Source organism: Pseudanabaena sp. SR411, from assembly GCF_002251945.1.
GTDB lineage: Bacteria > Cyanobacteriota > Cyanobacteriia > Pseudanabaenales > Pseudanabaenaceae > Pseudanabaena.
Window position 1 is genome coordinate 1 of the sequence record NZ_NDHW01000245.1, and the last position, 102,282, is coordinate 102,282.

The following is a 102,282-nucleotide window of genomic DNA, read 5'->3' on the forward strand; positions in this document are numbered from 1 at the left end:
CGGCAGGTCTTTGGTGTTCTCAAGTCTCAGCGTTCTTTCGATCCTAATTTTGTTCAAATTCCCTCTTGACTTTTTGGTGCTTAAGACAGTATCTACAATTCCTACAATTCTATAAATCCTATGCGCTCTGTGCTTTCAGCGATCGCTTGTCTCTGCGTTGTGAGGTTTTGGACAAAGAAAAAGAAACCTATACAAGCCCAGATCCCCAACTTTTTCTCAGCAAGCAAAGACAATTTGCAAATTCACAAAAAAAGTCGGGGATCTAAATCTATGCTTTCACAGATAAGTTGTCCCTAGTTTTTATCCGTATATAATAAATTCAAGAAAACAGGACAAGATTTGTATAAAGCATAAATTTATGTCGATCGCTCAGCTTGCCTCCAAAATCGAAAAAGTTAAAGTTTACTGCGAAGGCTCCACTGTGAGACGTTTGGCAAGTCTGTCAGCGATCGCATGGCAAAATGAAAACGATGAAAATGTTGAAGTGGAAATCGTTGGATTACCACTGGCTCTAGATGATGGAAGTGTCAGGGTAAGGGTAGACAACGGCACAGAGACAGACATCAACATCATGGTTACAGATGTGCGGGTTGGGTTACATGTCCCGCCACCTGTAGAAGTTCCCATATCAGATTTAGAAGCATCCATCCAGTCCGCCAAAGCTGAGGTCGATCGCCTGAATGATTTGATGAATGTAATAGCTCTAGAAATGTCGGCTTTAAACGTGTTGAATGTCCCCGATCGCCCGATTGGGGAAGAAGGCAAAGCGCCACCAACCTCACCGACAGGCGCAAGAATCGCCTTAGCCAACTTCAAGGATGAGCAGAAACAGTTACGCCTTAAAGAAAAGCGAGAACTTGAGAGTCAACTGCGAAAGGCGACCGAACATTTAGCCGATCTCCAGCAACAACAAAACCTTGCCTCTAATGCCAATGTCGCCAAAGAAAATGAATTGCGTAAAACAATCGTGGCGCGTTTGCAAATTCGCGATCGCCAAGCAGCATCTTTACCAACCGATAATCTGCAACTGATTGTGGAATATTTTGTGCAGGGAGCAAAATGGACACCCACCTATGTTTGTCGGCTCAATAGTGCCAACAATACGGCAGCGATCGCCTTGCGTGCCTTGATTTGTCAGCGTACTGGTGAGGACTGGTCGGGTGTACAGATCGAGCTTTCGACGGCTACGCCGATGGGTTGGTGTGAATTGCCAGAGTTGCCTTCCTTACGACTTGGGCGATCGCAAGCATTCGCGTCCAAAAAGGCTTGGCGCAACCCACCCAAAGGAGCAGAGGTTCTGTTTGAAGATTATGATCTTCAGAGACAGATAGCCTATAGCGCCATTAGTACTACTTCAGCTTCGCAAAATTTTCAAATTCCAGCACTAGAACCTTTATCATCAGTAACCCAATCGATTCTGAACCAGAAGATTGAAAATTTAAAAATAGACTCCTTTGCCGATCTTAGCCAAAATCTGCTGGGTCGTGGAGTCAACTCGGTTGAGTTAGCAAGTGAAACCACCTCATTTGACGAACAGAACCAATATTTTGGGGCGATGTCACTAGAAGTTGATGCCGAAGTGGCTGAACTTAGATCCATGTTGCAACCTAATATGAGTAGGAGTATGCCATCTGCCGCTCCCGAAAGAATGGAATCGCAAGTTATGCGGAAGGCTATGGCTCCTCCCCAAAGGTCTATGTCTCTTGATCGCCCATCGGCAGTAATGCAAGAATCCATCTTTGATCCTGTTCAAGAGATTACAAACTATGGACTGATGCGATTGGCTGATCCTAGTAATACCTCACAACGAGGCAAACTCAGTTTGCCCGATGTGCAGACAATTTATTTGGAATCCCTGAAGCGATCGCGGATGACAGTTAATTTTGATCTGGTTACGGTTTTGCAAAATGCGTTAAACCTTGCCGCTTGCTATAGCACTACATTTCCCGCGGGTACTGTAAATGTCCGTCAAATGGCAGGTGCTTTTGACTTTGCCTATCTTGGTAATGGACGAGTCGATATTCCGTCTGATGGACAGTTTCATTCCGTTGCATTACTCGAAGAGAATGCCGAAATTGATATGCGTTATGTAGTTGTTCCCCGTGAAGACACCAATGTTTTTCGGATCGCTCAACTTCGTAATCCACTGCGATCACCATTACTATCAGGCTCTACCGATGTCTATGTGGATGGGGAATATATTCTCTCAACGCGCATTAATACTGTGCCACCCAAGGGACAAATGGAACTAGGTTTAGGCGTAGAGCAATCGATTAAAGTGGCGCGAAATACCTCCTTTAAAGAAGTGCGATCGGGTATGAGTTTGGTAGCCTTTAACGAGCTGCGTCACAATATTCATATTGCGATCGCCAATCGACTAGGACGAGATGCTCGTATCGAAGTGCGCGAACGTGTTCCTGTACCACAGGCTGATGTAAAAGTAGATGTAACCGTTACACAGGTTTCGCCAGCATGGGAAAAGTATGAACAGCAAGAACGTAATGCCATCATCAAAGGCGGCTATCGTTGGCATGTCAACGTTCCCGCAGGTGGAGAAACGGAATTAACCGCCGACTATACGATCAAAACCTTTGTGGACAATGAACTAGTTAACGGCAATCGGAGAGAGGAATAGCCCATGATATCAACCGAAATTCAGCCCCTAGATCTAAATGCTCCTGTGACTAACGTGACATTGCTCGAAGATCGCGCTCAAGTCCAACGGATAGCAAAGGTAAATCTAGCCGCAGGGCTATGGCGAGTGCAGATTGATCGGGTAGCTCCGATTCTTTCCGATAAGTCGCTGCGGGCAGAATTTAGCGATCGCCGATCTGGTGCGCGAGTAAATGATGTACGTGTACGCCGACGCATGTTAATTAAGGAATCCGATCACTCAGGTTTGTTTGAAGAGTTAAAGGCCGAATGGCGATCGCAATTTGATCAATACAATGTCCTCACTGAAGATCGGCAACAACTCGAAGAACAGTTTCAACAAATTGGGCTAATTTTGGGCAAGGCTTTGCAAGAACTACCCATTGATGCGGCTTGGGGACAGGTTGATCCGATGGCATGGCGATCGCAATTACAGCCACTATTTCAAAAAATGCGGGAATCCCGTAGCGAAATTCTCCACACTTACCATGCACAGGCGCAGTTAAAATCGGCGATCGAGCGACTCGTAAGCCGCATCCAAGCTGAAACTAGACCAGATCAGATTTTTATAGCTCATATCGAAGCAGATTTGGCGATCGCGGAAACGGGTGAGTACGAACTAGCCTTTGATTATGTGGTTCCCAATGCATTTTGGCGACCCTATCATCAAGCGCAATTGCAAATGGGAGAGAATTCCCAATTAACTTTCCGTACTGATGGTTGCGTTTGGCAAAACACAGGCGAAGACTGGCTAAATGTCGATTTAGTTTTCTCCACCGCCCGTGCTTCCCTTGGCACTGAGCCACCTTTACTCACCGATGATTGGCTGAATATTCGCGAGAAAGCGAAAAAGATAGCCGTAGAAATGCGCGATCAAACGGTGAAAACCACGGGGCTAGGTGTAGCAACAAGACCAGAGGCGATCGATCTACCAGGGGTAGATGATGGTGGTGAAGTGAGAACAATTCGCGCTCCTAAAAAGGCAAATATTCCCTCCGATGGCAATCCCTATCGTGTGCCATTATTTCAGTTTCAATCCTTAGCCAAAATTGAGCATGTCCTGATTCCAGAAATAGCTTTACAAGTCGTTCTCAAAAGTGAACAAACCAATAATGCGACTTTACCAATTCTGGCTGGCCCCGTTGATCTAGTGCGATCCACTGAATATGTAGGCAGGACGACCATATCCTTCATTGCACCTCAAGAAAGATTTGCCCTCGGTTGGGGAACTGATGCAAATATGCGTGTCCAGCGTACTCAATCACAAAAACGCGAGAAAAATCATCTCACCCAATGGAATACGATTACTAATACGGTTAGTATCTTTCTCTCGAATATTGGTGATGAAGTTAGGAAGATCACGATGACTGAACGGATTCCTGTTTCCGAATTAGAAAAGGTTAAGATTGAGGTAGTTCAGGATGAAACGAGCGATCGCCTTCAACCTGATGTCAATGGCTTTTGTAATTGGGATTTACATATCTCACCCTATTCTCAATCCAAAGTTAACCTAGTTTATAAAATTGCTGCTGCCCCTGATGTAGAAGGTCTATGAATTACCAACCAGAAACAATGAAGACTTTACGCTATCCGTATAGCCTTGTGATCAGCGCGATCGCTCTCACCATAGGAAGTTGTACGATCCCAGAGCCTGACCTCAACCCACCGATCATTGCTCAACCGACAACATCCGTGATCGCCACAAATACCGCGACGAGTAAAAAGCCTACTCCCACTGGTTTTAAAAAAGTTACGGTAGCCCAAAATTTAGAAAACCCTTGGGGGATGGCTTGGCTACCCGATGGCGCAATTCTGATTACCGAGCGCGTTGGTCGCGTCCAAGTCCTGCGAAATGGATCACTAGAACAAATTGCGATCACACCAATTCCAAATCTATTTGTATCTGGGCAAGCGGGTTTGATGGATATCTCACTACATCCCCGCTTTGCCGAAAATAAATTGGTTTACCTTACCTATTCCTCTGGAGACTTCCAAGCTAATCACACCAGTATTTTGAGAGCAAAATTTGATGGTAAAGCTTTGGTTGAACCACAAGTAATTTTTGAGGTCAAACCGTCAAAATCGGGAAATCAGCATTTTGGTTCGCGTATCGTTTGGCTACCCGATGAAACTATGCTGATCGCGATCGGTGATGGTGGCAATCCACCTTTACAACTGAATGGTGAATTGATTCGCAATCAAGCCCAAAAGTTAGACAGTCACCTTGGCAAAGTCCTACGACTCAAGGATGATGGCTCCATTCCCTTAGATAATCCCTTTGTAAAAACAGCAAATGCTAATCCTGCAATTTGGAGTTATGGGCATCGCAATATTCAAGGCTTATTTGCTGATCCTCTATCCAAGCAAGTATGGTCAACGGAGCATGGTGCAAGAGGTGGTGATGAATTAAACCTCATCGAAGCAGGTAAAAACTATGGCTGGCCCGTTGTCAGCTTTAGCCAAGAATATATAGGCGGAAAGGTCTCTGGCGAAACATCTCGTCCTGATATGGTCGATCCCAAATTAGTGTGGACTCCATCGATCGCACCGTCTGGGTTGCTGTTATATCGTGGCGATCGCTTTCCTAATTGGCAAGGCAATCTATTTGCAGGAGCCTTAGTCTCTAGAGAAGTTGTTCGCATTCAAATAGAAGGTAATCAAACAGTGATTCAAGAAAAGATTCCCATCGGTCAAAGGGTGCGTGATGTGCGACAAGGGAAAGATGGATTTATTTATATTCTCACTGACGAGAAAGCAGGGCAACTCATCCGACTAGAACCAATGTAGGTATGTAGCGCTTTGCGCTACATACCTTTTATTAATTAGAACCAAGTGCGATCGCTAATAGCTGCTTGCATCTTACTAATCACTTCATCGACAGAGATTGCACCCAGTTCGCCATGCTTGCGGCTACGGATACTCAAGGTTCCTGCTTCAACCTCTTTAGCCCCAATTACCGCCATCACAGGTACTTTCTCCATCTCAGCTTTGCGGATTTGCTTCGCCATGCGATCGCCACTATGGTCTAGCTGGACGCGCAAACCTGCGGCTTTCATCTTGGTGACGACTTCCTCGGCATATGCAATTTGACCGTCAGATACAGCGATCAAACGAGCCTGCACAGGCGCAAGCCAGAGCGGGAAATCACCTGCATAGTTCTCAATCAAGACACCGATAAATCGCTCGACGGAACCGAAAAGCGCACGGTGAATCATGATTGGCTGATGCCTTGCGCCATCTTCGCCAACATATTCCATTTGGAAGCGATCGGGCAAGTTGAAATCTAGCTGAATCGTGGAACATTGCCAGCGACGACCGATCGCATCTTCGATCTTGATGTCAATTTTTGGCCCATAAAATGCGCCGCCGCCTTCATCGACAACGTAGTTCCAACCCTTATGATTGAGAGCCTGTTTGAGCGCCTCAGTGGACTTTTCCCAGATGGCATCAGAACCAACATATTTTTCGGGACGCGTAGAAAGATTGATTTCGTAATTTTCAAAACCAAAGGTGGAGAGAATTAACTCCGCAAGATTGAGAACACCGATAATTTCCGTCTCAATTTGTTCTTCGGTACAGAAAATATGAGCATCGTCTTGCGTAAAGCCGCGCACCCGCATTAAGCCATGCATGGTTCCAGAGCGCTCATAGCGATAGACTGTGCCAAGCTCAGCATAGCGAATAGGAAACTCTTTGTAAGAATGCAGTGTATCTTTGTAAATCAACACATGGAAAGGACAGTTCATCGGCTTAAGCTGATAAACCTGATGCTCCACTTCCATCGGCTGAAACATACTTTCGCGATAGAAGTCATTATGCCCTGAGATCTTCCACAGATCCAAGTTTGCCATGTGTGGCGTAGTTACCGATTCATAGCCATTTTGGACATGAGTTTCTTTCCAGAAGGTTTCGATGGTATTGCGGATAATCGCGCCCTTGGGATGCCAGAATACCAAACCACCACCAGCATCTTCTTGAATGCTGAATAGTTGCAAATCTTTACCAATGGTGCGGTGATCGCGACGTTTGGCTTCTTCGAGCATGGCATGATACGCCTGAAGTTGTTCAGGGTTTTCCCATGCTGTGCCGTAGATGCGCTGAAGCATCGGATTTTTTTCATCGCCGCGCCAGTATGCTCCTGCAATACTCTCAAGGGCAAAGGCATCGGGATTAATATCGCCAGTAGCATCGAGGTGGGGGCCAGCGCACAAGTCCCACCAAGGTTGTTTTTCAAATTTAGCTGGATCGCCGATAAAATAGCGGCTAATATTCTGTCCTTCGGGAATAGCAGCTAATAACTCAATTTTGTAAGGCTCATTCAGCTTTTCAATTTCCGCAAGCATCTCAGGACGGGGCAACTCCTGACGCACAAGGGGCTGATTCCACTTGATGATTCGCTTCATTTCCTTGGCGATCGCTTTTAAGTCACTAGGCGTAAAGTGTTCTTTGCGATCGAAGTCGTAATAAAAGCCATTTTCAGTTGCAGGGCCGATAGTCACCTTAGCATCGGGGTATAACTTCTGGACTGCCATCGCCATCACATGGGAGCATGTGTGGCGAATCCGCGCTAATTTTTCGGTATCGGCTTGCCGCAGGATATCGCTAGGTTTAATATCACTAGGTTTGCTTTCGCTGGGCTTTACTGCAACTGCATCCATAACTTGATGTCGTGACCTTTATTGATTTACAAGAGTTACAAAAATTTTACTTGGAGTCTACCATCTTAACTTTTTTTGCTGAGTATTGCGATCGCCCCATATACCAGTTTAGAAATTAGCGATCGCACCCCAACCTATATACTTATTTATTTATCGCAATTAGGCTACACTCTATGACAGACAACGATTTTCTAGATGACACCTTTTGCCCCCGATGAACCTATCCGATATTCTGAAAGACTCTGAGTATAAGCTTTCACAGTTTAAGCCTGAAGAGGTGGCTTGGCTTGAGCAGTCTATTTTTTTAAAGGCAAGTACTAAGGGGGATGTGCCTTATATTAGATGTTTGGTGCGGGGTAAGGATATTAAGCTGACTCCTGAAGAGGCGGTAAGACAGCTTTATTTAAAGGTGTTGTGCGATCGCTATCAATATCCAGCTAATCGGATTTTGGTAGAATATGAGGTTTCTTTTGGGCGGGAAAAGAAACGGGCTGATGTGGCGATTATGGATAAAGATCGCCCGAATGTGCCTTACATTATTGTGGAACTGAAGAAGCCCAAACTGAAGGATGGGAAGGATCAGTTACGGTCTTATTGCAATGCGACGGGTTCACCGATTGGGGTTTGGACTAATGGCGATCAGATTTCTTTTTATCAGCGTAAAGATCCGAATTATTTTGAAGATATTACGGATATTCCTAATGTTAATCAGACATTGGCGGATATTCTCAATGAACGGTTTACGCTGGTTGACCTGATTAAAAAAGATAAGCTGGTCACTGAGAAAAAATCTTTAAAAGCGCTAATTCTGGAAATGGAAGATGAAGTCCTTGCGAATGCAGGGGTTGATGTGTTTGAAGAGTTGTTTATGCTGATTTTCACTAAGCTCTATGATGAGTGGGAATCGGGACGGGATGAGAAGCGCAAAAAAACGAGGTTGTTAGAGTTTCGGAATACGGGACAAACTGATACTGAGCTAAAAATTAAGATTCAAGGTTTGTTCGATCGCGCTAAGAAGAAATGGGAAGGCGTATTTAAAGAAAGTGACAAGATCACGCTCAGTTCGGCTCATTTATCGGTGTGCGTATCATCCTTAGAAAATGTGAAGTTGTTTAATTCCAATCTGGATGTGGTTGATGAGGCGTTCGAGTATTTGATTAATCAAAGTAGTAAGGGTGAAAAGGGTCAGTATTTCACACCGCGCTATGTGATTGATATGTGTGTGAAGATGCTAAATCCGCAAGAGGATGAGGCGATTATTGATACGGCGGCGGGTTCTTCTGGTTTTCCTGTGCATACGATTTTTCATGTGTGGCAGCAAATTATTGATGATGAGGGTTTGCAGGTTAGTAATTTGTTTTCGTTGGAAAAGAAACCTGCACGTTGTGAGGATTATGTTAAGGGTAAGGTGTTTGCAATTGATTTTGATGAGAAGGCGGTGCGGGTATCACGGACTTTGAATTTGATCGCTGGTGATGGTGAGACAAATGTTTTGCATTTGAATACGCTGGATTATGAGTCTTGGAAGGAGAGAGCCAAGGAGGATGATTGGGGTGATGTTTATGGAAATGGCTTTAAACGTTTGCGGAGTTTTGCCGATAAGAAAGATGATTTTAAGTCTTTTCAGTTTGACATTGTGATGGCTAATCCGCCGTTTGCAGGGGAGATTAAAGAGTCACGGATCACGTCTAAGTACGATCTGGCGGTTAAGTCCAATGGTAAGCGTCAGGAGAAGATGGGGCGCGATATTTTGTTTATCGAGCGCAATCTGGACTTTTTAAAGGCTGGCGGCAGAATGGCGGTGGTGTTGCCGCAGGGACGATTTAATAATTCTTCGGATAAGTATATTCGTGATTTTATTGCCGATCGCTGTCGGATTTTGGCGGTGGTGGGTTTGCATGGGAATACGTTTAAGCCGCATACGGGGACGAAGACTTCGGTGTTATTTGTGCAGAAGTGGAATGATGATCCGAGGGCTGGCGCTTTGTGTCCGCGTAAAGACGATTACAATATCTTTTTTGCGACGATGCGGAAGGGTGGTAAGGATAATTCGGGGGATAAGGTTTATGTGAAGCGATCGCCTGTTTTGGGGGATGGGAAGAGATCCCCCCTAGCCCCCCTTTTTAAGGGGGGGAAAGAGAAAGAGGTTCTTGAAGTCCCCCTTTTTAAGGGGGATTTAGGGGGATTGGAGTTTTTGCTTGATTCTCATGGTCATTTGATTGTGGATCATGATTTGTTTAATCATGATGGTTTGACTGAAGATGGGATTGCTGAGGTGTTTATTGAGTTTGCGAAGAAGGAGGATTTAAGTTTTTTTGATTTAAGCTCATCTGTTATGCCGTTTGATGCTGAGAAGTATGATCGGTTGATGGATGGGCTAGAAGCAGTTGAAATATCTTTTCAAGATTTTTTGAATAATAACGATGCACTTAGACTTGATAGCGATTATTTTAAAAAGGACTACTTAATCACTGAATCTATCATTAAAAGTAAAAAATATTTCTTGTTGCAGGATCGAATTAATGATGTTAAAAGCTTTGGTGCTTACTCGCTATATAACAGCATTGCATATGTCAGCGAGGGAATCCCATTTTTAAGATGTGTCAATATTAAAAATTCTCAAGTCACATTTTCAGATGTTTTATATATTGATAATACTGCTAATAAGCTTCTGTGGAAGTCAGAGATAAAACCAAGAACGGTTTTACTTACAATGTCAGGAAGTGCTGGAAGTGTTGCTATTGCACAAGAAGATTGGAATTATCCAATCAATTCAAATCAAGATATTGCAAAGATAGATTGTGCAGATCGGATTAATCCTTACTATCTTTATATTTTCTTGACTACAAAACATGGTGCAAATCAAATTCAAAGGCAACTTGTAGGAAGTGTTCAGCAGCATATTTTATTGTGGCAAATACAAAAACTAATGATTCCAGAAACTAGTGATAAATTCCAAATTTATATTGAGAAAGTTGCTAAATTATCAAACACAAAATCTAACGAATCAAAAAATCTCTATCAAGAAGCTGAAGATTTGTTGTTGTCAGAGCTTGGGTTGAAGGACTGGCAGCCGACAGATGAAAATATTGCGGTTAAGAGTTTTTCGGCTTCGTTTGGGACAAGCGATCGGCTTGATGCTGAACACTATCAACCTAAATTTGATCAACTTACTGAAAAGATTAAACAAAAAGTAAAGTTATCACAACTCGGAGAATTACTAACTTGGAATCAACGAGGTAAACAGCCAAGCTACTTTGAAGAAGATCAAAATATATTAGATGGATTGCCAGTTGTTAACTCAAAGCACGTTAGAGAAGGTGAAGTTATCTTAGTTGATAACCGTTATGCAAAATATCAACCTGAAGACAAACCTCTAATTATTCAAACTAATGATGTCTTGATTAATGGTACTGGTGTAGGAACTATTGGGAGATGCGCTCCATATCTACATAAGCAAAATGCTTTACCAGATAATCACGTTACTATTTTAAGAACTAAGGTACTTGATCCAGTTTATTTATCAATTTATATCAATAGTATTGCTGGTCAATATCAAGTTGAGAAATATCTGAAGGGTTCATCAGGACAAACTGAGCTATACCCTAAAGATATAGATAATTTTTGGGTATGGGAAGCTCCAGATAAAATCCAACAAAGAATTAAAAATAAGGTTGAAGAAGCACATCAAAAACGTGAACAATCCAAGCAACTGTTAGAAATTGCTAAAACTGGAGTAGAAAAGGCGATAGAAAAAAATGAAGAAGTAGCAATTGATTGGATCAACCAACAACTAAAAAACTTAGAAATTAAAAATTCTCCCCCCTTTTTAAGGGGGGCTGGGGGGGATCAACCATGCTAAACGAAGCAGACTTTCTTCCATCTCTCCTCCCAAAAACAACCATACATCAACAATATAAGACTGTAAAAATTAATGTGGTGGCTACGTTGCAGGTTATCGATCCCCCCCAGCCCCCCTTAAAAAGGGGGGAGAAGAGGGAAGCCTTAAAAAAGAGGAGAAGAGTTTTAGGGGGATACAACCATGCTAAATGAAACTGACTTTCATCTTCCCTATAATTCCGCCCTAATTTCTAGAGCTAAAGAACTGCGAAAAAACATGACATCCGCAGAAAAAAAACTTTGGCATCAATATTTAAGAACCTTCAAGTTCAAAGTTTATCGACAAAGACCAATTGATTATTTTATTATTGACTTCTATTGTCCTAGTCTCAAACTAGTTATTGAAGTCGATGGCGACAGTCACTATACCGATGAAGGTAAAGACTATGATCAAGAGAGAACTCAACGATTAGAAGGTTATGGGATCAAAGTAATTCGATTTACTAATCAACAAATTTTAGAAGATTTTAAGAGTGTTTGTGAGGAGATAGAGAGGATGATCCCCCCCAGCCCTCCTTAAAAAGGAGGGAGAATCTTCTTCTTCCCCCTTTTTAAGGGGGATTGAGGGGGATCTTTAGCAACTCTCGATCTAGCCAATAACTTGTGTATACGCCGTAGCTAAAAAAGGGCGAGAATTTGGATGAATCAACAATTGAAAATATCAGGAATAAACTTATGATCGGAGATACAACTATGGAAGCCCAAATGCTTAGAGACATTATCAAGCAAAGTGTTCGCGAAGTCTTGAGAGAAGAACGCTTATCTCTTTTTCTTGCCCTAATCCCCCTTGTCAGCGACAAAGAGATCCACGAAATCGAAGCAAAATTTGCCACCCCATCACAATATGCTCCCGAAGAATTTATTGACATGACCGATTGGATCAAATCATGAAAGTTAAATTCAGCAAAAATGCAATCAAATTCTTAAATGCCCTGTCCTCAACAGACCAAGAGCGAATACGGGAAAAGCTGAAAACGCTTGTACTCTCCATTGAAGAAAGTGGTTCAATCCCGTTTCAAGAACTAGACATTAAAAATCTCAAGGGTGAATGGAAAGGCTACCAAAGAATGCGTGTAGGTAAAATGCGAGTTATTTTTTGTGCAAGCGTTGAAGAGTTATTAATTTATGAGATCGACTTTAGAGGAGATATTTACAAGAGAAAATAAAACTTACCTCTAGCTGGCAGTGAAAGCGACAATTTTTGAGAAGCACAGATCTAGCAGAAAATTGATCGCTGAAAAGAATGATTTTGCAAACCTTTAAATCATCGAGCGTAAAATGCTCTTTGCGATCGCATACTGATTTGCAAGAGTTACCAAAAACTTACTTAGGGCTTACTATCCTAACTTTTTTGATGAGTATATGATTAATGATGTAATTAGTACTTGTAGCAAGTACTGCTAAACACAAAAACTATCTCTAATTGCTATGGTTAATTCTGTTTCTGAGCAATTACCTGACCATTCTAGTCAAATCATCACAGTACGTCCTGACAGTGAAACTGCCACATTGCAAAAGCTGCCCTATTTTGTGGGAATTTCTGGGGCTACCGCAGGAGCCAAGGGGATTTCGATGAATTTGGTGGTTATTCCCGCAGGTGGTGCAGCAGAGCCACATTTTCATCGTGACTATGAAACTGCTATTTATTTAGTCAAGGGCAGGGTAGAAACTCGCTATGGTAAAGGACTAAGCCAATCAGTAATTAATGAAGCTGGTGATTTTATCTTCATTCCCGCAGGTGTCCCACATCAACCCCATAATCTAAGTGATACCGAAGCCGCCCATGCGATCGTCTCCCGCAACGATCCTAACGAGCAAGAAAATGTTGTTCTTTACAATCCCAATATTGAGTAGTTAAAAAATGGATATTCATGCATTAAGAGAAGATTATAAACAAGGGGAACTTAGGCGCAAAGATCTTCATGACGATCCCTTTAAGCAATTTGAGAAATGGTTTCAGCAAGCTTGTAATGCTGAATTACTAGAACCAAATGCGATGACCTTATCGACAGTTTCCGAGCAAGGTCAACCATTTATGCGGACAGTATTGCTGAAATATTTTGATAATAATGGATTTGTCTTCTTCACCAACTATGAAAGTCGTAAGGCGCAACAAATTGGGGCGAATCCTAATGTGTCGATCTTATTTACTTGGTTACCGCTTCAGCGACAAGTCCATATTACAGGCACTGCCGAAAAGGTTTCCACAACAGAATCATTGCAATATTTTACCTCTCGCCCCAGAGGTAGTCAGTTAGGAGCTTGGACTTCTCAACAAAGTTCAGTTATTTCTTCCCGACAGCTTCTATTAATGCAATTTGAACAGATTAAGCAAAAGTTTTTGGATGGAGAGATTCCGTTACCTGATTTTTGGGGAGGATATCGGATTGTTCCCACCAGCTTTGAGTTTTGGCAGGGATGCACTAATCGCCTACACGATCGCTTCCTATATACACCACAAGCCGATCAATCATGGCAAATTCAAAGGCTAGCTCCTTAAGTAATATTAAGCGGCGCTTTGCACCGCCCAATTAATGTCTGAAGATTAATTCTGGAGATAAATTATAATGACGGTTAGCATGATCTTATTTATTGGGCTGGCAAGCTTAGGATATCCTCCGTTACGGCTATTGCACCCATTGCATCCATTAGCGATCGCTCAAAATTCACACACTCAAGGCAATGTACCTGAACAGTTTGACCAGCTTCTTAAACGCGATCTCATCACCTATTTTCAGGACATATACAAAGAAGTAGTAACAGTTGAATATGAACTGTTGCGAAAGATACCCACCCAAGTGGGTGTGGCTTTGCCCAAATATTACATCTGGGTAAAAATCTATAGCCAAAAAGTATTACTTGACGAAGGCGCAGTCAAAGTTGCCGCCGTAGAAAAAACTCACTTCACGGTATTGAACTATTTGGCGATCGCTGATTTAAAAAAATCACCAGAGAGAATTAATCAAATATTCCCATTACCCGTAGGCGACAACATCCGATCTCGCCTCAAACAAAACTAGCGGCGTAAAGCATCGCTCCAATTAGTCCCACTTCAGGATTAAGCACGATATGAATCGGAATATCTTCTAAAACTGAGCTAACTCTGCCTTTATTTTTGAGTACTTGCAAAAACGTTCCGTCCTGTAATAAAGGCAATATTTTGGGGGCAATGCCACCCGCAATATATAAGCCCCCATTAGGAATTAATTTCAAAGCTAAATTTCCAACTTCGGCAGCATAAGCCTCTACAAACATTTGCATTGTCTGAGTGGCTAGCTGATCCATATTAGTCTCGCTATTAATTCCACAATTTGTTAATGCAGCATCCGCGATCGCCGCCGCCGCATCTACATTAAGATCTCCAGATTCCCAAAGCCGTACTTTTTCAGCGATCTCATCTGATTCAGGCACAAATTGGCGATCGCGTAAAAACTGATAAATCGCCACAATTCCCGTCCCTGAAGCCACACGCTCTACCGATACGCGATCATGATGCTTGAGCAAATATTGCAATAATTCAATTTCTAGCGCATTCCTTGGGGCAAAATCGGTATGTCCACCTTCAGTGGGATACACCTCATAGCGATCGCCATTCCATCCTAAATATGCCTCGCCCAAACCTGTTCCTGCACCAATTACCCCTATCGGCGATCGCTCTTTTACATTCCCATCTTGCAAAGTATATAGATCATGGGGTTGCAATCCCAATAACCCATAGCCAACTGCCACAAAGTCATTAATTAAACTTACTCTGTCAATCTTGAGTTCCTCAGCAAGGCGATCGCTATCAAAGAACCAACCAAGGTTAGTTAATTGCGATCGGCGATCGTGGACGGGACCCGCAATCCCAAAACAAGCTGCTGTTAGCTCTAGCCCTTCACCCAAATTTATTTTGGCAGTTTCTACAAATTCGCGTAAAACATCTGAGAAATTAGCATAGCTAGCGCCAGCAAAGCGTTGTTCGTATAAAACTCTAAATCCATCAGCATTTTTTTCAGCAACCCGCAAAAGGGTTTTTGTACCGCCAATATCTCCAGCCAAAATTATCGCCATTGCTTATTATTTCCTTGCCTAATCATCTGAGGGTTCTGCGATTTAATTTCAAAGAACCAGATTTTTTGTAGCGCGGCATTGCCGCGCTACAAAAAATCTGTTCTTTATTTTACGGCTCGGCTCTAAAGCAATAAATTAACCTGCTTTACAGATTCTGTACTAATTGGTCGCCAACTGAGCGATCGCATATTGAGCCGCCGCCGCTACCTGTGGATGGGCATCTTTAACGAGATAATTCAGAGCCGATAAACTCTTATCACAGTTAAGATGTCCTAAAGCTTCAGCCAAACGCTGTCTGGTTAGCCAATCATCAGACTGGGCAAATCGCAAAATTTGATCGACACAGCGCAAATCGCCTACTTCACCCAAAGCGGCGATCGCGGCTTGGTGCAACATCGTTTCAGGGCTTTCTAAAGCTTGCATTAGAGCATCATAGGCGCGTACATCCCCCAAATTCCCCAACGATACTGCCGCACTAAAACGGACTAACCACTCAGTATCCTCATAAAAAGCCCTTAGTAACGGCTCAACAGCACGATTATCTTGTAAATAACCCATGGCTCCTGCCGCATCAGCGCGAATCCCATAGTCATTCTCGGTTTCTAAAATTCTTGCCAACACTGGAAAGCAGTCTTCAGTATGCTTTAAACCTAATGCAAATACCGCCATTGAGCGAATCTGTAAATTTTCATCATCGATTACCTTCAAAATCAAAGGTACGGCTTCATCGGGCGACAAATCTCGCAAAGAGACCAAAGCACGGAGGCGATCTCGAGAGTTTTCACTATCTAGCTGTTGAGCAATATTACTGAATTCTGGGTTTTGACTAGTAAAAGACATAAAAAGCACATGTTAAAATTCTAAGTATAGCGATCGCCCAATTAATCAAAACAAATTAGCAAGATAAAGGTCAGGGATTTACATTAGTTAAGTCTCATAAATTTGGTTCTGACAACGAAAAGCTTTGCTAATCCTAACTTTTAGAGAGGTTCTGAAATTGGCAAAATCCCCCAAAGCTTCATGAGTAAAAGCGTACTGGCAAGATAACCCGATCGGATGACAAAATATTCAAACTAGGTATGCTATGATACATTCAAGTTAATATCTTATGTAGTTAATCTAGCAGTATCTAAGGACAATAGGCTGTTATTTTGAGTAAGATTACTCCTAATAGCTATGTCAGAGTTGTATAGACATATAATCGATAGCGTAAGGGTCGAAAAATTCTAGACTGAACTACATACGTCAAACACACAAACTTAAAATTTACTCTCGTGAGGAGTGGAATAATGAAAAAAGTATCTTTGAATCTAGCTGGCAGCCTAAGTCTCTTAGGTGTTATTGGTGCAGTCGCCGCAACCCCTGCATTTGCAGAAACCACTACAAGCGTTTCTCAAGTTAGCCAAGCTATGAGCAGCGATCCAGTTGCTCAAAATGTAACTTCAGTATCTCAACTTAGCGATGTTCGCCCTACTGATTGGGCTTTCACCGCATTACAGTCTTTAGTAGAGCGTTACGGTTGTATCGCTGGATATCCTGACAGCACTTTCCGTGGCAGACAAGCAACCAGCCGCTACGAATTTGCAGCAGGTTTGAATGCTTGTTTGGACAAAATCAACGAAATTATTTCTGCTGGTTTAGCTGACAAGGTTAGCAAAGAAGACCTCGCGACCTTGCAAAGACTTCAAGAAGAGTTTGCTGCTGAACTTGCAACTCTTCGTGGTCGTGTAGATGCTCTTGATGCCAAAGTTGCTAAGCTCGAAGCTCAACAATTCTCCACCACCACCAAGCTTTCTGGCGAAGCAATCATGTCCGTACAGGGTGCTAGTGGTAATGCACTTGCTCCAACCAGCACTAACGTTTTTGTGTCTAGCCGAGTTCGTCTAGACCTTAACACTAGCTTTACAGGCAGCGACCTGTTGAAAACTAGACTAGAAGTTGGTAATGCTAGCACCAGTATTCCTACAGCATTCAACGCTGGTACAACCACTGGAACTACAGGCGTTGGTAGCAATATTGGCTTCCAGACCTATGGTCAAGACTACACAGGGCTTGGTACAAACTTTGTACTTGGTAAGTTGCGTTATGACTTGAACCTTGGTGATGCTCGTGTATCGATCGGACCTGTAATGCACGCCTATGACCACATCGACACCAACAGCTATGCAAACAATGAAGCTGTTGACTTCGCATCTACCTTCTTTATCAATAACCCTCTGATGGTTTTGGTAAATGGTCAAACTGGTGGAGCAGGTGCTGCATTTGATTGGAATGTTGGCAAGAGTGCTTTCAGTATTCGTGGTCTTTACTTGGCAGGTAACGCTAGTCAGCCCACTCCAGCAGCTGGTGTCAACCAAGGTCTATTCGGTGATGCTTACCAAGCAAGTGCTGAGTTAGAGTTTGCTCCTAAAACCACTGATGGTGACAAGCCTCTTGCAATCAAGCTTCAGTACACCAACGGTGCTGTAAACAATACCAACATTAATGCTGGTGGTGTCAACGTTGAGTGGAAGTTTGCTAAGGGCATTGCTATTTTTGGTCGCTACGGCTTTGGTACTCTTGACAATCGTGGCGTTCCTGCTACTACTGCTGCTTACACATCTGGGTTGTTCCGTAATGGTAATACAACTACCGCAGGCAATTTGAGTCCTCAAACTTGGATGGCTGGGTTTGCATTCCCTGATTTGTTTAAGGAAGGAGCTTTGGCAGCAGTTGCTGTTGGTCAGCCTTTTATCGACCAAAGTGTTGGCAATGCAACTCAAACCAACTTGGAATTGTTCTACAACTTCCCAGTCACCAACAACATCCGCATTACTCCTGATGTTCAGTTCATCTTCAATCCTAACAATACATCTGGAAGCACTATCTTCGTTGGTACTTTGAGAACTGTATTCTCGTTCTAGACTCATAAAAAAGAGGTGTTGCAAAGCAACACCTCTTAAAAAATAAGGCTAGCGCATTGCGCTAGCCTTATTTTTTTATTTGTTTTGATGTCGGGGTAGCGCCCCTGTGCTACCCCGTAGTAATACCAGTTCAACAAAGTGTAGTCACACTTTGTTGAACTCAGAAAAATACTGGTTTTATTTTTAATTCCCTGAAGTGTAGTCACACTTCAGGGAATTAAAAATAATGCTGAGCAACCACGGGAGGATTGCCCCTAACAAATAATGTGCAAATTTTTTTATCTAATCCCAATTAGTGATTTTGCCATCGGGAAATAAGTTGCCCATATTTTAGGGTCAGGACGACTAGCCCAGTCACGCCGAGAAACGATCAGTTGTAAGATAATAGCAGCTTGATCCTGATTTAGATTTTGGGCAGTAACTTTGACTGATACATCTGAGACAAGCACCTCACGATCAAATGTACGTTGAGCCGCCGATCGCGCAAGTATTTCGGCTTTACGAGTCATTACCGTAAAACCCTCATCTTGGTTAACCAGTAACCGAATATCGACCTCACGACGCTCTGCAACGGCACTACTAGCGATCGCGATAGTTGATAAAGTAGCGATCGCTGAAACAAGTAAGTAGTTAGTTAATCGACGAAATGGCTGAACCATCGAAAAAGTCGGAGAAACATGCGATTTGTTTTTCATAGTCATCTTCGCCAGAAACTCACAAAAAAATTTATAGAAAATCGCCAAGATATTAGCAAAAAACTGGGAAAGATGTGTGCTATTGTCTGCTAACAAATTTGGCTTTAGAGTGTAGCTCATTTGCGAGCCAATTTGCCTACCAATTTTCGTAATCTTGGGATTTAAGTACCTCAGCATAATTAAAAATCAGATCCAAAAGCTGTGCCGACCGCGCAGCAGTCGGTACAGCTTTTGGGTTGTATATTTTATTATGCTTATCTACTTATAGTCCTAAGACGATCCCTTTATCTGTCGTTATGGAGGTCTTGCAGGGGGCATTATGTCAAAAGTTCTGATTAGTAGTTTGATTGATCAAATCAATACATTGCTGAGCCGCCCCGTGGGATCAGTATCAAGGAAGCCTTCCCCAGATACTATTCACCAAAGAGAGCAGCTAAAACAGTTACGATCGCACCTCGAAAGCCTAGCTGATGATGCCCATCTAGGTAATTTAGAGCATCAGTATCAAGCTTTAGTAACGCGCTTGCAAGGGCAAAATCACCCCCATAATGACCCAAGCAATCCTCAGAGTAGCGAACAGTCTCATCAAAATGACTTAAAAACCCAAGAAGTCAAGACAGACAAATTTAAAACAGATAAACTAGAGACATTGCCACCCCTATTAGTTAGCCCAGTAAGCAACTTATTTGGCGCTGAATCTTACTTGACAAAGGAGACTAGCACAATGACGAATGGCACACCTGAACCCAACTCTACATTTGTCAACGATCGCATGATTGCTTCGCTCCAGCAAGCAATTCAACAGACATTGCAGCAGGTTGTCAAAGATTCAGTACAGCAATCCGTGCAGCAGGTGGTCAGCCAAACTCTCGCTGTCGAAAGAGCGCTTATGGTAGGAGAAATTTCGGCGAATTTAAATAAAATTGTTGAGTCTCAGCAGCGATCGCAAATAAGTCAAGAATTAATTACTTTAAATCAACAAAAACAAAAGTTAAACGCTGAAATCTCGCAGCTAGAATCCGATCGTGCGACTTGGATGAGACAATTTCAAGAGTTTCAAACTACTCAACAAGAAGCTTTAGATCGATCATTAAGTTCAGTAAATAATTATGTGCGAGATCAAATTTCTGACTCGTTACAACAGACAGTACAGCAAACTATGGCGGGAACAGTTGCTGATAGTGTCAATCAAACAGTAGTGCAGACAATCCAAGACAACCTAGCCAATCTTTCTGCAAATACTTCAGGTATTTCTAGCTCCGAGCCACCACAAGAGGAGTTTGTAAATAAAGTACAAGAACAAACTGATCGTTTTTTGCTCCATCTAGATGAAATGTTTAGCACAACATTTCGATCGCTAGAGCAGGAAATCCAAGAATATCAGACATCGATCGCCGCCAAACTTGGTCATATGGAAACCCTTGAACAAAAGGGTGAAGCCTTAATTAATGCCTTAGTTAATCGGATTAGCCAACAGACTATCCAAACACCACAACAAACCTCTGAAGTCACTCCATCAGATGTCGCAATATTGCCTGAATTACCAGATGATATTCCCATTTGTTATCTAGAGACTTTTACAGAACCTGCCGATGAAAATCTGATTAATGCTTTGTTAGCAGGTAATGAGTTCGGCGAAGCGATCGCTGAAGTTCAAACACCTGAAGCCCAAACTATTGAAGTTGAGATAAGTCCTTTAGAAGTGGAAACTGATGGTGAAGATTTCCTGTCAGCACCACATCTAGAGGATTATGCTGAAAGCAATTTAGATGAAAATGACACAAATAACGCTGAGGAATCTATAGACTTAAGGGTTCCTGATCTAGAAAGTATATTAGAAGCCTCTTCTGAACCCCTATTTGAAGAACCAGTTGCTGAAATACAGGCTGATCCGTTAGTTGATTTAGCTGGTTTTGGCACAAGCATTATTCTCGACCCACAAAGTGCGATCGCTGCCCGTGAATTAAATCCTGATTTTGATTTAGAAGCGGCCACTCAAATCGTCGAGAGGTTTGATATCCCACAGGATCGAATGGAAGACGATGGCGAAGAAGGTAATGCGATTGACTTACTATCATTAAATTTCCCTGTATCAGAGGGAGTCAGTGAATCTGGTGAACTAATTGATGATCCTGAACTTTTACAATGGTTGGAGGAGAGTAATAATCGCCCTAGCCCAACGACAAATATTGCCGATGTTTCCCCTGATGAGGATCTATTATCATGGTTAGGAAACGAAGCTCTAGACATGGCGAAACTACCTACTCAGAGAGAAGAGCAATCCTCTTCAATGTTCAATAGTTCACCATCTGAGCTAGAAATTTTCAATCCTTCTCAGATAGCCCCTAATATTGCCTCGGCTAATATCAGTTCACAGACAAATCCAGACAATCCAGATAGTATAGAGTCCAAAATTGAACAGTTTTTAAATAGCTCTCATAGTGATCAAGCTGTTGATTCTGACGAATCACTAATTCTACTTACTAGTAAAAGTTCTGACGATTTTGCATTTCCAGAATGGGAAGATTCATTAGTTGATGATCTTAATTCGGATTTAGAACGCCTTGACGCTGGCGTTGGCTCAGATCCGCAAATAGCGGCTAAACTTGATCAATTTATTCGCAATACTCCCTATGCCCTAACCAATTGGGAGACTGAAGAATCTCAAGCTTATCCTACGATCATTGAGGTCTCAGCTCAATCATCAAGCAGTAAAAATGTTAACCCACCATCAGCAAGCGATGAATTAGAAGTTCCACCAATTATTGAGAATCCCAATGCCTTATTTATTGATCGATTTGCTGATTCTTTTACTGATAATGACGAACAGTCAGAAATTGTCGTAGATAACGTTGACTTACAGCAATCTCCCTTTACAAATGAAGCCAATGATATTCCTGAGATTTTTGATGACGAGGATTCGCTATTTGATATAAAACCAGAAGATCAAATTTCAGAAATAGATTTAACTCTCTCTTCTAAATCTTCATCCAACTCATCCTCATCGAATATTGATGAGATGGATGCAATTTTTGCAGAAGTAATTGCTGAAAATGCCGCTAAATATTCTCAAACAACACCATTCGCCGCTAGTGATGAACTGGATGAACTGTTTGAGGAATCACCCAAAGTCAGTAAGCAGGAAATAAGTACCAATCCAGATCTAGCTCTAGATGATGAAAGCGAACTTGACACACTTCTATTTGGTTTTGATCCTGCAACTGAATTAGAAGAACCAGATACAGTCATGCAAGTTATACCGCAAGTAGGCTATAGCAAAATTGACTTTGGTGCAGAAACAATCAAAGCGCCTGTTGCCTTTTCAGCAACAAGTGCATCTATCGAAGAACAATTAGATACGATCATGCAAGGCTTTGCTCAGGAAGATTCGGTAGATTTGATCGATACTTCAGCCATAACTGGGTTTGTGGAGACCGAAGAAATCCCAACAATATTAGAAAGTTCAAATATTACTCAATCTGAAGATGATGATTGGGACATAGCACTAGAAAAGCTTGAATCTAAACTAGTACAGCCAACTACAACCCAAAAAGATAATAGTCCTAATACTGAATCTTCAGAGTTATCTGCTGATGAATTTTTTGCTTCTTTGGAATACGACAAATTGAATAGCTTCGCAGATACTACCGAAAAGGCTACGTCACCAAAACTGTCGGAGAAAGGATCGTCTGAAGCGATCGCTGATTTTATTGATTTAGAAAATAATGCTGAGAGTGAGGAAGAAGACCTATTACTGAATGAGTTTGCAGATGCTCAAGATGATGCACCTAGTAATATTGCCGATAATGAGTGGGATAATTTACTCAAGGACTTGAACTCATTTAATTTTAATAATCCATTACTTGATGATCGGCGAGAGCAGCTTGGGCTGTCATCAGTAGCACCAATTAGCGACACCAGTGAGAATGTTTTCGATATTGACTCCCTTGTATTGGAATCACGAAGCATGGCGCTGATTCCCACTCCACCTGAGAAAGAAGTATATAGCCTTGATGATACTTGGGTTTTAGGAATTGATTTTGGAAGTACTGCCATCAGAGCCAGCCTACTAAATGCTGATACTGGTCGGGTATATGCGCTATATCTTGATGATGTTGATGAAATGCCATGCAAAGTCGTGTGGACTGAGGATCATCATAATCTGGATGACCCAATCGCTACAGATATTCGGATTCTTACGAAGCGATCGCAAAATGCTGGGCTTGAAACTGGTGAAGTAGCTTTTGTCCATTTCAAACAGTTCCTTAAACTGGGCTTACCCTATCGCGGTGTGAGTGCTTGGCAGCCAATTATTCAATGGTCAGATTCTCGTCAAGCGAGTCTGCGGTGGTTAATTGCAGCTCTCAAAAATTTACTCGAGCAGATTCAAACTAGGGCAAATCATCCCAAACTTCCTGATGTTGGTTTGATTTTACTGAAGTTGAGCGGCGTTGTATTTGGATATCCTTCTAACTGGTCAGATACTTATATTCTCAATGTCCGTGAAGCAATTCTTAAAGCAGGATTAGTCAATCAAGCTGAGCAGGTGATGGCAGTCGATCAGGCGATCGCGCCAGTTTTGTCGCTGCTTCATGATCAAAAAATTTCTCAGGAAATCACGCTTTTAATTGATGCAGGTGCGGTTACTACCAATCTCTGTCTGACTAAGGGACTGAGTGAGACAAAAGATCGATCCAAGCTTCATATTCGCAGCCTTGACTATGCGGGTGTCAGCATCAGTCAAGATATTGTTGTCCAACTGTTCTATCCACACTGGCAGCTAATCACCAATCCTAACCGCCATCTCTGTAATTTCGAGCATCTCAGTTTGCCAGAGATTGGATCTTCTGCACCTCAGCAACGGATTCTCCTTCAGCAATATTTATTGAGTTCCCATCTTGGACAACAAATGTTGGAACTAGCCGATCGCGTCAAAGTGACATTTGGCAGAGACGTGGGTGTAGATAGTTGGAATGAAGAGTTGATGGGACAACCAATAGTCGTCCTGCGACGGGAATTGGAAAACTTGATTTTGCAACCATTTATCCAACGTCTCAATCGTGAACTCAATACCATCCTCAGTAATGCAGGCATTCTCGGTGAAGATGTACACCAAGTTTTGCTACTAGGTAGCACAATGCATATTCCCTTACTATCGCGTTGGCTCGCCCAAAAGCTCCCCAATGCCAAGATCGATCCATTGGCTACTTCGGTGGTAGCCAATGGCTTAGCCGTATCACCGCTCTATCCTAATTTGCAAGATGTCGCACGTCAGCAATATTCTGATTACTTCCTCTTGCAAGAGATTTGCCGACTCAACCTGACTAAGGCTATTAATCCCAATCAACTGCTTCAACAATTACAAATGCGTGGCATTAATATCAAAACCTGTCGCGATCGCATTTTGAGCATTTTACAAGGTGATTTACCCGAAGGGTTATTTCCTTGGCAAGAGCCAGAAAGCTCGGTAATTTTAGAAGATCCGACTCTCAGTAGTGATTTATTTGCAGGTAGATTATTTGAACTGGAAACCGATGGCACGTATCAGCCCAATGTGACCAAGTTCCAGCAATTACGTGTGTATTTACAGGCGATTATTGGCAATATGAGTCAAACTCTGAACGAGCCACTAGTTTTTCCTGAGATTAAAACTATGGCAATGTCTAAATAAACAAAAGGAGTGCTTAGCACTCCTTTTGTTTTCAAAGCCTTGCAAAGCAAGGCTTTGAAAACAACCTAAGTTTGCGTGAGGCTCAAAGCGCTGTAAAATATTCTCTCTTGCTGTGATTGTGGAAAAGTTAAAGAGCTTATGCTAGCGAAACGCATTTTGCCTTGTCTAGATGTGAAAGCAGGTCGAGTCGTCAAAGGGATCAACTTTGTTGATCTTAAGGACGCTGGCGATCCTGTCGAACTAGCACAGGCTTATAATCTCGCAGGAGCCGATGAATTAGTATTTCTTGACATCACTGCTACCCATGAAGATCGCGGTACTATTTTGGATGTGGTCTATCGCACTGCCGAGCAAGTATTTATTCCGCTTACAGTGGGCGGCGGTGTCCGCAATGTAGACAATATTCGTGAGCTTTTGCGGGCTGGAGCAGATAAGGTAAGTATGAATTCCGCAGCAGTGCATGATCCAGATTTGATTAATCGCAGTAGCGATCGCTTTGGCAATCAGTGCATTGTGGTGGCGATCGATGCCCGACGCAGAAATGACCCGAACAATAGCGGCTGGGATGTATATGTGCGAGGTGGTCGGGAAAATACAGGTATTGATGCCCTCTGGTGGGCGCAGGAAGTGGTCAAACGTGGTGCTGGCGAAATTTTACTGACAAGTATGGATGCTGATGGCACAAAGGCTGGCTACGATCTGGAGCTAACCCGTCAAGTTGCGGATTTGGTCGAAGTTCCTGTGATTGCTTCGGGTGGTGCGGGAAATTGCGAACATATTTTGCAAGCAGTGACTGAAGGTAGAGCAGAAGCAGCGTTGCTGGCTTCGTTACTGCATTATGGCGAACTGACGATCGCAGAAATTAAGGATTATCTCTCTGCAAACCAAGTCCCTGTGCGATCACTGACTTCCTCAAATAAGTGCTAATTACAAAACCGTAAAGTTGCGCCCCTGCGGGGCGCAACTTTACGGTTTTGTAATTAATTATGTCCATTCTTGCCAAAATTTCAAAAGAGATAGAAAAACTTTATGATCCATAATTTTCCAAATACTAAAGTAAGCAAACGAACTCAACCCGATGATTGGCTGTACGATCGCTCAGTTTTAGGATGGATACTCAATCCAAATCTGAGGAAGCAATTACCATTTCTATATCGCATCTTTGGTTGGTACTGCAAATTGTATTTTAGTCTCACTGGCAAGAGCTATCTCCTCGGTGGACGAGAGTTATTTAGATTTCTCTCAAATATTTTCTATCGACTTTCACCTGATCAATATCTAGAACTCCAACTATCGGGCTATCAAGTATTTTTGAATCCGACAGATATGCGACTTTTTCAAGTTGTTAATGAACTAGCTAGTGAAGAAACCGACACGCGAGTTTTATCAGGTTTATTGTCTGAGGGTGATACATTCCTCGATGTTGGCGCAAATCATGGGAGCTTTGCGATCGTGGCAAGTAAGATGGTTGGCGAAAAAGGTTTTGTTCTTGCAGTTGAGCCACAGCCACGTCTAGCCAAGGCTTTAGAAAAATCCCTCACTGCTAATGCACTCTGCAAATTCCAGATCTATAATCTAGCAGTTGGTGATACCGATGGTGAAATAGAACTATTAGTACCAATCGGCACATCTGGCTCAGCAGGAATATTTCCAGAACATTCCGCAACCCATCAATACAAGACCTTCACCGTTCCACTCAAACGATTTGATGAATTGGTGGAATGGCAAAGTTTTACTGGCAAAGTTATACTAAAACTAGATGTGGAAGGTAGTGAATGTGCTTTTCTCTCAGGGGCTAGAAAAATGATTACGGCTTTAAAGCCAACTCTAATCATTGAAGTCCATCCCACCAGTCTCAGAGCCGCAGGAGCCACGGGAGATCAACTGAAGAAACTATTGCAAGAGCTTGGTTATAAATATTATGCAGAGATAGGCGATCTCGATCGCATTTTTGCTCTAGAAGACTTAAACACTAATATCCAACGAAATGTGGTGATGATGATGGCTTAAACATATTTAATGCGATCGCCTTACAGCAGCAACGCTTAAACTCAAATCAATAAATTTTTTAAAAGTGCTTTTTTGCAACACTTTTAAAAAATTTATTATGGAATCCACTTCAAAAAACAGCGATTATTATTTTGCTCGGTAATTTCTGCGCCTAGTCGCTTGTAAAAACTCAGTCCCCGTATATTTCGAGCATCAGCATTCCAAGCAAGATGAGTGCAGTCATTTTCCTTGGCAATTTGACCAAGTTTATGCATTAATTCTGCTCCCACTCCCTGATTTCTCATTTCTGCTTCCACATATAGATCGTCAAGCCAAATGCTTGGTTGACCTACAAATGATGAATACCGAAATCCATATAAAGCAAAGCCAACTTCACGACCTGACAACTCTGCAAACAATACGTAAGAAAAAGGAATTTCTCGAAAAATCGTTTTGAGAATTTTTTCCTCTGATACTTTCAACTCACCAGAAAATGCCCCAATTTTGCGATCAAATTCTGATTTTTTCTGAATAAAAGACAAAATGAGTGATACGTCATTTGGATTAGCAGATCTAACTGTCATCTATTAACCTATTCTCTTTCCAGTGAATAATTAGTGGTGCATAGCCATAACACCAATTATTCACTTTATAACACCTATAGCAAAGCAAGAGATAACTATGACAAATCAAAACCAAAAAGATGAGTGGCGGCGCGAAGCGCCGCCACTCATCTTTTTGGTTTTATGTTCTAAGCAAACCTTACATTGCTATACACAAAAAAAGAGCGCTGTAGCGCTCTTTTTTTCTATCTGTACAGAATTTCTTATTGACTACTCAACAATTCCCAAAAGAGTTTGAGGATTGGGGTGAAATAGCTTTGGAGCAAGCAAACCTGATGAGTAAAGATGTGGATTAGTCTGAGCAACTAAACTAAAAGCACCACGCGCTTGCTCAGTTACCGCTACAGTTTTTACATCATAGGTCTGAGTTGCTAATTTTGGATAAAGCCCGATCGCTACAATCGGTACAAGTAAGCAAGTGGCAATAAATACTTCGCGAGGTTTGGCATCGCTAACGTACTTATCAAAGTGCAAAGCAGGGTTTGGCTGACCGTAGAAGACTTGTCGCAAAGTTGAGAGCAGATAAATTGGCGTGATAATTACGCCAACGGCGGCTAAACCAATCATCACAACTTTGAAATTAGTGGCATAGACATCACTGGTGGTAATGCCAAGGAAAATCTTCAACTCACTCACAAATCCACTCATTCCAGGTAGAGCCAAAGAAGCCATAGCCGAAGCGGTCATCAAAGCGAAAGCTTTGGGCATGATTTTAGCAATACCTCCCATTTCATCCATCATTAAGGTATGGGTGCGATCGTAGGTAACCCCTGCTAAAAAGAAGAGAGCTGCGGCAATCAAGCCGTGGGATAGCATTTGTAAAACCGCCCCACTTACGCCCAAATCATTGAATGAAGCTAATCCCACCAGAATAAAGCCCATGTGTGAAATCGAAGAATAGGCTAAGCGTCGTTTGAGATTTTGTTGTGCGAAAGCTGCCATTGCTCCATAAACAATGCCGACTACACCGAGAACTGCTAACAAAGGCGCAAAGTAAACATGGGCATTGGGCAACATTTCAATATTGAAACGGATTAAGGCATATCCACCCATTTTCAATAAGACCCCAGCTAGTACCATCGATACTGGCGCAGAGGCTTCCCCGTGAGCATCTGGTAACCATGTATGTAAAGGGAAAATCGGCAATTTCACACCAAAGGCAATCAAGAAACCAGCATAGGCAAGTAGCTCAAAAGCGATCGGGTACTGCTTCATTCCCAGTTCTGCCATATTAAAGGTAGTGGTATCTCCGTAAAATGCCATCGCTAAACCAGCGACAAGAATAAAAATCGAACCTAATGCTGTGTAGAGAATAAACTTGGTTGCTGCGTAAAGACGCTTTGGTCCACCCCAAATCGAAATCAACAGATAAACGGGAATCAGTTCTAATTCCCACATAAAAAAGAATAGTAATAAATCTTGAGCAGCAAATACGCCAATCTGAGCGCTATATAAGCAAAGCATCAAGAAATAAAATAGACGGGACTTATGCTTTACATTCCAACTAGCGAAAATTGCTAAGGTGGTGATTAAGCCTGTCAATAAAATAAGCGGCATTGACAATCCGTCAACTGCTAATGACCAGTTCAAGCCAAGCTGAGGAATCCAAGCGTATGTTTCTGCCATTTGAAACGATGCTTCATGCAAATTGTATTGGCTCCAAAATGCATAAATCATTAATGACAATTCAATAAAACCTACTGCCATCGAATACGATCGCACATTCTTAGCATTACCGTATTTGTCAGGAATAAAAGGAATTGCGAAAGCTGCTACAAGGGGTAACAAAAGAATTGTGGTAAGCCAAGGAAATTCTGCAACAGACATGATGAGGATAAATACTTACTCGTTGATCCAATTGTATTAAGAATTTGTAAACTTGTGTTAAGTCTTTTGACATAAAAGTTAACAAATTGTCAAATCATCAAGATAGGCTCAATTCTATATCCACACTTGTTTTCTGGGATTTAGATTGATATGCATCTATAAATTGTCATCCAAATAATGAATATCATCGCTTTATTACTATCGTTAAACCTTAAAACTAGAAACAACACTTTATCCTCTTGCTAGTTTCTTGATCGCAAGTGCGATCGCGAGACAATTTCTATTAAGATCGAATTTCTATAACAACACCAGTTGAGTTGTTGTAGCGTAGCTACAACAACTACATCCATTCACCCTTATACGTTCTCACAACACAAATGAAGACTTGGCTCAAACCTGCTCAACGACTAGGAAAACTACCTCCATACGTTTTTGCACGTCTAGATGAGTTGAAGTTACGAGCGAAAGAGCAAGGTCTCGATTTGATCGATCTGGGGATGGGTAATCCTGATGGACCTACCCCTGAACCCGTAGTTGAAGCAGCAATCGCCGCTTTAAAAAATCCCAAAAATCATGGCTATCCTCCCTTTGAAGGCACGGCAAGTTTTCGTCGCGCGATTACGGATTGGTACAAGCGCCGTTACAATGTCCAGCTTGACTCTGAAGGTGAAGCATTACCTTTAATTGGCTCTAAGGAAGGTTTAGGACATTTAGCGATCGCCTATATCGATCCAGGTGATCTTGTACTTGTGCCAAGTCCTGCCTACCCCGCTCATTTTCGAGGTCCCTTGCTAGCTGGTGGCGAAATCTATGAAATGATCCTCAGTCCAGAAAAGGACTGGCTAATTGATTTAGATGCGATTCCCGAAGATGTGGCAAAACGAGCCAAGGTGATGTATTTCAATTACCCAGCCAATCCTACAGGAGCGATCGCTCCCCGTGAATTTTTTGAAGAAGTAGTCGCCTTTGCTAAGAAATACGAGATCTTATTAGTGCATGATCTCTGCTATGCCGAGCTTGCCTTTGATGGCTATACACCCACCAGTTTGCTAGAAATCGAAGGCGGCAAAGATGTCGGTGTAGAATTTCATACTCTTTCCAAAACCTATAATATGGCGGGCTGGCGTGTGGGCTTTGTAGTCGGCAATCGCCATGTGATTCAAGGTTTACGCACCCTCAAAACTAACCTCGATTATGGGATCTTCTCCGCAATTCAAGTAGCTGCCGAGACTGCTCTGCAACTGCCAGACAAATATCTTGAAGAAGTCTGCGATCGCTACAAAGAGCGACGTGATTTCTTGATATCAGGATTAGGCGAACTAGGTTGGAATATTCCCAAAACCTATGCCACGATGTATCTCTGGATTCCTGTACCTGTAGGTATGACTTCCGCCGACTTTGCTCTTAAAGTATTGGAGAGTACAGGCGTAGTATTTACTCCTGGTAGTGCCTTTGGACAAGGCGGTGAAGGCTATGTCAGAATCAGTTTGATCGCGGACTGCGATCGCTTGGGCGAGGCACTGAATCGTCTTAAGCAAGCAGGAATAAGGTTCAAGTAAAAAGGAAAAAGGAAAAAGTGTTTAATCTGTTGCCTCTTGCTTTTGAATTTACATCTCCAGGTCCGATCGCCTTTGAGATTGGACCACTTTCGATCCGTTGGTATGGACTGTTGATCGCCTCGGCGATTATTTTGGGGACTGTTTTGGCACAAACTCTAGCTCAAAAACGTAATGTTGATCCAGAGTTAGTTGGTGATTTGGCGATTTGGCTTGTGGTTGGAGCGATTCCTTGCGCCCGTTTTTACTATGTCCTATTTGAATGGCATCGCTTTCAGACTCAAGAATGGTACAAAGTTTTTGCGATCTGGGAAGGCGGGATTGCGATCCATGGAGCCATTATCGGTGGGGCGATCGCCGCAACCATCTTTTGTAAGCGTCAAAAAATTTCCACATGGATGATGGCTGATATCATCATGCCTGCTGTAATTTTGGGACAAGCGATCGGGCGTTGGGGCAACTTTTTTAATTCCGAAGCTTTTGGTAGTCCCACGGATTTACCTTGGAAATTATTTATTCCGATCAATCGTCGCCCCCCTGAATTCGTGAATGAGGCATACTTTCATCCCACATTCCTATATGAATCCCTGTGGAATCTTGGTGTATTTGCGATTTTAATCTTTGCCTTTTTGCGATTTCCCAAACTGAGGACTGGCACGATCACGATGATCTATGCGATCGCCTATAGCCTTGGTAGATTTTGGATTGAGGGTTTACGCACCGATAGTTTAATGGTGGGTGGGCTTCGCACTGCCCAGATGATTAGTCTTAGTGCGATCGCCGCAGGTATTTTTGGTTTAGTGTGGCTATACGGATTGCGTCGGCGTTTTCCTGATACCACTCCCAAAGAAATCCCGTCCGAAAATCTATGACCAAATTGCCCCATACCGATCCGCGTGAAATGGTAGAAACTGCATTCCTTGCAAGTACTACCGCCATGTTGTTTTTAATTAACTTTTACTTCCCTCTGGGACCATTGCTGCGCATGCTATTTCCCCTACCAACAGCTTTAGCCTATTTACGCTGGAATAGTCGGGCTGCATGGATGGCGATGGTAGTAACCGCATTACTTTTGGCAATTCTGATGGGCCCAACCCGCAGCATTCAGTATATTGTTCCCCATGGTTTAGTCGGAGTCACATTGGGATATTTGTGGAAACGGGATTTTCCTTGGTCGGGTTCCCTTAGCATTGCGACGATGATCGGCTCAATTGGCACGGCTTTTCAATTTGCTTTTTTATCAATTTTATTAGGCGAAAATGTTTGGAATTATTCAATTGTGCAGGTTACAGGACTACTCAATTGGCTACTTCAACTTTTTGGTTCATTAGAACAACCAGATTTTGCTGCCATCCAAACCTTTGCGATCGCCGCAATTATCTTTAGTAATTTCGCATATCAATTACTTGTGCATCTAGTGGCTTGGATTGTGCTAGATCGACTTGGCAATCCTATACCCAGCCCCCCAAAATGGATCGAATCTTTGTTAGCTTGAGCTATAGCCTAAAACCCAATAGAGAGTTGCGGCGCTTAGCGCCGCAACTCTCTATTGGGTTTGACTGACTACAGCTATAAAATAACCACTTAAACGATTTTTTATTCCATGCATGAGCATAGCTAAGACAATCTTGGGAAAAACTTAATTAATTGACACAATCTCGAATAAGAAATTATACTCATTAGTTAACCGCCAGAATGAGTATAATTCTGAAATATTGGCGCAAATCATCTTCGTTACCATGACCAACCCTGCCGAATCAAATCAAACTGTAATTACAAATTCATCAATTGCTCTATCTGAAAGAGAATTGCAAGTGATTGAACTAGTAGCTGCGGGCTTAACCAATCAAGATATCGCCGTCAAACTAGCGATCAGCAAACGTACTGTCGATAATCACATCAGCAACATTCTCACTAAAACTAAAACTGACAATCGAGTTTCCTTAGTACGTTGGGCTTTGCAATGGGGAAAGGTATGCATTGACGAAGTTAATTGCTGCATTCTCGGCACTCATGTAGTCGGTAATGTTTTAGAAGCAAAAGATATAGAGCAGGAATTAGAAAGTGCCTAGTGGTAACTTAGAGATTAATCGCTACAGGATTGTTTACAGTCCTGATATTGCTTTAGCCATGTATCGAGAGTTAGCATCCCATCTCGAACAAATTGACGACAATATTAATGCTGAATTATTTTGGCAAGAAAGTACTGAATTTAGTTACTTAGGTAGTCAAATTGGAGGATTGTGGCTTACATATCCGCAATCTATTCCTGAGCAATTCCAAGTTTTAATCAAAAAAATTTTGAACCACTATGGAGTTTGGTTTTCTGAACCCAATTTAGCCATTAATTCTTAAAAGCCAATAATTCATAGTGCGCGAAGCGCACTATGAATTATTGGCTTTTAAGTTATTCTCAAAACTATGAAAAAACGCATATTTACTGATTTCGATGGTCCAATTATGGATGTATCAGGGCGCTATTACCAAGTTTATTTATATTGTCTAGATAAGATTCGGAAACCAGATCAGAGAGTCACAACCTTATCCAAGAGTGAGTTTTGGGAGTTAAAGCGATCGCAAGTACCAGAAAAAGAAATTGCCAAGTTATCAGGTTTTGAAGATGAACAGCAATCCATTGCTTTTGCTCACCTGCGTCGGGCTACTGTCCATACAGATCCTTATTTTGAGCATGATAAGCTCATCGAAAGTGCCATATCCGCACTAGAAAAAGCTCAACATTCAGGTATCGATCTTGCTGTGATGACCATGCGTCGCCGCCGCGAGCTTGAGCCTGTACTGGATAAATACAATTTAAGACGCTTTTTTGCAAGCGATCGCATTTTTTGCCTTGATGATGACTATATAAAAACTGTCGATACTCAAGACAAACCCAAATTAATGAAAATGGCTCAAGCAAGTCTGCCCGAAGTCCAGCAACAATGGATGATTGGCGATACGGAAGCAGATATTATCGCTGCTCAAACCTATGATATTCCTGTGATTGGAGTTTTGAGTGGTATTCGTAATCAAGCACAATTAGAAAAGTACAAACCAAATCAAATACTTCCTAACTTACTATCATCAATAACTAAGATTCTAGACCCATAAATCATAAAAAGCAGCGCATTGCGCTGCTTTTTATGATTTATGGGTTTCCAGATTACATTCCCCCTAAAAACTCTTGCTTAGCAATTTTCACCATAACAGCTTGCTGACCAAGATAAAGCATGTGCAACTCAGTCAGGAGTTGCTTAGCTGCATCTAGATCGATGTTTTGGATCTGCTGGCAAAACATCATGTGGGTAAATTGCTTCTCGATAGGTAAGTCACTCATAAGTACCTCTTTTACGAATCAACCAATGACACTAAACTATGACAATAACTAAGGCATCGAAGTTGCTTAACAGTAGATATTAGTCACCGTGTCAACATAACGTAACAATACTTTAAAGTTATTAAAAAAACTGTATCATGATAAACATTTTTTCTAGATATACCCAAAGAAACATTTTCGACAAAAAGTCATAGAGTTATTCCTTATGATTATCATAAGCAAATCCCCAAACAAAAAAGGCTCGCTTAGCGAGCCTTTTTTGTTTGGGGATAAGAAAAAAACTAAAGTAAGCCAGTATTTGTGCCTTGCTTGCCTGTAGCTAGTTCAACTTTTACAATCTTGCCACCCATTTTCATAATGCGTTGCTGTTCAGCGAACCAGTTGTCATAGGACACTAGCTTCGTGAAATAGGTATTTTGCAACTCTCGTTGTGTACGAATGCGAGTTTGGCTAGGTACACAAGCAGTGATTTTAAAAGTCCGCATAGCGGCGATCTCCTTCAGAGCCAGTTATTTAAAGATTAATTAGAAGTTAATTTCAAGGAAATATTTCTAGACTGATATAAGCGTTGGCGGCGAGATAGGAAGCTCAAGCTAACCTACCTCCGCCGCCTTAGTAAATATTAATTAATTTAGAAATTGAATTAATAAATAGATAGCAATCAACGCTATATCGGCAATTAGCTCAAGCCAGAGCTGATGTAATCAAGATATACACCCAATTCTTTACCAGCGTCAGAACCAACGATGCTAGCTGCAACTTCTTTGATTGCTTGGATAGCTTGAATGGTGGAAACTACAGGTACTCCAAGGGAGTTGTAGGTTTCTTTCAAGCCATTGAGTACACGCTCATCAAGGATAGAAGCATCACCAGCAAGCATTGCATAGGTTGCATAGCGTAGGTAGTAGTCGAGGTCGCGGATACATGCGGCATAACGACGGGTGGTGTACATGTTGCCGCCGGGACGGGTAACATCTGAGTACAACAAGGACTTAGCAACAGCTTCTTTAACAATGGTTGCAGAGTTAGCAGCGATCGCAGCAGAAGCACGAACGCGAAGTTCGCCAGTTGCAAAGTAGCTCTTTAGCTTTTCTAGAGAAGCGGCATCAAGGTACTTGCCTTGAACGTCAGAAGAATTGATGACGGAAGTAATTGCGTCTTGCATTTTTGTATATCTTTTAGGTTTGCAATTAGTTTTTTGAATTACGGATTCAGAATTCTGAATGGCTTAAATTCTGTTTTTAAATACAATCGATTTGAGAACAATCCGATAACAATCTAAGAGAGTTCGGAAATCGCCTTACTGCATTGCACCGATGACGTAGTCAAAGTAGTAACCAGCTTCGGCTGCATCTTCACCAGACAACAAGGAAGCGGCTGCATTTTTGAGACCACGTACACCTTCGACAACACCAGGAATAGGAGTGCCTAAAGAGTTGTACATTTCCTTAACGCCAACTAGACCGATTTCTTCGATAGGGGTGACATCGCCAGATACAACTCCGTAGGTTACTAGGCGGAGGTAGTAGTCGAGGTCACGTAGGCAAGTTGCGGTCATTTGTTCACCGTATGCATTTCCACCAGGAGAAACAACATCAGGACGCTTTTGGAAAAGTTGATCGCCAGCTTGCTTAACGATGCGCTCGCGGGATTCGGTCAAAGTTTGGGCAATGCGAAGACGGCGCTCGCCAGAGCTTACAAAGCCCTTAATGCGATCTAGTTCACCAGGGCTGAGGTAACGTGCTTCAGCATCTGCATTCACGATGGACTTCGTGACTACGCTCATTTAATTTTTTCTCCAATCAAAAATGTGAATAAAAACGATTGATGTGATGCCGTACCATGCAGAAATTCCTTTGCTTTAGTAATGTCCTAGGGACAATCACAAAAAGGTTGGGGGTGATCTGACATGGAGGGTTTCTTTGTCAAAGCAATGATTACCAAAACATTTTGAAGCATTGCGTTGTCCACAAGCTTTTCTTCATCACACTTCTTAACATTTCATATGTTATCACCAGAGGTGAAAAGCGAGATCAATTAGGCTGAAAGTATTGCTACTCCAATGGTTGCGATGCCTCCGAGGATCATTAACCCTGCGGGCATAAATTTTTTGGTTTTGATCAGACGCACGACAAAAACGATCACTAACAGGGATGCGATCGCCATACCAGCGATTTTGCCCCACTCTTGATTTTGGGCGGTCGCGATTCCTGTGATAATTAATCCCAAACCGCTAATGCTGCCTGAAATAATTGAGGCTTTGCTTTGACTTTTGGTAAATCCGATGATGCCACCGATGATCGCAATTACTCCGTAGGCTAGTAAAGCAATGGCACTAGGGGAAAAGTTCATAGGGTTATAAGAAAAAATTTTTGATATTTATTGAACTTACAACCGATTGAGCCTTTATGGTATAGCTGCTCAGCTAATGAAACTGTGCGCTTAAATATAAAACCTTAAAACCTGTGGCGCACGCTGCGCGTGCGCCACAGGTTTTAAGGTTTTAATTACACCTAGCCACTTATCAGCTAAAAATTGCTATAGATTCTGGATTTAGATTCTGGCAAGAATTTTGACTGAATCTGAGGCAATGCGGTTGAGATATGGCGCAGGATCGAGCGCGATCCAACCATCGCCTGACGGAACCATTAACTCAAAGTGTAAATGGGGACCAGTGGAGCGTCCTGTTGAACCAACAATGCCAAGTTGCTGACCTTGGGCGACACTTTGACCTTGGTAGACATAGATTGCTTCTAGATGGGCATATCTTGTGCCTGTAGAGCCATGATCGAGTTCGACAAGGTTGCCATAGCCACCACCCCAACCAGCAAACTCAACGACTCCCGATTTGGCGGCGAGGACGGGAGTGCCGAAGGATGCGCCAAGGTCAATGCCACTATGAAATGACCAGATTGCGGTCACAGGATTCATGCGCCAACCGTAGTTGGAGGTGACGGGGACAGCGTAGGGCAAAGGATAGCCGCCTGTTTGCATGATAATTGCAGGGTTGCTGGAACCACGATTTGCGATCACAGGATTGAAAGGAACTGGATCGGGTTTCCAGATTGCCCCAGGCACAAATACGACTTTGGGCTTGCGTTGACAGCCGTTACGCTCGAACAGGACATCGGCACGAATATTGTATTTTTTGGCAACGGTGGTGTAATTCTCTTCGTTTTGGAAACGATAGGTCAAACCGTCTAGAGGGGGAATCGACAGAGTTTGCCCCACCTTGACTTCACCGTTACGGACTTCGGGGTTTAGCCCCATTAGGGTTGCAGTTTTAAGTTCGTATTGCTTGGCGATCGCTTCAAGAGTCTCACCTTGCTTAACTTTGTGCTGAGCAAGATCGTCGAGGGTGGGCTTACCACAAAGCTCTTCGGCTTCTTTTGTGTTGGATTGATCAATGGGATTGAATGGGGTTGAGGTGGTTGCGAGTACGGCTGAGGGAAATAAACTAGCGATCGCACTGGCGATTAGAACTGGGAGCAGGGATATTTTCCAAGACGGCTTCATGGAGTGTTACTTGAGATATATGTGAGAGATATGTGGGACAGTAAGAGGCTAAATTTGTGATTTGATAAAAAAGTAACAAAAGATGAAGAATTGCGACAAAAATCTTCACAAAAGAAATGCTTAGATATTTTCGCAGCGATCGTCCCCTTATAGACACCACCGATCTGGTGAAATTACAGCAATTACCGATCAAACAAACCAAGAATTTCTTGGAAAGAGTTGCAAAGCAGTACCTCCCAAAAATTTCTTGGTTCAGGTTTGAGCGCAAAGCGCTGTAGATAGTTGTGTATCATCCGCTAATTTTCTGGATTGGCGACATGAATGCTCACAATCGCAAGTCTAATCTTTATCTGAAATTACTCAAACAACACACTTTTTAAGATCATGACAAATTCACTGGCTTCTGTTAGTAAAGAGCAACTACAAACATTCCTAGATATTGCTACTGAAGCGGCTTGTGCAGGAGGCGCAATTCTAAGATCCTATTGGGGAAATCTTAAAGAAATCGAAGAAAAACGCCCAGGGGATTTGGTAACGATCGCCGATAAAGAGTCAGAAGCAATAGTTCTCTCTATTTTGCAAAGACATTTTCCTGATCACGGAATTTTGGCTGAAGAATCGGGTGTATTGGGCAATACCGAAAGTCGATATTTATGGGCGATCGACCCTCTGGATGGCACAACTAACTATGCTCATCAATATCCATTTTCATCCGTATCGATCGCTTTATTGATTGATGGAATTCCTGCCGTAGGTGCGATTTATGATCCTTTTCGCGATGAAATATTTCGAGCAGCCACAGGCTTAGGCGCAACTCGTAACCGTTTACCAATTCATGTTTCTAGAACCACAGAACTTAGTCGGAGTTTGCTCGTAACTGGCTTCGCCTACGATCGCACCCTCGTTGAAGACAATAACTATGCTGAGTTCTGCCATTTCACGCATATCACCCAAGGTGTGCGACGTGGAGGCTCAGCGGCGATGGACTTAGCCTATGTAGCCTGTGGTCGCTTAGATGGCTATTGGGAGCGTGGTTTATCACTGTGGGACTTGGCGGCGGGTGTGGTGATTGTGCGTGAGGCTGGTGGAATTGTCACTGCTTACGATGGCAGCGAACATATTCCTAAGTCTGGAAGGTTGCTTGCCACCAATGGACATTTGCATGAACAAATGATTGTAGAGTTAGCATTAATCAAGCCTTTACCATTTAAGTTTCCCTTTGGGCGTTAGAGTTCTGCGATTTAATAAGGAACCGATTTTTTGTGGTGCGGCGAAGCCGCACCACAAAAAATCGGTTCCTTAGCTCCACTCTGAAAAAGCATAAAAAAGCTGGTGCAAAGCACCAGCTTTTTTATGCTGGGGTTGGGAAACGTTCCATGAGATAGCAAAGGCAATCTTGGCGCACAATGTCAGTGTTGAGGGTGAGCATTGACGGCATTACAGGAGCTTTTAAAATAATTTCGCCATTTTCAATTTGGAAATAGCGATCGCCTTTTTCTTCACCCTCTTCGCTCACAGCAGACAAATAGGCTTTCTCCGTTTTCGCTTTGCCAAAGTTTGCCCCAATTGGTAATTCGCAAAAATTTAAGCAATCCATACCATTAGGGAAAGTAATATCATCATCAGGTTCGCCCGTAAAGCTGAAATTAATTTCTTCTGGGACTTTGACGATCGCTACCGTGTGAAACAAATCAATATCGGTGATCGCCGAATCAGGCAAATTATCAAAACTATCTAGATTCAGGCAAGTTTCTACATATTCCATTGCATGAGCCGTGCCATCGGGTAGATCAGGCTGTCCACATTCCAACACGATCGCAGGGCAAAATTTACCAAAGGCGTAGGATTGTACCGTCTTAGGGCTGGTGTAATACACCACAGTTTTATCGAATAGCCGCGCTAAATGTCGAGAATGCTTATCTAAGTGGGTAATACAGCCATAGTGAGGATTTTTACCCGTATTATTGTGAATATCGATGCTGGCGAATACCCCACGCGATCGCATTTCACTAATTACCTTTTGCGCCATGATTTGTTCTGGTAATGGCTCAGATGCATCCCCAATTTGCCAAATGCGATTGTAGTCAGGCTGGTGGGCTAAATGCCTTTGGCGATATCTCGCACCTTCGATATTGCCAATAAACAAAGAAAGCGATCGCGGCAGCTTTTTGTGTTGATATTTGCGAAGTAACTCGCGCATTGCTAACCAACTAGTTGTTTCATTGCCATGTAACAAAATCGAAACAAATAATGCTGGTTGGAGATCTCCTTCTAGGTGGATCAGTGTGGGGCGATCAAGTAATTGCCAAAGTTGCGTAGATTCAAGCTCTAGTAAGCCGTCAGGTAGGCGATCGAAAATATCAAGCATAGAAAAAATTAAAAAAGCAATTCCTCATAGTAAAGGCACGCTATGCGTGCCTTTACTGAATCAAAAGGCACGCATAGCGTGCCTTTTGATTTTAAAAACAATTTAGGCGCACCAATTGGTACGCCTAAATCTAAATGCAGGATAAAGAATAATTGCACTTAACGAAAAATAAACAAGAATCTTGCCAACTAAAAAATAATTATAAAAACTATAAAATTAGTAGGTAAGACCCATGCTGCGGCTGGTTTCAGCACCAAGATAGACACGGACGCTTAGGAAGTCAGTGGGGCAAGCAGTTTCGCAACGTTTGCAACCAATGCAGTCCTCGGTACGGGGAGAAGAAGCGATTTGAGCCGCTTTACATCCATCCCAAGGAACCATTTCCAAAACATCACAAGGACAGGCACGCACGCATTGTGTGCAGCCGATACAGGTGTCATAAATTTTGACTGCATGCGACATATTGCTATTGCTCCAATCAATATATGTACCTATTTAGGCACGGGATGTTTAAAACCAAGTTTATCGTAGAGGTTTACATTCGACACTTAGATTGTGAGATAACTTAAAACAAATTAATATTTGAGCCTAGGATCAAGTTTTTGTCACAATTTCATATAGCTTGTACCAAAACATAAAAATGGCGTAACCATTTTGTGTTTTTAAAACCCTTACTGGGTTTGATTTTTAATTCATAAAAGTGTTGCCATACTTTCGTGAATTGATATTTTGATCGCGATCGCTCAAAAAACTATGCAAGACTTTGATTATTAAATAATCAATATTAATAAGCTTCATCCTATGAAACGCATTACCCTGCTTGGCTCCACTGGCTCGATTGGCACACAAACCTTGGATATCGTTGCGGAGTATCCTGACAAATTTCAGGTGGTGGGGATGACGGCTGGGGGAAATATTGATCTTTTTGCAAAACAAATTCGCCAGTTTCAACCTGAGATTGTGGCGATCGCTAGCGAAAAAAAGCTTTCTGAACTAAAAGAGGCGATCACCGATCTTGCCGTAAAACCAATCCTATTGGCAGGAGCCGAGGGTGTAGAAACTGTGGCTGCCTATGGAGACTCTGAAGCAGTCGTAACAGGAATTGTCGGCTGTGCAGGACTATTACCGACAATCGCGGCGATTAAAGCAGGTAAAAATATTGCACTGGCGAATAAAGAGACTTTAATCGCAGGTGGTGAAGTAGTCATACCATTGGTGAAAAAACATGGCGTGAAGTTATTGCCTGCGGATTCTGAACATTCAGCAATTTTTCAATGCCTACAAGGTGTTCCCGAAGGCGGACTACGCCGAATTATTCTCACGGCTTCAGGTGGTGCATTTCGCGATCGCCCCACTGAGGAGCTAGCATCTGTCACCGTCGCTGATGCTCTGAAACATCCTAACTGGGCAATGGGTAAGAAGATCACAATCGACTCAGCAACCCTGATGAATAAGGGCTTAGAAGTCATCGAAGCTCATTATCTCTTTGGTGTGGATTATGACCAGATCGAGATTGTGATTCATCCCCAAAGTATTATTCATTCTCTAATTGAATTGGAAGATACTTCTGTACTAGCGCAGTTGGGTATTCCTGATATGCGTTTGCCCCTGCTCTATTCCCTCTCCTATCCAGATCGCATTCCGGCCCAATGGGAACGCCTCGATCTCGTCAAATGTGGCACTCTGACCTTCCGCGCTCCCGATCACCAGAAATATCCCTGTATGGAGCTAGCCTACGCCGCAGGTCGTGCAGGTGGAACTATGCCTGCGGTGTTGAATGCAGCTAATGAGCAAGTGGTAGAACTATTCCTCCAAGAGAGACTTCGTTATGTGCAGATTGCTGACTTGATCAAATATGTATGCGATCGGCATAAATGTGTTTCTAAGCCAGATCTTGAGGATATTCTCGAAGCCGATAAATGGGCGAGAAATGCGGTGATTGAGCAAGTAATGCTTAAAGTCTAGATAAGTACTTGTGCAAAATAAATTACAAATCAAAGCCCATAAAGTTGCGCCCAGCAGGGGCGCAACTTTATGGGCTTTGATTTGTAATTACACCAATTCACAAAAAGTGTTGCCACACTTTTGTGAGTTAAAAAGCAACCCCAGTAAGGATTTTAAAATCACAAAATGGCGTAGCCATTTTGTTCTTTGGTATAACTTGAGGTTCAATATATTGCTGACACAGGTAAGATATTAGCAATAAGTACTGATTTGGGGCGCATATCCTGTCTATGACTGACAAAGAACAAATGAGCCTATTTGATCTGACTCCATCGGAGGTTCCTTTGGTGGATCTTCCCCATGCCGAGGGAACTGCCGATGCTCCACCTGCGAAAAAAACTGCGCGTTCTGCTAAAAATGCTACCCCCCTACCTGCCGCCACAGTACCAGTAAGTGAGCAGTTTGCCAGTCTCGATGCATTGCGCGAAGTTGCTTGCAGTTGTCAAAAATGTCCCCTTGCCCCAACGAGGACTAATGTGGTGGTGGAAAGAGGCGATCGCAATGCCAAAATCCTGATCATCGGTGAAGCCCCTGGGGAGCAGGAAGATCTATCAGGATTACCCTTTGTCGGTAAATCAGGGCAGCTTTTAGACAAAATCTTGGAATCCGTAGGATTTGACACGAGCAAAGATGTTTACATTTGCAATACGGTCAAATGCCGTCCGCCCAATAATCGTGTTCCTACCGAAGTAGAAACAACAACCTGTAAGCCCTACTTGCTGGAACAAATTCGTCTCGTCGATCCTAAAATTATTTTGTTGACGGGAGCCACGTCACTCAAGTCAATATTGGGTGAAAAATTAGGCATTACTAAAGTACGTGGTAAATGGTATGAGTGGGAAGGGCGATTAGTGATGCCAATATTCCACCCTTCTTATTTATTGCGAAATCAAAGCCGCGAACAGGGCAGTCCTAAGTGGTTAACATGGCAAGATGTTAAAGCTATCAAAGCTAAGTACCTAGAAATTATTGGTACTGATAACGTAATTGGTGATGACGAGGAATTTTAGTGAGTAATTCAAGAAAAGATTTAGAAGAAATGGTTGATGTGGCGCAGTGGGAATGGCTATCTCCCCATGCAGCTAGAGCTAGAGTGATTTTGGTTGGGGCAAGACTAGATCTTGTCGATGTGGGGATTGCGCTAACTGAGGACAATACAAAGCTAGTACAGTCTTGGATCGAAGATGGTTGGTTGCGTCATCCGACTGCTGAGGAGCTTAGCACTTGGAATGCCAATAAAGAAAAAGAGTTTACTAGCCTTGTAGTGCCACCCTTTGTTCTTGCAAGGATTGACTAATAAGCAAAATACCCGCACTGCGAGTATTTTGCTCGCAAATTCTTACAAAAAAAGAGAGACCAGCTTTTAACTGATCTCTCTTTTTTATTAACAGTAACCAAAAGAAAAAGCCTAGGTTACTTTCCCTGTTTCGTTCCTAGGCTTTTTCTTTTGTTCGCTCCTCACACCTCTATACTATACATCCCTATTCCTAAAATGTCTACTAGTTTGTCGAGCAATATGAGGATTTTTCGTAAGCCTTTTGGCTGATGTTTGCACTTTTATTCGCTGTTTATCGCGATCGCTACCCATTTAGGTGAGGCGCAAAGCCTTAACTTGTATGGCGATCGCCACTCAAATAAAGTTTCTTACCCAAAGTATGAGTTGCGGCGCGAAGCGCCGCAACTCATACTTTGGGTTTTGATTTGTCCTATCGAGCTTAGAATAAATTGAGATGAGCGATCGCAGGAGCAATCTCAATGACTCAAACAATTGCACAAAAAAACTCATTGTATGATCGGGATCTTAATCTTTGGTTAGAAACAGCGATCGCGCAATTAAAAGCGGGTGATTTAAAATCTCTCGATATTGAAAATCTGATAGAGGAGTTGGAAGGCTTGGCAGGGCGAGATCGGTGGGAGTTGAAAACCAGACTAGCAACACTAATCGAACATTTATTAAAGCGTTGCTATGTTAAGAGTGAGTATGACGATCTATGGTCTCTACCCAACCTGCGCAGGTTGGGTAGAGACCATAGATCGTACTCGCAATGCCATAAGAGATATTCTCAAACAATCCCCAAGCTTGAAAAATAGGCACTGGTCCGTTAAGACGTGAGATGTAAAGTAAAGAGGCAGAGTCAAGGAGAAAGGCATAGAATGTCACCACTGCCAAAGCGGAAAGACAGTCAAAAATGGCAATGATTACCCCCAAGACGGAAACGCCATCCAGAATTATTTATGCAAAGGATGCGGCAAGCGATTCAACGAATGAACTATTTGCTAAAGCAACGAAAACAGCATGGCAATGGGCAAAAATGAGTCAATATATCCGATGGGTTACGGATGGAGAAAGACGATATGCCCAACAACTGTGGCAAATGGTAAGTGTTTACCTCAAAGCTACAGAAGTAAGCCGTGAGTATGAACATCGGAAAGTATAGCGACATGGTTTGGAAGTTGCCATCAAAATCAAAGGCTCACAGGACAATCGTTGTGTCGAAAGGCTCAAGCCAGAACATCCTTATACAGCTATTAGCGACAAGAGTGACGTTCATGCCAATCACAATGAGGCAAACAACAGTGCCTTACGAAGACGGTGTAGTGCATATCGCCGCAGACAAAACCTGTATGCGAAAAATCCTGAGGGATTGCAACGAGCAGTTACAGTACAACGATTAGTTCATAACTGGGTAAGACCGCATTTAGGCTTAGGTAAAAACAAGGCCCCAGTTATGGTGATCGGGCTATATTCTCGACCGCTTTCCATGCTGGAGTTACTATCATTGCGCGGCTTTCATGCTCTCACGTCTTAAATGACCAGTGCCCTTTTTTTCGATTCATAGTTGATTGAAAGCTTAATTAAACGTCTATAAAATTCCTCGTCTATAACAAAAGCATAAAGAGAGGACGATCGCCCTCTCTTTATGCTTTTGTATAAGATAAAAACTATTTTATTTAGAAAGAAATAGTAACGCGCCTACAACCAAAAAGATGATTGACCATAACAGCCCCCAAAAAGCAGGATGACTGGAAACCTTGTTGCCATTGGTAGTAGATAGAAGTTCCAAATCCATCCAAGAGGCAATACCGCGACGGAACCAACCTTTGGCAGTGGTTTCCATGCCAATTAAGCCCTGTACTCGCTTCATCCCAAAGAAGAAATTACCCAAAGGACCCCAACGCGAAGCATAGAGCAAATACATCATGCCAGTTTTGTCCTGTAACTTCAGATCAGAACCGAACACATAACCAGCATCACCACGCCCGATGAGAGTTCCTTCCAATTGCACAGGTTGTCCACGCAGAGGACTAGCATAGGCATCAGACATCAGCGTAATCACATCATTCGCGGGTGCATTCTTAGAACTGGGGTACATGACCGATCGCTTAAAGATCATCACAGCACCTAGTAATAAAAGTGGAATGGCAATAAATGCTTTTAAGCCACCGATGCTTTTAACCAGAACCGCACCGATCGCTAAACCGATCACAATGGCGATAAATTCTGCACCATAGAGCAGGACATCTTGATAGAAAGTGCCATAGAGACGCTTCTTGTCGAGTTGCTTACCTTCGGCAACCACCCGACCCATATCAAATTCCATCGCTAGCCCTAACTGCTCAGCATAGTTACTAAGAGCGCGAACTCGCTTACCTGTAAGTGGATGGGTAGAGTTTAACTCCATCCACCAGCCCCAAGGATTGAATAAATCCCAAAGGAATAGGCGACCAACTTTTTCAGGAGAAGATGAAATTTGATAAGCAGTGCCAGTAGAAGCTGCTGCTTTCGCATCATAAATACCGAGAGCGCGAGTACCTTGTAGCAAACGACTTGGCTCTTTTGATTTTTCAGTCTCTTGGACAATCCCGTAAGCAATTTTGACTAAAGCGCGGGATAAAGCATTAGGATTGCCTGTTTGCTCAGCCGCAAAGTGGTCTGCAAAGTATTCTCTAGTGCGCGATAGATATAGCAGCAAATATGTACCGACGATATAAAAACCATAGGCAATAAAAGCCGTGATCATCGCTGCATTTTCAGCACGCTCATCATTAACTTTTTTGCCGATTTCACGAATAGTGACATAGAGCAGATAAGTAATCTGCACCAATGTCGAAGCAACGGTCATCACTGCAAAATCCCAATGCACGATATGACCAAGTTCATGGGCATAAACTGTAGCAGCTTCATCATCATCAAGGTATTTGAACAACCCTGCGCTAACCACCAAACGGGCACTATCAGGCAAAGCACCATAGGTAAAGGCAGTGGGGTTATTGTCGTCAATAATGCCAAGGCGTGGCTGCTTGAGCTTTTTGAGACTGCAAATACGCTGAATCGCATGGGCTGATTCAGGGCTAAGGCGTTCGATCTCTTCAATCTTCACCCAGCGTGTGTGGTAGAGCCAACCTTGGGTTAAGTCCATAATCCAAGGTGACACAAAGAAGATAATCGCATTAATGATGATTGTGACAATTACCGCAACGCCAAATCCAAGGATCGGATTGGGGCTATTGACAATAAAAATCGTGGCAGTAACTAGTGAAAATACGATGCCTACAAGGAGGGCGATCGTAATACTAGAGGCAAGGGCAAGATTGCCTGCGATTTTGGCTGTGGCTAGGCTTGCGCCAGCTTGAGCGGCACGCCCTGCTTTTTGGGGTAATTCGGAGTCTGGTGCGGACATAAAATCCTCTCTAATTTGTTGAGTATTAGTCCCGTATCGTGATGTTTTCGTTGCGACATGCTCTAAAAACATACCCATAATTCAATACAAATATGATATAGCGATCGCCTTATAGCAGCATACAAAATAGCGTAGCTATTTTGTATGCTTAAAACCCTTACGGAGTCTAGTTTTTAATTCACAAAAGTATGATCATACTTTTGTGAATTGGTATTAGTACCAAATAAGTTGAGGGGTGGCGCGAAGCGCCACCCCTCAACTTAAGAGAATAAGTTTTGTACAGTAGTCAATCAAGTCATGCATGAGTTCAATCGTAGTTTTGCCATCGTAAAGAAGTCGTATCTTTAGAGATTCAAAATTATGCAGAAAATTATTCTCAGTTGCTTTGTTAGTGCGATTTCGATCGCGATCGCCTCAACAACATCGGTCACACCAGCCAAAGCTCAAACTATGGGTGAGTATCTAGACAGTACTACTGCTCAGGTAATCGAAAAGATTTCTGGCAATATTGTTACCTTCAAAAACAGCGCAGGCGAATCTAACAACTACTTCGTTCCTAGCTGGATGATCGACAAATACGCGCTTAAAGTCGGTACTTCAGCTAGTCTCTACAATCGCAATATTGTTCAAGGAATCTATCGCGATCATTATATCGATGTGGTCAGTCAAGGGTTACCCGAAAACATGAGTGCATTTAGAATTCATGAAACCGAAAGAAACTGTACAATCCCCCAAAGTCCTGCAAGTGAGGGTTTGGCATGGGGTAAGCGCGTTTGGTACAAGACCGATAGTTGTCCCTCAGCAATTCCGATTGTAGGCTCTATGTCACTTTATCAACCTAGATCGGTTACGTCCTCAACCGAAAGCGAAATTGATGCAACTACAACTCCAGAGCCTAACTCACCAACAATGTCTAACTAAAGTTATCTGTACATAAGACGTAGCGTGTTGCGCTACATCTTAAAACCCAAAAGAGAGAGGACGGTGCTTCGCACCGTCCTCTCTCTTTTGGGTTAAACATGAATGGCTATGGATTTGACCGCATAGCGATCACTCGTTTTACCGATCGCAAATTTAAAGGACTCAGCCACAGTTTTATTAGACTGCGTAGCAAAAATAACCATTCCTACGATACATAGCCCTGTGGCGATCGCAAAGATATTGGTGATGCCCACCAACCCGATCATCTTGCCCATAATTGGTCCAGCCAAAGCGATCCCCACATCAAAACCGATCCATGTCATTCCAAATACATAGCCGCGCTCCTGTGGAACTGTGCGATCAGCAAGCAACGCTACCACCGCAGGAATCACAATGCCAGATCCAAGCCCTTCCGCAATCCCCGACAATAAAAATGCATAGTCATGGTTGGCGAAATAGATAATTGCCATCGACAAGCCATAAAAGAAAATGCCAATCGAAATGAAAATCCCACGTCCCCACTCATCACTAAGCCTCGCCACAGGAAACCGAATAATAAAGCCAGATAATGCTGCGGCCATATAGAACAAGCCCGCATTCAGCGCAATATGTTTTTGCTGCATCAAAATTGGCATAAAAGAACTAAGCGTTCCAAAGGCAAGTCCCACGAGTAATAAAACCGTAGAGGGAACTCTGACTCGAGGATTAAGGAATGTCTGCCAAAATCCTGCTTTTTTCATAGTTGTTGAAGCAACTTGGCGATCGCCGATATTTCCTTCCGTTTCAATTTGAGTTGTCAGCAATAGCCCCGCAATTGCTAACAAAGAAGCTGAGACAAACAGAGGTTGATATCCCCAAGCTTCATACATCAATCCTCCAATGGCAGGACCAAAAGCCAATCCTAAAGGATTGACTAAACTCATATAGCCAATCACTTCACCACGTTTCTCAATTGGTGCAAGGTCAGAAATTAAAGCACTATAGCTTGCCGCAAAAGCCGCTATGCTGATCCCATGTATGGCTCGAAAGAGCATTAATAGAGGGATAGAAGGTAATAATGCATAACATAAGGGAACTATAGCCGCGACAATCAGACCAATTCTCATGGTATAGCGTCTACCTTTACGATCAGCAAGTCTGCCAAGATAAGCCCGACAAACGAGCAATCCGATCGCAAAGGAACCCATAATGATCCCAATTTCGTCAAAGGACTGCGTTAAGGTGCGAATGTAGAGCGGCAAAGTAGGCAACTGGGAAGCCATGCTCGACCAGAAAAATAGACCAGCCAAAAAAATCGCAGTCAGATTTTTGCGAAGGTTCGTATCAAGATTAGAAAAGGTAGTTAAAGACTGCATGATCTGAATATGACCATTAAAATATATAGCCCAAGTCACTTAAGAGAAATCCACTGTATGGATAATCCCTATCAATGACTTGGGCTGCGATTACTTATTTAAGATTATCTCTTAATCTCTAGAGTAGAGATATCAAGCGATCGGGTGAATTAGTTCCCAATCAAAAGAGTTGCTTTGCAACTCTTTTGATTTAGTTCTAGTATTTAACTGGAGCTGAAGAACGATCGCGGTCACCAGAACGAGTAGGACGACGAGAGTCATATCCGCCTTCACGACCACCGCCGCCAGAACGACCACCGCCGCCATCACCACGATAACCACTTTGACCACGCTTGATTGGTCTACCACTGTTGTAACCACCGCCATCGCGATCGCGTCCACCAGAAGGACTGTGAGGTTGCTTAGCCAAAACTTGCAAGGCAGCTTGTTCTGCTTTATCTGATTGCAGTTGAGTATAGGCAAGTTGTAAAGCTGCGGCAGCGATCGCTTGAGGATCATAGTCCTCAACCAATTGCGATACTAAAGGTAAGAACGAAGCCAAACGCTCGCCAGACAGAGCCTCTAGAATTTGCTCAGTGAAACGACCGATGCGCCGCTCTTGAATCTGAGCAACATTAGGTAAAGGCTGAGGAGGAAGAGGCATTCCAACTTGCTGTTCCAATTGACGCAACTTATAACGCTCTTTTCCAGAAATCAGAGTGATCGCGATTCCCTTTTTGCCAGCGCGTCCAGTCCGTCCGATACGGTGAACATAACGCTCAGGATCATCAGGAATATCGAGGTTAAACACATGGGTCAAACCATCAATATCCAAACCACGGGCTGCAATGTCAGTTGCGACAACCCAACGTACTTGTTGGTTACGGAAGCGACGCAACAAATTTTCGCGTTGAGATTGCGAGAGATTCCCGTGATACTCATCAACACTATGACCAGAAGATTGCAGAATCTCCGTTAAACGGCTTGCCGAGTCTTTAGTTCGCACAAAGATGATTGCTGAAGTTGGAGCTTCATATTCCAGAACAGGAAGCAAAGCCTCTTCTTTAGTCAAGTGATAGGGAACCAGATAAATCTGTTGGTCAATACGGGTAGGGGTAGAATCCTGAGTCTCAACCTTGACAGTTACAGGAGACTTCAAGAAATTCTTCACCAAGCGCTTTACCGCAGGAGGCATAGTTGCCGAGAAGAACGTACTTTGTTTAGTAGAAGGAGTCGTTACCAAGATCCTTTCGACATCTTGAATGAAACCCATGTTGAGCATTTCGTCCGCTTCATCCAAAACAAACCAAGCAAGATGCTCTAGTTTTAGCTTTCCACGTTCCATCAAATCGATGACACGCCCAGGAGTACCAACAACTACATGGACACCACGTTCCAATTGAACCATTTGGCGACTGATGTCAGATCCACCATATACGGTGAGAATTTTTGCACCTGGTTTGGTATTAAAGCTACGCAGAGCTTGTCCAACTTGAATTGCTAATTCACGGGTTGGAGTCAAAATTAGAGCTTGTAAAGAGTCGTTGTTCAGATCTAAACGCTCTAGAATGGGCAGCGCAAAAGCCGCCGTTTTACCAGTACCAGTCTGCGCCTGACCGAGTACATCTGCTCCTGCGAGCAGTTGAGGAATTGCTTGTTCTTGAATAGCTGTAGGCTCTGTAAAGCCAATTGATTCGAGCTTAGCAACTCGTGCTTCAGAAATACCGAGAGAAAGAAAAGATGAGGGCATGGATGATCCTAAGATTTGCAGCAAATTTGTTCTACGAACAGTTCGCCTATTCTGCCAATCGCACGGGATAAACAATCACTAACAAAGCCGAAGGACATCTCTGCCCTAAATTTTAAGCGGTTTAAAAAGAGTTTTTCTATGAAAACCTCAGCTTCCAAAGATTAGATTGCTTTGGATAGTCATGCAATGGGAGAAATCAGCAAAATGAAGTTAATTATTCCTAGTATAAACCTATGTTAAAGATTGTAAACAATCTTTTAGTGAATTTATGTCTATGGTATGGGTGTAAAAAAGTTAATGATCTATTCTGAGATAGCATTTCAAGATAAATTAGTCGTCACCTAAAAGATGTTGTCTGGATGTATCTAACTTTTTCCAGAGTTCTTTGATCTGTAGATAAGCTTCATTTGGCGAAATCTTACCCCCAGTTTCTAAAGCACAAATAATCGAAATACGATTCGTAAACTCTTGTAGATTAGCATCAAAAGCTAAATTTTGTGGCGAAAACTCGCCTCTAAAGTTAGAGATAGGGTTTAAGAAGCTCTCTTTATCAAGGTTAGACATGTAGATTTAGCTCTCAGTATAAGCTGGACAGGTTGAGAAGACCTCATGATCGCAGACGTAAGAAACTGTAGGGAAAAGCGATTATTCTGCAACCTGCCCGATTATTTCGGGTCGTCAACAAAACGTTGGAAGACCGCAAGCCCAAAGTAACTAATCCTAAATTGTTATCCGAACTAGATTATAGCAAAGATTATTTAAGCCCCCAGTGCTGTGAGCTACTTAAACACTTTTAGTTGCTAATGCTCGGAAAACGCTAATTTATCATTGGTTGATTACTATTTAGTTTGTAGCAGTAACTTTTTTGAGGGCGACAGCGAGCTTAGATTTGCGACGTGCGCCTGTGTTGCTATGGAGAACTCCACGTTTGACAGCACGATCAATCTTACTGTAAGCCAAAGATTGCTTAGCATTAACTGCTTCTAGGGCTTCAGGAGTTGGATTTGCCTTATAGGCATCAACTGCTTCTAAATAGCTTTTCATTAAAGTCTTGACGGCTGACTTATATGATTTATTATGCAGACGGTTACGCTCAGCGATCTGAATGCGCTTTTTTGCGGACTTGATGTTTGCCACAGTTTATTCCTTTAGCGAAATGACATGGTTTAAAGCATTTATCATCGTAACATTTTGATTAGATTTTGCAACTATAAAACCAATTTACTTTTTAATTGATTTTTAATTTGCCTTGGGATTGCTTTTCTGGATTTTGACTTTCTTGGATCTCTATGTTGACTAATCTCTCCCTCAAACGCCCATGACCTACTTGAATTTTGTTTCTTTCTTTGGCATTTTTGGCTTGTGCTTTGTGGCTTGGGTCTTTTCAGAAGATCGTCGAGTTATCCCTTGGCGCGTAATTATCTGGGGCATCGGCTTGCAGCTAGTATTGGGCTATCTAGTCTTTCAACAACCTCAAACTAGAGAAGGGTTAAGGTGGTTTAGCGGTCTACTAGATGGCATATTTGCATCGGCGGATACTGGCGCAAGATTTGTCTTTGGTCGCTTGCTTGTGCCACCCACAGGACAAGAACCTTATACATTGTTGCCTCTAAGTCCTAATGGCACTTGTCCCCCTGGGCAGATTTTATTAGATGACCTTACCAGTGTGGCAAATTCTGCTGCAAATTACTGCACAACGAACCGTCTGGCTTATGTATTTGCTTTTAGAGCCTTGCCTGCGGTAGTTTTCTTCTCAGGCTTCATGGCACTATTGGAAAACTTGGGGATCATCCAAAAGATTGTGGAGGTTTTTGCCAAGCTCTTTTTCTGGACAATGCGTTTGAGTGGTGCTGAGGCTCTGAGTGGAGCCGCCAATATTTTTGTGGGTATTGAAGCAGCGATCGTAGTCAAGCCTTACCTTCCTAAGATGACTCGCAGTGAATTATGTGCAATCTTGGCTTGTTGCTTTGGGACAGCAGCTTCTTCGACCTTAGCTATTTATGTCAGCTTTTTACGCCCAGTTTTTCCAAATATTCTTGGACACTTAGTTTCAGCTTCGATTATTGCGATCCCCGCTTGTTTTGTGTTGTCAAAAATTCTTGTGCCTGAGACGGGTGTACCTCTAACAATGGGTGGTATCCCTAAAGAAGATAAATCCTCAAAATCTGATCAAGAGGGTGAATTAGAAAATGCTGGTGGCGAAACCATGAAGCGGATGAGTCCGATGGATGCCACGATTATTGGGGCTTTGGATGGGTTGAAGATGGCTGCTTCGATCGCGGCAATTTTGATTTTAATTGTGGGTTTAGTCGATCTGGTTAATCAAATTTTTGCTTGGCTAGCAACTATTAGCGATGTTTTTAAAGTGGTTAATCTTCCTAATATTCAAGGAGCATTATTCTATCCTTTGACTTTGCTAACAGGAGTATCGTTAGAGGATTCTTGGCCGGCTTCAGTGATCATTGGTCGGCGACTACTGGAAACAGCGATCCCACCTTATCAAGCGTTAGCTCAGGCTGCTCAAGCGGGGGAAATCAGCGATCGCACTGTGATTATTGTCAGTTATGCCTTATCAGGCTTTGCTCATTTAGCCTCTGTAGGAATTTTTGTGGGTGGCACGATCGCTTTGATCCCATCCCGCCGCCGCGACATTTCCGACCTAGGGTGGAAAGCTTTGTTTGTAGGTACTTTGGCAACTTTGATGATTTCTTGTATTGCGGGTGTGTTTGACGATGGCAGTCCTAGCATTTTAGGAGAAAAGAAAAAAGCTGAACCAGCCCAAGTTAAGCCCCAAACAACAGCTTCACCAACTGCCACGCCTAAAGCGTCACCTAGTCCTTTACCAAGTGTGTCTCCCACTAGTACAAGTCCTGTGCCTAGCGTTTCACCGAAAGCATCACCATCTTTACCAGCATTGCGTTAAAAAGTTAAAAGCCTTGCATTGCAAGGCTTTTATTATAAAAAAAGGAGCGCAACGCGCTCCTTTTTTTATTGCTCGCGATATTGCTGCAATTCAGATTTTAGTTGAGCAATTTCGGCGCGGAGGTTATCAATAGTTTCTTGCAACTCATCAGGAGCGATATCACTATCATCGGTGGTAACGTTTCCCTTTTGTTGTTCGGCTTTTTCTAAAACGGTTTCGACGAAAATACGAATCTGTTCCCGTTGTTCGGCATCAAATTTGCCTAATGCGCTAAGGGCTTCGGTTACCGTTTCTTCAATGCGATCAATTACAGCCTCAGCCGTGGCTCTACCAATAAAGAAAGCGTCTAATGGTGATTTGCTCATGTTTGTTAATTATTGGGTTTAATTATTTTGAAGCTGTTTATTTGGATATCTACATCATAATAACAAACCTGAAAAGCATAGGCAGCGCATCAGGGTCTATATGTTTTAGAAAGGGGCTTTAATTTTAGGCTCTTTATAATCTAGCTCCTTCAATTTCTTAAGGATGCGGCTAAAGTAGTCCTGCATATAGGATTCCAATGTTGTCATGTCCTCTTCTTCAAGACCAAAGATTTTGTAAGTCTCCTTCATGTCGGCATCAAGCGGAATGCCACTAGCGAGAACTTCGGCATAGGTCATGCGCTCCGCAAAACTCCAACCCCATTCAAAGCCGAGAGCAACTTTCCGAGCAAAGCGCAGTAACCCAAGGGGCATGTTGGCGGTTCTGCGGGTGCGTCCTGACATTCTTTCGCAAAGTTTGATGATTTCGCTGGGTTGCCATGCTTTTGGTCCTGCGATCGCAAAGGATTGACGCTCAGTTTCTTTAACAGTCAAGGCGCGAATGGCAAACTTGGCGATGTCTTGAGTATTCATATAAGCGATCGGCGATGATTCGCCACCGATCCAGATTGTTTGATTTTCAAGGATGGGGATCGCATATTCACCAATCAAGTTTTGGAAAAATCCGCAGGGCTTGAGGATGGTGTAGTTCAGATCGGTAGATGCTAAAAATTTTTCGGTGCAATTTTTGATGTCCATCAGGGGGACATTGGGATATTTCTCGGCATTGAGGATTGAGAAAAATACGAACCGCTCAACCTTGGCGCGTTCAGCAGCTTGGATCAGTGAAACTTTGCCTAGCCAATCGACATCTCTAATCCTGAGTGAGCCAGTTGCACGAGTTGTGGCTGCGTCAATAACTTCGGTAACCCCTTCTAGTGCATCATCCAGACTTTGAGGATTATTCAGGTTTCCTGCTACTAAGTCGGCTCCCCATTCTCTGAGGAAGTTTGCTTTTTTGGGATAACGAACAAAACATTTGACTTTCAGCCCCCGATCTAGTGCGTGACGGGTGATTTGACGACCTAATGTACCTGTCGCACCAACGATCAGTAAGCTCATAAAATTTTTTTATTAAATTGACTTTGTAAACATATATAAATCTAACAGATATTTGGTGACAACTTTTGGTAAGCAATATCAGCGATCGCGATATCTATCTACTGATACAGAATATGATAATAATCAGGGGCAGAAACGCTGTTGGTTTATCACCGAATCAGCGATCGCGATATCTATCTACTGATACAGAATATGATAATAATCAGGGGCAGAAACGCTGTTGGTTTATCACCGATGATTTTCGCGGTCGGATACAGTACCTATGAATAATGGTGAATAATGATTTTTATTTGATGACCTACTGCTCTGAACGCCGCTAAGTAGATGGGCATAATTAATTACAAACCCAAACCTGTAAAATTGCGCCCCGCAGTGACGCAATTTTACAGGTTTGGGTTTATTTTGCATAAGTTTTGCATAAGTACTTATGGGAGTGATGCAGATTTAGAGACGATGGTGGAACGTAATAAACTGTTGTAAAGATAGGGCGCAGCGCTATCTTTACAACAGCAGTGGGATTTTATGCTCGAAAATAATCTTCAACAATGGCTACAATTAGCAAGACAAGAAGTCACTAAGGGAAAGCTCCCAAGCTATATTCCTTTGTTAGCTCAAGCTGATCCAGAGGCGATCGCGATCGCGATTCAACAGGTAAAAGGTGAGCGTATTATGGCTGGCGACATTGCCATAACCTTTCCGTTGATGAGTGTAGTCAAGCCATTTTTGTTACTTTATTTGCTAGAAAATCTCGGTAGAGATGCAGTTTTTCAGATAGTTGACTCCAAACTGAGTAACGATCCATTTAATGCAATTCCTGATGACAAGCCCAAAAATCCGATGATTAATAGTGGCGCGATCGCCATTTCATCACTATTAAGCTCCTATGATACTTTGCAAAATTGGCTTAATCAGAGATCTGGAGCAAATTTGACGCTCGATTTAGCCATGCTAGATTCAGTGAGATCGGTGACCAATCGTCGGAATTTAGCGATCGCCGATCAGCTTCAATACTTAGGAATAATTGCTAATCCTAGTCAAGCCCTTGCAGTTTATGAAGAAATTTGTTGTTTGCGCGGCAATGTTCAAGATCTGGCGCAAATTGGCACTTTATTAGTTAGTACTGAGCGATCGCCACATATCCCCATAGTTTTAGAAATTATGTCTCAATGTGGCATGTATGAGTCATCAGCAGACTTTGCCAAAAATCTGGGATTACCTTCAAAGTCCAGTATTAGTGGGGCTTTGTTATCAATTATTGTTGATAAAGCGGCGATCGCTTGCTATAGCCCTACTCTTGATGAGTTTGGGAATTCCGTTGCGGGGGTATTTTTAATTCGACAGGTTAAAAATTATGTTCAACCTTAAATTTAGTGGTGCGTGGCTTCGCCGCGCACCACTAAATTTAAGGCAAAGCCCTAAATAGTCCTAAATATTCGCTAAAAAATTGAATTTTTCGATAGTTATTTGCGATCATGTATATACAGCTACCTTTATCCGATAAAATTAAAAACGCTAAAAAGTTTTTGGTAGTAAGCAGAGAATAAGTAAATGAGTACCTTTGAGCAAGTTCAAGAAATCGTTGCATCCCAATTAGGCGTTGATAAAGCCGAAGTTAAGCCTGAAGCTAGCTTTGCGAACGACCTTGGCGCTGACTCTCTCGATACTGTCGAATTGGTTATGGCCTTAGAAGAAAAATTCGGCGTTGAAATCCCCGACGAAGACGCAGAAAAAATTGCCACCGTGCAGAACGCCGTTGATTACATTGACAGCAAGCAAGCTGCCTAGTGAAATATGAGGGTTGGCAAGCAACCCTCATATTTCGTAAACTCTATCCAAATCATTACGAAATGCAAAACCCTCAGCCCCTCTCTCGCGTCGTTGTCACTGGACTAGGTGCAATCACACCGATCGGTAACACGGTCGAAGAATACTGGCAAGGTCTAGTTGATGGCAAAAACGGAATTACCGAAATTACGCGCTTCGATACCACCGATCATGAATGTCGAGTTGGTGGCGAAGTAAAAGATTTTGATCCTCTTGCATATGTCCCAGCCAAAGAAGCGCGACGTATGGATCGCTTTGCTCAATTTGGTGTGAGTGCCAGTATCCAAGCTTTACGCGATGCTAATCTAGAAATAACACCTCTTAATGCTCCTCAGATTGGTGTTTTACTAGGTACTGGCATTGGCGGCTTGCAAGTACTCGAAGATCAGCATGAAATTATCCGTACTAAAGGACCTAGCCGTTGTAGTCCATTTATGATTCCGATGATGATCGGTAATATGGCCGCAGGTTTGACGGCAATTCATACGGGCGCACAGGGACCAAATTCCTGCACGGTGACTGCTTGTGCGGCGGGTTCCAATGCGATCGGTGATGCATTTCGTTTAGTCCAAAGTGGCTTTGCCCAAGCGATGATCTGTGGTGGCACTGAGGCGGCAATTACACCACTCGGCTTTGCAGGTTTTGCCTCGGCAAGAGCCATGTCTCGCCGCAATGATGATCCTGCCCATGCTTCCCGTCCCTTTGATAAAGATCGCGATGGATTTGTGATGGGCGAAGGCGCAGGAATTTTGATTATCGAAAATCTCGAACATGCTCTAGCGCGTGGAGCAAAAATCTACGCCGAAATCGTAGGATATGGCTGTACCTGCGATGCTTACCATATGACCTCACCTTCCCCTAATGGCGAAGGCGCAGTCAGAGCAATGGCTCTAGCTCTTAAGGATGGTGATATTGCACCTGAGATGGTGGACTATATCAATGCTCACGGTACAAGCACTTCAGCAAATGATAGTACTGAGACTAAGGCGATCAAGAAAGTTCTGGGTGATCATGCCTATAAAGTTGCAGTAAGTTCCACTAAGTCGATGACGGGGCATTTGTTGGGTGGCTCTGGCGGCATTGAGGCTGTGGCGACAGTTTTGGCAGTGAAAAATGATATTGCACCGCCAACGATGAATCTAGAAAATCCTGATCCTGAATGCGATCTAGACTATGTGCCTAACAAGTCTCGTCCGATGACAATTAATGTGGCGACTTCTAACTCCTTTGGATTTGGTGGTCATAATGTCACTCTAGTCTTCAAAAAATATCAATAGTCTTGTTAGGACATAAAATCCAAAAAGAGAGTGGCGGCGCGAAACGCCACCACTCTCTTTTTGGGTAACGTCAGTTCTACAAAAGCGGAAAACGGGAAGAATCGCTAAGCGATTCTTCCCGTTTTCCGGCATTTGCCGCATGCTTCGCACTCCGCAAATGGCTATACGTTGAAAAAGCTGCCGTGTTTTGCACGGCAGCTTTTTTGTTTTTTTATTATGCGTCAATAAATAGATCGGAGCCTTCTTGAGTGACGGTAAAACTTTTCACATCAGTAGAAGTTTTGCCCATAGCGATCATTTTCTTGGCAACATTAGGCAGGGGAATCCCGACAAAAGATTCTACCCATTCAGTATTCTTGCCAGTACAAACTTCAAACTTTGAACCGTGGAAAGGGCAAGTAATTACACCATTTTCAAATTTGCCTTTGGCTAGAGGTAGTCCAAAGTGAGGGCATTTATTCGCGATCGCGCAATATTTATCACCAACTTTTGCAACGATGACAGATTGTCCATTGGCGCTAGTTTTCAGAACTTTATCAGAACTGACATCAGTAGCGGAGGCAATTTTGACTTTAGCCATTTGTTTTATTAAGTAATGAATTTAGTAATGTAAGACACCAAAAAACTATATCACACGCCTTATTTACCCTTGCATCAAAACGATTTTAAAAAATGGCGTCGTTAAAACCAAAGAGAATGGCGGCGCGAAGCGCCGCCATTCTCTTTGGTTTTAACGCAGTGGCACGAAGTCATAGCCAACGCCTGAGCGATCGCCTTTACTCACTTTTACTAAAATCGAAGGATTCGCCCGATCGCCCGATGGCTGAAAGGCAATTTTTCCTGCGGCTCCTTCTAGTTCAAAGGTATTACTAGATAGAGTTTGTTGTAGTCCTGCACGAGTGGCATTTTTACGCAGTCCACCTGCGATCGCTAATGTTGCATCGTAACTAGTAGCACTGCGCCAATTCACATCGCCTCCCCACAGTTTTACCGCATTACCCGCAAAGGGATTATTAGCTAAAAATTCAGGATGCCAAGGCACGGTTAGCACCATGTCGGCAATTGCCCCTTGTCCAAGTTGCAAGGTTTTGAAAGTATACAAAGTTCCATCACCTAGCAATAACAGGCGATTTCTGGCAATAACGGCAATTTCGATCCCTTTTTCGATCTTTTCGACACCCGGAGATAATAACAAGGCATCGACGCGATCGCTCAACATCTCCTCAATTACCTTGTCGGCGCTAAAGTTGGGATTAGACAGATCGCAATTTACACGGCTAATTTTTGCACCATCCGAAAATACGGCGGCAGTAAATTCTTCTTGAAGGGATTGACTGGCTTTTGCTATGGTGTTGAAGCAAATACCAATATTTTTCTTGTTTTGCTGTTTAACTACATATTGAGATAGCGCATTGGCTTGAAACCTCACACTTGGCACTGTCCGAAAAATATAGCTACCCGCACCTGAAAGCTCTTTAGCTGTACTTGTTGATGACATCATCACCAGTCCTCCCGCTTGATAGATTGGGATTGCGGCGATGGAAACCTCGCTAGAGTTATGTCCGATCACGGCGAGAATATTTTGATCTTGGACTAAGGATTGGGCAACTTTTGTCCCAACTTCAATTTTGTTGTCGTCATTAACGATCGCAATTTTTAGGGGTATGCCATTAATTCCACCCTGATTATTGATCTCACTTTGGGCTTGGGCAACACCACGCAAAATCTCTTTAGCCACATTAAGATTGCCCCCAATCGGCACACTCACCGCAATTGCTAGGGATTTTTGATCGCCAATTTTGGAATTATTTAGGTATATAACCGCTTCAGGATCACTACGCTGTTTACTGAGCGAGGCTTCCCATTTGGTAACTGCGGTGGCGTAATCTTTTTTGGCGATCGCCGCGATCGCCTGCTCCTTGTCAGGATTAATTTCGGATGTTATCAGTATTTTTTCGCCTTCACTTTTGCGTGATGCTAAGTCGAAGTTAGTATCGCTAACTGTGAGGTTGCCATTGATCGCGATCGGGGGTTGGTTTTTCGTAAAGAATAAAATACCAGCAGCAGCCAATCCACCACAGATAGCCAGGGTTAGCCCTAACACCAATACTTCTTTCTTGTTGTTTGCCATATTGCTCACAGGAAGTTAAAAAGGATATTTTCCCCTATTTTTGAGCTTACATATAGCAATCCTAAAAGGGTTGTGAGAGTGCGTCCCGAAGGGGCGCACTCTCACAACCCTTTAAATCTTACAACTCATTTAGGATCGCTATAGCAAAGCAAGAGACAACTAGGACAAATTAAAACCCAAACAAATGAAGGTGGCACTTCGCGCCGCCTTCATTTGTTTGGGTRWGGATAGGCTAGCCTATCCTTACCCAAACAAATCCGTTCCTTTGCAGGACTACCCATTTGTTTGGGTTTTGTCAGAAAATGCTAGAAAAAAAGATCAGACTTTTTCTGTTCCAATAACTTGCTTGTTAATGTCTTGATTGATGTCATCAAACATCATAATTTTTATCGTTAAAAACAAGTTTGAGATAGATGGAGAAAATGTTGTAATCCCTGAAAACCTTGCTAATAAATGTTTTTGAAGCTTTCATCTATACAATTACTCTACATAACCAGTTTAAATAAACTGTGCTAACTTAGCTGTGTCAATGGAAACAGCATACAAAACATTTTGTTTTCTACGTTGTTATCTGTATTGATTTTTTGGATTAATCTCTAAAACTTTTTAGCGAGTCTAACGGATGGGTGTTGAGAAACTGTGAGTTGAGTAAGAAATTCTAATCATTAAATTGGGAAACGAGTTAAGAAAGGTATTTGTGAATGTGTTGAGTACAAACTATTTGTTTGTTTACCTGATTATGCCTAATTAGATGGAGATTTAATTAGGAAGTTCCCACTTAACATCAAGATTTAGAATCAAAATATTATTAAAAACATTTTGACTCGCTATTTTTTAGAGAAGTTATCTAGATATAACTAATTAGTGAAATGTGAGGAAAACAATGACTATTGAAGACGCACTCAATATCGTAGATTCTGTTTTGGGGAATAAGAGCCTCAGTACCATTCAAGAGGCGATCTTTCGTCAAACATGGGAGGGTAAAACCTATTCAGAAATTGCCGAAAAAGCTGGCTATGATGCTGCTTATATTCGTGATGTTGGTTATAAACTATGGCAATTACTGTCAGAAGCTTTTGGCGATCGCGTCACTAAAAATAATTTGCAAGTGGTTTTGCGTCGTTACAGCAATCGTGCATTAAATACTAATCCTAATATTAGTAGTAATTTCCAATCTACAATTAATTCGCAAATGATTAGCACAACTGCATCACCTGTGAATTTGCCGACAGCTACAGAGTCATTTAGTCAAGAGATTAGTAATGGTGCTTCTAAGCTTTTGCAACTTCTAGCAAGGGTTTTGACTGAGCCGATTGGCGATCGCCCCATTAATCACCATTGGCAGCAAATCCATGACTCAAATACCGATTCTTCTTTAAAATTAACGATTACCGTAAATCTCAGCATGGCCGATTAAATTAAAAGCCCGCGCATAGCGCGGGCTTTTAATTTAATCGATGGCTTTACTCGCAATATCCTTGCGGTAATACATTCCGTCGTAAGCGACAAACTCAATGGCGCTATAAACATTGGTAATGGCATTCCGAATGTCATCGCCTAGGGCGGTTACTCCAAGCACTCGACCACCATTGGTTACTAGGGCATTGTTCTTGAGCTTTGTTCCTGACTGAAATACAAATGCACCTAGGTCTTCGGCTTTACCGATACCCGTAATAAACTGCCCCGTCTCTACTTTATCTGGATAGCCACCTGCTGCCATCACCACACATACGGATGACTGCTTTTTCCATTTAATAGGTGGAAAGTTAGCGAGGTTGCCTTCGATACAAGCCATCAACAAATCATCCAGATTGGTATCCAGTAATGGCAAGACTGCTTGGGTCTCAGGATCGCCCAACCGACAGTTAAACTCCACAACTTTTGGTTCACCTTCGGGAGTAATCATTAACCCCGCATAGAGACAACCACGATAATCAATACCTCTAGCATTTAAAGCGGCGATCGCAGGTTCTAACACTTGAGTCTGCACTTTTGCCATCAACTTAGGTGTAGCGATCGGCGCAGGTGCATAGGCTCCCATCCCACCTGTGTTTGGACCTGTATCACCATCACCGAGACGTTTGTGATCTTGAGCAGGACTTAAGGGGCGAATGGTTTTACCATCGGTGACCGCAAGGACAGATACTTCTTGCCCTGTCATAAATTCTTCGATGACCACGGTTTCGCCTGCAGAGCCGAACTGTCCTGCAAAAATGCGATCGAGCGCTTCAGTGGCTTCTTCGATAGTCATCGCCACGGTAACACCCTTACCACTAGCTAGACCATCCGCCTTGATCACAATTGGTGCGCCTTGTTGTTGTACATAGGCTTGAGCAGCTTCGAGACTTTGGAAAGTGGCACTGGCGGCGGTGGGAATATTCGCTTCTTGCATGAGTGTCTTTGCCCAAGACTTGCTGGCTTCAATCTTTGCCCCCTCTTGAGTTGGACCAAAAATCAATGCTTCGGCGGCTTGAAAATAATCAACAATGCCAAGTGCTAGGGGCAGTTCGGGACCAACAATGGTAAAACCAACACCTTGCACTTGGGCAAACCTTAAAATCCCCTCAAAATCATCAATGCTAAGGGAAACATTCTGGCAATTGGGCATGGTTGCCGTACCGCCATTTCCAGGGATGCAAAAGACGCGATCAATATTGGGGGATTGCAGAAGTTTCCAAGCTAAGGCGTGTTCTCTACCGCCACTGCCAACTACGAGGACTTTCAAATTACACCTTTAATACTCACACTAGTTTTGCTTTCTGATTTACAGCACTTTACGATTTGAGCAAATGCCAATAAAAGTTTGAGCAGCTTTACTAAGGGAGAAGTCTTAATGATTCGTAGGATGCGTTAGTACAACGTAACGCATTAATTGGTTATCAATTATGGGTTACGCGATCGCTAACCCATCCTACATTTAAGTCCAACAACTTATTTAAGCAAGGCTTCTAAAACATTATTTAGCTTTTAGTCAATGGCAAATTGCGATCCAGAAAGCGCCGATTGATCAGATTTTGGGAAATCATGTACTGATTGATCAGTATTTAGATGCCCAAAAAATCTAATTTATCAGGAAGCTATTATACCTTGAGGAGTAGAACCTAGGGAAATTTCGTCGCCAAAGCTGACTTTTTTGGTAAATTGAAAGGCTCCTGCGATCGAACCCCACACCCGCTCATCAGTTACGATGTCGTATCCACGATCAAGGCTGCTATAGGTGTTTTCAGTTACTTCAAACTCAATCGAGAGGTAAGTATCAACACCCTTGCGATTGATGCAGCACTTTTTCCCAGGTTCGACAGCGCCTTTAAAAGTACGCTGATCGGCGCGATACACCCATTGAGTACAGCCTTCTAATTGGGCGATCGCACTTGCATCCATCTCCTTCAGCCGATCGCGATCACGACTAGCACCAAAGAATTTTTCGGCTTCTGTGAGGCGATAGTTGATCATTTCAATGCGATCGTTTTGAAAGATCAGGTGTAATACGGCTGTGCGATAGGGATGATGTAGCTCATAGTCGTAAGCTTGTTCGAGAAATAGCCATACGCCATCCTCAGTAATTGGGTTGGGCAAGGGGCGGATACCAACGCGGATATGGGCAAAAAATGGGGGGTTGTCGATCGCCTGTTCCCAATTACTATGATCGCCTGCTAGCCATTGAGCAAGGATATATGCATCGTTGGGATGGGTAAGTACTGTCATAGATTGTTAAATTAAGATAATTAAACGAATTAAATATTAAGTAAAAGAGATGTGAATAGAGCTTAGGGTTCTGCAATTTATTAAGAAACCGATTTTTGATGGCGCGGCGAAGCCGCGCCATCAAAAATCGGTTCCTTATTTTACGGTGAAGCCCTTAGAGCAAGCACAATCAAAATAATTGATCCTGCTAATGATCCTAAAAGTGAGCCTTTGACACAAGTTAACTCTGGCATCTTTATGTTGTGAGGTGGCTTTGCCGCTTCACAACATATTGGCTCTTAGCGATCGCAATTATATATGACCTACTCTGTGGGAATCCCTAAGTCTATGAAAACACAACAATTCTCAGACAAGGACAATTTTAAACTTGAGCAAACCGCTCCCTCTGGCGAGACAACAAAGCCCAAAATCGCTCCCGAATTGCTTAAACAATTACATAGCCTCGATCAACATCCGCACCGTTTGCCCATTTTCATGGCGTTGTACATATTGTCAGCATTGGCAGCCTATGAGTTAGTACAGGCGATCGCGACACCTTGGGTATATCTCCTCTGTTTACCCTTGTATCTCTTGGCAGCAGCTTCTTTACATGGTATTAGCCTCTTTACCCATGAGGGCGTGCATGGCGTGCTCAGTCGCAATTTGCAATGGAATCGTTGGCTCAGCATTCTTTGTGCTTTACCCGTTGGACAAAATTTCTCAGCTTATAAGGTCTTACATCTCAAGCATCATCAACATTTAGGTGTAGAGGGCGATCCCGATCATTATAAAAACTATACAAAATGGAACTGGTTAACCTTTTTGATGCATTGGGGAAGATTGATTATTGGTTATCCTGTCTACATTGTCGCGATTCCGATTCTCGGATTTTACCAGGGAAATCACACCGATCGCCTATGGATTGCGATCGAAGTGGGTTTGCTGGGCTTACTAGTTACGACTGTGTTACTTTCACCTCTACCGCCAGCATTGCTAATTCATGGTTGGCTAATTCCGATGCTGTGGATTAATACGATGGTCAATATTCGCGGCATGAGTCAGCACACCCTCCTCGAACATGAAGCTGATTTAATTCGCGGAACCCGTACGATTCTGACAGTTCCCTTAGTGCGATTCTTTATGTGTAATGAGAACTATCATCTAGAACATCATCTCTATCCAGCCGTGCCTTGGTATCATTTACCACGCTTGCATCAAGAGTTGCAGTCAGATCTGCTCCAACAGGGTGCACCTTATATCCCTTCCTATTTTTCTTTTGTCCAAGACTTCTTCGCCGCAAGCATACAGCGTCGGCAAGTCGGTTCCGTTGTGATTAATTGAGTGGAGAAAAAGATGCAAACTTTAATTAGAAAGCCGATCGCTAATTCCCGAATTCGCCAATATCCTGAATTGGCTATAGCAGAATTGAGCAAATTACCATCTTTACAGTCAGCAGTCTTACAAGTAGCAAAGGTTTATGACTTTAATTCCCATCCCTATATCCTTTGGATGGAAGATTCTCTGACCGATCGCGAAGCTTTTCGGCGGAGTCAAGTTCCCTTTCGGTATGCCGTGGAGTCTTTCTCTCAGCCATTGGCGGCGGTATTAGCTAGGACAGCAACCCTAGAGTCTCGCTTACCTCTGCTCGCAAATATCACTGAAGAACATGGACATGGAGATCGCTGGCGATCGCATAAATATACGTTTCAGCAATACCTTCGCGCCTTGGGCGCAACCGATCGCGAACTAGAGGTTCCTTGCACGATGCCAGTATTAGCCTTCAACCAATCGATTTTGACCTATTGCTTAATGCAGTCGGGGGAATCAGGAGCGGCGATGCTCGGCATGATCGAGTATCTCTATGTCGGGATTAGTACGGCGATCGCTAGGACTTTGCAGAAACGTGGTTGGACGGCTGCTGGCAGTCAGTCTCACTATGCAGTGCATGAGAAGCTAGATACAGAACATGCTAGAGACTTGTTGCACTTAGCCGAAATGGGTTGGAGTAATCCACGTTCTCGTGAGCAAGTTATCCAAGGACTAGCGCTTGGCGCTCATTATTTCTGGAGTTTGTATCGTGATTTGTAACTTGAATGCTAGCCCTGTCTCAGAGATCGCTTTCTCCCAAGTGCGCGAAGATCCTCGTATTGAATTACGGGTCATCCAAGAACTAGCCAAGCATCAGCGACCACTCAGAATCTTTTTGGTGGCTTCAGGTGGTTGTACTGCCTTAAGTTTACTGACTAGCCCTGCGATCGCCAAAATCGAAGCCATAGATCTCAATCCTGCCCAACTACATCTTGTGGAATTGCGCCGACAAGCTCTATTGCATTTGTCGCTAGATGTACAATTACGATTGATAGGTGTCGATCAATCTGCTAGCGATCGCGATCGCCTTAGCATCTATGCCAACTTACGCGCCTATTTACCAAAACCCACCCAAGCATTTTGGGATGCCAGACAGGAGCAAATCGCATTTGGGGTCAATCGAGTCGGACGATTTGAACAGCTATTTCGTGGGCTTGCTGCAAAATTTGCTCAGCTTGGGATTGCGCCTTTAAAAGAACCATTAACCGCAATTCAACATCCGCAATGGCGCAATCTGTTTGAGCAGGTATTTGAACGGGAGAGACTTGTCCAAACTTTTGGTGAAGCGGCAGTTAACTATTCGATGGATCGCAGTTTTGGCGAACATTTTGCCGATGTATTTGCCCAAGCTTTACAGCGCTTTCATCCCAATCAGAATTATTTTTTAACCCAAGTCTGGGGCGATCGCTACACCAATGATCTTGCAGGCGAAGGATTGCCTCTGTATCTCCAAGACTCTGCCCAGCAGAATATTCGGGCGCTAGGCGTAGAAAGATTACAATTGCATCAGGGCGCATTTGTCGATCGCCTTCAGCAACTTGCCGAAGTAGAAGGATTCGATTTGATTCAGTTTTCTAATATTTCAGACTGGATGCCTTTGAGCGATCTCCATCAAATGCTGACGGATGCGATCGCTTGCTTGAAATCAGGAGGAGCAATTATCGGGCGGCGACTCAATGGCGATCATCATTTAGCCGCAATTATGGCGGTGCATATAGCTGTTGATCGCAAACTGAGTCAGGAATTACTGGCAAGCGATCGCTCATTTTTCTATCGTGAAGTCGTGGTAGGTTTTCGGTCATGAAGTTTCATCGTGTTGAAGTTACCGAGCGTCCTTTATTTCAAGTCGGCATTGAGGCGATTGAGCAGACTGCATTCTACCCATTGGGAAATGACTCTTTTCAACTCGATCATGGCGATAACTACTTTGCCTTTTTTGATCGCCTTGGCGATGTCAATTACTTTGTCGCTTTGGATGGCGAAAGAGTTGCCGCCGTTGGCGCAGGCATCCTTCGGCAAGTAACCGATCGTCATGGAGAACCATTGCGTTTAGCTTGGTATTTATGCGATTTAAAAGTACATCCAGACTATCAAAGACAACATCTTTCGATTAGGCTTCTGCACTATGCTTTACAGTCCTGTATGAGTAAATGCGATCGCGGCTATACGATTTCGATGAACACCAGCGATGGCAAGCCCAATCGGTTGGTACGTATTTATGAGAAGTTTAACCTTTTGCGATTCCGATGCTCATCGATATTAGGAATCTACAGCGTAGATGCGGAAGTAATGCGATCGCTGGAACCTATACTCATGAAATATCGCGGTAAGATTTCCTATCTATCGCTACAAGGAATCAAGGACTTAAAGCTTCAAAGTAATGGGAAAATGCTGCCATTGTTGCATGTGCAGTGGGGCGAAAACATGCAATTAGGGATTGAGACTCCGCGAGATGAATATACCCATATGTTTTGTGTACCTAGTGGTGATCAACTCGCGATCGCGCTTCAGTCAAAAGGCATTTTCCCCGATGCGACGGCTAGTTTGGTCAGTCATGGTATGGATCAAAGTGATTGGCGCTTTATCTTAACTAGCGATATTTGAGTAATACCCCAGCACAAAATAGCTACGCCATTTTGTGCTGGCTCATAGATGTTTCGGGGAGAACGATTTTTATGATTGTATAGCAATGTTAAACTTCGCTTAGGACATACAACCTAAAAGGTAAGCGCCATTCACCTACTAAAACTTAGAGTTAGCATTGAGATTATTAGGCTGTTCTAAAGCCATAATCTGTTGCTGGACGGAAGGAGAATACAAACGAAGATAGTTCCAATAGTTACCTAAAACCTTGGACACATAATCTCTAGTTTCGTCATAGGGAATATTATTGACGAACTCATCGGGATCACCTACCCCCCTTGCTTCCACCCATCTACCCACCGCTCCTGGCCCTGCATTGTAGCTAGCAACGGCAAGCATCGAGTTATTGCCATAGCGACCATGGGTATAGTCTAGATACCAAGTTCCAAAATTGATATTATCTTCTGGTCGATCAAGATTGTAGTTGTTCACTCCCTTTTTGCTAGCAATCCATGAGCCAGTATCTGGCATAATTTGCATCAGGCCGATCGCCCCAGAGCGAGAACGAATTTGAGCCTCAAAGCGAGATTCTTGGCGCATTAAACCGATGACTAGGGCTGGGGAAAGTTTGCGTTCATTCGCCCAGTTAGAGATCAAATCCCAATAATGAAATGGATAGAGAGAATGGATATAGGCAGGATGCTGCTTCAGTTGCACTATTTCTGCTTTTTGAGCATTGGAAACATCAATCCAATCCAGACTTTCAAGAGTTTTAATCCCAATCAAGTTATCTTGATTGGCAACCCGTAATACGCCATCAGTAAAGATTTCCTTTGGTTCCAGATTGCGCTTGCCACGCAACTCCGTTACCCACTGCGATCGCGCATCCCGATCTAGACCGAGGATATATAGCTCTTGCAGTTTAGCTGATCCCGCAGGTAAAGGCTGTCTGGCACTAGGTAAAGCGATCGCAGGTGCTACATACCTTGCTGTGGTAAAAGTACCGACATTCCAGCCGAGCGAACTTGCGGATCGCCATGCATAGTAAGAATCAGGATGTTGACGGATGGTGAATTCAAATAACGTTTTGGCTTTAGCTTTATCACCAATTTGATTAGCCCATTTACCAGCCCAGAAACTTGCTTCCGCAGTGAAGGTGCTATCAGGACTATTGGCAATTAATGCGTCAACTGTGGCGATCGCATTCTTGATTTGTCCACTTCTTGCTTGCCCCTTGGCAATGCGCCAACGCAATTCTCCCGCATCATTGCTACTACCATAGCGACTTAACAATAGATTGCGAACGTCACTGGCTGCTTTGGGACTTCCAAGTTTATCTTGTAAAATTGCAGCCTTAATCCCTAGGGCTTCCCCTGCGGTCTCAGGATAATTGGCAACAATGCGATCCGTAGCGGCGATCGCTGCTTGGGGCGAGTCAATTTGCGTAATCCGAATCAGAGCGCGAGGTGCTTGGGGACTTTTAGGAAACTGCTGAACAACGCGATTGTAAGCAGCGATCGCCGCATCAATTTGCTTGCCGCGATGGAGACTACGCGCGTAATTGTAAGCAGTGCTGGGATTGACTGTGGCGCGACTGTAAGCATTAGCAGCTTTGCCAAATTCAAAATTATTGTAATAGCCCTCAGCGATCGCCCACCATTGATCGGCTGTGAGTGATGGGGACCTCGCCACTAGACGATTTAAAATCGGCACAATCTCTTTAGAATCACTAAAATAAGTCGCCAGATGCGCCATCAGATCCACTCGATTTGGCGTTTGGGCTAGTAGACGCAATGCGACCTGTTGCGATCGGGGATGGGCAGGAAATTTTTGTAAAAGTTGTTGATTTTGTCCAAGGGCAAACATCGCTTCGGCGGCGGCAGGGCTATCAGGGAATTTAGCTAAAATTTGTTGCCAAGTTGCGGTTGCTGAAGGGAGATCGCGGAGTTGGGTTTGCGCCTGTGCGCGTTTGAGCAGAACGTAATCAGCTAAAACTGGATATTTCGTTTCCAATTTGTCAAGAGCAGCGATCGCCTCACGGGGCTTACGGTTGTTGAGATGGATATCTGCAATCACTAAACGAGCGCGAACATGATCCGTATCGGTAGAATTTTGCTGTTTGGCTTGAGTTTCTAATTTGGCAAGTCTCTGATCAATAGGTGTATAGGTTAGTGGATCAAAGGATTTGCTGTCTCGATTATTGGCGAGGCTAGCATTCAACGTCAGATCAGATTCTGAAGAGGCAGTAATTAGTGGGGCGCTAGCTCCTGCTAATGTAGCACTGAGCATAAGCACAATTGACCAACGCATTAATTTTCTCATCCCGATACGTTCTTGATGCTGAGCATCCTAACATTTTTCACAGGTTGACTTATAGCACTTTTCGTAAAAAAGAAACGACGCAAAGCATCGCTTCTTTTTTATTTTATATTTTATGCTTTGGTTTTCTCAAGCACAAAGTTACTAAGCGATCGCTGCACCGACACAATCGGAATCTGAGCGATCGCTTCCGTTGCAAAGGCATAGGTAAGCAGATTTGCTGCACTCTCTGCATCGATCGCTCGACTTTGTAAGTAGAAGATCTCCTCCGCATCAAGCTGGCTGACAGTAGCACCGTGAGCGCATTTGACATTATCTGCAAAAATCTCTAGTTGTGGCTTCGTATCCACTCGCGCCTTACCTGATAGCAGTAGATTACGGCTTAACTGCGCTGAGTCAGTTTGCTGAGCCAACTTCGCAACTTGAATTTTGCCATTAAAGACGGCATGGGAACGTCCATCAGCAATACACTTATGCAACTGCTTACTGGAACCATGAGGGTAATTATGAGCGATCACAGAATGTGTGTCTGCAAGCTGTTCCCCATCGATGAAGGCTAAACCCGTCAGCGAAGTTTCGGTCTGTTCTGCCATCTGCTGCACGATCAAGTTTTGGCGCGAAATCTTTGCACCGAGACTAATTGATTGATTTGTATAGACGCTATTTCTTGCTTGAGCGATCGCCGTTGTATTAATATGTACTGACTCATTGCCTTGCCATTGCACCTTAGTATGATTGACCTGTGCGCCTTCCGATAGCCAAACTTCCGTTACCACATTCGTGAAATAGGTCTGATTGTCTTGACCAACAAAAGTCTGTAAGAAGGTCAAATTACTATGGGTTTCCGCAATCACTAAACAACGGGGCTGGGTGATTAAGGTTGCATTTCCTGCTTGAGGAACAGATACAAATAGTAATTGAATAGGATTCTTAACCACTAAATCTTTAGGCGCGAGAATAATCGCTACATCAGCTATACAAGCAGTATTCAGGCTGGCAAAATAATCATTCGCATCAGGATGTTGGGCGAAGTGAGATCGCAACTTTGGCAAAATGCGATCGCCAAGGGTTAACAATGTCCCAACTACTAAACCTTGCTCAACACCTGTTGTATCTGAAAATTTTTCGCTATATTCCCCATTCACAAACACAAGCAGATTGCCAGAAGTTTCAGGAGCCGTATGTTTGGCAATTAAGCTCTCTACACCTGTTGAAATAGCAGATGAATTAGCAAAAGTTAGACTACCCAAAGAGGAAACATCGGTATATTTCCATTCTTCGTCTTTAGTCGTGGGAAAAGAAAGTGCTGATAGGCGATCGCTAGCTAATTGACGCAGTTCGCCCACAAACTGATTAGTATTGTGATCGATATTAGGAACACCAGATTTTAGTCCCAGAATTCGCGAGCTAAACTGGTTACTATCCACAGCCAATTTACTGCGCGTATTCACAGCACCCTTGAATTCGTGCTCTGGAATTTGATCTTCCAATGGGTCATAAACTTGAATAGACATTATGCTAACACCGCCTCTTCTTCCTTGAGCCAGTCGTAGCCCTTTTCTTCTAATTCTAGAGCCAAGTCTTTACCGCCAGTAAGAATGATCTTGCCATTTTCCATTACATGAATGAAGTCGGGAATAATGTAATTGAGCAAGCGTTGATAGTGGGTGATTACCAACGAAGAATTTTGAGGTGTTGAGAGCTTATTCACCCCACCCGCCACAATACGCAATGCATCAATATCCAGCCCCGAATCAGTCTCATCCAGAATTGCTAGCGTGGGATCAAGAATTGCCATTTGCAAGATTTCATTGCGCTTCTTTTCACCACCCGAAAATCCTTCATTGACACTACGACTCAAGAAGCTAGGATTCATTTCTACGATTTCTAACTTCTCTTGAATAAAGTCATCAAAATCGATGATATCTAGTTCTTCTAAACCCTGATGTTTTCTCAAATTGTTGTAGGACAGGCGCAAGAAATCAGAATTAGTCACCCCTGGGATTTCGAGAGGATATTGAAAGGCTAAAAATATTCCTTCTCTAGATCTAATTTCAGGTTCTAAATCTAAAAGATTTTTGCCCTTATACCAAATCTCACCACCTGTGACCGTATAGGCTGGATGTCCCGCTAATACTTTAGAGAAGGTGCTTTTGCCAGAGCCGTTGGGCCCCATAATCGCATGGACTTCACCAGCTTTAATTTCGAGATTTAGTCCTTTAAGAATCTGGACTCCATCCACTTCCGCAGTCAAATCCTTGACCGATAAAATTACTTCACTATTTTCAACAATCATCTATGTTTCTCTTAACAGTTAAATTCAATTGTAATGCTTTTCGCTCCAGATAGTTCCAGATAAATAGATAGGATTTGCTAGCATTTCCACACATTCATAGTTTCAACCCGTGGTTAATAAATGCATAGCGCGTTTCAAGATCTCCGATTGATTCACCATTTTACCAAGGGCGATCGCATCATAAGCACCACCAAAAGCCTCTAATCTGGCATTATCCAAAGCCCGATCATATGCCTCGTCGAAAATTTCTTGCAATTCGCGATCGCTTAAATAATTGCCGCCAGCCTTCCGCCGTTTGTTTGTGCGTTGGATTGAGAATATAGAATTACGAATTGATACATCCCAAGAACTAGTAGATCGCTGTTCGGCAGATTGCTTGATTAGATGTAGTAAAAGAATCACAGCATAACTTTGGATTTTATTAATCTTGTCGTCTTTGCTCATCTCTTCTAGCTCATCTATCAGCATCAGAGCAGATTGGGTATCTCCTCTCTGAATTAGCGATCGCAGTTCTATGAGTTCTTCCATAATTCTGTAATTCACAAATAAAGTTGACGCTTTGCGTCAACTTTATTTTAACCCACACTATTCTCTAACTTCAAAGCCAAGAGCTTATCTGCTTCAACTGCAAATTCCATCGGCAAAGCGTTAAATACTTCTTTACAGAAGCCGCTAATAATCATCGAAACTGCATCTTCTACCGCAATACCGCGTTGTTGGAAATAGAAGAGTTGCTCTTCGCCGATCTTAGAAGTGGATGCTTCATGCTCAACCCTTGCCGTATTATTTTGAACTTGGATATAGGGGAAAGTATTCGCCTGTGAGCAGTCTCCGATTAGCATTGAGTCACATTGAGAATAATTTCTTGCGCCTTCTGCTTTGGGTGAAATTTTGACTAACCCACGATAGCTATTCTGAGAGCCCCCTGCGGAGATACCTTTGGAAACGATTTTGCTGCGGGTATTTTTGCCAATATGGATCATCTTGGAGCCAGTATCAGCCTGTTGCTTGTTGTTTGTCAGTGCGACAGAATAGAACTCACCTACGGAATTTTCACCAACAAGGACACAACTAGGATACTTCCAAGTAATTGCCGAGCCTGTTTCCACTTGTGTCCAAGAAATTTTCGAGTTTTTGCCTTGGCACAAGCCGCGCTTGGTTACAAAGTTATAGATGCCGCCTTTGCCATTTTTATCGCCAGCGTACCAATTCTGCACGGTGGAATATTTGACTTCCGCATCATCTAGGGCAACTATTTCGACAACAGCCGCGTGAAGTTGATTAGTATCAAACATCGGCGCAGTACAGCCTTCAAGATAGCTCACATAGCTACCTTCTTCAGCAACGATGAGAGTACGCTCAAACTGTCCAGAATCGCCATTATTAATGCGGAAATAGGTGGACAGATCCATCGGGCATTTTACGCCTTTAGGGATGTAGACGAAGGAACCATCGCTAAATACGGCGGCGTTCAGTGCTGAGTAATAGTTATCAGCGATCGGGACGACGCTACCCAAATATTTCTTAATTAGCTCGGGATATTCATGCATCGCTTCCGAGATTGAGCAGAAAATTACGCCGACTTTGGCTAAATCTTTTTTAAACGTCGTCGCAACAGAAACGCTGTCAAAGATCGCATCTACGGCGACATTGGCGAGACGTTTTTGTTCGTTGAGGGAAATTCCTAATTTCTCGAAGGTGTCCAATAGTTCAGGATCAACTTCATCGAGACTAGCCTTTTTCTTGGACTGCTTAGGGGCGGAATAGTAAACGATATCCTGATAATCGATCGCAGGATATTCGACATGCGCCCATGTTGGTTCTTGCATTTTTAACCATTGGCGATACGCTTTGAGTCGAAATTCCAGCATGTATTCTGGCTCATTTTTCTTAGCCGAAATCATGCGAACGACATCTTCGCTCAGACCGCGAGGAATAGTGTCCGACTCAATGGACGTAACAAATCCGTATTTGTATGGTTGGTTGACAAGTGCTTGAACCGTTGCAGTCATGTCAGTCGAGGCTCCTGATGGTTTACTTGTAAAGTTAGTGCTTCACGCTAGCTTTACTGGATTAAAACAACTTACTTGTTTCTTTACTAATTGTAAGGTACATTAACAACATCCAAGTTGTCAAAGTCATTTTTTATAAACTTTTTTATAAACTTTGTAACCTTGCTTAAGTTTTGTCTAAGTTTTGTATGTAATGACGAAACTTTCTCAAGACCCTATTGCCCTCAGGAGCTGATTCTATGAAAACTCCCATCGGCGTTGCGGAGATGATCACGCCAGACTTAAAGCCAGACTTAAAAGGCGATGTCAAGCATGAGTCGAAACACGACACTAAGCAAGATATTTTGCAACATCTGCTTAAGCGTGGTGAAGTAACAGCCCAAGATTTAGCAGAAAGACTGGATATTAGTCCTCAAGCAATCCGTAAGCATTTAAAGGATCTCGAAACTGAGGGATTGATCTATCACACTGCTGAGCAGGTAGGTATGGGTAGACCGCAGTTTGTGTATGCTTTGACGGTAGCGGGACGCGATCGCTTTCCTGATAGCTATAATCAATTCGCCGTAAATTTCTTGGATACGCTGATCGATACTTTAGGTAAAGAGCAAGTATCTGAGGTACTGCAAAAGCAATGGCAACGCAAAGCTCAACATTATAAATCTTTACTGGGAATCGGTTCGCTCAAGCAACGGTTAGAAAAATTAGCCGAAATTCGTCGTTCTGAAGGTTATGTGACGGAGTGGTTTCCCGTAGAAGGGAAAAAACAAAGTTTTATCTTTACGGAATATAACTGTGCGATCGCCCATGTTGCCGAATCATTTCCAAGTGTGTGTGGACATGAATTAGAAATGTTTGCCACAGTGCTAGATTGTCCTGTGGAGCGGACACATTGGATGGTTGACGGTGAGCATCGTTGTGGATATTTGATTCAGAATAATTGAGAGCTAACGCTTCGCGTTAGCTCTCAATTATTCTGCTAGCATAATTATTAGTCTTGAGATAAACATAGGAAAAAATATGAGTCTGACCCTAACAAGAGATAATGTCGAAAATGTTTTAGATGAGTTGCGCCCTTATCTAATGTCTGATGGAGGCAATGTAGAACTTGTCGAAATCGAAGGTCCAATTGTGAGATTACGTTTACAAGGTGCTTGTGGTTCTTGTCCTAGCTCAGCGATGACTTTGAGAATGGGTATTGAACGCAAATTGAAGGAAGAAATTCCTGAAATTGATGAAATCGAACAGGTTTTTTAAACAAAACTAGGCTTAAGCCAATTATTGTTTAGAAAAGCATATAGGTGGCGAAAAGCTCTACCTATATGCTTTTAACAGGCTAAATATTTGGGGATTTTTAAAAATAATTCTTGTATTCTTGTGAGTTCTTAACTGATGTTACGTGGAATGTAGTTGATAAATCCTTTGTGGAATCGCGAAGCAGGGCAACCAAATGGCCATAGCAATGCAAGTTTTGCTTAGGACATAAAACCCAAATAAATAGAGGCGGCGCTTCGCCCCGCCTCTATTTATTTGGGTTTTAATTTGTCGTGGCTATTTCTTGTATTGCTATACGCTGGCTGAGCGGAGTCGAAGCCACTCTCATAGGAGGCAAATTTCTTTTTCCTACGTTTTGTATTGTAATCAATCAATTCACTCAATTCATTCAAAAATTAATTGCCAACTTATTAAAATTAATATTTATACGGAGTTGTTAAATTCGACTCAGGTAAATCAGTCCTCAAATTTAATAAGGAGAGCATCATGAGTACAGAAGTTCAAGCCGAGACAACTGCTGATTCTTTCGATCCTAACATCGTTCCCGCAGAGACCAAAGCCCGTAAAGAGCGGGAAGGAGTCAATTATAAGCATACTCCTGATAATGCAGAAGATGCTGACAGCATTCACACTGCCGATGGTTATACCGTAGATACAGAAGGGTTGATGAACAACTATGCTGTCGAACCGCCGATGTATGTAGAAGATGGTGGTACAAGTGAGGCTAATCTTCCTGTAGTTGAGAGGTTCACAATAGTTGATGTTTTTTCGACAAATATTGAAGCAGAGAATGTCGCAACGGAAATTCATAAGGCAGGGATAGGTAGAAACAAGATTTCTGTGCTGGGCAAAAATTATCATGATGCTGCTCATGGTTATGGATCGCTGAACTGGCAGGATATCGAAGCAGATGGTGGGTTGACTAAAGTTTTGAAAAGTGCAGGAATTGTTGAGTCGGAAGCCCGTAAATATGAGGCGGAAATCGCCGCAGGAAAATTTTTGGTAGTGGTAATTGGTGAAAATGCGGATGTGATTACAACTAAAGAGATTTTGATTAATACTGGTCATCGCATCAACGCTCTCCAAGAAAAAGTCTAACTTTTTCGCTATTTTGCCATTTCACATGCTTCCCCATATGAGTGAAAACTTTATGCAGGGCTTTGCGCTCAAACCTAAATCAAGAAATCCTGTAAAAATGTTGCTTTATAGCAACGCAAGAGATAGCTAGGACAAATCAAAACCAAAAAGATGAGTGGCGGCGCTTCGCGCCGCCACTCATCTTTTTGGTTTTATGTCCTAAGCAAAACTTACATTGCTATACAACACTTTTACAGGATTTCTTGTGGTTCTTTTGATCGATGATTGCTGCAAATAAAGACTGCGTATAATGCAATCTTTATTTATGAAATAAATTGTTGAATTTGTGTCAATAGGGATTGCATTCTTTCTAGTATCTCTTTCATATTTGCTTCTTTTTGATTGTGTTCAATCATCTCTAAATCATGAGCGATCGCCGCCATTGAAATAATACCTAAGTTACTAGCTGAACCCTTGATAAAATGAGCGACTCTTGAAATTGTCTGATAGTCATTTGTAGCGATCGCTTCTTCGAGTTGCTCTAAACCCTTAGATGTAGAATCGACAAAAGTTTCGAGGAGTTCAGTCTTAAATTCTTCGCTACCATCAGCAATGTCATCAATATAAGACCAGTCTATTAATGGTAATGCCTCAGAAATATTGAGATTTTGTTCTAGGAGATTGGGATGAATATCTTTAGCAATAATTTTAGAAGGGGCGATCGCATTCTGAGAGTTAATTTTTCTCTCCCATTCGGCTATTTTTTGAGCAAGATCCTCTTTGCGAATCGGTTTACTGAGATAGTCGTCCATCCCACTGGCAATGCAGCGATCTCGATCTTCTTTCATGGCATTAGCAGTCATAGCCACGATCACAATCTTATTCTTAGCTGAATCTAGCTGCCGAATAGCTGTCGTTGCTTCATAGCCATCCATTTCTGGCATTTGGCAATCCATTAAGATAATGTCATAATGGACGTGCTTGAGTAAATCGAGGACTTCTCTTCCATTCCCTGCTACATCTGCGTCATAGCCAAAGCTCCTTAACTGATGTAAAGCAACTTTTTGGTTGATTGGACTATCCTCAGCGATCAAAATTTTAAGCTTAGAAATCTTTGTAGGTATATCATCTAACCCGATGAGTGGAGCAATTGGCAGAGCTTTGCGATTAGTATCTATAGAAACTACTTCCATCAAAATATCTAGTAAACGGGATTGTTTGACTGGTTTGACAAGATAAAACTCAAATCCCATTTCTTTAACGCGGATGATTCCACCTTGTTGATTTAGCGATGTCAGCATAATTAATTTGATATCTTGCAGTGTCGGGTCAGCTTTAATCTGTGCGCCTAACATTTCGCCGTCAAGGTCGGGCATCTGCATGTCCAAAATTGCTAACTGATAGCGATCGCCTTCAGCAACGGCAGCTCGTAAAATAGCGATCGCATCAGACGCACATTGCACTGCATCGACCCGCATCTGCCAAGTCGTTAGTTGATAGGTGAGGATTTTGCAATTAGTGGCACTATCATCTACTACTAATACGCGAATATCTTTGAGATTAACTTCTCGACGAAGTGGTCGCTCGGCGATCGCTTCGGGAGATTGCTTTACAAAGGAAATTCTGAACCAAAATTGTGAACCTCTTCCTTCCTCACTATCGATGCCAATTTCACCACCCATGAGGTCGATCAATTGCTTGCAAATTGCCAAGCCTAACCCAGTGCCCCCATATTTACGGTTGGTCGAAGCATCAACTTGAGTAAATGGCTGAAACAGTTTTTTCTGGGCTGTGGGCGCTATGCCAATACCTGTATCGATCACTCTAAATTCAATCGTTGCGGTGGATTCAGTTTCTGCTTTGAGCGAAACTTTGACGATAACTTCTCCTTTTAAGGTAAATTTAATGGCATTACTGACTAGATTCGTTAATATCTGCCTAACCCGTGAAACATCTCCACGCAGATAAATCGGCACATTTTGATGAATTAGTGAGGCTAGTTCTAAACCTTTAGACTGAGCCAGCATCGCTAGTAGATCGGTTACTTCCTCAACACAAGTGTTAAGGTCAAAACTAATCTCTTCTAATTCCATTTCATTGGCTTCAAGCTTAGAAAAATCAAGAATTTCATTGATTAATGTCAGCAGATTTTCGCCACTGATTCTTACTGTTTCCACAAAATCTTTCTGTAGAGTTGAAAGCTCAGTATCCGCCAGTAAACCTGTCATTCCCAGCACAGCATTCATCGGTGTGCGGATTTCATGGCTCATGGTGGCGAGGAAAGAGCTTTTCAGCTTTGTGGCAATTTCAGCTTGATAACGAGCTTCCTCTAAGGCTAAGTTTTGTTGTGATAATTGTTCACGCCGTAATGTTTCTTGTTCTAAGAGAGTTGCTTGATAGAGCGCTATCCCTACTTGGGTTCCTAGTTCCGTTAAAAAGTCAACTTCAAAACTGCGCCAATGCCTTGTAGCGCTACATTGATGCACTATGAGCAGTCCCCACAAATTTTCCTTTTCAAGGATTGGTACTACTAAGTTCGCCTGTACTTGAAATTGCGCCATCAATTTCTTATAGCAATCTGGCATATCTGAATTCGGGATATCGTCATTGATGACTCTGCGACCTTGGCGATATTTTTCCCATAGCCCATGACGAAAACAGATATCTTTGATATCTGTCCCCAATGACGCAATCCAAGGTGGCTCAACCGACTCCACCACAACCTCTCCTTCCCACTCTCCATTAAAGCGATATGCAAGGACTCGATCTGCTTTGAGGAATCTGCGGACTTCATCAACAGTTGTACTTAAAATCTCATTTATATTTAGGGATTGGCGAATTCGTAAAGTAATTTGGGAGAAAACTAGCGATCGCCAATTCTGCAAGCGGACTTCTTCCTCGACTTGTTTGAGATCGGTGACATCCAAGCCAGTAGCAATCACAAAATCAATTTTGCCATCTGAACTTAGTAGAGATGTGGTTGACCATGAAATTAAACGACGTTCTCCATGCTTAGTTATCCAATAGTTTTCGTAGGAATTTGGTGAGTTTTGAGGAGTTGCTTTAGAAAGATTTTTACGAACTGATGGAGCATCTTCAGGTAATAAAAAAATCTTCCAAAAGCTTTGGTTATGGACTTCTTCGTAATAATAACCAGTTACCCGTTCACATTCTCGATTAAATCGGATGATTTTACCTTCTGGATCTAATACCATCACCAATGTAGCCGCTGTATCCAATACAGCAACTGTAAAATCTCGCTCTTGTTTCAGGCTATTAGCTAACTTGCGACGGATATTTACTTCGTGCCTTACAAAATAAAACAATATCGCTAGTACAACTAGAGTAAATAGAAGTGTAATTAAAGAAAGATCTACAGCATTAAAGATAGAAGCTTGACGTTTCTGTAACCACTGCATTAAGTTGTTTGTTTCTAGAGTGATCAGTTCTTCCAACTGAACTTCGGCTAAATCTAGATAGTTTTGATTATTCAGATCGCTTATTTTTTTCTGGGTCGCTCTGATGCCAGCAGTTTGATAGAGCAACAGAATTTGGCGCGAGTCACGCATTTCTTTGCTAATGTGTTGGACTAACAGAAGCAGTGTATTTTTATAGCGATCGCTCCTTTGCTGAGCGTACATATGACTACTGTTGCTTAAGGATAGCTTCTGGAGGACTTGTAAATCTTGCTCCAACTGCAAAGCTAAAACCTCATATTTTTCTAGACTATCTGGATTATTAGATAGTAGATAATTCATCATTGCAACTTTTAGCTCGCGTAAACGATTAATCGGTTGATTAATTTTTTCTAAAGTTTCGCGTTGTTGTAGAATTGCGCTGTTGATATCTCTTAAGCCACTCAGATTGACGAAAGAAATTACGCCCATACCGATGACCATTGTTGCTGCTATCCCCATCCAAAAAGCAATTTTCCTGAGAAAGTTTCCTTTTTCTTTAGGATCTTGATTGTTTTCTTTATTGTTTATGGGGACAGCTAAGCGATTGACTTCAGTTAAGCTCCGACGAGTTTCAATGATGTATGCAGTTTGACTACCTAGAGCCTTAAGTGCAGAAAGTTGCACTTGCGAGAGTTCTCTAGGCTGATAATCAATTACGCATAGGGTTCCTAGGGCATAACCTTCCACCGTTTTAATGGGAACGCCTGCATAAAAGCGAATATTTGGAGTATGGGTAACTAAGGGATTATCTGCAAATCTCTGATCCTTGAGAGTGTCAGCAACTATAAAAATCCCATCTTGAAGAATTGCATGAGCGCAAAAAGCTATTCTTCTTGGTGTTTCTGTTTCCTCAATCCCCACTTTTGATTTAAACCATTGCCGATCTTTGTCTAGTAAACTCACTAAGGCGATCGGGGTTTGACAAATATGAGCAGCCAATCGGGTGATATCATCAAAGCCTTGCTCTGATTCAGTGTCTAGGATATTGCACTGATATAGAGCGGCAACTCTTTCCAGTTCATTTGGTGGTTCTTGAGCAGAAATCATGTCAGTTTTAGTTTGGGATGTGATTTTCCCAATTAAGATTTTTCAATTAGATGTTTTTCGTTAATCCCCGTTCAACAAACTTTTATAGCGTTTTGCAAGATGCGTGCATACTCATTTGCAAAACAAAAACAATCACAGTAAAGGTTTTGACTTTTAATTTTGCTTGTGATAAAGCTAGAAGTGCATATCTAAATATAGCAATCTTCCCAATCATTTGGAAGAAAGTTGAGGGTTTTAGCACCTTGCGGTTTGATCGATAATTCCAAAATAGTGAAGGCGGCGCATCGCGCCGCCTTCACTATTTTGGGTTCTAATTAACTCAAGCCTTGTTATTAGGTGTGATAAAGCAAATAGGTGGTGCGTGACGAAGCAGCATACTACCTATTCGCTGGCAGAAGATTGCTACAGACTAATACTTAGGATCAATTTTAAAGTGTTGCCTAACCAAATCAGGGCAACCATACCGCCAAATATTGCTAAGGGTACGATCGCTAAGGTTTTCCAGATTTTGATTCCTAACGCTACGGATGCGCTCCATATTTGCCAGACGATAAACCAGATCATCACTGAAATTGCCGCGAGAATCCGAAATCGTGGCGATAGACTCAGAGCAGGAGCCATAAATAGCCAAGGTAAACTAGCAAAACCTGTTAGGGTTAGCAATTCAAGCATCCCAACATTCTTCTGAAAAATATTAGCTAATTGTTTGAGTAGAAAAGTAAAAAACAGCCAACCAATAACTCCGCTAATTACTGACCAAATAATTCTATAGATTAAAAATTGGTTGAGGCGTAAAGTTTCTAGAATATTTACTAAAGCAATGACGATCGCCGCTTGGACAAAATTAGGATTTGCCCTGAGTTGCTCAAATGTCACTTGCGGCAAAAACAGCGTCCCATAGAGCCGATCAAGAAACGTTCCCAATGTTTGCGGTGGTTGAGGCAGCGTGTCCTTGTCAGGGATACTATCTGTGGCGATCGCATTTAAATCAGCAGAATTTGGCTCAGTGGGATTCATAAAAAGCTAGTGGTGACGTTGATATAAGTCTAAATTTGCCGTGATTTTGTCTTAATCTAATACTAATTGCTAACTGACTCTAACATGATTGACCTCGACACTACTCAAACTCATCATCTCCTCAACATTGATGCAAGCCAATTGCCACAAGGTTTACGAGGAAAAATCACGATCCCTGGAGACAAGTCGATTTCGCATCGAGCGTTAATGCTTGGCTCATTAGCAGAGGGTGAGACAACGATTCGAGGTTTATTGCTAGGCGAAGATCCGCGTAGTACAGCAGCATGTTTCTCGGCAATGGGGGCGGAAATTTCGGAACTTAACTCGGAATTGGTAGTAGTGAAGGGAATCGGGCTGGGAAATCTCAAGGAGCCGCTAGATGTCTTAAATGCTGGAAATTCAGGAACAACATTACGCTTGATGTTGGGGATTCTCGCAAGTCACCCCGATCGCTTTTTTACGGTTACAGGTGATCACTCTTTGCGATCGCGTCCGATGTCGCGTGTCGTCAATCCTTTACGTCAAATGGGAGCAAATATCTGGGGTCGGGAAAATGGAGCAAGAGCGCCGCTAGCAATTTCGGGACAAAATCTCAAAGCAATTCACTATCAGTCACCTGTAGCTTCGGCTCAGGTCAAGTCCTGCATTATGTTAGCGGGATTAATGACGGATGGTGAAACGATTATTACGGAGCCAGAAAGATCTCGTGATCATAGTGAAAGAATGCTGGCTGCTTTCGGGGCAAAAGTCACCGTTGACATTGATACGAATACAGTCTCAGTTAAGGGTGGTGCGAAACTGATTGGGCAGGAGGTGACAGTACCTGGAGATATCAGTTCGGCGGCGTTTTGGTTAGTGGCGGCTTCCATTGTTCCCAATTCGGATTTGGTAATTGAGAATGTCGGCATTAATCCAACCCGTACAGGTATTCTCGAAGTTCTTGCGGAGATGGGTGCAGATATTAGCTATGAAAATCAACGGGAAGTTACGGGTGAACCTGTTGCGGATTTACGAGTGCGCTCTGCTAATCTCAAGGCTTGTCGAATTAGTGGTGCGGTAATTCCGCGACTAATTGATGAGATTCCGATTTTAGCGATCGCGGCTAGTTGTGCAGAAGGAACTACTACCATTGAGGATGCTGCTGAGTTGCGTGTCAAGGAAAGCGATCGCATTGTCGCCATGGTTAAAGAAATGACGAAAATGGGTGCGAATGTTACGGAACTTCCAGATGGTATGTCGATTGTTGGTGGTAAACCTCTGGTAGGTGCTGAAGTTGACAGCTATAACGATCATCGAGTCGCGATGAGTCTAGCGATCGCGGCTTTAGTTGCTCAAGGTAAAACCTCTATCAATCGCGCCGAGTCGGCAGCTATTTCTTACCCATCGTTTATTCCTACCTTACAAAGTTTGTATACACAGACAGAATAAATCAAACCCAGATTTTTGATAAAAGCCCCGCTTTGCGGGGCTTTTATCAAAAATCTGGGTTTAGTAAGGGCGGCGCGAAGCGCCGCCCTCACTCTTTAGATGTAATACATGGTTGTCGCGATTTGACGCTGACGTTGCCGATCGCATAAATCCTTGAGTGTACAACCATCTAACACAGCAGAAGCTGACTTTTGGGCTGCTTCCCATACTTCATGGATTACTGAAAGAGATGCGCTGTCGTTACCTGACTTACTACTTTTTTCAGCGATCGGATCGTATCCCTCAATTCCCCGAATAATTTCTAGTAAACTTATTTCCCAAGGCTCACGGGCAAGGATATAACCACCCTTAGCTCCCCGTTGACTCTTGACTAAGCCTTGACGCTTTAAAGTCGCGAGCAACTGCTCTAAATAGCGATCGGGAATATTTTGTTGGTTCGCAATTTGACGAATCTGGAGAGGCTGATCGATCGCAAAATGATTAGCTAGCTCAAGCATAGCCAAAATTGCATATTCACTCTTTAAAGAAAGTTCCACAACAGACCGTAATTCTTATTTAAAGACATTTTTCTTCACTGAATTCTATGATACTACGGTATGTCACTGTAAATTTAGAGCAAATGTATTACAGCACTTTGCGCTCAAACCCAAACCAAGAAAAATTTTGAAAGTGTTGCTTAGCAATGCTTTCAAAATTTTTCTTGTGGTTCGTTTAATCGGTAATTGCTGTAAATAGGAGTGGCGGCGCGAAGCGCCGCCACTCCTATTTAATTACTGGCTGAATATAGCGGCTATTAGCCCTTACATAACATACATCTTCTATGTTTTTGCCCCGTACAGGCATCCAAGGTCGTCCATTCTCATCTAAAGGATTAACCAATACTTCATCAGAGCCGCCACGATAAACTTCTACTTCTAACAAAGTACCTGTCAAATAAGTACGAACGATGGGACTTTGTAAGCTTGCCGATCGCCGACAGTTTAGCCCGTTAGCTACAATCACCCGCCACAATGAACCCGCTGCCCGTGAGTAAGCTGATTTGATAGGGGTTTCATTGCTGTAGTAATTACCCTGCTGATCAGTCGTCTGCGCTTGGGCTGCTAGTGGCAAGACCGAGATTAGCAGCATAGAATAGGTCAGAGCGTTGAAAAAAGTATTCATAGGGCGGATTGCAGAAGGATGGTTAGTTCTAAAGAAGCGATGACTGTAGCAAATTTGACGCAAGCAATTACGCTTTTGTTGCGGGATGAAATTGGGATCGTGCGCGTGACGGGGGAAATTTCTGGCTTCACAACCGCAGCCTCTGGACATCGATATTTTACGCTCAAAGATGAGTCAGCCCAGATCGATTGTGTGATGTGGGCAAGCCGTACTATAGCCTTTCGTCCTAAGAGTGGAATGCAAGTTGTCGTCCAAGGTCGGCTAACGGTTTATGCAACCCGTGGCAAATATCAAATCGATTGCGATCGCATGACTGCCGCAGGACAAGGTGATTTATATCTAGCCTTTGCGGCGATGAAAGAAGATCTAGCGGAACGCGGATATTTTGATCCAGAACGCAAGCGAGAGATTCCTGCTTTTCCTTTGAAAATTGGGGTGGTCACGTCACCGACAGGAGCCGTGATTCAAGATATCCTCAGCACACTAAAGCGGCGATCGCCTCATTGCGAGATTTATTTATGCCCCGCAACCGTGCAAGGCGAAAATGCACCTGACGAGATTGCATCGGCGATCGCCGCTTTGCAAAATACCGATGCCGATGTGTTGATCGTTGGGCGTGGTGGCGGCTCGATTGAGGATCTCTGGGCGTTTAATACAGGGCAAGTTGCCGAGGCAATTTATCATTCGCGGATTCCCGTTATTTCTGCGGTTGGGCATGAAACAGACTTTACGATCGCTGATTTTGTAGCAGATTTACGGGCTGCTACACCAACGGCAGCAGCAGAACTAGTAACTCAATGCGATCGCGAAACCCTATGGCAACAGATTACCGCTTGGGAAAATCGCCTAAATCGCGTTGTTCAATTAGAAATGCAGAATTATGATCAACGTTTGAATGCACTTATCAATAGTTATGCTTTTCAAAATTTTGGAGATCGCCTCCATGATCGCGCTCAACAGTTAGACGAAGCTGATCAAACTATGCAAAAGTCTCTCCTTCGTCATTTGCGCCAATCCACCAATAAACTTGAAAGCATCACCGCCCATCTGCGATCGCTATATCCACTATCACCATTACAGCGTGGTTTTGCTTTGTTGCGATCAGGCGATCGCTTGCTTAGCAATGAGGATTCACTCACTGAATTTGATAAAGTGGAAATTGTGCGGCGATCGGAAATTGCCCAAGCCAAGATTGAACAAGTAATCGATAAAGTATATGACCGACCAGAATAAATCGCCAAAGAAACTACCAGATCTAACCTTTGAAGAACAGATGCAACGTCTCGAAGAAATAGTGGAAATTCTTGATGATGGTGAAGCCGCTTTAGATGAAATGTTGTCTCTCTACGAAGAAGGGATGAAGCGATCGCAATATTGCCGTGAATATCTAGAAAAAGCCGAACAGAAAGTTACCTTAATTCAGAGTCAAAATTCCTAGAAACTATTAGAATAGGGTAATCGATTTAAGTGCTTTTTCATTCTGAAACAACACAATTACTAGCGTATAATTTTTCAACTGATAAACGACAAGAGTCATATTTATTCATTTCTAAACCAACAACACCCCAAAAAAAGCATTTTTCAGGCTTAGTTATTGCTTCATGTGCAGCCGTATATAAATCTTCGTCCCCATCCTCTGGATAAAAAGCAACCCCACAAGATATTGTTAATGGGGCCAACATTCTGCTCGTAATGGAATAAGAAAACAATTGTGAAACAGTTACAGGGAGCAAATAATAGTGTTGGCAGGCAGTAGAAAAGAACTTTAAAATATGAAGACGTGGAGGGGACAAATTGACAATTTGAGTAACATCCTGAAAAGAGACTAATTGCTATTTTGCCTTACCTTTAGTTAATTATTTTACCCTTCCATTACGAGCGGAATGTGGGTTCGTGAATTGGTATAAATGGATTAAAAAACGGCGCACTGCGCCGTTTTTTAATCCATTTCATCAAGTTTAATGCGGGGATCGACAGCTTTAAGCAATAGGTCGCCAATGAGATTACCGACTACTAACATCAAAGTTCCTAACATTAGTCCTGCCATGACCAGATTCGTGTCTTTTTCTTTGGTTGCGTCTAGCAATAACTTGCCTAAGCCTGGCCAGCTAAAAAAGAATTCTGTAATAAATGCTCCACCTAGTAATCCCCCAAACTCAAATCCTAACAATGTAATTAGAGGATTGATGGCATTGCGGAGAGCATGGACATAGATCACCTTGTTCTCAGGTAGTCCCTTCGCACGGGCTGTTTTGATGTAGTCTTGCCGCAATACATCTAGCAAACTACCGCGCATAATCCTTTGTAATCCTGCAAAACTAACCACTGTCAAAGTTAAGATGGGCAAGATCATGTGATGGCTGATATCGAGGAATTTCCCAAAGGGTGAGAGATCGGTAAAATCAATACTAGTCATACCACCTACAGGGAACCAGCCTGTATTTTGCGCCAACATCAACAATAAGATTGCCAATACAAAGCTAGGAAAACCTTGCGTTGCATAACTTACTATTTGGATCAGGCGATCGCTCCAAGTATTTTGTTTAACGGCGCTGTAAATACCGAGGGGGATCGCCAAGAACCATGTCGTGAACAAGGAAGCAAGAGACATCAGCAATGTATTGCCAGCCCGCTCGACTATTAGTGGTGTGACAGGTGCTAAGCCTTGACAACGCACTCCTAAATCACCCCCTAAAGTATTTTGCAACCACAGAAGATACTGTATGACTTCAGGTTTATCGTAATTCAGTTGCTTTTCTAACTGTTCGATTGTCTTTTTGGGTGTACTAGGGTTGTTTCGGAGATCCGAAAAACAATTTCCGGGGGACTTAGTAATTGCGAAAAAGCTTAAAATTGACACGCCTAAAACGACAATAATCGCTTGTCCCAGACGCTTTACCACAAAACCTGTCGTATCGTTAATGATCAAGCGCCAGAAAGAGCGATTTCCTTGATTTGCAGTTGTCATAGCTCAAAGTTGCTTAATCAATTTGGGGCATTTACTATGCAGTTATATTAGTCTAAATTCGTGTGCAAGCGTTTAGCTCGTTTACTGATCGCGATCGCAACAAGTTATAGCAAAAAACAAAGAGTTATCTAGTACAAACTAGAACCCCATCAGATGAGTGGCGGCGCGAAGCGCCGCCACTCATCTGATGGGTTATGCTCTAAGCAAAACCTGCTTTGCTATATAGCGATCCTAAATGAGTTGTAAGATTTGGAGGGTTGTGAGAGTGCGTCCCGAAGGGGCGCACTCTCACAACCCATTTAGGATTGCTATATGCGCGATTTTTTGATCGTTTGGTAGACAAGCCTTTGATTCTTGTTAATTTAAGCTTTCTGATTATTTACCCTGTATATTTGAGCCAGATTTACCCAGATAATGATGTCAAGTAGCTATATGCCTTGAACAATGGGCTTAATCCCCTTGCCGTTTTCTGCCGATCACTACAATCTAAAGGTGAAACGTTTTGTTGTAAACTCATAAAATAATCAATAGATCTTAATATAAACATAGTAAAAACTCTATAGAAGAATCAATGATCCTAGAAACAGCTTGGTTACTTCCTTGCTATGGTTTGCTGGGCGCAGGGCTGACATTACCTTGGTCACTAAGGATAATTCGTCGTACTGGACCTCGTCCTGCGGTTTACCTAAATATGTTAATGACAGCCCTTGCCCTAGTGCATAGTTGTTGGCTACTAACATCAGTTTGGGGGCAACCTGCTCAACAATTTGAATTTATTTGGTTTCAAGCGTTTGATCTAAATATTGCTTGCTCCTTCGAGCTTTCCACGATTAGCGCTGGTGCATCAGTGATGATCGCCACCATGAGCTTAATTTCACAGGTTTATGGACTAGGTTCACTAGAAACTGACTGGGCGATCGCCAGATTTTGCGCCTTAATTGGCTTTTTTGAAGCTGCAATTACAGGGATCGCCTTTAGTGACTCCTTGTTTTTTAGCTATGCCTTACTAGAAATGCTGACCCTCTCCACCTATTTATTAGTTGGCTTTTGGTATGCACAGCCCCTAGTAGTGACAGCAGCGAGAGATGCTTTTTGGACAAAGCGGGTCGGTGACTTGTTTTTGTTGATGGGTGTAGTTACCCTCGCCAATCTTACGGATAGTCTGAATTTTTCCGATCTCCGAGCATGGGCAAATGCACCGCAAACGATCGCCTATTTTGCCGAGCATCAACAATTTGGTACGTTATTGGGACTAGCGCTGATTGCGGGACCCTTGGGTAAATGCGCTCAGTTTCCATTGCACCTCTGGCTGGACGAAGCAATGGAAGGACCAAATCCTGCTTCGATTTTGCGAAATTCGGTAGTTGTGGGCGCAGGAGCCTATGTACTGATTAAATTTCAGCCAGTTTTGTCACTATTCCCTGTAGCGGCAGAGGTTTCAGTAGTACTTGGAGCAATTACAGCGATCGGTGCATCGTTAGTAGCGATCGCCCAAATCGATATGAAACGCGCTCTATCCCACTCAACTAGCGCCTACCTCGGTCTAGTTTTCATCGCTGTGGGGATGCAACAACCTGATCTAGCTTTGGGACTGCTCTTTAGTCATGGCATCAGCAAATCTCTCCTATTCCTAAGTTCAGGTGCTGTCATGATGTCTACCATGACTCAAGATCTCACGGAAATGGGAGGCATCAAAACGCGAATGCCCGCGACTTTAGTTGCCTTCATTGTGGGATCGCTGGGATTAGTAGCCTTAGTTCCCTTTGGAGGATTTTGGACGCTCTTGCGCTGGGAAGAAACTTTTTGGAATAGTGATCCTTGGCTAATTGCGATCGCCTTATTAGTAAATAGCATTACGGCTTTTGGACTAATGCGATTGTTTGCTATGGTCTTCCTTGGTCCCATCCAACCCAAAACTCGACGTGTCCCCGAAGTCGCTTGGCAAGTTGCGCTTCCATTAGTCTCATTAACTCTGATTACCTTACTCGTTCCCATATTGCTTCCCTCATGGAAGTTTGTGGATATTGACTTAGAGACAGTCGATATTTGGGGTACGGTAGTATTATCTGCTTCAGGTTTAATTGGGTTTGGGGTCGGTGCATACATCTACATCAAGCCCTATTATGCTACGAGTACTTCAGTGCCTATGCCCCCAAAATTTGTCCGCAGTTCATGGAAAGCGGTACAGGATTTACTTGCCTACGATCTCTATGTACAGACCATTTATAAATACACGGTAGTCTTAATCGTGGGTGGCGGTTCTAAGGTTTTAGCTTGGATTGATCGCTATTTAGTCGATGGTTCCGTCAACTTTTTGGGCTTTGCATCAATCTTTAGTGGTGAGAGCCTCAAATATACGGTGACAGGGAGATTACAGCAGTATGTGCTGACGATTCTGATTGGTCTAATTTTGATCGGCTTTGCCGCTTTTTATGGTCTTCATTAAACGCTCAGCGCCTTAGGCGCTGAGCGTTTAATGTTTTTAATTATTATTTTTTAATCAAACATGCTTAGTACATTAGTTTGGGTTCCGATCGCAGGGGCGCTGCTGATCGTTTTATTGGGAGCATTCCTCGACTTCCAACAGTTACGCCGAATATCACTGGGAATTGCGATCGCCACATTTGGCTGGTCAATCTTCTTACTCACTAAATTTGATATTAGTCTTGCCTCCATCCAATTAAGTGAATCCTTTGCTTGGTTAGATCCAATAGGACTTACCTATCGACTTGGTGTAGATGGTCTATCTTTTCCCCTAGTTCTACTCAATGGATTACTGCTGATTATCGCTATCTATATCAGCTATGACATCCAAAGACCTCGCCTCTATTTCCCATTAATATTACTACTCGGAGGCGGCGTAAATGGAGCTTTTCTTGCTCAAAACCTACTCTTGTTTTTCCTTCTCTTTGAAGTCGAACTAATTCCTCTCTATCTCTTGATTGCAATTTGGGGAGGCGAAAAACGCGGCTATGCGGCAACCAAATTTTTGATTTACACTGCTATCTCAGGTGTACTTATTTTAGCGGCTTTCTTTGGCATGGCAGTTTTTGGTAGTGGTGATGCAGCTACCTTTACCTTTAACTATCAAGACTTACATCTCGAAGGTGTATCGAAAACCACCAAAGGAATTTTACTTCTGCTTCTACTCCTAGGCTTCGGCATCAAAATTCCGATTGTGCCATTACATACATGGCTACCCGATGCTCACGTTGAAGCCTCAACTCCAGTTTCCACCTTACTTGCAGGAGTTCTGCTCAAACTAGGAACCTATGGTCTATTGCGCTTTGGACTAGGTTTATTACCCGATGCATGGCAAGCGATCGCCCCATTTTTAGCTGTTTGGGCAGTGGTCAGCGTCATTTATGGATGTCTCACCGCAATCACCCAAACTGATATGAAAAAAATGGTAGCCTATAGCTCTGTTGGACATATGGGTTATATTCTCTTAGCCTTAGCTGCTGCTACACCCCTTTCTCTGGTAGGCGCAACCTTCCAAATGATCAGTCATGGTTTGATTTCGGCACTGTTATTTATTTTGGTAGGGATCGTTTACAAAAAAACGGGAACTCGCAATATTAACTCTCTCAATGGATTACTCAATCCTGAACGTGGCTTACCGATTACAGGATCACTGATGATCTTGGCGGCGATGGCAAGTGCAGGGACACCAGGGATGATTGGATTTATTGCTGAGTTTGTGATTTTTCGCAGTAGTTTTGCGGTTTTTCCTGTGCAGACACTGCTCTGCATGATTGGTACTGGTTTAACGGCTGTTTATTTTCTAATCATGATTGATCGCGTATTTTTCGGCCGTCTTGCGGTTGAGAAAATTGCGAATAAACCACCAATTAGTAATTTTCCCTTTGCGAAATGGCAAGAAAAATTTCCTGCGATCGCCCTTGCTCTAATCATCGTTTTCTTTGGACTAATTCCTAGCTTTGCCACAAAAATAATCGAGAGTTCAGCCGATGCGATCGCTCCAAATCACACGAAACCAAGTCAAATTGCTTTAGTACAATCAATATGATTTTCGATAAAGATTGCTTTGCAATCTTTATCGAAAATCATAATTTCAAAATCTCTTTGTATACTTTAATGTAACGATTTACTTGCAATTCTAATTGATATTCAGAAAGTACAATCCCTCGAAAATTTCTACTTATTACTTTCTGTTAATGACTCACAAGATTTAGTTTTTTCATACCAGCTTATGAACATTTGAATATTTTGTTGGGCAATCAATGACTGGGCTTCTCGTAAATATTCTTCGGGTAAATCCCACCACTTAATAATTTGTAGTTTTTGAATTAATTCTTGTGAAAATCTAAAACGAATTAATTTGGCGGGGACTCCTCCAACGATCGCATAATCAGGTACATTCTTTACAACTACAGCTCCCACTCCTACAATCGCTCCATTTCCAATTGTTACACCGTCTTTAATAAACACTCTTGCACCTAGCCAAACATCATGCCCAATAGTAATTTTTTTTCTTTCTTCAAATAGGTTGATATTAGAAAAAGATGTGCCACATTGTTTTAGTGTTGAAAAGAATACGGGACTAGTACTCACGAAATCTGTAGGATGCTCCCCATAACCTATAAGACACTCTGGACCAATGGAACAAAAACTGCCAAAAGTTACTTGTGATGCAATTGTACGACTAGAAATATAACTAAATCTACCTATAATAACTTCATGTAAAATCACGTTGTCATAAATTGTGACATTGTTAGATATCTGAGAAGAACAAATGCTACAAGAAGATAAAATAGCTACATTATTTTCTATGTCAGAGTTGCGGATATTGCTGTTGCTTTTTATAGTAAATCCTTGTTCGATTTTACTGTTTTTATCAATGCTACTCCCAAACCCTATAGATGCTTTGGGATACTTAAACTTAAAGATATAAAATTTAATTATTTTTTTAAGATGACCTAGTAGCATCGTAATCCCACCGAATTTTAGTCAAGATTTTTAGATAGAACTGATTCTAAAGTGACTCTTGGAAAAACATCAAGCATTCCTCCTTGAGTTGCATTAAAGATTTGGCAACCTTTGGTTTGAGCATATTGTTTCATCAATCTGTATTGCTTCCACCGAAAATAGTATTCTTCAAACCAACGCTCAGTAGTAAATGAGCTTAAATGTTCGGCATCACTAATACCTTCTTCTTCTTTATAAAAATGATGATTTGTAACACGACTAGTATCATTTAAGTAGTCGTGATCGCATCCTATTAAATAGATTTCTTTGCACCCCATATATATAGCAACTTGAATAGCAGAATAAATAACTGTTCTAACACTAAATGGACTTTTATCAATTTCCCAAACCTCGCTATTTAAATAACTTGACTCGTCTAAAGATTTATTCAGAGAGTAGTTAACAAAATATTGATTGTTGTTTTTATATTCAGGATAATTTTCAAGGAATCTGTAATTTGAATAAATGTATGGAGCATAACCTAAAAAATAGGTTACGTCATCTGTATAAGATTGTTTAAAACCGTCAAATACTTTATTTAAATCATTAAAATTAAAGGGATGATGACTTGGTGCAAGAATGTGGTATTTGGGTGAAATGGTTTTAATGTCTTTATGAAGAAAAAATTGACTTACAGCAATACTAAGCTCACTTCTAAGACCTGTGAGGTCTTGAGCTTTTATCGATGGTCCTGTTGCAAGAATAAAACACCTTTCTCCATGGTGGATGTTCTTAAATTTTGAATTTACTTTTGACAACTTTTTTACAAAAGCTTTTTCTACATTAAAATCATTATTTCTAAATTGATTCGAGTACATTGATAAAAGAATGTCCTTAATGCCATTTGGCAACGTCCAGTATATTAAAGACTTGATTGTTGACTTTAAGTTCATAGATCTTTAGTTAATTAGAGTTTAAAAATTCTTCCCTAATCTTTCTAAGGCGATCCAAAATCCTTCGCCTTCATTCTTATGCCCTTGCCAAACTTCTGGAATAAAAGAAGATTGAGGAGAATATCTTTCAAGATACTCCGAGAGAGAGGGAAAGTCAATTTCACCCTCACCAATTTGTAATCCTTCACCATCAATATCTTTCGCATCAGCAATATGTAGATGAGCAGTATATAGCCCTACTCGTTTAATAAATTCTTTAAATGACAATTTGTGATAAGTACAAGCCAATTTGGAATGAGAGATGTCTAAGCAAACACGATAGTTATACCTACGACAAAAATCTGCAATGTCTTGCGGATCAACGAAAAGATTGTGATTTCTTTGTCCACCGAAATGCCAAGGGAAAGGAGGCATGGTTTGAGGAATAATCTCGACTCCGTCCTTATCTAGCTGAGATAGACTCTCATAAAGTGTGTTGTATAGCTGTTCACGCTGTGACAATGATAATAAAGTATCACTTGTAAATCCACCAACATTGGTAATAATGTAGGGGCGATTTGACCTTCCAAAGAAATTTTTTAATTGTCGAGTAACGCTGATTACTTTTTGTAATTCTTTTATGGAACGTTGTCTGTAATTAGGATCTTGAGAGGATAGATCTAATAAATGATCACCTGCAAATAATTCTGGAGCATGTACAACTAAATCTAGATCGTAAACCTGATCCATGTATTGCTCAATATCGACTTCTAGATCTTTATAACTAAGATGAAACTCTAGTAAATCAGGATTGGATTTTGACAATAAATTCTTAAAGTCATGGTAACGCACAGGAATTCCCCAAGGACGATTGAAGTGATAGGATCGGGGCTGTACTTTGTCTGTATCCAAGTCACTAGGATAGAAAAAGTCTCCTACCTTGAGTGATCGTCTAGAGCGTTTACCAATCAATTCTATCTTACGATTAGGTTGTAAACCTTTACCTGGACTCTTGACTTCGATCATTGCCTCAGTAATGGTTTGTCCAGATTCTAGATCGCAGTTAATCACTAAACTCTTTGCTAAAATCTCTCTATTCATTAACTCACCTTGACTGAGGTATCGCACACCAGTTGAACCTAGAGACTGTTCAACTTGACGGATTCCCTCGACCATCTGCCGAAACTCATCTGGCAACAAACTAACTTTATGATCGTTACCTTCCATGTTTTTGTCTAGAGTGAAGTGTTTTTCGATTACTTTAGCTCCCTTAGCTATGGCAGCAATCGCCACATAAATGCCGCGTTCATGTCCAGAATAACCAACAGGGCAATCCCCAAGTTCTTTAAGATGGTCTATGTAGTTGAGATTTACATCTTTGAATGGTGCTGGATAGGTAGAGTTACAATGGAGTAAAACATACATCGCACCCAATCGCTTAAGCAATGCCACTGCATTAATAATCTCTGATTCAGTAGACATACCTGTTGAGCAAATTAATGGTTTTCCAGTTTTAGCTAAAGCGGTGAGTAAGTCATAGTTGGTTAAGTCTGCTGAGGCAACTTTGTAAGCCTGCATCCCATATCGCTCTAATTGAGACAAACTTTCGATATCCCAAGGAGTACAAAGTGGTAAAATTCCCTTTGTATGACAGTAATCAAAAGCTGCGAACATTTCATCAGGACTTAACTGGAATCGACTTAGTAAATCTAGAGTATATTGTGAACCTAAATCTTCACTAGCATCATTAGCATTTCCTGCGTTCTGATATAGTGACTTAAGATCACGCATTTGAAACTTTGCACTGTCTGCACCTACTATCACTGCTTGATCAATTAATTTTTTAGCAAGTTGTAAACTACCATTGTGATTATTACCAATTTCGGCAATAACAAAAGTTGGTGAGTTAGCATCAATAATAAAATTTCCAATACGAATATCATCTAGTTTCTGGCGAGCGACTCCAACTAAATGAAGATTTTTGTCAAGAATAGGAATAAATTCAATTTTGTTGGAAAAGTAAGTTTGAATTTTTTCTGGCTCTTCATCATAACTAGCAAATTTAAAGTTTTTGTTAGAGATTTTGGAGACTGGCTGATTCAGATTAATAGAGTCCTGTGTAACTAGCCAACGGCGAAAGTCTCCATCTGTAAGCACACCTTCTAAAACACCTGTTTCACTTACTGAAAAAATAATTCGGCTTTTATTATCACTGATCTTTCTAAGTGCTACGACAATATCATCTTCAGCAAAAACAATGTATTTAGAAAGATTCTTATCGATAATCATATAATTATAGTCTCTGTAACTTATTGAATATTTATGAATTCTTTATTACTTTATTAACTATAAATGAGATCTCTTCATTAAAAACTCGACATATTCAAAGTCTTCTAAAGAGTCAATTTCCCAACTTTGATCTTCGTTCATTACAAACAGTGAAATCTTACCACCTAGTCGATTTTTGAACTTTTTTAATACCCAAGGTTTAAAGATATAGATAGATCCATTTTCCATATATTGAGGGTTCATATCTTGACGACGAGGACGACTATGGTAGTCATAATTAATCGATTTGGCAACACCGTCAACTTGATGCCAAAGAAAACGGTGACTAGGTGAAACTGAAAGTAGAGAGTCAGCCTTTTCTGCTCTAATTTGTGCGATCGCGCGATCAATATCTAATCCTGTTCGCAATGGAGATGTGCATTGTAAGAAGACAATCAGTTCTGAATTAATACCAGACTCTTCGATTTCTGATACTGCATGAAAGAGTGCCTTTTCCGATGATGCAGTATCTGTGGCAAGTTCTGGAGGTCGTTGAATTACTTCGGCTCCATATTCGCGAGATACAGAAGCAATTTCTAGATCGTCAGTGGTTACATAAACTTGGTCAACTAATTTAGCTTCTTGTGCGTCGATAATTGAATGAGCGATTAATGGTTTATCACCCAAGATTTTAAGGTTTTTTTTTGCAATGCCCTTAGAACCTCCCCTAGCAGGAATAATTGCCATGTTCATGATTTGATATACTCCACATAAAAGCTATACAATGTAAAGAAATTTACGCCTTAAAAAATTTAACACTTTCAAGTTTAGCTCCCAATACTAACTAGCTCTATTTTTGTTGTTTTCCAAGGAAGCATTGGTAATAAGTAGCCTTTTCGATGTCCTCTTGTATTTACATCTCCAGTTTCAACGAGATTAAAAATCAATGCTTCTACATTTTCATAGACATCAAAGCTAGGTATTCCAGAGCTAACTCTTAAAATGTAGCGCCCATTGTTTAACCATAACCCTGGAATTCTTACTTGGGTTTTGTAAATACCTAGTTGACGATACTCTAAAAGACCATTGTCTTGATCACGATCTTCTAACGACATGATATGAGAGCCATCATTTCCATGAAGATTTAATGAGATTACTGCTCCACTAACTGGATTACATACTTCATAAATGGTTTCAATAATAAAATCTCTACGAACATCTAATTCACCATCTATTGAGCCATATTCATCTAAAATTTTACATTCTATAATTCTTATTGGAGTGTTTCTTCTGATCGGATTTTTCCATAAACGTCCACTCAAATATCCAGTATTTAGATATCTTTCTGTAGATTTTTCGCTACTACCATTGAACACAAGGTAGCCTTTTTCTAAAAAAAGACAGTTCTGAGTCAAGCTCAGAATTGCTCCCATATTATGACTAACAAATAAAACAGTTCTCCCTTCCTTTTCCGCCACATCTTCCATCTTTCCTAAACATTTCTTTTGAAATGCTGCATCTCCTACTGCTAATACTTCATCGACAATCAAGATCTCTGGTTCCAAATGCGCTGCTACGGCAAACGCCAAGCGTACATACATTCCTGAAGAATAACGCTTCACTGGTGTATCTAAGAACTTTTCTACTTCTGCGAAGGCAACTATTTCATCAAATTTTTTCTTGATCTCTGATCGATCCATTCCCAAAATTGCGCCGTTGAGATATATATTCTCTCTACCTGTTAATTCTGGATGAAAACCTGTGCCAACTTCTAGAAGACTGGCGACTCTACCTTTGATGGAGATTCTGCCAGAGGTAGGTTCGGTGATGCGACTGAGGATTTTGAGGAGAGTGGATTTACCTGCACCATTGCGTCCGATGATGCCTACGCGATCGCCTTGCTTAATTTCAAAGGAGACATCTTTGAGCGCCCAGAACTCTTCACTGAGATCATCAGGTTGTGCTCGGCGATCGCCAGTTAATCCCTGCCAAAAAGACATGGCTCCATTAGCGATCACATCGCGTAAAGCTGTGTAGCGTTCTTGCTTTTGGTGACCGATAATGTACTTCTTACTTAAGTTTTCGACGCGAATTACGACATCAGACATTTGTAAGTTCTTAAATGGTATCGGTAAGAGTTCTGCAATTTAAACTAGATTTTTGATGGCGCGGCGAAGCCGCGCCATCAAAAATCTAGTTTAAAGCCCTATTGACCAGATTTGACGAGTTTTAAAATTGAAGTTCTGAGATTGTGGATAGCTTGAGTATTTTCTTCGTCAGATGTATAGGTATCGTCGTGGGATTCTTCATGAACTTCTTGATCTTGATCTTCTGACTTTTGCGCTAGGCGATCGCAGAGATCGTCAAGATGCGATACCAGTGTGACGGGGATATGGGGGGCAACTGAGTCAAGGTTAGGATGTGTGGGTAAATCATCACAGGGACAACAAACAGGAACTCTTGGCCCAATGTCGATGGATGGTACTAGCAAATTGCAACGGGCGCAAGCAATTATTTCCCATTTATTGCTGAGCAAGTCACTAACGGTTTGATCAGTCCCACTTAAATAGGCTTCTTCGGCTTTAGTGGTACTAATTTCATCCCAGAGTTGGTTAAATAAAGGCGAGTATTTTTCCCCTTGTACAATCTTGTAGATTCGAACTTGTTCACCTTGAGTAGACAAGCTTACAGTTTTGCCCATCTGCATCCACTGTGCGACATAATTTTTGACTAAGGTTCGAGAGGCCATAATTTTAGAACCTTTAATGAATAATTAAGTAGATTTGACAGCACAGGTAAAATGCACCTGCCATAATAATTAATATAGTCTGAGAGCTTCATTCATAGTTTGAATAAATCCTATAATTTGTTATTTATTTTGCTCGCAGGACATTAGCTTATGCTCGATACCTATCTAGATTCTACATCACAGTCCTTATCCCCCAACTTCGAGCCATCAGTCCAAATCCGCAATTTAAATTTTCATTACGGTGAAGGAGATTTATTTAAGCAGGTTTTATTTGATATCAATTTAGAGATCTACCCTGGACAAATTGTGATCCTTACGGGGCCATCTGGTTCAGGTAAAACCACGCTTCTAACTTTAATAGGGGCTTTGCGGACAATCCAAGATGGTAGTCTGAAAGTTTTGGGTCAGGAGCTGAAAGGGCTAAATCCTAAAAAATTGGTGCAAATCCGTAAAAATATTGGCTTTATTTTTCAGGCCCATAATCTCTTTCATTCTTTGACGGCTAGACAAAATGTGATGATGTCTACGGATCTCTTTACCCATGAGGGTGGTAATGCGATGGCGGCGAATAAAGCGGCGGAGATCTTGACGCAGCTTGGACTAGGAGAGAGAGTTGACTATAAGCCCCATGCTCTGTCGGGTGGACAAAAGCAACGGGTGGCGATCGCCAGAGCTTTAGTCAATCGTCCAAATTTAATTCTTGCGGATGAGCCAACGGCGGCGTTAGATAAAAAATCTGGGCGCGATGTGGTGACGTTGATGCAAAAAATGGCTAAGGAGGAAAACATCACCATTTTGATGGTGACCCATGACAACCGTATCCTTGATGTGGCCGATCGCATTATTAACTTGGTGGACGGCAATTTAGAATCTGACAATGTGATGAATGATTTTCTGGCAAATCGCGATGCTTCAGGTGTTGATTCGCGTACATTTATGCTGTAGATAAGTATGGTTGGCGCTTTGCGCCGCCTATACTTATCTACAGGAAACTCAGAGAAATTTTGGAAAGCGCCGCTTTGCGGCGCTTTCCAAAATTTCTCTGGGCTGTAATTAATTTATTTGGAGCTAATTTTTTGATGAGCAGACATCTAGAAGAACAGTCTCTAGAAAAAGCATTTTATCAACTTGCCGATCGCTTGATTGATAGTCTGCATCATGGTGAACACTTAACGATTAACTTAGAGAGTGAACGTAGTCAATTCACCAGATTTAACCATGCCAAAGTCCGACAGTCAGGAGTGGTCGCTGATGGGAATGTGACCATTTTACTAATTTATAATCAGCGCGAAGCCTATGCCAAGTTTCCGTTTACAGGCGATCGCGAAATTGATATGGCTTATGTGATCTCTAATCTTGAATATCTCAGGCAAGAAGTTGCTCAGATCCCCGAAAATCCTTATCTAGTCATTCCTGAGAACCAAGGCTCAAGTCGCGAGGTTTATCAAGGTAATTTGTTAAAGCCAGAGGAGGCGATCGCCACAATTCTCGCGCCAGTGAATGATGTTGATTTTACAGGCTTCTATGCTTCGGGTTCGGTAATTCGCGCTAATGCGAATTCCGCAGGTCAAAGACATTGGTTTGCGACGGATTCTTTTTTTGTGGATTATTCGATGTTTGTCCAGACTGATTCAGGTGAAAAAGCAGTCAAAGGCATTTATGCTGGCAAAGATTGGGAACCACAGGCTTATAAATTACAGATTAATCGCTCTCAGCAACAATTAGTAGCCTTGCAAAAGACAAGTAAAACGTTAGAGCGTGGTCAGTACCGTACTTACTTTGCACCTGCGGCTTCATCAGAGCTATTGGGCTTTTTAGCTTGGAGTGCGGGAGAGTCAGGTTTACAACAGAGTAGTAGCGCTCTTTTAAAGTTAAAAAATCAAGAAAGAACTCTCTCACCATTACTATCCATTAGTGAAAACTTTGCCTATGGGAATGTACCTCGTTTTAACGACTTAGGCGAGGTTGCTCCAGAATATTTACCAATTATTGCTGAGGGAAAACTTGTTAATACATTGGTAAGTTCGCGCAGTGCCAAAGAATATGGCAAGATCGCTAATGGTGCTGATGAGGGTGAATCAATGCGATCGCCTGAAGTTGCCGCAGGAATTTTAGCTGAGTCTGACATTCTCAAACAGTTAGATACGGGACTTTATCTATCCAATTTGCATTATCTCAATTGGAGCGATCGCAGTGGTGGTCGTATCACTGGCATGACCCGTTACGCTTGCTTCTGGGTTGAGGATGGTGAGTTTATCGCGCCCATTGAAAATCTGCGTTTTGATGATAGTATCTATGACTTTCTTGGCGAAAATCTCGAAGCTTTTACTGATTTTCGCGAATTTATTCCTAATACAGGAACCTATGAAACGCGATCGCTTGGCGGTATTCTCGTCCCAGGAATGCTAGTTAAAGATTTTACATTCACTCTTTAAAATCTAATCAGGTTGCCTCTCCTGCAATGATTATCCGAACTTGATCTTCTCAATATATTATTGTAATAGCAAGTATGAAATTCGATAGGACGTTGGCCCCAATTCTGGTCTAAAATCAATCACTATGGTTTCTCTCTACTAATTGCTACATCAAATTTTGGTCACACCCATTGAATAACTCAAATCGAGACGAATTGACTGGATTAAAAAATCGAAAACTTCCACAAAATTGCTTTGATGAATACACTGGAGATAGCTCGCGATTTGGATTAATTTTAATTGATGTCGATGGATTGATCTATTTCAACGATTACTAAGATCATGCTGAAGCTGATGCAAAACTAAAACAAATTTCTGACTTAATCTGTCAAAGTGTCCCAAATAGTGTTGATGTTTTTCGATATGGGGGAGATGAATTTTCTATTCTTATCAATGATTTGAACATGGCAGAATTTGTCGCATTAGCAATGCAAAGTCGTAGTTCTATTAATCAGAATTTTGCTCATATGCCACCATTGCGAAGATATTTTCATGTGTATGATCGCAGTCGTTTAGATATTCATTATCTATCCCACATTCCGCTCGTAATGGAAGGATAAAATAATTAACTGAGAGCTTGCACCATTCTGGAAAGAGGTTGCAGAAAGAGCAAAAATATGAAAAAAAGGGCATAGCAGTAAATTAAATAACGATTATGTAAAGCATCGTTAAGCACGCCCAAAGGCTAGTTTATAGTCTTGTATGTCTAATGCCAATGGGATCATCTCAGTTCACTGAGTATAAGTACTCAGTGAATCAAGCATATCATTGAGATAAGCACAGCGATGCATCAAAACTTGAGCAACATTTTTATGATTCCATTGGAGAGTGTAAAGTGAAATGTGTAAAGTCTAGGAAGTATACAGAGAGATAATCAAGACACACAACTACTAACACCACAAAGATGAATATCTGCAAAGAAATACTCGATGAATTGCTGCAAGAATGTAAAACACCACCCGACTTATTCGGAGAAGGAGGAATCCTGAAACAACTAACCACCGCACTAGTGTAGCGAGCCTTGGAAGCAGAATTATCGACCCATCTAGGGTACAAGAAGCATGAATCGAAACCAGAAGGACAAAGCAACAGTCGTAACGGTTATAGCCAGAAAAAAGTTCAAGGCGACTTTGGTGTAGCCGAAATCGCAGTCCCCCGAGATCGGCAAGGAGAGTTTGAACCACAACTGGTCAAGAAAGGACAAAATCGACTGTCAGGACTAGAC

At 42.2% G+C, this 102,282-nt stretch carries 88 protein-coding genes and 4 pseudogenes; 50 read left to right on the top strand and 42 right to left on the bottom strand.

Going from position 1 to position 102,282, the window contains the following annotated elements; translation table 11 throughout:
* Positions 1-358 precede the first annotated feature (358 nt).
* From B9G53_RS25035 to B9G53_RS25045, 3 genes are read left to right on the top strand one after another with little or no spacing between them, the layout of a single operon-like run.
* Entirely contained in the window at positions 359-2,635 is a 2,277-nt protein-coding gene (locus B9G53_RS25035; RefSeq protein ID WP_094536146.1) for a DUF4139 domain-containing protein, read from the top strand.
* Positions 2,636-2,638: 3 nt separating this feature from the next.
* The gene (locus tag B9G53_RS25040) at positions 2,639-4,207 is read left to right on the top strand and encodes a mucoidy inhibitor MuiA family protein (RefSeq protein ID WP_094536147.1); all 1,569 of its coding nucleotides are present in this window, start codon (positions 2,639-2,641) and stop codon (positions 4,205-4,207) included.
* A complete protein-coding gene (locus tag B9G53_RS25045) occupies positions 4,204-5,439 on the top strand; it encodes a PQQ-dependent sugar dehydrogenase (protein WP_254923809.1) in 1,236 nt (411 codons plus the stop codon). The genes B9G53_RS25040 and B9G53_RS25045 overlap by 4 nt, the downstream gene beginning before the upstream one ends.
* Before the next feature lie 35 nt (positions 5,440-5,474).
* Here B9G53_RS25045 and thrS read toward each other — a convergent pair whose 3' ends face one another.
* On the bottom strand, positions 5,475-7,310 hold the full coding sequence (gene thrS / locus B9G53_RS25050; RefSeq protein WP_094536148.1) for a threonine--tRNA ligase: 1,836 nt from the start codon (positions 7,308-7,310) through the stop codon (positions 5,475-5,477).
* A 214-nt stretch (positions 7,311-7,524) separates the two neighbouring features.
* Between thrS and B9G53_RS25055 the strand changes: the two genes are divergently transcribed.
* The 7 genes from B9G53_RS25055 to B9G53_RS25090 all read left to right on the top strand — a co-directional run bounded on the left by B9G53_RS25055 (position 7,525) and on the right by B9G53_RS25090 (position 14,230).
* A complete protein-coding gene (locus B9G53_RS25055) occupies positions 7,525-11,172 on the top strand; it encodes an N-6 DNA methylase (RefSeq protein WP_094536149.1) in 3,648 nt (1,215 codons plus the stop codon).
* A gap of 180 nt (positions 11,173-11,352) precedes the next feature.
* Positions 11,353-11,730: an endonuclease domain-containing protein gene (locus B9G53_RS25065; protein ID WP_094536151.1), complete on the top strand. Its 378-nt coding sequence runs from the start codon at positions 11,353-11,355 to the stop codon at positions 11,728-11,730.
* Positions 11,731-11,885: 155 nt separating this feature from the next.
* Complete coding sequence (locus tag B9G53_RS25070; RefSeq protein ID WP_254923810.1) at positions 11,886-12,101, top strand: hypothetical protein; 216 nt, start codon at positions 11,886-11,888, stop codon at positions 12,099-12,101.
* Entirely contained in the window at positions 12,098-12,376 is a 279-nt protein-coding gene (locus tag B9G53_RS25075) for a type II toxin-antitoxin system RelE/ParE family toxin (protein ID WP_094536152.1), read from the top strand. Before B9G53_RS25070 ends, B9G53_RS25075 begins: the two co-directional genes overlap by 4 nt.
* A gap of 262 nt (positions 12,377-12,638) precedes the next feature.
* On the top strand, positions 12,639-13,064 hold the full coding sequence (locus B9G53_RS25080; protein WP_094536153.1) for a cupin domain-containing protein: 426 nt from the start codon (positions 12,639-12,641) through the stop codon (positions 13,062-13,064).
* Positions 13,065-13,071: 7 nt separating this feature from the next.
* Positions 13,072-13,710, top strand: coding sequence for a pyridoxamine 5'-phosphate oxidase (gene pdxH / locus B9G53_RS25085; protein ID WP_094536154.1), 639 nt, complete (start codon positions 13,072-13,074; stop codon positions 13,708-13,710).
* Between the two features lie 67 nt (positions 13,711-13,777).
* Positions 13,778-14,230 carry a hypothetical protein gene (locus B9G53_RS25090; protein WP_094536155.1) on the top strand — a complete coding sequence of 151 codons (453 nt, stop codon included), beginning with the start codon at positions 13,778-13,780 and terminating at the stop codon, positions 14,228-14,230.
* On the opposite strand, the gene B9G53_RS25095 is transcribed toward B9G53_RS25090, so the two are convergent.
* Together B9G53_RS25095 and B9G53_RS25100 are read right to left on the bottom strand one after the other, a co-directional pair.
* Complete coding sequence (locus B9G53_RS25095) at positions 14,217-15,263, bottom strand: glucokinase (RefSeq protein ID WP_094536156.1); 1,047 nt, start codon at positions 15,261-15,263, stop codon at positions 14,217-14,219. The two genes, B9G53_RS25090 and B9G53_RS25095, sit on opposite strands and share 14 nt — an antisense overlap.
* 159 nt (positions 15,264-15,422) lie before the next feature.
* Positions 15,423-16,103, bottom strand: a complete 681-nt coding sequence (locus B9G53_RS25100) for a HEAT repeat domain-containing protein (protein ID WP_094536157.1) — start codon at positions 16,101-16,103, stop codon at positions 15,423-15,425.
* 449 nt (positions 16,104-16,552) lie between these two features.
* On the opposite strand from B9G53_RS25100, the gene B9G53_RS25105 reads away from it, so the two are divergent.
* Positions 16,553-18,166 (top strand): iron uptake porin, encoded by a 1,614-nt coding sequence (locus B9G53_RS25105; protein WP_094536158.1) that lies wholly within the window; start codon positions 16,553-16,555, stop codon positions 18,164-18,166.
* A 278-nt stretch (positions 18,167-18,444) separates the two neighbouring features.
* On the opposite strand, the gene B9G53_RS25110 is transcribed toward B9G53_RS25105, so the two are convergent.
* Complete coding sequence (locus B9G53_RS25110; RefSeq protein WP_254923811.1) at positions 18,445-18,861, bottom strand: hypothetical protein; 417 nt, start codon at positions 18,859-18,861, stop codon at positions 18,445-18,447.
* 319 nt (positions 18,862-19,180) lie between these two features.
* On the opposite strand from B9G53_RS25110, the gene B9G53_RS25115 reads away from it, so the two are divergent.
* From B9G53_RS25115 to B9G53_RS25125, 3 genes are all read left to right on the top strand, one after another.
* Positions 19,181-24,532: a hypothetical protein gene (locus B9G53_RS25115; RefSeq protein ID WP_094536159.1), complete on the top strand. Its 5,352-nt coding sequence runs from the start codon at positions 19,181-19,183 to the stop codon at positions 24,530-24,532.
* A gap of 138 nt (positions 24,533-24,670) precedes the next feature.
* Complete coding sequence (gene hisF / locus B9G53_RS25120) at positions 24,671-25,459, top strand: imidazole glycerol phosphate synthase subunit HisF (protein ID WP_094536160.1); 789 nt, start codon at positions 24,671-24,673, stop codon at positions 25,457-25,459.
* Positions 25,460-25,561: 102 nt separating this feature from the next.
* Positions 25,562-26,542 carry an FkbM family methyltransferase gene (locus tag B9G53_RS25125; RefSeq protein ID WP_094536161.1) on the top strand — a complete coding sequence of 327 codons (981 nt, stop codon included), beginning with the start codon at positions 25,562-25,564 and terminating at the stop codon, positions 26,540-26,542.
* 95 nt (positions 26,543-26,637) lie between these two features.
* Here the strand turns inward: B9G53_RS25125 and B9G53_RS25130 are convergent, their stop codons facing one another.
* Together B9G53_RS25130 and B9G53_RS25140 are read right to left on the bottom strand one after the other, a co-directional pair.
* Entirely contained in the window at positions 26,638-27,105 is a 468-nt protein-coding gene (locus B9G53_RS25130; protein ID WP_094536162.1) for a GNAT family N-acetyltransferase, read from the bottom strand.
* A 249-nt stretch (positions 27,106-27,354) separates the two neighbouring features.
* Entirely contained in the window at positions 27,355-28,971 is a 1,617-nt protein-coding gene (locus B9G53_RS25140) for an NAD(P)H-quinone oxidoreductase subunit 4 (protein WP_094536164.1), read from the bottom strand.
* Positions 28,972-29,348: 377 nt separating this feature from the next.
* On the opposite strand from B9G53_RS25140, the gene B9G53_RS25145 reads away from it, so the two are divergent.
* The 6 genes from B9G53_RS25145 (at position 29,349) to B9G53_RS25170 (ending at position 33,635) form a co-directional block, all read left to right on the top strand.
* Positions 29,349-30,530 carry an aspartate aminotransferase gene (locus B9G53_RS25145; RefSeq protein WP_094536165.1) on the top strand — a complete coding sequence of 394 codons (1,182 nt, stop codon included), beginning with the start codon at positions 29,349-29,351 and terminating at the stop codon, positions 30,528-30,530.
* A gap of 17 nt (positions 30,531-30,547) precedes the next feature.
* Positions 30,548-31,399, top strand: coding sequence for a prolipoprotein diacylglyceryl transferase (lgt, locus tag B9G53_RS25150; protein WP_094536166.1), 852 nt, complete (start codon positions 30,548-30,550; stop codon positions 31,397-31,399).
* Positions 31,396-32,022 (top strand): DUF2232 domain-containing protein, encoded by a 627-nt coding sequence (locus B9G53_RS25155; RefSeq protein WP_094536167.1) that lies wholly within the window; start codon positions 31,396-31,398, stop codon positions 32,020-32,022. Before lgt ends, B9G53_RS25155 begins: the two co-directional genes overlap by 4 nt.
* A gap of 244 nt (positions 32,023-32,266) precedes the next feature.
* Positions 32,267-32,599: a helix-turn-helix transcriptional regulator gene (locus B9G53_RS25160; protein ID WP_094536168.1), complete on the top strand. Its 333-nt coding sequence runs from the start codon at positions 32,267-32,269 to the stop codon at positions 32,597-32,599.
* On the top strand, positions 32,592-32,882 hold the full coding sequence (locus B9G53_RS25165) for a hypothetical protein (RefSeq protein ID WP_094536169.1): 291 nt from the start codon (positions 32,592-32,594) through the stop codon (positions 32,880-32,882). The genes B9G53_RS25160 and B9G53_RS25165 overlap by 8 nt, the downstream gene beginning before the upstream one ends.
* Before the next feature lie 66 nt (positions 32,883-32,948).
* A complete protein-coding gene (locus B9G53_RS25170) occupies positions 32,949-33,635 on the top strand; it encodes an HAD family hydrolase (protein ID WP_094536170.1) in 687 nt (228 codons plus the stop codon).
* 52 nt (positions 33,636-33,687) lie between these two features.
* On the opposite strand, the gene B9G53_RS27765 is transcribed toward B9G53_RS25170, so the two are convergent.
* The 6 genes from B9G53_RS27765 to B9G53_RS25195 all read right to left on the bottom strand — a co-directional run bounded on the left by B9G53_RS27765 (position 33,688) and on the right by B9G53_RS25195 (position 37,377).
* Complete coding sequence (locus tag B9G53_RS27765) at positions 33,688-33,861, bottom strand: hypothetical protein (RefSeq protein WP_176453353.1); 174 nt, start codon at positions 33,859-33,861, stop codon at positions 33,688-33,690.
* Positions 33,862-34,142: 281 nt separating this feature from the next.
* A complete protein-coding gene (locus B9G53_RS25175) occupies positions 34,143-34,346 on the bottom strand; it encodes a phycobilisome linker polypeptide (RefSeq protein ID WP_094536171.1) in 204 nt (67 codons plus the stop codon).
* Positions 34,347-34,540: 194 nt separating this feature from the next.
* Positions 34,541-35,026, bottom strand: coding sequence for an allophycocyanin subunit beta (apcB, locus tag B9G53_RS25180; protein ID WP_094536172.1), 486 nt, complete (start codon positions 35,024-35,026; stop codon positions 34,541-34,543).
* A 135-nt stretch (positions 35,027-35,161) separates the two neighbouring features.
* On the bottom strand, positions 35,162-35,647 hold the full coding sequence (apcA, locus tag B9G53_RS25185; RefSeq protein ID WP_094536173.1) for an allophycocyanin subunit alpha: 486 nt from the start codon (positions 35,645-35,647) through the stop codon (positions 35,162-35,164).
* 251 nt (positions 35,648-35,898) lie between these two features.
* On the bottom strand, positions 35,899-36,213 hold the full coding sequence (locus tag B9G53_RS25190) for a TMEM14 family protein (protein WP_094536174.1): 315 nt from the start codon (positions 36,211-36,213) through the stop codon (positions 35,899-35,901).
* 201 nt (positions 36,214-36,414) lie between these two features.
* Positions 36,415-37,377, bottom strand: a complete 963-nt coding sequence (locus B9G53_RS25195) for a M23 family metallopeptidase (protein WP_094536175.1) — start codon at positions 37,375-37,377, stop codon at positions 36,415-36,417.
* A 384-nt stretch (positions 37,378-37,761) separates the two neighbouring features.
* On the opposite strand from B9G53_RS25195, the gene B9G53_RS25200 reads away from it, so the two are divergent.
* Positions 37,762-38,607: an inositol monophosphatase family protein gene (locus B9G53_RS25200; protein WP_094536176.1), complete on the top strand. Its 846-nt coding sequence runs from the start codon at positions 37,762-37,764 to the stop codon at positions 38,605-38,607.
* 121 nt (positions 38,608-38,728) lie between these two features.
* On the opposite strand, the gene B9G53_RS25205 is transcribed toward B9G53_RS25200, so the two are convergent.
* The gene (locus B9G53_RS25205) at positions 38,729-39,745 is read right to left on the bottom strand and encodes a M14 family metallopeptidase (protein ID WP_094536177.1); all 1,017 of its coding nucleotides are present in this window, start codon (positions 39,743-39,745) and stop codon (positions 38,729-38,731) included.
* A gap of 216 nt (positions 39,746-39,961) precedes the next feature.
* The gene (gene psaC / locus B9G53_RS25210; RefSeq protein WP_009628656.1) at positions 39,962-40,207 is read right to left on the bottom strand and encodes a photosystem I iron-sulfur center protein PsaC; all 246 of its coding nucleotides are present in this window, start codon (positions 40,205-40,207) and stop codon (positions 39,962-39,964) included.
* 339 nt (positions 40,208-40,546) lie between these two features.
* Between psaC and B9G53_RS25215 the strand changes: the two genes are divergently transcribed.
* From B9G53_RS25215 to B9G53_RS25235, 5 genes and pseudogenes are all read left to right on the top strand, one after another.
* A complete protein-coding gene (locus B9G53_RS25215; protein WP_094536178.1) occupies positions 40,547-41,710 on the top strand; it encodes a 1-deoxy-D-xylulose-5-phosphate reductoisomerase in 1,164 nt (387 codons plus the stop codon).
* A gap of 269 nt (positions 41,711-41,979) precedes the next feature.
* On the top strand, positions 41,980-42,759 hold the full coding sequence (locus B9G53_RS25220; protein WP_176453354.1) for a uracil-DNA glycosylase family protein: 780 nt from the start codon (positions 41,980-41,982) through the stop codon (positions 42,757-42,759).
* Positions 42,759-43,046, top strand: coding sequence for a DUF2288 domain-containing protein (locus B9G53_RS25225; RefSeq protein ID WP_094536179.1), 288 nt, complete (start codon positions 42,759-42,761; stop codon positions 43,044-43,046). Before B9G53_RS25220 ends, B9G53_RS25225 begins: the two co-directional genes overlap by 1 nt.
* 458 nt (positions 43,047-43,504) lie before the next feature.
* A complete protein-coding gene (locus B9G53_RS25230; RefSeq protein WP_141211893.1) occupies positions 43,505-43,840 on the top strand; it encodes a DUF29 domain-containing protein in 336 nt (111 codons plus the stop codon).
* A 58-nt stretch (positions 43,841-43,898) separates the two neighbouring features.
* A pseudogene (locus B9G53_RS25235) lies at positions 43,899-44,559 on the top strand (hypothetical protein).
* A gap of 138 nt (positions 44,560-44,697) precedes the next feature.
* On the opposite strand, the gene B9G53_RS25240 reads toward B9G53_RS25235, so the two are convergent.
* On the bottom strand, positions 44,698-46,431 hold the full coding sequence (locus B9G53_RS25240) for a M48 family metalloprotease (RefSeq protein ID WP_094536226.1): 1,734 nt from the start codon (positions 46,429-46,431) through the stop codon (positions 44,698-44,700).
* Positions 46,432-46,791: 360 nt separating this feature from the next.
* Between B9G53_RS25240 and B9G53_RS25245 the strand changes: the two genes are divergently transcribed.
* Positions 46,792-47,352, top strand: coding sequence for a hypothetical protein (locus B9G53_RS25245; protein ID WP_094536180.1), 561 nt, complete (start codon positions 46,792-46,794; stop codon positions 47,350-47,352).
* A 92-nt stretch (positions 47,353-47,444) separates the two neighbouring features.
* Here the strand turns inward: B9G53_RS25245 and B9G53_RS25250 are convergent, their stop codons facing one another.
* The 4 genes from B9G53_RS25250 to rpsT form a co-directional block, all read right to left on the bottom strand.
* Positions 47,445-48,746 carry an MFS transporter gene (locus tag B9G53_RS25250; protein ID WP_254923812.1) on the bottom strand — a complete coding sequence of 434 codons (1,302 nt, stop codon included), beginning with the start codon at positions 48,744-48,746 and terminating at the stop codon, positions 47,445-47,447.
* A gap of 157 nt (positions 48,747-48,903) precedes the next feature.
* On the bottom strand, positions 48,904-50,436 hold the full coding sequence (locus B9G53_RS25255) for a DEAD/DEAH box helicase (protein WP_094536181.1): 1,533 nt from the start codon (positions 50,434-50,436) through the stop codon (positions 48,904-48,906).
* A gap of 330 nt (positions 50,437-50,766) precedes the next feature.
* Positions 50,767-51,000, bottom strand: coding sequence for a hypothetical protein (locus B9G53_RS25260; protein WP_094536182.1), 234 nt, complete (start codon positions 50,998-51,000; stop codon positions 50,767-50,769).
* A gap of 279 nt (positions 51,001-51,279) precedes the next feature.
* Positions 51,280-51,573: a 30S ribosomal protein S20 gene (gene rpsT / locus B9G53_RS25265; RefSeq protein ID WP_094536183.1), complete on the bottom strand. Its 294-nt coding sequence runs from the start codon at positions 51,571-51,573 to the stop codon at positions 51,280-51,282.
* Positions 51,574-51,754: 181 nt separating this feature from the next.
* On the opposite strand from rpsT, the gene B9G53_RS25270 reads away from it, so the two are divergent.
* Positions 51,755-53,359: a NupC/NupG family nucleoside CNT transporter gene (locus B9G53_RS25270; protein ID WP_094536184.1), complete on the top strand. Its 1,605-nt coding sequence runs from the start codon at positions 51,755-51,757 to the stop codon at positions 53,357-53,359.
* A gap of 65 nt (positions 53,360-53,424) precedes the next feature.
* Here B9G53_RS25270 and B9G53_RS25275 read toward each other — a convergent pair whose 3' ends face one another.
* Entirely contained in the window at positions 53,425-53,724 is a 300-nt protein-coding gene (locus B9G53_RS25275; protein ID WP_094536185.1) for a DUF6825 family protein, read from the bottom strand.
* Between the two features lie 105 nt (positions 53,725-53,829).
* Complete coding sequence (locus B9G53_RS25280; protein ID WP_094536186.1) at positions 53,830-54,783, bottom strand: NmrA family NAD(P)-binding protein; 954 nt, start codon at positions 54,781-54,783, stop codon at positions 53,830-53,832.
* A gap of 55 nt (positions 54,784-54,838) precedes the next feature.
* Between B9G53_RS25280 and B9G53_RS28790 the strand changes: the two genes are divergently transcribed.
* From B9G53_RS28790 to fabF, 5 genes and pseudogenes are all read left to right on the top strand, one after another.
* Positions 54,839-54,967 carry a hypothetical protein gene (locus B9G53_RS28790; protein WP_254923813.1) on the top strand — a complete coding sequence of 43 codons (129 nt, stop codon included), beginning with the start codon at positions 54,839-54,841 and terminating at the stop codon, positions 54,965-54,967.
* A pseudogene (locus B9G53_RS29210) lies at positions 54,957-55,046 on the top strand (phycobiliprotein lyase); the annotation flags it as partial. The gene B9G53_RS28790 and the pseudogene B9G53_RS29210, both read left to right, overlap by 11 nt.
* 259 nt (positions 55,047-55,305) lie before the next feature.
* Positions 55,306-56,148 carry a glutaminase gene (locus B9G53_RS25290; protein ID WP_094536187.1) on the top strand — a complete coding sequence of 281 codons (843 nt, stop codon included), beginning with the start codon at positions 55,306-55,308 and terminating at the stop codon, positions 56,146-56,148.
* 183 nt (positions 56,149-56,331) lie between these two features.
* A complete protein-coding gene (gene acpP / locus B9G53_RS25295; protein ID WP_094536188.1) occupies positions 56,332-56,568 on the top strand; it encodes an acyl carrier protein in 237 nt (78 codons plus the stop codon).
* A 62-nt stretch (positions 56,569-56,630) separates the two neighbouring features.
* Entirely contained in the window at positions 56,631-57,884 is a 1,254-nt protein-coding gene (gene fabF, locus B9G53_RS25300) for a beta-ketoacyl-ACP synthase II (protein ID WP_094536228.1), read from the top strand.
* 214 nt (positions 57,885-58,098) lie between these two features.
* Here fabF and B9G53_RS25305 read toward each other — a convergent pair whose 3' ends face one another.
* Together B9G53_RS25305 and B9G53_RS25310 are read right to left on the bottom strand one after the other, a co-directional pair.
* Positions 58,099-58,464 (bottom strand): Rieske 2Fe-2S domain-containing protein, encoded by a 366-nt coding sequence (locus tag B9G53_RS25305; RefSeq protein ID WP_094536189.1) that lies wholly within the window; start codon positions 58,462-58,464, stop codon positions 58,099-58,101.
* A 150-nt stretch (positions 58,465-58,614) separates the two neighbouring features.
* Complete coding sequence (locus B9G53_RS25310) at positions 58,615-60,015, bottom strand: ABC transporter substrate-binding protein (RefSeq protein ID WP_094536190.1); 1,401 nt, start codon at positions 60,013-60,015, stop codon at positions 58,615-58,617.
* An 883-nt stretch (positions 60,016-60,898) separates the two neighbouring features.
* Here B9G53_RS25310 and B9G53_RS25315 point away from each other — a divergent pair.
* Complete coding sequence (locus tag B9G53_RS25315; protein WP_094536191.1) at positions 60,899-61,432, top strand: hypothetical protein; 534 nt, start codon at positions 60,899-60,901, stop codon at positions 61,430-61,432.
* A 33-nt stretch (positions 61,433-61,465) separates the two neighbouring features.
* Here the strand turns inward: B9G53_RS25315 and purD are convergent, their stop codons facing one another.
* On the bottom strand, positions 61,466-62,740 hold the full coding sequence (gene purD / locus B9G53_RS25320; protein WP_094536192.1) for a phosphoribosylamine--glycine ligase: 1,275 nt from the start codon (positions 62,738-62,740) through the stop codon (positions 61,466-61,468).
* A gap of 344 nt (positions 62,741-63,084) precedes the next feature.
* Positions 63,085-63,720 carry a chromophore lyase CpcT/CpeT gene (locus B9G53_RS25325; RefSeq protein WP_094536193.1) on the bottom strand — a complete coding sequence of 212 codons (636 nt, stop codon included), beginning with the start codon at positions 63,718-63,720 and terminating at the stop codon, positions 63,085-63,087.
* 327 nt (positions 63,721-64,047) lie between these two features.
* Between B9G53_RS25325 and B9G53_RS25330 the strand changes: the two genes are divergently transcribed.
* From B9G53_RS25330 to B9G53_RS25345, 4 genes are read left to right on the top strand one after another with little or no spacing between them, the layout of a single operon-like run.
* Positions 64,048-65,040 carry a fatty acid desaturase gene (locus B9G53_RS25330; RefSeq protein ID WP_141211894.1) on the top strand — a complete coding sequence of 331 codons (993 nt, stop codon included), beginning with the start codon at positions 64,048-64,050 and terminating at the stop codon, positions 65,038-65,040.
* Positions 65,041-65,052: 12 nt separating this feature from the next.
* On the top strand, positions 65,053-65,787 hold the full coding sequence (locus tag B9G53_RS25335; RefSeq protein ID WP_094536194.1) for an iron-containing redox enzyme family protein: 735 nt from the start codon (positions 65,053-65,055) through the stop codon (positions 65,785-65,787).
* Positions 65,777-66,871, top strand: coding sequence for a DUF3419 family protein (locus B9G53_RS25340; protein WP_217901676.1), 1,095 nt, complete (start codon positions 65,777-65,779; stop codon positions 66,869-66,871). The genes B9G53_RS25335 and B9G53_RS25340 overlap by 11 nt, the downstream gene beginning before the upstream one ends.
* A complete protein-coding gene (locus B9G53_RS25345; protein WP_094536195.1) occupies positions 66,868-67,671 on the top strand; it encodes a GNAT family N-acetyltransferase in 804 nt (267 codons plus the stop codon). The genes B9G53_RS25340 and B9G53_RS25345 overlap by 4 nt, the downstream gene beginning before the upstream one ends.
* Before the next feature lie 138 nt (positions 67,672-67,809).
* Here the strand turns inward: B9G53_RS25345 and B9G53_RS25350 are convergent, their stop codons facing one another.
* The 5 genes from B9G53_RS25350 to sufB all read right to left on the bottom strand — a co-directional run bounded on the left by B9G53_RS25350 (position 67,810) and on the right by sufB (position 74,277).
* Positions 67,810-69,960 (bottom strand): transglycosylase SLT domain-containing protein, encoded by a 2,151-nt coding sequence (locus B9G53_RS25350; protein ID WP_094536196.1) that lies wholly within the window; start codon positions 69,958-69,960, stop codon positions 67,810-67,812.
* Between the two features lie 122 nt (positions 69,961-70,082).
* A complete protein-coding gene (sufD, locus tag B9G53_RS25355) occupies positions 70,083-71,483 on the bottom strand; it encodes a Fe-S cluster assembly protein SufD (protein WP_094536197.1) in 1,401 nt (466 codons plus the stop codon).
* Positions 71,483-72,265 carry a Fe-S cluster assembly ATPase SufC gene (sufC, locus tag B9G53_RS25360; protein WP_094536198.1) on the bottom strand — a complete coding sequence of 261 codons (783 nt, stop codon included), beginning with the start codon at positions 72,263-72,265 and terminating at the stop codon, positions 71,483-71,485. The genes sufD and sufC overlap by 1 nt, the downstream gene beginning before the upstream one ends.
* Before the next feature lie 102 nt (positions 72,266-72,367).
* Entirely contained in the window at positions 72,368-72,793 is a 426-nt protein-coding gene (locus B9G53_RS25365; protein WP_094536199.1) for a DUF29 family protein, read from the bottom strand.
* Between the two features lie 47 nt (positions 72,794-72,840).
* Positions 72,841-74,277, bottom strand: coding sequence for a Fe-S cluster assembly protein SufB (sufB, locus tag B9G53_RS25370; RefSeq protein ID WP_094536200.1), 1,437 nt, complete (start codon positions 74,275-74,277; stop codon positions 72,841-72,843).
* Between the two features lie 239 nt (positions 74,278-74,516).
* Here sufB and sufR point away from each other — a divergent pair, with 239 nt between their 5' ends.
* From sufR to B9G53_RS29215, 3 genes and pseudogenes are all read left to right on the top strand, one after another.
* Positions 74,517-75,218 carry an iron-sulfur cluster biosynthesis transcriptional regulator SufR gene (gene sufR / locus B9G53_RS25375; RefSeq protein ID WP_094536201.1) on the top strand — a complete coding sequence of 234 codons (702 nt, stop codon included), beginning with the start codon at positions 74,517-74,519 and terminating at the stop codon, positions 75,216-75,218.
* A 76-nt stretch (positions 75,219-75,294) separates the two neighbouring features.
* On the top strand, positions 75,295-75,531 hold the full coding sequence (locus B9G53_RS25380) for a NifU family protein (RefSeq protein ID WP_094536202.1): 237 nt from the start codon (positions 75,295-75,297) through the stop codon (positions 75,529-75,531).
* 504 nt (positions 75,532-76,035) lie between these two features.
* Positions 76,036-76,254: pseudogene (locus tag B9G53_RS29215) on the top strand (hypothetical protein); the annotation flags it as partial.
* A gap of 695 nt (positions 76,255-76,949) precedes the next feature.
* Here the strand turns inward: B9G53_RS29215 and B9G53_RS25390 are convergent.
* Positions 76,950-81,131: a response regulator gene (locus B9G53_RS25390; RefSeq protein ID WP_094536204.1), complete on the bottom strand. Its 4,182-nt coding sequence runs from the start codon at positions 81,129-81,131 to the stop codon at positions 76,950-76,952.
* A 402-nt stretch (positions 81,132-81,533) separates the two neighbouring features.
* Positions 81,534-82,148, bottom strand: coding sequence for a hypothetical protein (locus tag B9G53_RS25395; protein ID WP_094536205.1), 615 nt, complete (start codon positions 82,146-82,148; stop codon positions 81,534-81,536).
* A gap of 84 nt (positions 82,149-82,232) precedes the next feature.
* Here B9G53_RS25395 and aroA point away from each other — a divergent pair, with 84 nt between their 5' ends.
* Positions 82,233-83,576, top strand: a complete 1,344-nt coding sequence (aroA, locus tag B9G53_RS25400) for a 3-phosphoshikimate 1-carboxyvinyltransferase (RefSeq protein WP_094536206.1) — start codon at positions 82,233-82,235, stop codon at positions 83,574-83,576.
* A 95-nt stretch (positions 83,577-83,671) separates the two neighbouring features.
* On the opposite strand, the gene B9G53_RS25405 is transcribed toward aroA, so the two are convergent.
* Together B9G53_RS25405 and B9G53_RS25410 are read right to left on the bottom strand one after the other, a co-directional pair.
* Positions 83,672-84,112, bottom strand: coding sequence for an Rrf2 family transcriptional regulator (locus tag B9G53_RS25405; RefSeq protein ID WP_094536207.1), 441 nt, complete (start codon positions 84,110-84,112; stop codon positions 83,672-83,674).
* Positions 84,113-84,338: 226 nt separating this feature from the next.
* On the bottom strand, positions 84,339-84,737 hold the full coding sequence (locus tag B9G53_RS25410) for a hypothetical protein (RefSeq protein ID WP_094536208.1): 399 nt from the start codon (positions 84,735-84,737) through the stop codon (positions 84,339-84,341).
* A gap of 18 nt (positions 84,738-84,755) precedes the next feature.
* On the opposite strand from B9G53_RS25410, the gene xseA reads away from it, so the two are divergent.
* The gene (gene xseA / locus B9G53_RS25415; RefSeq protein ID WP_094536209.1) at positions 84,756-85,970 is read left to right on the top strand and encodes an exodeoxyribonuclease VII large subunit; all 1,215 of its coding nucleotides are present in this window, start codon (positions 84,756-84,758) and stop codon (positions 85,968-85,970) included.
* Positions 85,954-86,175, top strand: a complete 222-nt coding sequence (gene xseB / locus B9G53_RS25420; protein ID WP_094536210.1) for an exodeoxyribonuclease VII small subunit — start codon at positions 85,954-85,956, stop codon at positions 86,173-86,175. Before xseA ends, xseB begins: the two co-directional genes overlap by 17 nt.
* Positions 86,176-86,212: 37 nt before the next feature.
* Here the strand turns inward: xseB and B9G53_RS25425 are convergent, their stop codons facing one another.
* Together B9G53_RS25425 and B9G53_RS25430 are read right to left on the bottom strand one after the other, a co-directional pair.
* The gene (locus B9G53_RS25425) at positions 86,213-86,419 is read right to left on the bottom strand and encodes a hypothetical protein (protein ID WP_141211895.1); all 207 of its coding nucleotides are present in this window, start codon (positions 86,417-86,419) and stop codon (positions 86,213-86,215) included.
* A gap of 257 nt (positions 86,420-86,676) precedes the next feature.
* Positions 86,677-87,705: an ABC transporter permease gene (locus tag B9G53_RS25430; protein WP_094536212.1), complete on the bottom strand. Its 1,029-nt coding sequence runs from the start codon at positions 87,703-87,705 to the stop codon at positions 86,677-86,679.
* Between the two features lie 571 nt (positions 87,706-88,276).
* Between B9G53_RS25430 and B9G53_RS25435 the strand changes: the two genes are divergently transcribed.
* Positions 88,277-90,151, top strand: a complete 1,875-nt coding sequence (locus B9G53_RS25435) for an NAD(P)H-quinone oxidoreductase subunit F (protein ID WP_094536213.1) — start codon at positions 88,277-88,279, stop codon at positions 90,149-90,151.
* Positions 90,152-90,211: 60 nt separating this feature from the next.
* Positions 90,212-91,735: an NADH-quinone oxidoreductase subunit M gene (locus tag B9G53_RS25440; RefSeq protein WP_094536214.1), complete on the top strand. Its 1,524-nt coding sequence runs from the start codon at positions 90,212-90,214 to the stop codon at positions 91,733-91,735.
* 128 nt (positions 91,736-91,863) lie between these two features.
* On the opposite strand, the gene B9G53_RS25445 is transcribed toward B9G53_RS25440, so the two are convergent.
* The 6 genes from B9G53_RS25445 to B9G53_RS25470 all read right to left on the bottom strand — a co-directional run bounded on the left by B9G53_RS25445 (position 91,864) and on the right by B9G53_RS25470 (position 98,583).
* Complete coding sequence (locus B9G53_RS25445; RefSeq protein ID WP_176453355.1) at positions 91,864-92,655, bottom strand: CatB-related O-acetyltransferase; 792 nt, start codon at positions 92,653-92,655, stop codon at positions 91,864-91,866.
* A 17-nt stretch (positions 92,656-92,672) separates the two neighbouring features.
* Positions 92,673-93,587: a 6-hydroxymethylpterin diphosphokinase MptE-like protein gene (locus B9G53_RS25450; protein ID WP_094536215.1), complete on the bottom strand. Its 915-nt coding sequence runs from the start codon at positions 93,585-93,587 to the stop codon at positions 92,673-92,675.
* A gap of 21 nt (positions 93,588-93,608) precedes the next feature.
* Entirely contained in the window at positions 93,609-95,855 is a 2,247-nt protein-coding gene (locus tag B9G53_RS25455; protein ID WP_094536216.1) for an N-acetylneuraminate synthase family protein, read from the bottom strand.
* A 57-nt stretch (positions 95,856-95,912) separates the two neighbouring features.
* The gene (locus B9G53_RS25460) at positions 95,913-96,590 is read right to left on the bottom strand and encodes an acylneuraminate cytidylyltransferase family protein (RefSeq protein WP_176453357.1); all 678 of its coding nucleotides are present in this window, start codon (positions 96,588-96,590) and stop codon (positions 95,913-95,915) included.
* 71 nt (positions 96,591-96,661) lie between these two features.
* Complete coding sequence (locus B9G53_RS25465) at positions 96,662-97,942, bottom strand: ABC transporter ATP-binding protein (RefSeq protein ID WP_094536218.1); 1,281 nt, start codon at positions 97,940-97,942, stop codon at positions 96,662-96,664.
* Positions 97,943-98,040: 98 nt separating this feature from the next.
* Complete coding sequence (locus B9G53_RS25470) at positions 98,041-98,583, bottom strand: hypothetical protein (RefSeq protein WP_094536219.1); 543 nt, start codon at positions 98,581-98,583, stop codon at positions 98,041-98,043.
* A gap of 150 nt (positions 98,584-98,733) precedes the next feature.
* Here B9G53_RS25470 and B9G53_RS25475 point away from each other — a divergent pair, with 150 nt between their 5' ends.
* From B9G53_RS25475 to B9G53_RS25490, 4 genes and pseudogenes are all read left to right on the top strand, one after another.
* A complete protein-coding gene (locus B9G53_RS25475) occupies positions 98,734-99,528 on the top strand; it encodes a DevA family ABC transporter ATP-binding protein (RefSeq protein ID WP_094536220.1) in 795 nt (264 codons plus the stop codon).
* 134 nt (positions 99,529-99,662) lie between these two features.
* The gene (locus B9G53_RS25480; RefSeq protein ID WP_094536231.1) at positions 99,663-101,018 is read left to right on the top strand and encodes a TldD/PmbA family protein; all 1,356 of its coding nucleotides are present in this window, start codon (positions 99,663-99,665) and stop codon (positions 101,016-101,018) included.
* 332 nt (positions 101,019-101,350) lie between these two features.
* Positions 101,351-101,617 (top strand): annotated as a pseudogene (locus B9G53_RS25485) (hypothetical protein); the annotation flags it as partial.
* Between the two features lie 461 nt (positions 101,618-102,078).
* A partial coding sequence (locus B9G53_RS25490) for a transposase (protein ID WP_176453356.1) occupies positions 102,079-102,282 on the top strand: 204 nt, incomplete at its 3' end.

Excerpts from the sequence above, each read along its gene's own strand:
- fabF (WP_094536228.1), top strand. The coding sequence starts at position 56,631 with ATGCAAAACCCTCAGCCCCTCTCTCGCGTCGTTGTCACTGGACTAGGT.
- xseA (WP_094536209.1), top strand. The coding sequence starts at position 84,756 with ATGGTTAGTTCTAAAGAAGCGATGACTGTAGCAAATTTGACGCAAGCA.
- B9G53_RS25045 (WP_254923809.1), top strand. The coding sequence starts at position 4,204 with ATGAATTACCAACCAGAAACAATGAAGACTTTACGCTATCCGTATAGC.
- B9G53_RS25130 (WP_094536162.1), bottom strand. The coding sequence starts at position 27,105 with ATGACAGTTAGATCTGCTAATCCAAATGACGTATCACTCATTTTGTCT.
- B9G53_RS25345 (WP_094536195.1), top strand. The coding sequence starts at position 66,868 with ATGAAGTTTCATCGTGTTGAAGTTACCGAGCGTCCTTTATTTCAAGTC.
- B9G53_RS25195 (WP_094536175.1), bottom strand. The coding sequence starts at position 37,377 with ATGAAGCCGTCTTGGAAAATATCCCTGCTCCCAGTTCTAATCGCCAGT.
- B9G53_RS25040 (WP_094536147.1), top strand. The coding sequence starts at position 2,639 with ATGATATCAACCGAAATTCAGCCCCTAGATCTAAATGCTCCTGTGACT.
- B9G53_RS25215 (WP_094536178.1), top strand. The coding sequence starts at position 40,547 with ATGAAACGCATTACCCTGCTTGGCTCCACTGGCTCGATTGGCACACAA.
- B9G53_RS25110 (WP_254923811.1), bottom strand. The coding sequence starts at position 18,861 with ATGAAAAACAAATCGCATGTTTCTCCGACTTTTTCGATGGTTCAGCCA.
- B9G53_RS25055 (WP_094536149.1), top strand. The coding sequence starts at position 7,525 with ATGAACCTATCCGATATTCTGAAAGACTCTGAGTATAAGCTTTCACAG.
- B9G53_RS25310 (WP_094536190.1), bottom strand. The coding sequence starts at position 60,015 with ATGGCAAACAACAAGAAAGAAGTATTGGTGTTAGGGCTAACCCTGGCT.
- sufD (WP_094536197.1), bottom strand. The coding sequence starts at position 71,483 with ATGTCTATTCAAGTTTATGACCCATTGGAAGATCAAATTCCAGAGCAC.
- B9G53_RS25390 (WP_094536204.1), bottom strand. The coding sequence starts at position 81,131 with ATGATTTCTGCTCAAGAACCACCAAATGAACTGGAAAGAGTTGCCGCT.
- B9G53_RS25280 (WP_094536186.1), bottom strand. The coding sequence starts at position 54,783 with ATGAGCTTACTGATCGTTGGTGCGACAGGTACATTAGGTCGTCAAATC.
- B9G53_RS25270 (WP_094536184.1), top strand. The coding sequence starts at position 51,755 with ATGACCTACTTGAATTTTGTTTCTTTCTTTGGCATTTTTGGCTTGTGC.
- B9G53_RS25240 (WP_094536226.1), bottom strand. The coding sequence starts at position 46,431 with ATGTCCGCACCAGACTCCGAATTACCCCAAAAAGCAGGGCGTGCCGCT.
- B9G53_RS25290 (WP_094536187.1), top strand. The coding sequence starts at position 55,306 with ATGCTCGAAAATAATCTTCAACAATGGCTACAATTAGCAAGACAAGAA.
- B9G53_RS25140 (WP_094536164.1), bottom strand. The coding sequence starts at position 28,971 with ATGTCTGTTGCAGAATTTCCTTGGCTTACCACAATTCTTTTGTTACCC.
- B9G53_RS25350 (WP_094536196.1), bottom strand. The coding sequence starts at position 69,960 with ATGCGTTGGTCAATTGTGCTTATGCTCAGTGCTACATTAGCAGGAGCT.
- B9G53_RS25035 (WP_094536146.1), top strand. The coding sequence starts at position 359 with ATGTCGATCGCTCAGCTTGCCTCCAAAATCGAAAAAGTTAAAGTTTAC.
- B9G53_RS25305 (WP_094536189.1), bottom strand. The coding sequence starts at position 58,464 with ATGGCTAAAGTCAAAATTGCCTCCGCTACTGATGTCAGTTCTGATAAA.
- B9G53_RS25245 (WP_094536180.1), top strand. The coding sequence starts at position 46,792 with ATGCAGAAAATTATTCTCAGTTGCTTTGTTAGTGCGATTTCGATCGCG.
- B9G53_RS25435 (WP_094536213.1), top strand. The coding sequence starts at position 88,277 with ATGATCCTAGAAACAGCTTGGTTACTTCCTTGCTATGGTTTGCTGGGC.
- sufB (WP_094536200.1), bottom strand. The coding sequence starts at position 74,277 with ATGACTGCAACGGTTCAAGCACTTGTCAACCAACCATACAAATACGGA.
- B9G53_RS25095 (WP_094536156.1), bottom strand. The coding sequence starts at position 15,263 with ATGGCGATAATTTTGGCTGGAGATATTGGCGGTACAAAAACCCTTTTG.
- B9G53_RS25260 (WP_094536182.1), bottom strand. The coding sequence starts at position 51,000 with ATGTCTAACCTTGATAAAGAGAGCTTCTTAAACCCTATCTCTAACTTT.
- thrS (WP_094536148.1), bottom strand. The coding sequence starts at position 7,310 with ATGGATGCAGTTGCAGTAAAGCCCAGCGAAAGCAAACCTAGTGATATT.
- B9G53_RS25450 (WP_094536215.1), bottom strand. The coding sequence starts at position 93,587 with ATGAACTTAAAGTCAACAATCAAGTCTTTAATATACTGGACGTTGCCA.
- psaC (WP_009628656.1), bottom strand. The coding sequence starts at position 40,207 with ATGTCGCATGCAGTCAAAATTTATGACACCTGTATCGGCTGCACACAA.
- B9G53_RS25330 (WP_141211894.1), top strand. The coding sequence starts at position 64,048 with ATGAAAACACAACAATTCTCAGACAAGGACAATTTTAAACTTGAGCAA.
- B9G53_RS25440 (WP_094536214.1), top strand. The coding sequence starts at position 90,212 with ATGCTTAGTACATTAGTTTGGGTTCCGATCGCAGGGGCGCTGCTGATC.
- B9G53_RS25145 (WP_094536165.1), top strand. The coding sequence starts at position 29,349 with ATGAAGACTTGGCTCAAACCTGCTCAACGACTAGGAAAACTACCTCCA.
- B9G53_RS25275 (WP_094536185.1), bottom strand. The coding sequence starts at position 53,724 with ATGAGCAAATCACCATTAGACGCTTTCTTTATTGGTAGAGCCACGGCT.
- B9G53_RS25105 (WP_094536158.1), top strand. The coding sequence starts at position 16,553 with ATGAAAAAAGTATCTTTGAATCTAGCTGGCAGCCTAAGTCTCTTAGGT.
- B9G53_RS25465 (WP_094536218.1), bottom strand. The coding sequence starts at position 97,942 with ATGTCTGATGTCGTAATTCGCGTCGAAAACTTAAGTAAGAAGTACATT.
- B9G53_RS25230 (WP_141211893.1), top strand. The coding sequence starts at position 43,505 with ATGACTCAAACAATTGCACAAAAAAACTCATTGTATGATCGGGATCTT.
- B9G53_RS25075 (WP_094536152.1), top strand. The coding sequence starts at position 12,098 with ATGAAAGTTAAATTCAGCAAAAATGCAATCAAATTCTTAAATGCCCTG.
- B9G53_RS25480 (WP_094536231.1), top strand. The coding sequence starts at position 99,663 with ATGAGCAGACATCTAGAAGAACAGTCTCTAGAAAAAGCATTTTATCAA.
- apcB (WP_094536172.1), bottom strand. The coding sequence starts at position 35,026 with ATGCAAGACGCAATTACTTCCGTCATCAATTCTTCTGACGTTCAAGGC.
- B9G53_RS25220 (WP_176453354.1), top strand. The coding sequence starts at position 41,980 with ATGACTGACAAAGAACAAATGAGCCTATTTGATCTGACTCCATCGGAG.
- sufR (WP_094536201.1), top strand. The coding sequence starts at position 74,517 with ATGAAAACTCCCATCGGCGTTGCGGAGATGATCACGCCAGACTTAAAG.
- B9G53_RS27765 (WP_176453353.1), bottom strand. The coding sequence starts at position 33,861 with ATGAGTGACTTACCTATCGAGAAGCAATTTACCCACATGATGTTTTGC.
- B9G53_RS25425 (WP_141211895.1), bottom strand. The coding sequence starts at position 86,419 with ATGTTGGCCCCATTAACAATATCTTGTGGGGTTGCTTTTTATCCAGAG.
- B9G53_RS25445 (WP_176453355.1), bottom strand. The coding sequence starts at position 92,655 with ATGCTACTAGGTCATCTTAAAAAAATAATTAAATTTTATATCTTTAAG.
- B9G53_RS25395 (WP_094536205.1), bottom strand. The coding sequence starts at position 82,148 with ATGAATCCCACTGAGCCAAATTCTGCTGATTTAAATGCGATCGCCACA.
- B9G53_RS25155 (WP_094536167.1), top strand. The coding sequence starts at position 31,396 with ATGACCAAATTGCCCCATACCGATCCGCGTGAAATGGTAGAAACTGCA.
- B9G53_RS25430 (WP_094536212.1), bottom strand. The coding sequence starts at position 87,705 with ATGACAACTGCAAATCAAGGAAATCGCTCTTTCTGGCGCTTGATCATT.
- B9G53_RS25065 (WP_094536151.1), top strand. The coding sequence starts at position 11,353 with ATGCTAAATGAAACTGACTTTCATCTTCCCTATAATTCCGCCCTAATT.
- B9G53_RS25170 (WP_094536170.1), top strand. The coding sequence starts at position 32,949 with ATGAAAAAACGCATATTTACTGATTTCGATGGTCCAATTATGGATGTA.
- B9G53_RS25160 (WP_094536168.1), top strand. The coding sequence starts at position 32,267 with ATGACCAACCCTGCCGAATCAAATCAAACTGTAATTACAAATTCATCA.
- aroA (WP_094536206.1), top strand. The coding sequence starts at position 82,233 with ATGATTGACCTCGACACTACTCAAACTCATCATCTCCTCAACATTGAT.
- B9G53_RS25315 (WP_094536191.1), top strand. The coding sequence starts at position 60,899 with ATGACTATTGAAGACGCACTCAATATCGTAGATTCTGTTTTGGGGAAT.
- B9G53_RS25205 (WP_094536177.1), bottom strand. The coding sequence starts at position 39,745 with ATGCTTGATATTTTCGATCGCCTACCTGACGGCTTACTAGAGCTTGAA.
- B9G53_RS25175 (WP_094536171.1), bottom strand. The coding sequence starts at position 34,346 with ATGCGGACTTTTAAAATCACTGCTTGTGTACCTAGCCAAACTCGCATT.
- xseB (WP_094536210.1), top strand. The coding sequence starts at position 85,954 with ATGACCGACCAGAATAAATCGCCAAAGAAACTACCAGATCTAACCTTT.
- B9G53_RS25255 (WP_094536181.1), bottom strand. The coding sequence starts at position 50,436 with ATGCCCTCATCTTTTCTTTCTCTCGGTATTTCTGAAGCACGAGTTGCT.
- B9G53_RS25380 (WP_094536202.1), top strand. The coding sequence starts at position 75,295 with ATGAGTCTGACCCTAACAAGAGATAATGTCGAAAATGTTTTAGATGAG.
- B9G53_RS25325 (WP_094536193.1), bottom strand. The coding sequence starts at position 63,720 with ATGACAGTACTTACCCATCCCAACGATGCATATATCCTTGCTCAATGG.
- hisF (WP_094536160.1), top strand. The coding sequence starts at position 24,671 with ATGCTAGCGAAACGCATTTTGCCTTGTCTAGATGTGAAAGCAGGTCGA.
- B9G53_RS25125 (WP_094536161.1), top strand. The coding sequence starts at position 25,562 with ATGATCCATAATTTTCCAAATACTAAAGTAAGCAAACGAACTCAACCC.
- B9G53_RS25115 (WP_094536159.1), top strand. The coding sequence starts at position 19,181 with ATGTCAAAAGTTCTGATTAGTAGTTTGATTGATCAAATCAATACATTG.
- B9G53_RS25335 (WP_094536194.1), top strand. The coding sequence starts at position 65,053 with ATGCAAACTTTAATTAGAAAGCCGATCGCTAATTCCCGAATTCGCCAA.
- sufC (WP_094536198.1), bottom strand. The coding sequence starts at position 72,265 with ATGATTGTTGAAAATAGTGAAGTAATTTTATCGGTCAAGGATTTGACT.
- acpP (WP_094536188.1), top strand. The coding sequence starts at position 56,332 with ATGAGTACCTTTGAGCAAGTTCAAGAAATCGTTGCATCCCAATTAGGC.
- B9G53_RS25190 (WP_094536174.1), bottom strand. The coding sequence starts at position 36,213 with ATGAACTTTTCCCCTAGTGCCATTGCTTTACTAGCCTACGGAGTAATT.
- B9G53_RS25200 (WP_094536176.1), top strand. The coding sequence starts at position 37,762 with ATGACAAATTCACTGGCTTCTGTTAGTAAAGAGCAACTACAAACATTC.
- B9G53_RS25475 (WP_094536220.1), top strand. The coding sequence starts at position 98,734 with ATGCTCGATACCTATCTAGATTCTACATCACAGTCCTTATCCCCCAAC.
- pdxH (WP_094536154.1), top strand. The coding sequence starts at position 13,072 with ATGGATATTCATGCATTAAGAGAAGATTATAAACAAGGGGAACTTAGG.
- B9G53_RS25100 (WP_094536157.1), bottom strand. The coding sequence starts at position 16,103 with ATGTCTTTTACTAGTCAAAACCCAGAATTCAGTAATATTGCTCAACAG.
- B9G53_RS25070 (WP_254923810.1), top strand. The coding sequence starts at position 11,886 with ATGATCGGAGATACAACTATGGAAGCCCAAATGCTTAGAGACATTATC.
- B9G53_RS25455 (WP_094536216.1), bottom strand. The coding sequence starts at position 95,855 with ATGATTATCGATAAGAATCTTTCTAAATACATTGTTTTTGCTGAAGAT.
- B9G53_RS25365 (WP_094536199.1), bottom strand. The coding sequence starts at position 72,793 with ATGGAAGAACTCATAGAACTGCGATCGCTAATTCAGAGAGGAGATACC.
- apcA (WP_094536173.1), bottom strand. The coding sequence starts at position 35,647 with ATGAGCGTAGTCACGAAGTCCATCGTGAATGCAGATGCTGAAGCACGT.
- B9G53_RS25470 (WP_094536219.1), bottom strand. The coding sequence starts at position 98,583 with ATGGCCTCTCGAACCTTAGTCAAAAATTATGTCGCACAGTGGATGCAG.
- B9G53_RS25090 (WP_094536155.1), top strand. The coding sequence starts at position 13,778 with ATGACGGTTAGCATGATCTTATTTATTGGGCTGGCAAGCTTAGGATAT.
- B9G53_RS25080 (WP_094536153.1), top strand. The coding sequence starts at position 12,639 with ATGGTTAATTCTGTTTCTGAGCAATTACCTGACCATTCTAGTCAAATC.
- B9G53_RS25410 (WP_094536208.1), bottom strand. The coding sequence starts at position 84,737 with ATGAATACTTTTTTCAACGCTCTGACCTATTCTATGCTGCTAATCTCG.